Here is a 115,343-nt window from a genome sequence, read left to right on the forward strand (position 1 = left end):
GCGCAGGACCAGCGAGGCCGCTCCCTCGATCAGGGCGGTGCTCACCTCGACGAGGGGGCGCCGGGCGCGCGCCGTGGGGGCGGGGGCGGGCCGGCCCCGGCGGGGGGCCCGCGCGCGCCGGCGCGCCCGCCCGGGCGGTCGCGACGGCCTCCGGGGCGAGCGTCCCCTCCGGGGCGGGCACCCCGGGTGTCCCGGCGTCCGGGGCGGGCATCCCGGGTGCGCCGGCCTCCGGAGCGGGCACCCCGGCGAGCCGGGCGAGCCGGTCGAGGTGGGCGAGCCGGTCGAGGTGGGCGAGGTGGAGGGTGACCAGGCGTTCCTCCACCAGGGCGAGCAGCTCGCCGCTCCCGCCGGCCGCCGCCCCGTCGGCGAGCCCGGCCAGGTGGGCCGGGGAGAGCGCGTCGTGGCCGAGGAGGGCGGCGCCGATCCGGCCGACCGTGTCCTCGCCCAGGCGCGCCGCGTGCTCCCCCAGCCAGGCGCAGACCACGTCGAGGTCCGCGGGCCCGAGCCCCACGCCCCGCTCCAGCAGGGCCGCCGCCACGGCCGGGGCGTACCAGTCCTCCAGCCGCGTCTCGCCACCCCCGCCCAGCGCGGACGCCCGGCGCCACAGCGTCCCGGCGGCCACCGTCCCGGCTGCCGCCAGCAGGTGCGGCAGCGGCCCCACCTCGATCTCGGAGGCGGTCCCCGCCGTGAGGTCGAACAGGTAGAACGCCTGGAACGACCGCTCGTCGGCGACGATCTCGGCGCCGGGGAGCGTGCCGATGACGTGGTGGCGGCTGTAGGACGGCCGGAACCGGTACGTGGCGAACGACATCCGGGCGGCCAGCCCCGGCGGCAGCAGGAAGGACAGCGCGGCGATCCACCGCGCCACCTCGTCGGCGTCCTCGGCGAGGATCACCACGGACCGGTCCTGGTCGAGCACGGCCCGCTCGGTGGCGGCCAGCAGCGCGGGCAGCAGCGACCGTCCCGCGGCCCGGTCCAGGAAGTCGTCGATCGCCTCCCGCCGCAGCGGCCCCAAAGGCAGTGGCCCGCGTACCGGCGGCAGCGCGGTGCCGGCCACCGGCTCCCGCGCCCACAGGGGCGCCCGCCACAGCTCGATGGGCGCGGGACCCTCCCACGGCCCGTCCCGTACGGGCACGAGCGCGTGCGCGAAGTAGTTGCCGAACCTGCCGGAGTAGTCCGTCCCGGTGAAGGCCACGTTGGCCACGATCGGCCGGGGCCCGGGGACGAAGCACAGGTTGACCGGGCAGCGCGCGACCTGCTCGGGCGTCGGCGAGTGGCCGAGCGTGCCGGGCGGCTCGTAGGAGCCGAGCGCCTCCACCTCGCCCATGACCTCCGGCGGCACCCCCGGCGTGACCGCGTTGAACTGGTAGCCGGCGTAGCCCGACAGCCCCGTCCGGCACGACGTGTAGTAGAGCTGATGGAAATCCATGTCACCCCTTCGTCGACGGCAGGACGTCCAGCCGGCTCAGCAGCCACAGGAACGGGTCGGCCGCCCGGTAGGGGTGGATCCCCCGGGGGTCCACCCGGTTGTCGGCCGTGGGGCTGTCGCCCAGCGACGACAGGCCGAAGTAACGGTAGGACGCGTAGTTCTTGCGCATGATCTGGTCGATCTGCTCGCCGTCCCACTCGTGCAGCAGCGCCCGCACGTGGTCGTGCACGGCCAGGCTGTCGGCCTCGTCGAAGACCGGCTCGGTCGCGGGCGGCTCGCGCAGCAGGGGACTGCCCGGCGCGAACCCGTGCCGCAGCGCGTCGATCTTGGACAGGGCGACCGCGACCGGGATGCCGAGCCGCCGCCCGGCGGCCGGGCCGTGCGCCTCGTAGAGCACCTCGGTCACCCGGGTCAGCACGTTGACCGGGCTGTCCGTCCCGTCGTCCATGCCGGGCAGCCGGACACCCGGACGGGCGGCCGCCCGCGCGCCGCGCATCTGCAGCGGGTCGAGCAGGAGGATGATCCCGTCCGCGCCGCGCAGGTAGCGCACGTTCAGGTCCACGCTCCGCTTGCTGGTCAGGTCCTCGCCCGCGGTGTCGAAGAACGAGGTGATCGTGTGCCGGTTCCGCGCGCCGAACAGCCCGGGCCGGTCGAGGGTGACCTTGAAGACCAGCGGGCGCCGCAGCTCCGCCTGGCCCGGCCTGGTGGTCCCCGGCAGCATGTTGCGCCGGTAGAGCAGGTCCTCGTACTTCCTGGAGAACTCGCCGCGCGTGTGGTCGTCGGAGCCGACCACGGCGGCGTCGAAACGCCGACCGACCGAGTGCATCAGCTCGTGCAGCAGGACCGTCATGTAGACCGTCTTGCCGGTGTTCTTGGCCCCGATCAGCGCGATCAGACGGCTGGTGACCTTGCCGAAGTGCACGGGCAGCTGGGTGTGGCAGTGCGGGCAGATCCGCTGGGTCGACTCGCCGCCGCAGTCGGGGCAGCGGGCGCTGCCGCGCCATCCGCCGACCGGCGGGCCCCCGGCGAACACCGGGGGCAGGGCCTCGTTCATCCCGAACCGCTCCGACAGCGCCGCGTCGCGGGCGGGGGCGCACCGCGTGCCCTTCGGCCCGAGCAGCGAGGTGCAGCGGAACATGATCCTGCGCTGCTGGAACCGCTGGTAGCAGTACGGGCAGACGAGGGTGGACAGGGGGGACGTCATCGTCGGGTCACCAGATTCCGGGGAGTCGTACGAGGGTCACGTCGTCCGTGGCGCCGGGTGCGGGGAAGCAGGCCAGCCGGCAGGAGCCGGGCGGTGAGGGGACGTCGACCCGCAGCGTGAGCGGTTCGCCCGGGCCCAGGTCGTGCGCCGGCACCTCGTGGATCACCGTGCCCTGCTCGGGACGCAGCGGGATCACGCCGCCCGCGCGGTGCACGACGAGCAGCGGCGGCACCCGGCAGGGCCGGTCCGCGCTCAGCACCAGGACGGCCGAACGGCGCGACAGCCGGGGCTTGCGGAACTCGTAGCGGACCTCCGGGCCGATCGCGGGGATCGCCGCCGTCACCGGGCGCGAACGCAGCCGGCCGACGACGGTGCGCACGCTCGCCACCGTCGCGCCCGGCCCGACCCTCAGGCGGAACCCGTTGTCCTCGTAGCCGCGCCGCCGGCACTCCACGACGACCGCGCCGGGCCACCGGCCGGGATCGGCCCCGCCGCTTCCGCCGCTTCCGCCGGTGCCGCCCGCGCCGCTCGGGCCGGTGTCGCCGGGGGCCCAGGTGACCTCCGCGAGCTGCGCGCCGGGCGGCCAGACCCAGCTCAGCACCGTCGTGTCGCCCAGCCGGTGGGCGGTCAGCTCCCGTACCGGGTCCACCACGACGAGCCGCGCGGACGCGCCCACCACCGCCCTGCCCGCGCCCACGCTCACGGCGACGAAGTAGCCGCCGCCCGGCGCCGGATCCGCCGCGCCGGCTCCCGGGCCGGCCCCCGCGCCCGCCGCGCCCCCGGCGCCTCCCGCCGGGGACGCCGTCGTGCTCAGCGTCACCCGGCCGTCGGCCCCCGGTACGGCGGCGCCGGGCACCGGACGCCCGTACCGCTCCACGTCCTCCTCCGGGAGCGACGTCCCCGCGGGCCAGGGCGGCGGCACGTCCGAGATCCTGATCACCACCCGCCCGGCGGACGGCGGGGTCCAGGTGATCCTGGCGGCCGGAGGGTCGCCACCGGCGTGCTCGACCGACAGGTCCGGCACGGCCAGCGGCGGGGACTCCGGCGACCCGCCGGCGACGACGCCCCGCGAGAGCCTGCGGGTGCCGTCGGACCGCTCGTAGGCCGCCTGCACCCGGTAGCGGTACGCCCGCCCGGGGACCACGTCCGTGTCGGCGAACCCGCTCCGCCCGGCCCGCAGGGCGGAACCGTCCCGCCCGTCGAGGGGGGTCACCACGACGTCGACGGCGCCCCGGGGCAGCCGCCAGGTCGCGGTCACCTCCCGCTCCGCCGACACGACCCGCACGGCGGCGACCTCCGGCAGGACGGTCACCCGGGGGCCGGTGGCGGGCGCGGACCAGATGCCCTCCGTCCGCCCGGCGAACACGCAGTAGTAGAGGTCCTCGGCGGGCGGCGGGGCGTCGTCCACGAGCTCGTTGGAGTCGGTCTCTCCGATCACGACCCCGTCGGCGGCCCCCCTCGCGGGCGCCCCGGCCGTGCGCACCACGCGGTGGCGGACCGGGCCGACCCGCGCCGGTCCCGGCGTCCACGCGACCGTGACGCGGCCCTCCCCGGCGCCGGTACGCACCTCGCCGGGCGGGGGAGGCGGAAGCGCGCGCAGCCGGTCGCCGATCGCCTCGTCGTCGGCCGCGACCCGCCAGGCCCGGTCCAGCAGCTCGGCCGCCGCCTCCGGCCGGCCCGCCGCGATCTCCCCGGTGGCCTGCTCGCTCCATCCGGCGACCTGCCGTACCCGCTCCTCGATCCGGGCGCGCAGCTCCGGCGGCGCCCCGGCGGGCAGGCCGGGCAGCAGCCGTTCTGCGGCCCGCAGCCTGCCCTCCTGGAGCGCCTCCTGGATCAGGCTCTCCACACCGGGCGCGCGGACGTCGCGGGCGGCCACGGCGAGCGCCAGCTCCCCGGCCTCCTCCTCGGCCAGCCCGAGACCGGTGGCCAGCGCGGCGAGCACCTTCGGCGGCATCCCGGCGGCGGCCTCGGGCCGCAGGATCTCCACGACCTCCCACAGCAGCAGGGTGTCCAGCCGTCCCGGCTCGCGCGCCGCCTCGGCCAGCGTCGCCAGCACGCCGTCGGTCGCGGTCTTGCGCTCGTCCCTGGCCCGTCCCGCCGCGTCGCGGACCGCCGCGGCGATCATCTCCCCGGTCAGCCTCCCGTCCGTCCTTCCGTCCTTCTCCCCGTCCGTCTTCCCTTCCGTCCTCCCGGACGGTGTGCTCGCGGCGGTCAGGCGGAACCCGTCGCGCAGCCGGAACCCGCGGCGTACCGCGTCGGTGCCGACCACGACCTCGGCCGACAGCCGCATCCCGAGCAGCGACAGGGCGGGACGCAGCGTCCGGTAGGCCGGGGGCGCCACGTCGGGCAGCCTCCAGGGCCGCTCGACGACCCCGATGCCGTGACGGGCCAGGACGCGTCGCACGTCGGCCTCGGTGCAGGCGCCGGAGGTCTCGGCCACGAGGTGGTCGAGCGTGGCGCGGCCGACGAGGGTGCTCGTCCCGGCGAGCGCGGCGACCGTGGCGGTCACCCTCGCGGTGGCGTCGGCCACCTGACGCGCGGTCTCCGCGGTCAGGCCGTCCCAGGTGAGGGTGCCCGCCCGCCTCAGGTCCCCGTGCGCGACCAGCAGGGCGTCGACGAGCCTGGCGTAGCTCCTCTTCTGCTGCCTGAGCGTCCGCCAGTACGCGACGACCTCTTCCAGGTGCCTCTCGAACGGCTCGCCCGACAGGCTCCCGGAGGAGCGCAGGGCGTAGCGGGCCAGCAGGTCGGCCGGTGGCGTGTTGCCCCGGGCGCGAGCCGGGTCGAGCACGTCGCGACGGTAGGCGTCCTTGTCCAGCACGGATGTTCCTCGCCGATTCTCACGATCAGCCGGTCCTCAGGTGCAGCGGGTTCTCTGGTGCAGCGGGTTCTCAGGGTCGGCCGGTCCTCAGGGTCGGCCGGTTGCCGGGTGTGGCCGGTCGTCGGGGCCGGCCGGTCGCCGGGGCCGGCCGGTCGCCGGGGTCACTGGGACACCGCGTACCTGGCGACCGCCTGCCTGGCCTGCTCGACCTGCGACTCCGAGAGGCCCTGGATGCGCACCTCGATGCGCAGCTCCTTCTGCGTCTGCAGCTCGACGGCATGGACCGTGAGCGTGCCGAGCTCGTCCATGGCGAAGCTGATGTCGATGGGCGAGCCCTTGCGGATCCGGGGGAGGCCGGTGATGGTCCCCTCGCCGATCCTGGCGTTGTCGGCCAGGTCGTCCGACTCGACCGATCCGGCCTGCTCCCAGATCTCGACACCGATCTCGGTCTGGTTCTCGTACGCGGTCACGAACCGTTCGGCGACCGGGTCGGCGGGCAGGGCGGTGTTGGCCTTGAGGACGTGGCTGACCGAGAAGACCTCCCTGCCGTCGCCGGTGAAGTCGACGACCTTGACGCCGAACGCGCGGGGGACGACGGTCGTCACCCGGCGCCCCGCCAGCATCCGTACCTTCTCCGGCTCCAGCCCGAGCTGGTCGGCGGCCTGCTCGACGGCCCGTTCCACCTCGGCGTCCGACGCGGCGTCGGCCTCGCCGGGCAGGCGTACCTTGACCGCCTCGATCAGCGCGAACCTGGCCGCGCCCTTGGCCACCGCCAGGTCGGGATCGTGCAGCTTGGGGTCGAACCCGAAGCGCTGCCGCAGGCCCTCGGCCACCGCGGGCATCCGGACCGAGCCGCCCACCAGCAGGACGTCGTCGAAGCGGTCGACGCCCTGCGCGGCGGCGACGTCCAGGGTGCGCCTGGTGATCTCGAACGTGCGGGCCAGCAGGTCCTCGGTGAGGGCCTCGAACCGCTCGCGCGTCAGCTCCACCCTGGCCGTGCCGCCGTCGAAGCGCATGTTGTAGCGCCGCGACATGGCCGAGCTGAGCCCCTTCTTCATGTCCTCGGCGGCGATCGCCAGCTCCTGCAGGAAGTCCTCGCTCTCGGCCGCCGACGAGCCCGGGTTCTCGGCCAGGAAGGAGTCCAGCAGGTGCCCGGCGACGCGCTCGTCCCAGTCGGCGCCCCCGAGCCGGTGGTCCCCGTCGGTGCACACGACGCGCACGTCGTCACCCTCCAGCCGGATGACCGTGGTGTCGAAGGTGCCGCCGCCCAGGTCGTACACGAGGATCGTGGAGGGCCCTCGGCCCGGGGCCGCCGACAGCGTCTCGTAGTGCAGCGCCGCCGCCACCGGCTCGGGGATCAGGTTGAGCACGTTGAGCCCGGCGATCTCCCCCGCGTTGCGGGTGGCCTCGCGCTCGGCCACACCGAAGTAGGCGGGCACGGTGATGACGACGTCGCGCACCTCCTCGTGGGTGTGCTCGGCGGCGGAGCGGGCCACCTCCTTCAGGATGAGCGCGGAGATCGACTCGGGGGTGTGCCCGGTGCCGTGGAAGGTCAGGTCGCACTTCTGCCCCATCTGCCGCTTGATCAGCGAGACCACCAGGTCGGGGTAGAGCTTGGCCGAGCTCTTGGCGTCCTGCCCGACCACGACGTGGTCGGCCGTCTCCATGTAGACCACCGAGGGGGTGGTCTCCTGGCCGATGGCGTTCTTCGCGACGACCGGCCGGCCGGTGTCGTCGACGTAGGCGATGCAGGAGTAGGTGGTGCCGAGATCGATCCCGTACGTCCGGTTCTGCGCTGCCATATGTGGTGATCCCCTTGGTCTGTCAGGTCATGTCCGTCGGGTCGCGTTCATCGGGTGCGCCCGCGGGGTCGCGGCCGTCGGCGCGGCGGTGGCGGTGGAACCTGGCCCGTACGGGGCGCCGGACCTGGCCCGTCTCCCGTTCCACGAAGCCGATCGACACCACCTCGGCCACCGTGTTGTCGAGGGCCTCGTCCGTCACCGGCACGACCGACACGGCGGTGTGCCTGCCCGCGTCGAACGGCTCTCCCGGACGCGCCGTGAACTCCTCCAGCCCGCACCGCTCCAGCATCAGCAGCGCGTCGTCGGCGAAGCTCGCCAGCAGCCTGCCGTGGGCCGCGTCCTCGTCGCCTCCCTGGCCGGTCAGGCGGGTGACCTCGCGGAGCAGCGCGTCGTGCATCCGGATCAGGTCGGCGACGACCGGCTCCAGGATGGTGCGGTACAGGCCGCCGCGCAGCGCCTGGTTCTCCTCGTGCAGGCGGTCGATCACCGTCTCGCGGTGCGCCGATCTGCGGTTGAACTCGGAGATCGCGCTCTCGACGGCCGCCAGCCGCCCGGCCGTCACCGCGTCGGCCCCTTCCGGCCCCGCCGTTCCCCGGCCGGCGGCTCCCTCGCCCCCGGCTCCCGGGTCGCCGGTCTCCGCCTCGCCTGTCTCCGGACCGGTCGCTTCCTGGCCGGTCGTTCCCTGGCCGATCGCTTCCTGGCCGATCGCTCCCGGATCGGCCGGCTCCCGGTCGGTCGATCCGGGAACGGCAGGCGGTGCCGGATCGGCCCGCGGCCCACCCTCGTGGTCCTCGTCCGCCCCCGCCCGCGGAGGCCCCTCACCGATCATGGCTCCCCTTCGGTGACGTCATCCGAATACCGCGCGCCAGTACGGTCCTGTTACCGGCAGAAAGCCGATGTGTGATGGGTAACATATTGAACAGGAGAATCCTTCTATCGTCATAAGAACGTCTCCATTGACCCGAATACGACCGGATAGCAGCCATATTCCGCCCACACTGGAGTCATGCAACCCCCGGCCCATGAAAAACTCGTCGCGGATCTCAGGTCGCTGCGCGAACGAGGGCTGACGAGGCTGCGGGACACGCCACTGCCCGCGCTCGACACGGCGGCGGCCCTGTGCGTCCTGTCGGCCTCGGCCGCCCCCGAGGCGTACCGTCCCGCGGCCGTGGAGGAGCTTCTTCGCCGGGCGGTCGCCGCGCTGGGAGGCGGCAACCTCACCGCCTCGGCGGAGCACACGTTCGGGCTGGTGCCCGGCACCCGGGACTGGCCGGTCGGCGAGCGCCGCAAGAGGGCCGCCTCCGTCTACGGGGTCAGCACCGAGCGCTTCCGCAAACACCACGAGCAGGTCATCGCGGACGAGATCGCCGAGGCCGTCCTGCGGCTCTGCCTGGCGGCCGAGGCGGTCCGCCCGGCCCACCTGCCGGACGGTCCCGCCGTCGTGCCGCTCGGCCCGGTCACGCTGAACTTCATGCCGGTGGAGATGATCACCGGGGTCGACGTGATCGTCTCCTCGGAGAACGTCTACCTGGAGGCGTCCAAGACCTTCCGCCGGTCGCTGTCGGCCGCGCTGCGCCGCGCCTGCGCCGAGAGGACGGAGTCGGGCGAGCTCGTGGACGACGTCGTCCAGCGCGAACTCGCCCAGTGGATGCGCGCCCACGGCAGGTCCGGCCTGCCCGTGGCCCCCGGCACCGTCGTCGCGACCGGCCCGGGCAGCCTCCGCAGGTCCGGGGTGCGCCGCGTCTACCACGCGGCGGTGGCCGTCCCCAGCGCCGACGGGACCGAGTACGCGTTCTCCACCGAGGCCATGGCCCGTGCGGTCGGCAACGTCTTCCGCCTGGCGGGGCAGGAACGCCGGGACTTCCGGCCGCCGCTGCGGTCGATCGCCCTGCCCCTCTTCGAAGCCGGTCGTGGCGGCCTGGACCCGGCCGAGAGCCTGAGCCGGCTGTGGGCCGCCGTCGAGGCCGAGCTCGACGACCGGGCCCGCCGCGACTGGGACCTGCATCTCATCACGAACAGCCCCAGGGACGCCGGGGCCGTCATCCGCCACTTCGGCGGGGAGTGAGACCGCGAAACCGTCACCCCGGTCGTGCGGCCCTGCCCGGGGGCACCGGCCCTGCCCGGGGGCGCCGGCGTCGAGCCGGGCGACGCGGGCCGTCCGGGGACGTCCGGCAGGGGCGGGCGTGCGGTCCTGCCCGGGGGGCGGTGACGTCGAGCCGGGCGGTACGGTCCTATCCCGGGCCGGTGGCGTCGAGCCGGGTCAGGACCCGGGCCGACAGCTTTCCCAGGGCGTCCACCTGGCCGGGGCCGAGGGCGTCGAAGAACAGCTCCCTGACGGCCTGGACATGACCGGGGGCGGCGGCGGTGATCGCCTGGCGACCTGTCTCGGTGAGCACGACGAAGGCGCCCCGGCCGTCGTCGGCGCACTCCCGGCGCTCGACCAGGCCCCGGCGCTGCATCCGGCTCAGATGGTGCGACAGGCGGCTCTGCTCCCACTCCAGCGCGCGTTGCAGCTCGTACGGGCGCAGGCGCCCCTCGGGAACGTCGGTGAGGTGGACCAGCACGTCGTAGTCGGCCAGGGACAGGCCGGAGGCCGCCTGCAGGCGCCGGTTCAGCTCGGCGCCGAGCCGTGACTGCATGCGCAGGTAGGCGCGCCAGGCGCGCTGCTGGTCGTCGTCCAGCCATCGGGGGACGGTCATGCGCCCACCCTACGCGATCTACATGACATGTCATCGGGTCCGGGGAATGAATGACACGTCATTCATGTTGGAGGCAGGTGCATGACACGTCATCTTCTGATCGGGAGGAACCGACATGACCACCACCTCGTCCCTCGTGCCCCGCGTCGACGTCCGCCGCGCCGGTGAGCGGCCGGCCACGAAGATCTCCTGGCTGGACTCCAAGCACTCGTTCTCCTTCGGCCGCCACTACGACCCGGCCAACACCCACCACGGGCTGCTCCTGGTCAACAACGACGACGTCGTACGGCCGGGGGCGGGCTTCGAGACCCACCCGCACCGGGACATGGAGATCGTCACCTGGGTGCTGCGGGGCTCCCTGGTCCACCAGGACTCCGAGGGCCACAACGGCGTCATCTACCCCGGCCTGGCCCAGAGGATGAGCGCCGGCACCGGCATCCTGCACTCGGAGAAGAACGACTCCTGGCGGCTCGCCGGCGACGTCCACGACGAGCCGGTGCACTTCGTGCAGATGTGGGTCATGCCCGACGAGGCCGGCATCGCCCCCGGGTACGAGCAGCTGGAGATCGAGGGGGAGCTCCTGTCCGGCGGGCTGGTCCCGGTCGCCTCCGGCATGGCCCGGCACGACGGTGCCGCCGCCATCCGCATCAACAACCGCCACGCCGCGCTGTACGCCGCCCGCCTGGAGGCGGGGCAGAGCGTGCGGCTCCCCGAGGCGCCGTTCCTGCACCTGTTCGTGCCCCGGGGGGCCGTCGTCCTCGAAGGCGCGGGGGCGCTGGACACCGGTGACGCGGTACGCCTCACCGCCACCGGCGGCCAGACGGTCACCGCCACCGAGGCCGCCGAGATCCTGGTGTGGGAGATGCACGCCACCGTCGCCGCCTGAACCGCCGGTACGCGCGGCGTCGTCCGCAGGCGCCGATGACCGTGGCGCGGGAGAGGACACCGGAACAGGACACCGGGCCATGACGCCGGATCAGGACGCGATGGTCACGGCGACCTCGACGGTGACGTCGCTCTCGTCCTGGCCGGCCGTGCTCTGGCGGATCTCCGCGTCGCGCAGGTCGAGGCCACGGTCCGCGAGGGCCTCGAACAGCCCGATCACGGCCGGGTGCACGGAGCCCTCCGGAGGGGGAGCGCCGTCGGCCGATCGCCACGAGGCCACCAGCTCGGTGCGCGCGGGCAGCTCCCCGACGACGATGTCCTCGCCGTTCCCGAGGGTGCTCCCGACGGTGCTCCCGGCGGTCCCGCCGCCGGTGCCACTCCCGTCGTCCCCATCGCCTCCGTCACCCTTGACGTTCCAGCCCGCCGGCACCGGCTTCAGCGTGGGCCAGCAGCACAGGACGCGTACCGTCTCGGGGTCGCCGCCCTCCCGGAGCGTCGTCCAGAACGGCCCGGCCGGGCCCAGCCCGTCGCGCCGCAGGGCCGCGAACAGTTCCCTGAACCGATCGTTCGCGCGTTCGCTCCCGGCGGCGTCATCGTCGTGGACACCGACGGACAGGGCCCACGCGACGTACGGCTGCGCCCCGGCCCGTCTCTCCGTCACCTCCACGGGGACCTCGTAGGCGTTGATGACCAGTCCGGCCGCGGCGTGCGCGGCGTCCTCCTCGGCCCGCCGCGCCAGGACGCTCTCGCGGTGACGGGCGAGCACGCCCTCGGCGTCACCGTCGCGGAGGGCGTCCGCGATCCGGGGGAGGGGGACGCCGGCGTCGCGGAGGGCCCGGACGGTCGCGCCGGCGCGTACCTGCGCCTCGGAGTAGCGCCGGTAGCGTGTCCCGCGGTCCACCTCGGCCGGGACGAGGAGGCCCTTCTCGTCGTAGTGGTGCAGCGCCTTCACCCCGAGGCCGGTCACGTTCGCGAACTCGCCGATGCTCAACATGGATCCAGCATCGGCCCTCCTCCGACCGGAGGGTCAAGTCGCACCTCGGTGACCTCGGTGACCTCGGTGACCTCGGTGGGCCGCTCGGTCTCCGGCCCCGGCCACGCACTCGGCGGGACGCGTGTTCGGCGGAGGATGCGCGTCGCGGACAAGAACGGGGGGACGGTTCTAGCGGATCGCGTACGGACACGGACGCGGCAGGCGGTCTACCGTCCGTACATGCGAGCAGCCTCGTCCCGCGCGGCACGCCTGGCCGCCCCCGCCCTGGTCCCCGTCCTGGCTCTCACCCTGGCGTTCACACCGGTGGGCGGAAACTCCCACGCCCCCGCGACCGCGGACACGGTGACGACCGCGGACACGACCACGAACACGACCGCGACCACGAACACGACCGTGACCAGGGACACGACCCCGGCCACGGACACGGCCGTGACCGCAGCCCCGGCCTCGCTGGTCGTCGCGGCCAAGCGCCAGAGCTGGGTCTTCCGCGACGGCGACGGCCGGGAGGTCACGCTGCGCGGGTTCAACGTCTCCGGCAGCACCAAGCTGTACGAGAACGCGCTGCTGCCGTTCCGCAGCACCGCCGACGCCGCGCGCTCGGCCCAGGCCATGCGCGACCTCACCGGCGCGAACGTGATCCGCTTCCTCATCAGCTGGGAGGGCGTGCAACCGTCCCCCTTCACCGTCGACGGCGCCTACCTCGACCGGGCGGTCGAGCAGATCCGCGCGTTCACCTCCCGGGGCATCCGCGTCCTGCTCGACTACCACCAGGACCTGTACTCCTCGTACCTGTTCAACCAGGGGAGCTGGTACACCGGCGACGGCGCGCCGGAATGGGTGATCAGGGGCGGGAACTACCCCAGGGAGTCGTGCGGCATCTGCCTGCTGTGGGGGCAGAACATGCAGAACAACGAGGCCGTCCGCCGGGCCGCCTACGACTTCTGGCGGGACCGGCGCATCAGCACGCCCGAGGGCGAGGTCGGCGTCCAGGAGGCCTTCCTGCGGCAGGCGGCGGCAGCGATGACCCACATCAGGCAGCGGCTGACGGACGCGGAGTTCGCCTCCGTCATCGGATTCGACCCCTTCAACGAGCCCTTCGACGGCGGGCTGGACGGCAAGAGCGGCCTGGAGTGGGAGAAGACCTACCTGATGCCGTTCTACCAGCGCTTCCGCGCCGCCATGGACGCCTCCGGCTGGGCCGCCAAGCCCGCCTTCGTCGAACCCCTGGCCTTCTGGAACACCGGCTTCTTCGAGGAGGGCGGGCTCAGCACGGTCGGAGCCCTCGGCACCCGGTACGTCTTCAACAGCCACTTCTACGACGGCGCCCGTATGACGATCGACCCGTCACCGGCCTCCGACGGCGTGTACGACGCGGCGATGAACGAGATCCGCGGCCGGGCCCGCACGCTGGCCACCGCGCCCTTCGTCTCGGAGTTCGGCCACAGGCTGTCGGGCAACGGCAGCGACCGCACCCCGTGGATGGTCCGGGCCACGTACCAGGCCATGGACTCCGGCGTCCCGGGAAGGAACTGGTGGACCGGCGCCGCCACCGGGGGAGACGTGCTCTCCTCCACCCAGTGGCAGTGGGACCTCTACAGCGGACGGCACCGCGAGCCGATGAACCGCAACCCCGCCAAGGTGCGGACCGGGGGCGACGCCTGGAACGACGAGGACTTCTCCGTGGTCGCCGCGGACTCCTCGGGCGCGCTGACCACGACCCGGCTGGACCGGGCGGTGCTGGACCGCCTCTACCCCTCCGCGGTCGCCGGTGACGTGCTGGCCTTCACCTACGAGGACCTGGCCCGGTCCGGCTACGGCGGCGCCGGTCAGCAGCGTGCCTGGCTGACCGTGCCGTCCTCCATGCCGGACGTCGCCGCGCTGGTCAAGGACCGGCGGTTCGGCGTCCTGGTCTGGCGCGAGCCCGCCACGGCCCCCGGCGTCCCGACCGAGCTGCACCTGCCGGCGTCCTTCACCGCCGCGACCACCGTCGTGGTCGGTGACGTGGCCACCCGTGCGGGCCTGCCCGCCTCGGGACCTGCGGCGATCGCGGCCGAGCCCGGCTCGTCGGCCGCCCGCCGCCTGCTGCTGAGGCCGTCCGGCGCGGCACCGGGCACCGTGCACGCCGCCCTGGTCGTCGGCGCGGCCACCGGCCCCGCCGTCACCCCCGCCCAGCTCACGTCCGCCGCCGCCGAACTGGCGGCCTGGAAGAGCCGGCTCTTCCCCTCCTGACCACACCCCGTCCGGGGCGTGGTCAGGAAGAACCGGACCGGGACCGTCGGCCGGGGTGAGGACCGTGAAGCCGTGGGCCGGACCGTCAGGAGGGACGTGGCTCGTGAAGCTGCGACTCCGACCAGGCCGGGACGGTCACCACGTCGCCGACGGCGAGCCCCCCGGTGCGCAGGACCGCGAACTTGGTGCCGAACGACACGCCGCCCCGCGCCGCACGGCGATAGGTGGCCAGGGTCCGGAGCGGCTCGGGACCGGCCCCCTCGCCGCTGCCCTGGTCGACCAGCGTGACGGCGCAGCGGATCGCGAGCTTGGCGTACCCGAGCTCCACCTCGCCGGCGACGAGGCGGTGGACGCGGTCCTCCACGTGAGGCTCGTCCCATCCGTCGACCACGATGTTCGGCCGGAACCTGGACATCGGCACCGCAGGACCGCTCACGCGCCGGTTCAGGTCCTCCAGCGTGGCCCGGGAGAGGACGTGCACGGCGTCGCTGTCGGCGTAGCCGGAGGTTCCGGGCGTCCGGCCGTCGGTGACCCGGTCGTGCTCGGGGGGCACCCGCACCAGCCGGCTCCGCGAGCCGAGCACCGACGACAGCCACTCGGCGGCCACGTCGCCCTGGTCGATCCCCGTGTACCTCCTGCCGAACAGCTCCACCTCCCGGCGGGGGGAGTCCACGTCGATCGTGATGCGCGTGTCCTCGAATCCGGGGGCGTGCAGGGCGAGTTTCTCCCCGCCCGCGTCGACGACCGGACGGATCAGCGCCAGCCGGGGGTCCTGGCGCTGGCTGCGGAACACCCCCTCGGTGTCGACCACCATGAAGGAACGGTCGTGGGCCAGCCCCGCGCGGGTCACCCGCGTCTCGCTCAGCGCCGTTCCCGCGCAGCCCTTGATCGGGTACGAGATCAGCTCGCCGATCGTCGCCGTCATCGTCACTCCCGCCGTCGTGTCACCCGCACGCCGCGACCCTACGGGGGACACCGGACGGGACACCAGAGACGACGGCCGTATCTGACACGAATATGTGAGGTTCGGCGGCCGGAGGCCGGTGCCGGGACCCGGCCGCGCGGGGCGGTGTCATGCGCGGTGGTGTTCGCTTCTAAGCTCTGGGGTGTGGCCAAGTACTTCGACGTGCATCCGGACAGTCCCCAACCACGGCTGATCGGCCAGGTGGCCGACCTTCTGCGCGCGGACGGGTTGATCGCGTACCCGACGGACTCGGGCTACGCGCTGGGCTGCCAGCTGGGCAGCAAGGAGGGCATCGACCGGATCAGGGAGATCCGCGACCTCGGCAGCGACCACCACTTCACCCTGGTCTGCCGGGACTTCGCGCAGTTCGGCAAGTTCGTCCACGTGAGCAACGCGCTGTTCCGCTCGGTCAAGGCGGCGACCCCCGGCGGGTACACGTTTATCCTGCCCGCCACCAAGGAGGTGCCGCGCCGGCTGCTGCACCCCCGTAAGAAGACGGTCGGCGTCCGGATCCCCGACCACGTCGTCACGCAGGCGCTGCTGGCCGAGCTGGGCGAGCCGCTGGTGTCGAGCACCCTGCTGCTGCCCGGCGAGGACGAGCCGCCGACCCAGGGCTGGGACATCAAGGAGCGGCTCGACCACGTGGTGGACGCCGTCATCGACTCCGGTGAGTGCGGCGCCACCCCGACGACGGTCGTCGACCTCTCCCAGGACGAGCCCGAGATCCTCCGCCGCGGCAGCGGGGACCCGTCCCTCTTCGAGTAGACGCCCTCACTCCGGCACGGCGACGTGGCGCCGTTCCTCCGACGGGTTCCGAGGCTCGGACAGATCGACCTCGACGCCGGGCAGCCCGGCGCAGGTCTCCCGGCGGGCTCCCGCCATGTGCCGGCGGCAGGCCCCGTGGGCGGGGACAAACGCCTCACCCGTGTCCGCGGCCTGACGCCGCTGGAAGCCCTCGGCGACGGCAGGACCACCGCGCCCGAGGGACGCCGCCGCGCGGGGTCACCTCACCTCGGCGGGAACCCGTTCGTCACCCAGGGACTCCTCGGCCCGTTTGTTCCGGGTCAGGTAGACGTAGGCCAGCGCGCCCAGGAACAGGGCGATCGACGTCCACTGGTTCAGCCGCAGCCCGAGGATCTCGTTGGCCGGGTCGACACGCAGGCCCTCGATCCAGAACCGGCCCGCGGTGTAGCCCGCCACGTACAGGGCGAAGAGCCGGCCGTGCCGCAGCGCGAAGCGGCCGCCGATCCAGATCAGCGCCAGCGCCAGGCCCACGTTCCACAGGGACTCGTACAGGAACGTGGGGTGGTAGGTGGCGATGCCCGGCACGGTCCCCGGGCGGCCCGGATCGATCTCCAGCCCCCAGGGCAGGTCGGTGGGGCCGCCGAACAGTTCCTGGTTGAAGTAGTTGCACCAGCGGCCGATGGCCTGGCCGATGGCGACGGCCGGGGCCACGGTGTCGGCGACCGCGCTCAGGGCGATGCCCCGGCGGCGGCAGGCGATCCACACGCCCACCCCGCCCAGGGCGACGGCGCCCCAGATGCTCAGACCGCGCCAGCCGGGTCCGGAGTCGCTCCAGATCAGGATCGCGTCGATCGGCCGGTGGGGGGCGCCGGGCCCGAAGTACAGCTGCCAGTCGGTGATGACGTGGTACAGCCGCGCACCCACGAGGCCGAACGGGATCCCCCACGTCGCCAGGTCCGTCATGGTCCCCGGCGCCCCGCCGCGACTCCGCCAGCGTCGCTCGGCGACGACGACGGCCACCACGACCCCGAGCATGATGCAGAGCGTGTAACCGCGGATGGGCAACGGCCCCAGATACCAGACCCCTTCGGAGGGGCTGGGAATGCCGGCAAGCGCCATGGCAGGCAATCTAGTGCAGTCCGCCGTGATCACACACCCCGTCGAAACCCCTTAATACACGGACTTTCACGCCCCGGCGGCGTCAGGCACACGACGAGCGATCCCGTTCACCGCCCCGAGGACCACGACCGTACGTCAGGCAGGGGTGGTCCTCGGGTGACCCGGGCTCTCGCGGTCCGCCGGTGAAGGCCGGCCGAGATCGTTCCGTGCACGGTGCGGATCTTCGTGGGGTGCGGGTCTCCTCACCGGCAGGGGCCGAGGTGATCGGTCGGCCCGATCAGAGCCGTACGCCTCACGTCGAGCGGACGCGCGGCGGGGCGCGGTGTGGTGGGGCGGGCGGCTGGTGCGCTAGTCGTTGTCCTGTTCGACGGCGTTCCACAGGAAGGCGCTGCTGCCGGTGATCTGGCTGCTGCGGGAGTCGAACGTCGCCGAGCCGTTCACCGTGTCGTCGTCCTCGGCCGCCGTCACGGTGAGGGACTGGGGGACGTCCCAGTTGTCCGGGGTGAAGGTCAGCGGCGCTCCGGCGGACAGGTTCGTGTCGCCGGCGACCCGCGCGGTGCCCACGATGACGTTGCCCGGGGGCTGCTGGCTGAGCCGTACCTGGACGCTCGCCGTGCCGCCCTCGGGCACCGTGATCCTGGAGGGGGAGAGGAGGATCCGCAGCCGCGGGGGGGAGGGCGAGGGGCTGGGTGAAGGGGTGGGACTCGGCACCAGTTTGACCGTGCACGGCACGCCGTTGAGGGCGAAGTCCGTCGGCGGCGGGTTGTCGCCGGTCCAGGTTCCGTTGAAGCCGATGCCGACGGTCCCTCCGGAGGCGATCGATCCGTTCCACGCGGGATTTCTGGCGGTGATCTGCCGGCCGCTCTGGCTCCACTGCGCGCTGAAGCCACTGCTGATCCGCTGGGTGCTCGGGAACGTGAAGGTGAGCGCCCAGCCCGAGATCGCGTCTCCGTTGTTGGCGATGTCGATGAAGGCGGTGAAGCCGCCCGACGAGGTACCCCAACTGTGCGAGGTGTAGGTCACGGCGCAACCGGCCGCCGCGTCGGCGGCGGTGGCCGTGCCGCCGACGACGGCCCCGGCCGCGAGGAGCGCGGTGGCCGCGGCCGACATCAGCACCCTGTTCCGTGGCAAGCCCTTACCTGGTCCCATGAATGATCATCCTCCCGTTGAGACGCCCCGTCGGCCGCCGTTCGTTCACGACGGAGCTTTCAGGTTCGGACGGTTCCCGGAGGATGTACAGACACCGCCGGCGCCCGTACGGCCGTCGCCTTCCCGGCGTCCGTGCGCGGCCCGGGGAGGGGCTTCGAGACCTCGGGAAACGCCGCCCCCACCCCCGCCACCCGGTCGGGGCGGCAGACGGGCCCGGGTGAAAGATTCACGGAAAGGCAGGCGTCCCGACCGCCGGGCCGCCGGTGATCGTGCGGCGGCCGGCGGACCGTCTCCGAGTGCCGGGGTGCTGGTGGCCGACTCCCACGGCCCCTACCGCAACATCCTGCCCGAGGAACTCGACCGACGAGCCCGGCTGATCCGTGGCAAGCCCCGCGAACCGGGCATGCTGGCGGGACTGCAGACGGGCGTCCAGATGGCGATGTTCGTGGGGTACCACGCCCGTGCCGGCACGGGCGGCGCCGTGCTCGCCCACACCATCGCCGACGCCGTTCTCGGCGTCCGCATCAACGGCCGTTCGCACGGTGAGATCGGAATCAACACCCTGCCGGCGGGCTCGTACGGCGTGCCCGTCGTGCTGGTCAGCGGAGACGCCGCGGCGTGTGAGGAGTTCGGCGCGCTGGTGCCCCGGGCCGTCACCGTGCCGGTCAAACGAGGTCTGGGCCGGTACGCGGCCGACACCCTGCACCCGCAGGAGGCGCGAGAACGTCTTCGGCGGGGCGCCGCCCAGGCGGTACGACGTCATGCCACCGACCCGCCGGTCCTGGTCTCCTCACCCCTGCGGGTCGAGGTCGACCTGCATCGGCCACGCCCGGCGGACCTGGCGGTCCTCGTTCCCGGCGTCACCAGAAGCGGGCGTACCGTCGCGTTCGACGCCGAGACCATGGCGGCCGCCTATGGCGTGCTCCGCCTCATCGTCCTGCTCACACAGGCCGGACCGTGAGCGGGATGTGCTCGCTCACCTTCTTGCCGGAACCGGAGAGCCCGGCCGTGCCTGCCGCCTGCCGCTCATGGCCGGAGCGCGTTTCACGATCTGGCCGGGCCTCGTCCCCGCACCCATGAGCCGTTGATCGACGGAGAACACCGCGGAAGCGAGAGCCTCGACCTCCCGGCGGACGGATGCCGATGCCGGCCCGACACGCCCACGATCTGCCGGGTCCATCTCTTCTGCTTCCCGGCGTACGAAGCAAAGGCCGACGATCACCACCTAAACGCCCATAAGGGTATTTAGGTGAATCTTCAGTATGAGTTCATCTCTATCGCAGAAACCTCTCAAAGATCATTTTTATGCCTAAATCGCACTTTCTTCGTCCATGTAAAACGCGTGGTGCCTGGCGTATTAAGGATTTAACAATTCATATTCAAGTATCGGGGATTTAACAATTAGCTTCAGAAAGCGTCGCATTCCATAGTTAGCGTCCTCCTCGTACGAATCATCTGCAGGAGGAGCTCCTTTGTCGTCGAAGCTGTACCGTTTCGGGGTGGCCATGGTCGCGGCGGGTGTCGTCGCGCTGGCGACGGTCAGTCCCGCACGCGCCGACTTCAACCCCATCAGCACGGAACCGGCCGCGCCCTACGCGCAGCCGGCGGACGCGAACGTCCCCCGGCGGGGGTGCACCACGACGCTGCCGGATCCCGCGAACGCCACCGGCGGCACCCCGGCGGTCCAGGTGATCTACGCCTGGCACGAGGGCAACGGGAACAACTACGAGGCCTACGTCGAGCGGATCGCCAAGATCGTCGACAGGATGGACTGGCTGCTCGACGAGTCGACGGACTACGACCAGCACATCAACCTGAGCTGCCGGACCGGGTACGGCACCGGCACCTACTCCGGGTACGCCCACGCGCTGGTGGTGCCCGAGAAGATCGAGGCCGCCGACGTCTCGGGCGAGACCGGCCCCGACGTCATCGCCGACGACCTGGAGGCTGCGGGGTACGACAACGCCAACCGCACCTACGTGGTGTTCGAGGACTTCGACGGGACGGCGACCGCCCACTGCGGCGGAGTCTGCGTGGCGACCTCCGACGAGTGGGACAGCGGCACCATGATGCACGAGCTGATCCACCTGTACGACGTCGACCACGCGAAGGTCAGCGAGGTGCCGGGCATCCTCGCGGTCAACGACGTCATGACCAGCCAGTACAACGACTGGCAGATCGACCAGGAGTTCAACACCTACTACGACCCGAGCGAACTCTCGGCGCTGTTCCACACCTCCAACCATCCCGACACGCGCCGGCTCAACGTCGCGGCCTGGTCGAGGTTCACCGTGCCGACGTGCTGTGACGTGGGGTACAGCAACGACCTGCTGACCGCCCAGGAGCGCACGATCGAGTCGCAGGCGCCTTACGGCAGCCCCTCGGGGTTCACCGTCTCCGGGGGCGGCTGGACGCAGGTCACCCCGCCGGGCCCCGACGGGGCGACCTCGGCCCGCTACTACGACGGCCGGCGCTCGCTGACGATGAACGTCCAGTCCTACGCCGACGGGTTCGTGTCGGTCACCCGCAGGCCCGCGGTGACGGCCGGGCAGCGCTACAAGTTCTTCGCCCGGCTGACCACCGCGACCTCCGGCAACGTCAAACTGCGCCTGTCCTGGTACAACTCCTCCAACGCCCTGCTCTCCACCAGTGACAGCTCCACCCACGCGCTGTCGTCGAGCTGGCAGGAGTACGCGGTGTCGGCGGTCGCGCCCGCCGGGGCGGCCACCGTGCAGCTGTCGGTGGTCAGCCCGTCCGGCCAGAACTTCGCCTACCTGCTCGACAGCCTCCAGCTCAACCGGTGCGACAACGGCCGGACCGCCGACGGGTGCCGCATCGACGCCTGACCCGTGACGGGAACGTAGTGCGCGGCGCCGCGGGGCATCCCCGCCGGCGCCATCGCTCTTGGGGGCGTGAGCTGGGGAAGGACACCCCAGGCGCCGAGCTTCCCCGGAGAACCGGGGACGTACCCGCCGGAGATGTTGCGGTGGCTCCTCGCGGGGAGGCTCAGGCCGGAGAGGTTCGACTGTCACAGGCGTCGCGGGCGTTGGAATAAGCATGGCCGTAGAGGCCTGCCGACGAGATCGGCAGCAAGAGTAGGCCATGCGTTGGAAGGTCTCCCGAACGGGCTGCCACGCCTTTGAGGGCCGTCTGATCCGGCATGATCGCCTCGGATGTCTCAGCTGAGCGGTACTTCGAAGACGACAGGTCCATGTGGAGCCGGTGGCCCGCTCAGAGAGAGCGCTCGAGCTTCAGAAAACACAGGTGGCCAAAATATCTGCTCTATCTGCAGTTTGTGTTTGTATCGGGAACTGGTGCCGCGCAGGTGTCGCGAGGCAGGAAGATATCCGTTGTCGAAATTATCGACCAGTTTGACGAACCCTTCTCCCCATAGATCGCACATGCCTTTGAACGCCGACCGGTCGGCGGTGCGCATCTCCATGGATGCAGTGACCCGGAGACCCGCCGCCCCGAACGTGAGAGTGTCCAGCGTGACCCTCATGTCGTCGGCAGTACGGGGTGTGCGGAGCTTCATCTGCCGAAGATTGGGCCCAGGATCTTGAGGCAATGCCCTGAGAATTAACACCATCGCCAGACGAAGCGCCTCGGTGCATGCCTCGTCAACCTTGTTCTCAAGAACCCAAGAAAAAGGATCTTGTTGCGTCGCATGGTCCAACACCTCGGCCAGCAGACCGTACCTGCTCCCACGACAAACCTTTGTGACCAGAGGCAGGAGTGCAGTTCGTGACTGGATGTCGCGTATCTGCACCAGGATGTCGCCGGGGATCGGTAGCCAGTCGATGGCTGTTGCCGCCGCGTTCAGTCGGGCGAGGTGCTGTTCCGGGCTGCCGGCTCCAGACGCCTGCGCTCGACGGACTCCCGCCATCAGGCCGTAGAGACCGCGCAGCTGAGTGCGAAGGACAAATGTCACGCAGCGTTCGGTGTGTTCACGACGCGCCCAGGCAACCAGATCGGCCGCCGGTGGTTGTTTACCGGCCTGGGCAAGAAGAACGGCCGCGTCGTGCTCTCGGGGCAAGGGGGCGATGGTACCGGGAGGAAGCCGACGGATCGCGACGAGACTTTCTCGTATCGCCGGTGTAAGCAATGGCGTGCCGATCTCCTCCCGGTGGTGGGGTCGGATTCAGATGTCTACCAGGAAACAGTCGTGCTGCTTGTGGGGTTGACGATGGTGCAACCGCCTCCCCACACGAGGTTGACGTCCCCGGACATCCCGCTGGTCACATAACCTGAACCGGTGAACGGGGCATCGTACGCGGCATAGGTCGACGACCAGGGCCAGCTGGAATCCACCCAATTCCCGGTTGTCGATTCGTCGTGGTTGGCCCACTTAATGTAGAGATGGTGACCAGCCACCGCTCCCAGGGAAGAAGAGTAGCCGTAATGGAAGCCGGCATGTCCTTGCCCCGCGTTGTACAGGTAGGGCCGGGCTGTTCCGCAACGGCCAACGCGCTCATCTTGGATGCTGACTCCCTCTTGTGCCCGGTCGACGGCGCGTCCGTCCTTTGTGCAGATGTCGTGCTCGACGGCATACTTCGCAGCTGAACTCGACAAGCTGGAGCAGTCCAGCACCATTGCCGCCTCCCGGACCGTCACCTCGTTGCGGGAGGGTGGGGTGGGTTCAGGGGCGGCCTGCGCCGGCGTGGTCATAGCGATCGAACCCACCAGCGTGACGAGTGTCACCAGAAGGGCGCCGAATCATTTGACAAACATGGAGTATTCTCCTCCTTGCATCGTTTGATGTGCCACGGGCTTGGATTGCTTGGGAAGGCTTCTTGCTCGTGGCTTTAATTTTTCGTCGTTCAGTGTTCTTTTGCCTACTTTCTCCTCTTTGTGTCTAAGTGGGGATGTGGGGTTCTTTGTGCGAGTAAAACGATAAGTCAGATCGGCTGCGCGGGGCAAGGCGAACCTCGTCTGACGCGCATGTCAGGTCATCGGTAAAGGTGCCGGTGAATGGTAACGAAAACTTCCCGATCGAGATCTTGCGGGTCGGTAATTTTGCCCCCGGATAATCGAATAAGGGTCGATGTGGGCCGAATTTAAATTCTGTTGTTTTGGTCATCCGGAACAAGCAGCACGTGGGCGCCCCATGGGGCGCGTCGCCCTGACGGAGGCTCGCGGCTCTCTTCGCTCGCACGTACTTTGGTGGTCCGCGCTTCGGGAGGGCGGCGGGACTCGCAAGAAGGACTGTCGCCTTTCGGGGTCCTGCTGGGGGGCGCTCGCCCTGGAGAGGGCCAAGCCGCAGAGCAACAAGCGGCTCACAGACTCGGGGGAGACCCACGACGAGCGCGGCCTCAAGCACCGGGGCGAGAAGGAGACGCGGCAGGTGTCGATTCCACCGGAGTTGGTGGCCACCCTGCGTGATCACATCGGCCGTCACGGTGTCACCGCAGATGAACGGCTCTTCCGGACCCGTACGGGCGGACCGATCTCCGGGCCGGCGTACACCAAGGCGCCGGGCACGCGCCGGAAGCCGCAGGGAAGCCGCGGGGAAGGCCGGGCACGCGGTGGACATGATGCTCAGGGTCCGCGCCAAGTGCATCGACGACCGGTGCGAGTGCGGCCGACCAGAGAATCTTGGCCGCACTCGTCACGTGACATGGATCATGCTCCACGAAGGACCCCGGGACACTTTGGGGTCCTTCGTCGTTCCGGCCCCGGAATCGCCGCGCAGGGCTCCGGAATCCCCGCCCTACCTGGGAAAATGGGGCCTCGGCCATTCCGGGTGTGTCCCGCGACCGGTGGTATGCGGCTGCTTTCGGCCACCTGCGGTTGCCTGAGGGATGCGTGCCCCCGGCAAGCGAAAGACCAGGTCAGCGTGTGGATGACCTGGTCCCGGCAGCGCACCCTGCAGGATTCGAACCTGCGACCGTCGGATTAGAAGTGGAGCACCGCTCTTGCGCTGGCTGGTGTACTGACCTGCGACTCAGGAGGATTGCCCGATCGGGGTGAATCGGGCGTTCCGTGTATGTTCCGGATCTTGTTGACGAGAGACCTACGGCCTTCGGCTTGACGAGCGGATGCGGGCCGGTTCGAGGCTTTGAGCATGGAGCCGGAGGGCGAGGCATTCGCGATGGGCGGCGACTGCGGTGCTGCCGGGGCCATCGGCGCTGCGGACGTCCATGGTCACGCCGTCGCCTCCCGGGCTCAAGACGGCTAGGGTGTCGCAGAAGACGCACCTCCATTGGAGGCATTTTAGGTCTTGGCTGCGCAGGCTCAACCGCGCCCAGGCGGGCGAGGTGTAGCGGCGAAGCTGCTGGACGGCGGCCTCAACCTCGGCACCGACCGGAGGATACTCCTCGGGAAGGGCGCGAGGGTTTCTCGATGGGCTGTCGATTACGGAGGCGTCCTCGGATGCGCCGATGTCCTCATGATCGGGAATCATCACGCTGATGCCCCACGGTTGATGGGTGGCTGTGGGAATGCTTGGCTCCGCTACTGCCACCTCACCTGCCACGCTGCTGACATCATCCGAGGCGGCGGCCGATCGACGATCGCATGGCCTTGGCCGACGTCATCTACGTACTGCGCATCAGCGTGGCTTGGCGTGATGTCCCGGCCTCAAGGATCGGCTCGGGTGTGACCTGTTGGCTTCGCCTGCGCGACTGCATCGAGGCCGACGTATGGCCGCGCCTGCACGCGTTGTTGCTGGCCGAACTGCGGGCTGCCGACCTGCTCAGCTTGGATGCCGTCGCCATCGACGGCTCACACATCCGCGCCCTCAAAGGGGGGAACCACGTCGGGTCCTCGCTCGTCGACCGGGGCCGCCCCGTGATGTACCCCGGCTTTCGTGGAGTTGCTTTGATTGGCTACATGCCTACGCCCCTTCGAGAGGTCGGCATGTCGAAGAGATATCCCCCTGAGTTCCGCCGCAAGGTCCTGGACCTGCTGAAGGCCGGCCGAACCGTGCGGCAAGTGGCCTTCGATCTACAGATCAGCGACCAGACGATCTACAACTGGCGCGAGCAGGAGCTGATCGACACCGGCCAGAAACCCGGCATCACCTCCTCGGACCACACCGAGCTGGTCGCGGCCCGGCGCCGGATCGCCGAGCTAGAGACTGAGCTGGCCGTAACCAAACGCGCCACCGAGCTGCTGAGAGAGGCGGTGCCCCCAAAAGGCGGTTCGAGGCCATCGGGGTAATGGCCGCCGAAGGACTCCCCATCCAGGTCTGCTGCCGGATCATGAACGTGTCAGAGTCGGGCTTCTACGCCTGGCGCAACCGTCCGCCCTCAGCCCGGACGCTCCGGCATGCCTGGCTGACCGACGAGATCCGGCAGGTGCACGCCGCATCTAACAGCGTCTCCGGCGGGTGCACGCCGAACTCACCTTGGGGCGCGGCATCGCGGTCGGACACGGTGCGGTGACCATGCTGATGCACCGCGCCGGCATCAAAGGGCTGCCCGGCAACAAGCGCCGCCGGCCTGTTCAGCAGACACCCACCGCCGCGGACCTGGTCGACCGCCGGTTCACCCGGGGTGCCCCCAACGAGCTGTGGGTCACCGACATCACCGAGCACCCCACCCGTGAGGGCAAGGTCTACTGCTGCGTCGTCCTAGACGTCTACTCTCGCCGGGTGGTGGGGTGGTCCATCGATGCCAGTCAGACCGCGACGCTGGTCACCAACGCGCTCGGTATGGCCATCCACAACCGCACACCGCCGACCGGAACGCTGATCCACTCCGATCACGGGGTGCAATTCACCTCCTGGGCCTTCACCCAGCGCGCCAAAGCCTCCGGCCTGGTCCCCTCCATGGGATCGATCGGTGACTGCTTCGACAACGCCGTCATCGAGTCGTTCTGGGGACGGATGCAGACCGAACTGCTCAACCGCAAGCGATGGAAGACCCGGATCGAGCTGGCGAATGCGATCTTCGAGTACCTGGAGATCTTCCACAACCGGCGACGACGACACAGCGCCCTGGGGATGCTCACCCCCATCGAGTACGAGATGCTCTATCCGAACGTCCAGTCGGCATGAGAGTCAACCAAGCCGACTCCACCGAACTCGGGGTACATCACCGGCTCCAAGCATCACCTGATCGTCGACCCACACGACACGCCCCTGGCGGTCAGCCTGACCGGCGGCAACCGCCACGACGTCACGCAATTGCTCCCCCTGCTGGATGCGATCTCGCCCATCCGTGGGATACGTGGCCGGCCGCAGCGCAAGCCCCGCTAACTGTATGCCGACCGCGGCTACGACTGCCTCAGTTACCGCCGTCACCTACGTAAACGCGGGATCACACCATTCATCGCCCAACGCGGCACCCTGCACGGCTCAGGGCTGGGCACCATTCGGTGGGTGGTTGAGCGGGCCTTCGCCTGGCAGCATCAGTTCAAACGGCTGCGCATCCGCTACGAACACCGAGCCGATCTCCACCAAGTCCTGTTCGACCTGGCGTGCAGTCTCATCTGTCTGTGTCGACTCCGGACCTCATTCTGAAACCGTCACTTAGGGCCTTCAGGAAAGCGAAAAGGGGCCACATGACCGTGGCCCCTACGTAGTATAATGACGCAGATAAGATATACCACTACAGTAATTAAAATCCCTTTTAGGGATTTCTTTTACGAAACTTTCGCCATACGCTGAGCGAGTTCTTCCATAGAGTGGATGTCTTGCCACGGCTTGGGCATATCACTGTAGCCGGTGAGGCCACCGATTAGTTGCTTTCCCTGAATTCCCTTCTCAGGGGAAGCGAATATCATTCCTTGAGGGTGGGGGGAGAGAGGCTCCACTCCAGCAGGCAAGCCGCGCTGAATGTCCGAAATCTGGTCTGAGATTTTTGGGGCGTTGTGCAGAAAGAGTGCAACCTTTGTTCCAGCAGGGATGCCATTGGAGAAGTCGTCGAGTGAATGAAGTGGAGTTACTCCATCCTTGGCATTAATAGGACCGCGATCTAGATCTACGTAGAGCCGATTGTCGCCCAGGTACTCACGCCGCTGAGCACCTTTATAGGGGCGATCGACTTTCACAACCATATATACCCTATAGTAGGGAGTGTTGCCCGGCTCCGAATGGAATGTTCTTCCCTCCTTGAATCCTTCAACAGTGCCGGTTGCGGTTACCTTTATAAAGTCAGCCGCCGCGAGTTCTTCTGGTGAATTATAGGGCTTGAATCGGAATTTCGAGGTTCGCAGTACAGATGTATCAATACCCTTGTCGGCGTTGATTAAGGTATTTGAACTGGGTGTCGCAGCGGTACTACCGCAGCCTGCCACCGTACTTGCGAGAACGGCAAAAGCGCACGCTCCTGCAGCGATCCATCTACGTCTAGCTGGCATCTGGATTGCCCTTTCAGTCGTAGTAGGAGTTGAAGTCGCTAATATGATGACTGCTGTATTTCTTGTTCCACCCAGCCCCCTCGTTGAGGTTTCCTTGGATCATGCAGTCGAGGAGGCCCATGCCGCCAGGTGGATGATCCCTATCATAGTCTCCCGCAAAGCCTAGCGCGTGACCGAGTTCATGACAGGCGACTTCGGCATAACCTTCTTCGTTGTTTTGCGCATCCTGTGCGATTGTCTCACCCACGAGGACCGCGTGAACCTGATCGCATTCACCTTGGTTTGACGAGCCGTCGTTTGGCCACTGGTACTTGCAATAAACCTCTCCATAGATGCCGTCTCGCCATGCGTCGAACCAGGCGACATCAGTCCTCGGATTGCCATCGCTAACACTGACATCACAGTTTGAGTGATATGTGACGTTTGGAATAGCGGACAAGGAACTGCCCGCGTAGTTCATTGCAGACGTCATGTTGTCTTTGATGTAAGCCGTAACGCTTGAGGTGAAGCAGTAGGAGACATTTCCTCCGTCTTGCATATCCCGCCAGAAATGAGTTTCACCGGCTAATGATGTTCCTGTCTGAGCGAGCATGGCCGTCATTAGCGCTGTCAAGACCACCCCTGATGCCCGCCTCGCTTTCCTCACGCTGAGTTCTCCTTTCGTTTGTGATCATCTCGGACCCTCGTCAGGGTTGCAGTTTTAAGTCCCGCTTGTCAACTATTGACTCTTTTCTACGCTTGTGCTTCACCTGGCATCGATCCAGACGGCCTGAACCGCGACAAGTCTTCGGTGAACTGGTCCGATTCTTCCTAGCCGATGTACCGCGCAAGAACTTCTGTTCGAGCACCTGCTGTCACGAGCCAAATGAGATGCCGACGCCTTACGTGACGCAATCTGCAGCTACGTGATCGACCATTTAAGGAGCCCGGGTGGGACACTGATTGCCGACGACACCTGCGCCATCGAAAGCGTGTGCAACCTCTGATTCTCGGCGGTTGCACACTGAGCCATTTTGAACCTGACACCCCTGGCCGGCTCGGCGTCACCCGCTCGCGCGGAGCGATCGGCACCGACGTCGACAACGCGTTGGCTGAGTTGTTCAACACGAGCCTCGAACACAAGGTATTTCAGGGCGCGTACCGCTGACCCGACGCCCACGCCGTTTACTGGAGACTCCTTTATTTGTCGATCGATACGGCACCTACAGGAAGCTTACGAGCTGCGCCTTAAGGTTGGAAAGGCTCACGATGAGTGTGGACCGCAACCGCGATGGGCGAACTCACGAACCCAGCGTGACCAAGACGGTTAGGTTGTTGTAACTAGTTAGCCAGGGTGGAGAGTTTCAAGAAGTTCCTATGAGTACCTGAAATTCCTGATTTAAGTCAAGCCTTGCCGTCAGGAAGGATGATTGACATGATCTAGCTTGGGAACGCAAGATTCACTGTCTGTAACCGATGCCCCCGAAAGGAGTGATGAATGCGTAGAGCGATCAGAACCGTCTTAGCTGCAGTCATCGCTATTATCATCGCCGCTGTCACGGCGATCTCCCCCGCAGTCGCAGACCAATGGCCATTCGATGGAATCCTGCCGGACAAGAGTACTCACAGTTACTGCTACACCACATCGGTTCAGGCGGACCTCAAGTCCTACATTCCGGGCGCCATGAACTACCTCGCAAACGCGACGACCATTCCTGGAGTTCCTTTCCACTCACCTTGCGAGACCACGAACTCAAGCAGCGACGGAACCCCCGCAACCGACGTCGCATGGTTCGATGTCTGGGTCGAAGGTTCCTATGGTCAAGCTGTATGCAAGGTCTGGACAGCATCAAACCCTGATGTCTGCGACCAGCGCCACGCTCGGGTCAACGGTAACCTCATACGAGCAAGTAGCGACCCCCACCATCAGTTCATCAAGACTGTTTGCCATGAACTGGGCCATACGGCGGGTATCGACCACTATTCCCCTCTCGCAGGCCCGCCTGAGCCGCCAGGCGCGTTCGGTCAGCCGCAAGATTGCATGGCCAGCGGGGACGTCACCGTTATTGGCAACCCGGGCGGATCGTGGATTCACACTTACAATCCCCATCACATCGGCGACGCGAACCCTCACTGGGCCTAATCATATGAAAAGAGGAAAATGGTGAGAAGACATGTAGTTCTCGCGCTCACCCTCGCTACGGCCACGGCTCTCTCCGCTTGTGGTGGAGCCGGTAACATCGCTACTGGGAAAACGAGCCAAAAGCAAAATCAGGCTCACGACGCAGAGCAAGTAGGAAAACTTGATGTTTCTCTACTCCGAGTCGTACATTCCGACTTTTCTGCTTACAAATCGCCGGAAGCGCTAGCTGCAGATCGGCCCATTGTAGCCGCCGGCGTAATTGACGGCTGGCAGCAGGGCCCCATCCTGGAAAGCTACCCGAACGGCCCACTGGACTACCGTGCTGTACTGAGGGTACGCGTCACGGAACCCCTCAAGGGCGTCAAGGGACGAGAATCGATATCCAACGGGCTCATCTATGTCGAGCTCGACCAGGGCGGAGTCGTCAGTGACCCGTCGATTCCAGTCGACCAGTGGAAACCACGTAAGTCCATCGAGGATTTCGAGAAGGCTCTACCAACTGGCACCAAGATTCTCGTCTTTCCGCGAGAGCGTCCTCGCCACGAGATGCCGGTTCGCAGTCCTGGCGCGCCCATCCCCCCGAAGGCGAAACTCATGGTTGTGCCTCCGCAAGGACTGGTGCTTGAAGACCCCCAACTCCTACAAAGGCAATCCGGTAACACCACCGCTCTGGTAGGCGGTCAAGAGCGCTTAAGTGCGGGCGGTGAAGCCTGGTCTAGGCTAAAGAACATGAGTGAGCTCATTGCGCATTTGAAACAAAAAGGGTTCAGTGAATAATCCTATATCTTGAGGACGCCGTTGGTTGGCCCTTATGGCTCCCCACTGTAGCAATGGCGCTTCATGTGTGGTGTTCTTTCGATTGCATGTCTGTGTCAAGGTCACACCTTACGATTGGTTCACTTCCCAGGCCCACTCTCCGGTGCCCGGTGCGTAATTTTTCCGAGACCGCGCCGGGTATCGCGAAGCGGCTTTGGCTTACCTACATGTCTCCGTCCTCTTAGGAAAAGTCGGCATGGCGAGGAGATATTTCCTGAGTTCCGCCGCAAGGTCCTGTGTCTGGCGAAGAATGAACGGACTGTAAGTCAGGCGGCCCTTGATCCGCAGATCAGTGACCAGATGATCCAAACTGGCGCAAGCAGGCGTCAAGCCAGGCAGTAAAATTCCTGCAAGCGACGCGCTGATCATTTCGGCGTGGCATATCTGCACTGTGCCAGTAGCCACTCTGTGTCGAATCTCGTTATGACCTCCTTTTAATTTCTATTGAATTCGGTGGGTTGCATCCAGCCGACGGAGATGAGGAGCTTTGGGCAATCGTCCGTTACCTCGCAAATGCATTATCGGGATAGGGATCCTAGCTGTCGTGCTGGTGGCCGGCCTTCCTGCTTATCCCGCCTTACCTGCTGCCGCCGCTCTGACGGCGCCACTAGCCCAGCCGTCACCGCTGCTAACAGCCTTATACGCCGCCCAAAAGCAGCAGGTTCCCATGGAAATCGAATCCGAGCGCACCGAGCGGTCTACCAGCTGGGCTCTACCCAATGGGCTGGTACGTACTGAACTGTCTTCCGGGCCTGAGCGAGTGAAGAGAAACGGCGCCTGGGTGCCAATCGACACTACGCTCGAGCAGCATGGCAGTGTCTTCAAGCCACGTGTGGCCAAGGCGGACATCGAGATCTCGGCGGGCGGCGAAGCCGCCGTCGCCAAGCTCAAGCACAGCCCTTACAGGTCTTTCGGCGTCCGCTGGGCCGAAAAATTGCCCGTCCCAATCGTCCAGGGCAACACCGCAACCTACCGCAATGTCGTGCATGGCGGCGACCTTGTGGTCACCGCCCTGCCCACCGGCATCACCCACGACGTTGTTCTCCGTGAGCGCCCCTCTTCCCCGCTGCGGATCCCGATGCCGTTGGATTTGATCGGAATCAAGTTCGCCAAGGACAAGCACGGCCGACTGCGGCTGAACGACAACTTCAACTCGCTGCTGGCCTCCGCACCCGCCCCGCAGATGTGGGACGCGGCGGCCGATACCTCGCCGGACGCCGGACGACGCATGCAGGTTGACACCGAGGTCATCCAGGAGCAAGGCAAGCAGGTGCTCGTGCTCAAGCCCAATGCTGCTTTCCTCAACGATCCGGCCACCCAGTATCCGGTCACGATCGATCCGTGGACGACCTTAGCCATCAAGACCGACACCTTCGTCTCCTCTGACTACACCACGGGGCAAAGCGCCTCCACGTGGCTGCACGCCGGTAAGTTCGGCAGCGGTGCCAAGACCGCGCGCAGCTATCTGAAGTTTGAAACCGCTCCCATCTTGGGCTCGCGTATTGTCAACGCCGACCTGCGGATGTGGAATTACAAGTCCAACACCTGCGGCACGTCGGTCGGCTCGGGCATACAGGTACGCCGCGTCACCTCCTTTTGGAAGTCGGCAGATCTGACCCTGACCAGCCAGCCGCCCACTACGAGCGAGGACGCCGTCACACTCAAGGCAGCGGCCGGTGATCCCGACTGCGCCAGCGGCGAGCTGTTTTACTCGATCGAGGGCATCACCCAGGACTGGGCCGACGGCAAGCCCGGCTACGGCGTGCAGCTGCGTGCGGCCAGTGAAACCGACGCAAGCAACTGGCGAATGTACTACTCAAGCGAGAACAGTGACACCGCACACCGGCCCAAGCTGGTGGTCGACCATGAGCCTCGCGCCACTGACGTAAGCCTGTCAGGCGGAACTGTCAACCTGCGCTGGGGCGGGCAAAGCGGCGCCACCGCCTACCTGCTCTACGACGACAACGAGAGCGTCGAAGTGTGGCGCGGCGAGGCCACCAGCGTGAACCTGCCCATCCAAGCACCGGCCTACCGCAGCCTGATTGCCAAGGCAGTCACCGCCACCGGTATCAAGGACATCGCCAAGTTCCTCATCACCGTGCCGGCGGCTGATTCGGACCAAGCACCAGTACTGGTGGCGACCAACACCACCAACAGCATCATCGACTGGCAGCAGCCTGACGGCGGCGACCCGGCGGCCGAGGAGGAGTACCGCTTCACCGACCCGACACAGACCGAGACCATCCTGCCGGAGCCGATCGCGTACGCCGCGACCAAGCTCGGCGAGAGCGGCAGCTACCAAATGGAGTCCGGACCAATCATCCCCGATGGCCAAGACCCCGGCAGCTTCCCCGTCGACGTCGAACCCACGGTGGACCCCCCCGCCGACGAAAGCGGAGATGGTAACGGTGAATCCGATCCGTACACGCCGCCGGTGCCGGAGGAGGTGTCCACCGAACCGGCCAACCTGGCCTACGGTGTAGAGATCACTCCCGAGGCGGCACCCGAGCCCGAGACCCAGCCCGCGATGGAGCAGAGGTCCGGGACCACCACTTCTGGAGCGACGGCCACGTCCTCGGCGGCGCGCGCCGCCAAGCGGATCGTCCGTTCCTGGACCACCTACGAGAACTACATTCCGTGGGGTTGGATCGACGGACCGGAAATCATCGGCCAGTGGGTCACCTGCCAGACCGGTGCTGACTGGTGGTACACCGGAGACGGCCGTGGCGCCGGCTTCAACACCGGCAAGTACCGTACCCGCGCCGCGGTCAAGTACGACTGGAGCAACCGTCGTAACACCACCTACAAGCACATTCGCAGTACAAACCGGTACAAGCGGCTGAGCAACGGCTCGATGCAGTTCAACGCCAGGAAGACCGCCAGCGGCAGCAAGTTCCACGTACGGTCGCTCTCCAACACCGGCCGCTACGGCCGCGTGGTCATCGAGCACAGTGTGAACGACCCGTTCTGCTCCTCACTGGCCGACGTCACCTACGCCAACCAGCAGGACATGTACCAGAACGGCAAACACTGGCTGTACGGCAGCCACGACAAAATGCCTACTCACGAGATGTACCGTCAAGATATCTACTCCGATGGCACCAGCAGCGTGCGGAAGATCTTCACACATAAGCTCAAGAAACCTACCTGCCTGGTGTCGGCCGTTCCTGGTTGCGGAACCTGGCGCTACCAGTACGTCAGGTAAGCCTGATGCATAGGCCGCTCACGGTCCGGCGGTAGACGGTTTAATCTTGCGGGGCGGGCACACACGCGCCCGCCCCGCGCCGTCCAAGGAGTACTTCTGTGCGCAACCGTTGGTTGGCTGCTGTCCTCGCTGTGGCGAGCCTGGCCTTCTTCGGCTACTGGTCCGTGTTTCTCGCGGCCTGGGTTGGGTACACTCCCACCCCGCCAGGCTGGGGCCGGACCATCGAAAGCATCCCAGCCCTCCTCGCCTCTCTGCTCTGCGGGCTGATAGCGATTGCGTCCTTCCGCTGGATCTTGCGATGGCCTGTACGATCTTGGTGGCTTTTGCTGGCCGTACCTTGGCCCGTATGGCAATTTGTCGCCGTGCTTTTATCTACTAATCTGATCAACAGACCCTGAGCCTGGATCGACGGAGCCGGTTTTGAGTCGAATGCTCAACAACTGAAAAGAGTGCCCTTTGGTCTGGGGTAATGGGAGTTCGAAGTTCGGGGCTCCCCTCGGCCAGGGCGTCGAAAGCTGCAAGGATCTGCGCCTTGTAAGCCTTGGTGAAGGTGCGCCGCCTGGGCCGCTCCGGCTGCTGGGAGGTCACGCGATCATCCTGCCCGGTCATGGCGGTCTGGTCAGCGAGGGTCATCGTCACTATCTGGCCGTCCTGTCTCACCCTGCTTCACATTAGAAGAACTCATATGTCCGGTGTCTCACAGCAGTCTGATAGAGAGGGGTGAGATCCACGTTGAGTCCCGCGGTAGCTATAGCGCGCCGCGTGTGCATGCGGAGCTGACGCTCGGCCTGGGGCTGGCGGTGAACCGCAAGCGCGTTGAGCGGCTCATGCGCCAGGCCGGGCTACGGGGCGCCTACCGGCGGCGGGGTCGCCGCACCCCGGTCAACATCGCGACCGAGGAGGACCTGGTCGGCCGGGCGTTCACCGTCTCGGCCCTCAACCGGCTCTGGCTGACCGATATTACCGAGCATCCCACGAGTGAGGGAAAACTGTATTGCGCGGTGGTCCTGGACGCCTGTTCACGGCGGATCATCGGCTGGTCGATGGAGGGGCGCCAGACGACGGAGCTGGTCGTCAACGCGCTTTCCATGGCCGTGACTCGTCGTACTCCGGACGGTGGATCGACGATTCTGCATTCCGACCACGGCTGTCAATTCACGTCCTGGGCATTCGGGCAGTGACTCGGGAAGGCCGGGTTATTGGGATCCATGGGGACGGTCGGTGATTGTTTTGACAACGCGATAATGGAATCGTTCTGGGGAACGATGCAACTCGAGCTGCTCGCACCAAGAAATGGGCAACAAGGGCAGGCTTGGCCAAGGCGGTGTTTGAATGGATCGAGTGCTGGTCGCGGAAAAGCGCATCGATCCCTGACAATTGCCAGCGCGAACGAGCGTGGTCGTTTAGGAACTGACGCAAGTGACGTTTCATCGACTCAGGCGGATTCTTCGGCGTGCCGCTCATCGGGCCGTCCAAGAAATCAACCACGCTGCTCGGTGAGCCAGGGTGAGGAACGAACCCTGGATCGTCGATCGCCCCCAAGCACGTACGGCGTCCAACCGTGCAATGGCGATCGTAGGGCTGCATCTGTGCGGCGGCGTGGCAACCCCGGTCGGGGCATTCGATTGGTACGGCGGAGCCGGTGTGCGGTGCCCGGCCCGGTGTCCCGCCGCCGTTCGGGACCGGCCCTCAGGCCGCACGCCCGGACGGCGGGCGGGCAGAGGGCCGGGGGTACGGCGGCGCGCCGCGCCGCCACTTGATACCTATGAGAACAATTCGGCAATGACTTGGGGCGTGCTCGACCAACGGACTGTTGCTCAGGGCTTCGGGAAGAGGTTGAGCACCTCGTTGAAGCTGGTGGTGAGGCTGTCGAGCAGGGCCTTGCCTTTTTCGGCAGTGGCCAGAGACGGCCGGCCGATGACTCCGCTGTCGGTGTAACCCTGCATGCCCTTGGTCAGGAGATGGCGGCGGTCGTCGGCGATCCAGTCGGCGGACTCGTAGCCAGCGCGGATCACCTCGGGGTAGGCATGCAGCAGCAGGGAGGTTTCCAGCTCGCCGGCGTGCATGTCCTCGTGCATGGAGCTGGTGAGCCCGGCAGCGTCTCGGGCCTCGTTCCAGTCCTCTCGTGAGGGGAACAGTGCCATGCGGCGTCCTTCGGCGTTGCCCTCCTGGACGACGTTGCTCAAGACGTAGTTGCCGCCGTGGCCGTTGACGACGACCAGGGCCGTTGGACCGGAGCGGGTGATGGAGTCGTAGACGTCGGTGACGATCGCGTGCAGGGTCCGTGCGGAGATGCTGGCGGTTCCGGGCCATGCGCTGTGCTCGTGAGAGCAGGAGATCGTCACCGGCGGCAGCAGCAAGACAGGGTAGGCGTCGGCGATCTGGCGGGCTATCAGGGTCGCCACGATGGTGTCGGTGCTGAGCGGCAGGTAGTCGCCGTGCTGTTCGAAGCTTCCGACGGGAAGGATCGCAACGTCGGCGTTGCGGTGTCGTTCCTCGGTCGTGGTCGCGGTGGGCAGCAGGGGAATCACCGGTCTCCTCGTGGCTGGGGTACGGGCAGGGAGAAGGACTTCAAGAGGATTCCGAGTCTGGTGAGCAAGTCTGCCAGGTAGGCATCTGCCGACCATCGCGCCAGGTGGTCGTGCAGCACGGTGAGCTGAGCGGCGACCCGGCTGGAGCGGAGAGCCTGCGTGCGAGAGAGGGCTTCTTCGGTCACCGCACAGGCTTGCTCACGCTCGCCCGCTATGGCGTAGGCGGTGGCCATGCGAGCCAGGAACAAGACGTGATCACGCGTCTGGCTGGAGTCGGCCCACTGGGGCCGGCTGGCTTCGAAGACGGGGATGGCCGCGGTGGCCTCGCCCAGCAGGACGCGGGTCGCACCGGTCTCCATGGCGATGTAGGCGGGAGTGCAGTACGGGGCGCGGTCGCTTTCGCTCTGCGTCGTCCCTGCGGTGGCTTCGGCAAAGGCCATCTCCGAATCGCGGGCGGAGTCTGCTGCCTCTCCCAGGTGGGCGTTGGCCGCCGCGCGGGTTCTCAGGACGACCGCTCTGAGCCGGGGGGTGAGGGCTTCGGGATGGGCCAGGGCCGTGTTCGCCAGTCCAAGGCCGTGGCCGTAGTCGCCGGCCTCGGTGGCGATGATGCTTTTGCGCATGAGGATGTAGGAGATGACGCGCTGGTCTCCCAGTTCCATAGCGTAGTCCAGGGCCTTGTTGGTCCACATCGTGGCGCCGGTGAAGTCACCCAGGTCTTGGTGAAGCCATCCGCAGAACTCCAGGAGTTCACTGGCGAAGTTCAGAGCTTCGGCGCGGTCGGCTCCTCGGGTCACCCGGCAGACCTGCCCGACCACTGGGACGTGGTCCCGTACGGCGTTGATCACGAGTAGTGGCCCCATGATGGCCTCGGCCTGGATATGGCCGGTGAGAATGTGCCGGAGTCCGGATATGACGGGGCGGCTGGATGCTCCGGTCAGGTTGGCCAGGTACGGCGTCAGCGGGCCGGTACGTGATGACGGTTCCACGTCATCGGACGGTGGTGCGGGTGATGTGTGCTGGTGGGCGCTGACAGTGTGAGGCCGTCGCGGTGCAAGGCCGAGAGCCAGCCTGGCGGAATCGGGCATGTCCAGGCCATCGGCGACGCGCTCGAACACCTCGAACGAGGTGACCCTGATCGTGCCCCTCATGATCTCGCTGATCTTGCCCTGGCTGAGGTTCACGGCGGTGCCGATGCGGGTTTGGCTGACCCCGGCGTATTGACGGACCAGTTGAAAAACCTGGCCGATATTGCGATTTTGGAGAGCCGTTAGCATTTCGGGACGCTGCCACAGTTCCGGCAAGATAACGACTGGTTTAGTCGCATCTGCTGGCATACGTGCTATCTCCCTTTGTGGCCTCGACTTCCGAATACCCAACGCTTGCCGCTGGAAGTTATCCCGTCAAGGGATATCGACTATCCGGGGCAGGGATTCCGGCTCGGGATGGGTTCGACAGTCCCTGAGGGCGAACCTTGATCCATGGTTGCCGAGGATGAGTCGACGGGTCAGGGATGTGGAGCCTGCTGTGGCCGTGGCTGGCGGTGGATCCGCCGGAGTCGCGCCGATGTGGAGTGCCGCATCGACGGCCAGGTGGTCAAGCCGGTCCGGATCGCGTGCTTCGACTGCCTGGGCGCCGGCGAGGTGGCGGCCTGATGAGCGGGCATGAGATTCCGGCCATCAGTCGGCAGAAGGCGATCACGCCGGTACGGGTGGCCCGACGTCTGCGCGATGAACTGTCGGCGTTGAACATCGCCTCGGACGTTCACGACGGGTACGGGCTGGCATTGGTGTCGGTCTGGTTCGGGCTGGTGGTGTGGACCGATGGCCGGGTGTTTCGCTGGTGGGCCGGAGAGCAGACGGGCCAGGCTCGTTATCAGCGCTATGCCTTCTGTCCCGCGAGCGATCCGGTGACCGCCGCGCGCCGGGTGGCCGATCGTTGCCTTGAGCTTCGCAAGCGGGGACCGGTTCCGGTTCCCGGGCCGAGTGGGTGTGCTCCGCAATGATCGAGCTGACGGGCTGCCTGAGCCCTCACGTGTCCACACCCCAGGGCGGTCATACGCGGCTGGTCTGGCTGAGCCCTGACAGAGGGACCGAACGACTGCGAGTGATCACCTGGACCTGTCGCTGCCGGGCCACGCTGTACGAACTGTGCCAGGCCGGAGGGCGAGGCTTCATCCGGCGCACGCTTCAACTGGACGGTAGTCCCGAAGTTCACGAGACCTATCGGTGGCCGATCCGGCAGGCCAGCGATATATGGAGGGCGTTGCTCTCCGGGGAGGCCCGGTAGGCGGACGTGGTGGCACGGCCGGCCATGATCGGTCGTGCCACCGCGTTGCGGGTGAGAACTTCCTGTCGACCGAAGGGCTTCGCACCGTCAACATGCGCTGATAGCCTGCTTGGCTAGACAAGCATGTTGAATGTGAGGCTCTAATGTCGTTTGAGTACACGCCTCCCAAGTACGCGCAGTTGATCGCCGAGCTTGAACGGCGTATCGACTCCGGTGAGTATCCGGCGGGCTCGCTGCTGCCCAGCGAACACACGCTCATGGCGGAGTTCGGCATGGCGCGGCCCACCGTGGTCAAGGCTCTCGGCGTCCTGCGCGATCAGGGATGGATCGTCACCCAACAAGGCAAGGGCCGTTTCGTACGCGGTCGCCCGGCGATCCCCAAGGACCAGAAGGCGCGCACGGGCCGCGAGCTCCTCGACCGGACAGAAACCCAGGCCACGAGCAAGCTGCTGGTGGCCGGACCGGTGGAGGCTCCCAACCGCATCGCCGCCTACCTCGCCCTGGAGCAGAAATCCACGGTCGTGCTGCGCAAGATCCTGGTGGAGCGCGACGGTGAGCCCACCGAGATCTCCAGCACCTGGGTTCCGGCCGATGTCGCCGAAGGCACGGCGCTGGCGGAGTCGGCCGATCTACGGCAGGGCATCCGGCGCTACGTGGAGAGTGCGGCCGGCGTCTCGCTGGATCACATCATCGAGCACATCACCGCGCGCAACCCCACCCCTGAGGAGCGCAAGCTCCTGGGTGTGAAGACCTCGGCCGCGTTGCTGGCCGTGTACGCCGTCGCCTGTGACGCGACGGGCAAGCCGTGGGTGGTGGTGGAGACCGTACTTCCCGGTGATCTCCACGAGCTGGAAGACGCCTACCCGATCCGGTAATCCAACTTTCCTCATGAAGCCCGCTTGGTGCACTTGACTAACCAAGCGGGCTTCGTGCTTAATAAAGACTCAACTTGGTCAGTCAAGCAGACTGAGTAGTCAAGAAGGAGAGTGTTGCACCATGGCCATCCAAGGCCCGATCCCCGTCAGCTTCGACCAGGTCTTCCCGCACGGCTGCTACGTGGTCGGCGAGGTCGAGCAGGTCAAGGACTTCACCGCCTCGACCGGCGGACGCACCGTCTACGCCAAGGACAAGACCACCGGCGAACTCGTCTGGCAGGTCGCCGTCATGGACGCCGACCCCACCCTCAAGGCCGGACAGAAAACCGTGGCGGTCAAGATCCTCTCCCCGGTCCAGCCGGTCCCCCCGCCCCCGCTGCCCGGCCTGCCGTTCGTGCCGGTGGAGTTCGACGGCATGACCGCCACCGCCTACGTCGCCGAAAAGACCGGCCGCCTGGCCTGGTCCCTACGCGCACGAGCCATGCGCGCCCCCCGCTCCGCCACGGCTCCGGTCAAGGCATCGGCCGGTAAGGAGATGGCGGCGTGAAAGAGCACCGGCCCTACACCCGCGCCGTGGTGAGCGTCGACGAGAACGGCACCCGGCTCGACACCTCGTTTCGCACCCCGCACCTGTCGGTCATGGCGCTGGGCGCCGACGGTGAACGCCCCTTCCTGCACCTGTCCTCCCGCGAGGCCCAGGTGATCATCTCCACCACCGGCGGCGGACCGGTCACCGCACAAGACCTCACCCTCGCCCGGCAGATCGCCGACGCCGCCGCGCGCTACCTGACCTACTGCGAGCTCCTGCACACCGGCCAGAGCGCCACTCCGATGCTGCCGGGCCTGGAGGTCACGGCCTGACACGCAAGCGGGGCCGCCAGAACTGGCATTCCGGCGGCCCCTCGATCTCCCCAGACAGTGAATCAAGAGAGGACCCAAGCCTAATGTTCAAAAAACTGCCCGGCGACGAAGCACGCACCCTCGTCACCACCACCCCCGACACCGCCGTAGTGTTCCGGCCGGCCGTGGTGCGCACCCCGGCCATCCTCACCATCACCATCTTCCTGTGGCGCCTGCTGACCGCAATCACCCGGCTCATCTGGCGCCACCCCATGGCCTTGGCCCTGGCCGCTGTCCCGGTCACGCTCACCATCGTGTACGGCTGGCGCCTCGCCCTGGTCGTCGTCATCGCCGCCGTGTCCCTGCTGGCACCGTGGCCGTTCTTCGACCGGTCCTCCTTCAACCGCTGGATCGGCTGGCGACTGCTGGCCTTCTGGCGCCTGGTGTGGGTCTACCGCCGTCACTGGCAACCGGTGATGATCATCTCCGGACTCGGCCGGAACCTGCGCGGCCGGGACTACCTGCCTCACATCGTCCACGTCACCTGCACCTCGTGGGCCGACCTGGTCACGGTGAAAATGATCAGCGGACAGTCGGTCAAGGACTGGACCGACCGCATCGACCACCTCGCGCACGGCTTCGGCGCCACCTCCTGCCGGGTCACGGTCGCTCGGTCGGGGCGCCTGCTGCTGGCCTTCCCCCGGCGTGACCCGCTGGCCACGCCCTTGCCAGCGCTACCGATCCCTGAGACGGCATCGGTCGGGCCGGTGGAGATCGGCCGGTGCGAGGACGGCACTCCGTGGCGGCTCAAGGTTCACGGCACTCACGTCCTGGTGGCTGGCGCCACCGGAGCGGGCAAGGGCTCGGTCATCTGGTCCACCATTCGCGGACTCCTGCCCGCGGTACGGGCGGGCCTGGTCCAGGTCTGGGCGCTGGACCCCAAGCGGATGGAACTGTCCTTCGGACGTGACCTGTTCGGCGACCGCTACGCCGCGAACCCGGCCGACTGCTCCGATCTGCTGGAAGCGGCGGTGAAGGTCATGCAGGAGCGGGCCGACCGGTTCGCCGGACTCCAGCGCTCCCACATCCCAACCGTTGATGACCCGTTCGTCCTGGTAGTGGTCGACGAGGTGGCGTTCCTGACCGCCTACCAGTCCGACAAGGGCCTCAAGCTCCGCATCTCCGCCGCACTGGCCACGCTGACCACCCAGGGCCGCGCGGTCGGGTTCGGCGTGATGGCCGCGCTCCAGGACCCCCGCAAGGAGGTCATGAACGTCCGCAACCTGTTCCCCGACAAGATCGCGCTCCGACTGGATGAATCCGAACAGGTGGACATAGTCCTCGGCGACGGCGCTCGGGATCGCGGGGCGCTGGCCGATCACATCTCTCCGGTTCCCGAGCAGGGCGCGGGCATCGGCTACGTCCGCCTGGAGACCTCACCCGAGTCGATCCGTGCCCGTGCCGGCTACGTCTCCGACGCCGACATCCGCGCCATGGTCGCCGACTTCGCCGAGGAGGCAACCCAGTGAAGATCATCATTCAGGGCACCCTCGCCGAGATCGACACGATCCCCTTCCGCCTCCTGGGCACCCTGTCTGACTCCCCGCCACGGTTTGAGCTGGTGCTCTCCGACCTGGTCAACATCCGGCTACGTCGTGACCCCTACAGCGCTGCTTACCGCTTCACCGCCGACGTGCTCGCCCGAGAGGAGGACATGTGACCGACACCCCCACTTCCCCATCCGCCCCTTCCCCGGACGGCTCCGACCGCACCCTTCCCCGTCTCGTCCGTGACACCCTGCCCGTCGCCCTGGACGTCGCGGTGGAGGTCGCCAAGCTCCACGGCGTGTGCATACGCCCGATCGAACTGCGGCGCCTGGACACCCACACCGGCACGGTCGAGTCGTTCAACATCCCCTGCGGTGCCACCCAGGAAGCCAAGTGCCCGCCGTGCGCCATGCGCAACAAGCAACTACGTAAGGCTCAGTGCCGTGAGGGCTGGCATCTGGAGGCCGAGCCCGTCGCCGACCCCCACCCCTCCACCGACGACCAGAAATGGCTGATCGAGTTCCGGGCCGACGTACAGGCCAAGCGGGACGAGGCCGAGCGCAACGGGGAAGACACCCTCGACTGGGACGAGGCCATCGCGGGCATCGACGCCGAGATCAATGCCGCCGGGATGCGCGGCAACATCCTGGGCGGCCGATCAATCCCCAAGCGCTCCCGCTCGACCAGACGCCGACAGGACGCCCCCGACCTGCCCAAGCGGGCCAAGCAGGACACCACCCTCGGGCGGACGTTCATCGCCTCCGATGGCAAGGTCTATCGGCCCTCGCTGTTCGTCACCTTGACACTTCCCTCCTACGGGCGCGTGCGCAACGGCGTCCCGGTCGACCCGGCCACCTACGACTACGCTCGCGCGGCCCGCGACGCCCTGCACTTCTCCAAGCTCGTCGATCGCTTCGTGCAGAACCTTCGCCGGGTGGCCGGCTACGACGTGCAGTACTTCGCCTCCGTCGAACCCCAAAAACGCCTCGCCCCGCACCTGCACATGGCCATCCGCGGCACCATGCCCCGCGCGGAGGTCAAAGCCATCGCCGCCGCTACCTACCACCAGGTCTGGTGGCCATCGGTCGACGAAGTCCGCTTCGACGGCGACCACCTGCCCATCTGGGCGCCCCGGGCCGAACGCGCCGAGCCCTACCCGGACGGGCAGAGCGGTGACTACCTCGACCCGGCCACCGGCGAACTCCTGCCCACCTGGGACCAGGCACTCGACCAGCTCGACGTCGACGAGACGGCCGAACCGCTGCACGTGGTCCGCTTCGGTCCTCAAGCCGATGTTCAGGGTGTCCTGGCCGGATCGCCCGATGCCGACCAGTGCCTCATCTACCTGTCGAAGTACCTGACCAAGAACCTCGGTGATCCCCTCGATGCCAAGGACGTCGGCGACCACGCCCGCCGTGACCACGTCACTCGCATGGTCGAAGCGCTGCGCTACGAGCCCTGCTCACCCACCTGTGCGAACTGGCTGCGCTACGGCATCCAGCCCAAGGGCGCCAAAGCCGGCATGCTGCCGGGCCGCTGCAAGGGCAAGGCGCACAAGGCCGAACACCTCGGCTACGCCGGACGGCGCGTCCTGGTCTCACGCAAGTGGTCCAACAAAACCCTGCGCGAACACAAGCAGGATCGTCGGGCCTGGGTGCTCGACATGCTCGGCCTGCCCGACGACACCGTGACCGACCCCCACCGCTACGTCTGGCGGCCGATCTCCTCCAAAGACCCCAATCGAACGCCACTGGCCAAACGGCTGCTGCGCGAGGTCGCCAACCGTCGACGCACCCGCGCACGCCTGATCGAACTTCAAGCCAGAGCAGACGGACGACCCATCGGAGATCTTTCGGCAATCGAGACTCGGGAGGCAGCGTGAGCAAGAACCGCGACCAGCTCATGACCGTTCCGGAAGTCCTCGACGAACTCGGCGGGGTGTCCCGGCGCACCTTCTACCGCTGGCGAGAGACCGGCCACGCTCCGCAGGGCCTCAAGCTCCCGAACGGCGAGATCCGCATCTACCGCAGCGACTTCACCGCCTGGCTTGAGACCCTGCGGGAGGCGGCGTGAGCACCTCGTACAAGGTCAAGTTCTGGGGCGTCCGCACCAACACGAAACCCCAGGGGCAGGGCAAGAAGCCGCGCATCGTTTCGCACACCGTTCGCTGGACCGTGGGCAACCGAGAGAAGTCCGCGACCTTCAAGACCAAGGGACTGGCCGAGAGCTTCCTGTCGCAGCTGCGGCAGGCGGCGAAGAACGGTGAGGCTTTCGATCTGTCGAGCGGTCTGCCGGCGTCGATGGTTGAGGCGAAGGACGCGCGCACCTGGTACGGCTTCGCCGTGGCCTACGTGCACGCCTGGTGGCCTCACGCGGCGGCCAAGTCCCGGGAGGGCATGACCGATGCGCTGGCCAACGTCACCGCTGTGCTGATGAACGACCTTCCGGGCCGACCCGATGCTGAGACCATCCGGCGGGCGTTGCGAGAGTTCTCCTTCCTTCCGGAGGACCGTCGCCCGGTCCCCTCGCCGGAGATCGCTCGCGCGGTGCGATGGCTGGAGGCGGCCTCGCTGCCCCTGAGCGCTCTGGAGGAGGCTAAGCACACGCGGGCGGCCCTGGAGTCCCTGGCGCTGATGCTGAACGGCAAGGCGGCGGCCACCTCGACCTACCGTCGCAAGCGGGCGGTCTTCCATCACGTGCTGGAGTACGCCGTGGAGTTGGGGGAGCTTCCGGCGAACCCGCTGCACAGGGTCAAGCTCCGCAAGGCGAAGTCTGGTGGTGAGATCGATCGGCGTTCGGTGGTCAACCCGGCTCAGGCTCGTGAGCTGCTGACCGCGGTGACCTACGTGGGCCGGTCGCGGGGGCAGATGCTCGCGGCGCTCTTCGCCTGCATGTACTTCGGTGGTCTGCGCCCGGGGGAGGCGGCAGGACTCCGCAAGAAGGACTGTCACCTTCCGGCGTCCGGCTGGGGGCTGCTCACCCTGGAGAGGACCAAGCCGCAGAGCAACAAGCGGTTCACCGACTCGGGGGAGACCCATGATGAGCGCGGTCTCAAGCACCGGGGCGAGAAAGAGACGCGGCCGGTGCCGATCCCGCCGGAGCTGGTGGCCATCCTGCGTGATCACATCGACCGTCACGGCGTCGCCGCCGATGGCCGGCTCTTCCGGACCCGTACGGGTGGGCTGATCTCCGGATCGGCGTACGCCAAGGTCTGGAAGGAGGCTCGGACGTACGCCTTCACTCCCGATCAGGTGGCCTCACCCCTGGCGGGCAGGCCGTACGACCTGCGGCACGCGGCGGTCTCCCTGTGGCTCAACGCCGGGGTACACGCGCCGGAAGCCGCGGAGAGGGCCGGGCACGGGGTGGACGTGATGCTCAGGGTCTACGCCAAGTGCATCGACGGCCAGCGCGAGGTGGCGAACCAGCGCATCCTGGCCGCGCTCGTCACGTGACACGGATCATGCTCCATGGAAGGACCCCGGGACCCCTCGGGGTCCTTCGTCGTTTCAGCCCCGGAATCGCTCCGCAGAGCTCCGGAAACCCCGGGCTCACCTGGGAAGACGCGGCCTCCCGTATTCCGCGTATGTTCCGCGACCGGTGGCATACGGCTGCTTTCGCCTACCTGCGGCTGCATGACGGGTTCGGGCCGCGTACAAGCAAAAGACCAGGTCAGCGTGTGGATGACCTGGTCCCGGCAGCGCACCCTGCAGGATTCGAACCTGCGACCGTCGGATTAGAAGTCCGATGCTCTATCCAGCTGAGCTAAGGGTGCTCCCGCTCAATTGTGCATGATCCGGGGAGTGCCCACGTATCGGTTTCTCGCCTGTGTCGCGAAGGTCACCCCATGATTGCGTCATCTCCCGGCGGGTGGCCTTCCCTCCACCTGGTGGGGACGGGGTGCCGGCCGTGACGCGGAGGCCTTCCGGGACGCGGGACGGGGCGCCACCGGCTTCCGGATGTCCCGTCGGGCCGAGGCGGTCTGCCCGAATCATTCCCGTGCGGGGACGGACCGGTCTACGCTCGTATGCCATGTTCGCCGTCACGGTCCACGAGGAGATCCCCCTCCTGGGGGGTGATGTCACCGAGGGCGTGGTGCGCGTCGGGGACACCGTACGCCGGCCGCGCAGGGCCTCCACGGAGTCGGTGCACGCGCTGCTGCGTCACCTGGAGCGGTCCGGGTTCGAGGGTGCTCCCCGGGCGCTGAGGGTGGACGAGCTGGGCCGGGAGGTGCTGAGCTACGTCGAGGGCGTGTCCGCGGCCAGGCCGCTGCCCGCGTACGCGCTCACCGGTGAGGCGCTGGCAGCGCTGGCGCGGTTGCTGCGGCGCTTCCACGACGCGGCCGAGGGGTTCGTCCCGCCGGAGGGGGCGCGCTGGGAGGCGGGGTCCAACGACGACGCGGTCCCGGCCCTGGTCGGGCACTGCGACGTCAACCTCGACAACGTGATCTTCCGTGACGGGCTCCCGGTGGCATTGATCGACTTCGACATGGCCAGGCCGACGACCAGGCTGTTCGACGTGGTGACCACGCTGCGGCACTGGGCGCCGATCGCCGATCCGGTGGACCTGGAGCCGCTCCAGCGCGAGCTGGAGATCGGCCCGAGGCTCCGGCTGTTCTGCGACGCGTACGGCCTGTCGGCCCGTGACCGGCGCCGCCTGCTGGATCTCGCCCGGCTGCGCTTCGACCGCTCCTACCACGCGATGCGGGCCAAGGCCGAGGGCGACTCCGCGCGTGGCGGGTGGGCGCGGATGTGGGCGGGCGGGGCTGGTGAGCGCATCCGGCGGGCCTGCGCGTGGCTGGAGAGCCACCAGGATGAGCTTCATGAGCATCTGGTCTAGGGGATCGAGGGACGGGCGCCGGCGCGGGCCCGGCAGGGCCGAAGGGCTGGGGATGCTCGCCGGTGTCGCGATCGACGCGGTGCTCGCCGATCCCCGGCGCGGGCACCCGGTCGCGCTGTTCGGCACCGCCGCCGCCGGGGTGGAGCGTCGGCTGTACGGCGACGACCGCCTGCGGGGCGTGGCGCACGTGGCCGCGTGCGTCGTCCCGGTGGCGCTGCTCGGCCTCGCCGCGACCAGGCCGCGCGACCCGGTGGTGCGGGCCGCGCTGAGCGCGGCCGCGACCTGGGCCGTCATCGGCGGCACCACGCTGGGCCGGGAGGGCACGGCGATGGCCTCCTTCCTGGAGGACGGCGATCTGGCCGGGGCGCGGGGGAGGCTGCCGCACCTGTGCGGTCGCGACCCGTCCGGGCTGGAGGCGGCGGGACTGGCCAGGGCCACCGTCGAGTCGATCGCGGAGAACACCTCCGACGCGGTCGTGGCGCCGCTGTTCTGGGGGGCGGTGGCCGGGGTGCCCGGCCTGCTGGCGTACCGGGCGGTCAACACGCTGGACGCGATGGTCGGCCACCGGAACGCGCGCTACGAGCGTTTCGGCTGGGCCGCGGCCCGTCTCGACGACGTGGCCAACCTCGTGCCCGCCCGGATCACCGGACTGCTCGCCGCGCTCGCCGCCCCCCTGGCGGGAGGGTCGGTGCGGCGGGCGGCGGCGGTGCTGCGCAGGGACGGCCACCGCCACCCCAGCCCCAACGCGGGCCGCTGCGAGGCGGCCTTCGCGGGCGCGCTGGACCGCACGCTGGGCGGGGTGAACGTGTACGGCACCCGCGTGGAGCACCGGCCGGAGATGGGCGACGGGCCCGCACCCGAGGTCGCCGACATCCGCCGGTCCGTGCGGCTGGCGCGCGCGGTGGGGCTGGGGGCCGCGGCCCTGGCGGTCGCGACCCTGCTGCGGCGCCGGTAGACGCGGGGGCAGGTGGGTGGTGAGGTGACCCGGACCGGCATGCTGGTCGCCATGATGGTCGACTTCACCGGAGGACCCCCCGCGGCCCCGATCCGTCCCGTTCCGATCCGCCGTACCGGGGCCGGAGCCGTGGCGTGAAGGGGGCGCTGCTGGTCGCCGGGACCACCTCCGACGCGGGCAAGAGTGTCGTCACCGCCGGGATCTGCCGCTGGCTGGCCCGCCAGGGCGTGCGGGTCGCGCCCTACAAGGCGCAGAACATGTCGCTGAACTCGTTCGTCACCGCCGACGGAGCGGAGATCGGCAGGGCGCAGGCGATGCAGGCCGCCGCGTGCGGGCTGGAGCCCGCCGCGGACATGAACCCGATCCTGCTCAAGCCGGGCAGCGACCGGCGCAGTCAGGTCGTGGTCATGGGCAGGCCGATGGCCGAGGTCGACGCCATGGAGTACTGGGACGTCAAGGAGCGGCTCCGCCAGGTCGCGGTGGAGGCGCTGGAGCGATTGCGCGGCGCGTACGACGTGGTGGTCTGCGAGGGCGCGGGCAGCCCGGCGGAGATCAACCTGCGCAGGGGGGACATCGCGAACATGGGCCTGGCCCGCGCCGCGAACCTGCCGGTGATCGTGGTCGGCGACATCGACCGCGGAGGGGTCTTCGCCTCGCTGTACGGGACGGTGGCGCTGCTGGAGCCCGCCGACCAGGCGCTGATCGCCGGGTTCGTGGTCAACAAGTTCCGCGGGGCGCCCGAGCTTCTCGCGCCCGGCCTGGACATGATCCGGGACCTGACCGGCCGCCCGGTGTACGGGGTGCTGCCCTGGCTGGACGGCCTCTGGCTGGACGTCGAGGACTCGCTGGCGCTGGAGAACCGGCCCGCGATCGGGACGCGGGCCCCGCAGGGCCGGCAGACCCTGCGGGTGGCGGTGGTACGGCTGCCGAGGATCTCCAACTTCACCGACGTGGACGCGCTGGCGGCCGAGCCGGGGGTGACGGTCCGCTTCGTGACCTCGCCCGGCGAGCTGGAGGACGCCGACCTGGTGGTGCTGCCCGGCTCCCGGGCCACGGTCTCGGACCTGGCCTGGCTGCGCGCCACCGGCCTGGCGGACGCCCTGCCGGGGCGGGCGGTGCTGGGGATCTGCGGCGGCTACCAGATGCTCGCCAGGACCGTCCGCGACGACGTCGAGTCCGGCGCCGGTGCGGTCGAGGGGCTGGGGCTGCTGCCCGCGACGGTGGAGTTCGCCCGGGACAAGACGCTGGGCCGCCCGGTCGGCTCCGCGTACGGCCACCGGGTCGAGGCGTACGAGATCCACCACGGCACGGTGACGGCCGACGGCGGCGAGCCGTTCCTGGACGGCTGCCGGAGCGGCTCGGTGTGGGGGACGACCTGGCACGGCGCCCTGGAGAACGACGGCTTCCGCCGGGCGTTCCTCGCCGACGTGGCCGCGGTCTCCGGGCGGGACTTCGTCCCGGCGCCGGACGTGTCGTTCGCCGCGCTGCGCGAGGAGAGACTGGACGCGCTCGGGGACCTGATCGAGCGGAACGTCGACACCGGTGCCCTGCTCCGGCTGCTGGAGGGCGGAGCGCCGGCGGGGCTTCCGACGCTGCCGCCGGGCGGGGCCGGGCGCCGGGCCCCGGACTTCTCGGGCGGCGGCTGAACGGACCTCCAGGGGGGTGGGTGAGCGACTTCTCCGGTGGTGGGTGAGCGGGTTCCCTGGTCGAGGGTGAGCGGACTTCCCGGGTGAGCGGGTTCTCTCCGGCGTCGAAGGAGAGCCGGTGCTTTCTGCGGGTAAAGTCGTCAGTGCCCTCGCCGGTCTCGGCGGGGGTGACAGGGGAGGTCGCCGATGGGCCGCTTCATTATGGTGCTCTTCGTCATCGCCGTGATCGCCGCGGTGGTCTTCGGGGTGGTCCTGCTGATGCGCGCCTCCGCGGCCCGCGCGTCCGCGGCGCGTGAACCCGCCGCCGACGACCCGAGGGCGATCCTCAAGCGCCGCTACGCGGCCGGGGAGATCGACGAGGACGAGTACCTCCGCCGCATGTCGGGCCTGTCCCAGGACTGGTAGGCCTTCGAGACCCGGGCACGGCGGCCGGGGTCAGAGCGTGGGGGCCGGGGCCGGGCGGTTCTCGGCGATCCAGGCGTCGATCTCGTCCCAGTGGTCGAAGAGCCAGCGGATCTGCTCCTCCCGGTCGCGGGGCACGTCGGCCGCCTGGACGCGCCACCACTTGGCCTTGATCGCGGTGCTGACCGGGAGACGGTGCCAGATGTCGCCGAGGGTGATCAGGTCGTCGAGGCCGGTGTGCGCGACGAAGACCACGTCCGCCTGCGGGCACGCCTCGATCGCGGCGATGGCCCCGTTGGGGCGGGGGGCCATCAGGTGCTCCAGCCGCCGGGCCCGGGCCGCCTCGGCGGCCAGGCCCTTCTGTTCCAGCCGCAGGATGGCCCGCCAGCGGCGTTTCGGGGTGAAGTTGCCCCCCTCGGGGAAGATCACCAGGGCGTCGTCGGCGTCCATGTCGGAGGACAGGCGGCGGATCTCGTCGAGGATGCCGCTCTCGGCGACCCTGTCGGGGACGAAGGCGTTCGGCAGGCGGTTGATCACCACGTCCAGCGAGGGGTCGAACTGCAGGGCCGCCTTCATCACGATCCTCGGGCGCCTGTCGTAGCCGGTGAGGAGGTGATGGATGAGCAGGAACGAGTCACCCGGGCCGGCATGGCGCGACAGCACGATGACGGGGCGGGTCAGGCGCCGGGAGAGCTCGTCGGCGGTCGGTACCGGCTCGTCGACCTCGACGCTCAGGCGGAAGATCCGTACGGCGGCCTCGTAGATCTTGGCCAGGAACCACCGGATCAGCTCGTAGTGGCGTTCCTGGTACTCGTCCCGGTTGAGGCGGGCGCCGAACCCGTTGGCCACCCACAGGCCCAGGCAGGCGCACAGCAGCATCGACTCCAGCGTCAGCCAGGCCACCGCGAACCAGACGAGCCGGGTGCCGCGCCGCTGCGGGGGTGGCAGCCTGAGCGAGGCCGCGGTCACCACCAGCAGCCAGATCGGGAGCGTGATCACCGCGCCGACCGCGAGCACGACGATCAGCGGGGCGAGGACCAGGCGGCGGATGATGCGAGGAGGCAGCACGAGCGGCTCCTGCCGGTGCGGGGGTGCGGTGTGGTCTTGGGTTCCTCACGAGCGGTGTTCGGGCGGTAAGGCGGTGGCCGGTCGGTAGGGCGATGAAGCAATGGCTGGTCGGTGAGGCGGCGGCCGGTCCGTGGAGCGAGGAAGCGATGAAGCGGTGGCCGGTCGGTAGGGCGATGAAGCGGTGAAGCGGTGGCCGGGCGATGAAGCGGTGAAGCGGTGGCCGGGCGATGAAGCGGTGAAGCGGTGGCCGGGTGGTGGAGCGGTGATCGGGCGGCCGGACGTGGGTGGGTGGTTCAGGGGGTGCCGACGGGCCCGGGCGGGTCCGATCGGCTCCCGGTGGACGCCTGCTGGGCCAGGTAGTCGGCCGAGGCCCGGTACGCCCGTTCGATGTATTCAGATATATGCGATAAATCCCGATAACGCAGTTGGGAGAGGTCCAGTCCCGGGCGTGACTCGCCCCCCGAGGGCAGCACGTGAACCTCGATGTCGCCCGGCAGGGTGGCCATCTCCTCGGTGAAGCGGTGCCGCCGGGCGATCTCGAAGGCGGTCATGCCGACCTCCCACGGCCGCTTCGGCACCGTCAGGGGACGCTCGATCCGGCCCACGTGCAGGACGTAGACCCGGCGCGCGCCGAGGGCGACGGCACGGCCGATCGGGATGCTGTGCACCAGCCCGCCGTCGAGGAAGTGGTCGTCGCCGATGCGGATCGGCGGCAGCAGGCCGGGAACGGCGCAGGAGGCCAGGACCGCCTCGACCACGGGCCCCTCGGTGAACCAGTGCGCCGCGGCGCGCTCGACGCAGGCGGCCACGCACTGGAACGGCACGGCCAGGTCCTCGATGCGCGAGACCGGGAGCGTCCGGGCCAGCAGGCCGCGCAGGGGTTCGGCGGAGTGCAGGTGGGTCCCGCTCCTGGCGAGGGTGGAAAGCCGCGTCACCCACGAGCCCGCGAACGCGGTACGGACGATCTCCGAGCTCCACAGGGTGGTCAGGCGCGCGACCGCGTCGCCGGGGGCGGCGGCCACCACGACGCCGTTCAGCGCGCCCACGGAGGTGCCGACGATCACGTCCGGCTTGATGCCCGCCTCGTCGAGCGCCCGCAGCATGCCCACCTCGTGGGCGCCCATGACGCCTCCGCCACCCAGGACGAAGGCGGTGTCCACGCTCATCGGTTCTCCTTGGGGGTGGAGGAAACGCGGCACGGCGCCGCGCGATCCGGTGTGGGCATCACCCTAGACGGCGCCGGGGACCACCGCGCCCGCGGTCCGGGTCCGGGGCCGGAGGGCAGGGCACGCCCGACCCCGCCCCGCACCCGCCCCGCACCGGCGATGTCCCTCCGGGGCCGGGCCGCGCACTCCGTACGCGACGAGGGTTCCGGATCCGCGCAGTGAAGGGGCGGCCAACTGTCGGGATCCGGCCATGGCCCCGCCCGCGCCGGACCGGCACGATCGAAGGCATGACAGCGGTGGTGGAGACCGAGGGGCTCACCAAGTTCTACGGCGGACGCCGGGGACTTGAGGATCTCGACCTGGAGATCCGGCCCGGGGAGGTGTTCGGGTATCTCGGCCCGAACGGCGCGGGAAAGACGACCACGATCCGGCTGCTCCTGGACGTCATCCGTCCCACCAGGGGGCGGATGACGGTCCTGGGAGCGGATCCGCGGGACGCGGCCGTGCGGAGCAGGATCGGCTACCTGCCCGGCGAACTGGCCCTGGAGGGCAGGGAGAGCGCCGAGAGGTATCTCGCCTTCCTCGGCGCGGTGCGCGGCGGCGTCCCCGAGGGGCGGATCAGGGGGCTGGCCGAACGGCTGGAGGCCGACCTGTCGGCGCCGATGGGCAAGCTCTCCAAGGGCAACCGGCAGAAGATCGGCCTCATCCAGGCGTTCATGCACGAACCGGAGTTCCTGATCCTGGACGAGCCGACCAGCGGCCTGGACCCGCTGGTGCAGCAGGAGTTCCTGTCGATGGTCCGCGAGGTGCGCGCCTCCGGCCGTACCGTGCTGATGTCCTCCCACGTGCTGGCCGAGGTCGAGCACGTCTCCGACCGGGTCGGCATCGTGCGCTCGGGCAGGCTGGTCGCGGTGGAGGAGGTCGCCGCGCTCCGTGAGAAGGCGGTGCGGCGGGTGGAGTTCCACTTCGACGCGCCGGTGCCGCGCGAGGCGTTCGAGGACCTGCCCGGCGTACGGGACCTGCGGGTGGAGGGCGCCGGGGTGCGCTGCACGATCGACGGGCGCCCGGACGCGCTGGTGAAGGCGGCGGCCAGGTTCACGGTCGTGCACATGGTCAGCGCCGAGCCCGACCTTGAGGAGATCTTCCTGACGTACTACAGCGGAGAGGAGGCGCGCCATGCCCGCGCTGACGTCGAAGAGCCTGCGTGACCACCGCAGGGCGCTGATCGGCTGGACCGTGGGGATCGGCGCGTTCTTCGGGCTGTACCTGTCGTTCTACCCGAACATCGCGAGCAACCCCGACCTGTACGGCGCCGCCGCGCTCAAGAAGTTCCCCCCGGCGATGCGCGACCTGATGGGGGGCCTGGCGGGTGGCTTCACCAGCGGTTCCGGCTTCCTGCAGGCGCTGGTCTACCAGCTGTTCGGGCCGCTGCTGTTCATCATGTGCGCCGCGGTGCTCGGCAACCGGGCGATCGCCCGGCCCGAGGAGGCGGGCACCCTGGAGCTCACCCTCACCCTGCCGATCACCCGGCGGCGGCTGCTCCTGGAGCGCTTCGCGGCGCTGGCGCTGTCCCTGCTCGGCGTGGCCGCGGTCACCCTCGTGATCGTGCTGGCCCTGTCGGCGGCCGTCGGCCTGGGGGTCCCCGCGGGCAGGATCCTGGCCGGTCACACCGGGGTCTTCCTGCTCGCCCTCTTCTTCGGCACGCTCTGCCTGACGGTGGGCGCGGCGACGAGGCGCCCGGGGGTCGCCCTGGCGGTGGTCGGCGTGGTCGCCGTGGCCGGGTACGTGGTCGAGACCATGGGCAAGGACGTGGACGCGGTCTCCTGGCTGCGCTGGATCTCGCCGTTCCACTACTACCTCGACGGACGGCCGATCCAGCTCGGGTTCCCCGTCTGGGAGTATCTCGTGCTGGCGGCGGCGACCGCGGTGCTGGTGCTGGTCGCGATACCGGCCTTCGACAGGCGTGACGTGGGAGTCTGATGGACGAGCTGCTCGGCGGCCACCTCCGGGTGTTACGGGAGGCGGCCGCCACCGGCAGGCCCCCCGGCCGGGCCGAGCTCGACGACTGCCGCGCCACCGGGACGCTGGCCGCCGAACGGGGCCTGAGCGTGCGCGCCCTGGTCGAGGCCGCGCTGGCCGGGGCCGAGTCGGTGACCCCCGTCCCCCTCCCTGCCCTGCGGCGGACGATCTCCGCCCTGATGGAGGGGTACGAGAACGCCCAGCGGTCGGCGCTGCGCCGCGAGGACGACGCGCGCCGGGAGTTCGTCGACGACCTGCTCCAGGGGCGCGCCGACCGGCTCGCCGAGCGGGCCGAGCACTTCGGCCTGCGCCTGGCCGAGACCTACGTGGTGGCCGTGGCCCGCCCGGCCGCCGGGGACGGCCTCGCGAGCGGTCCCGGAGGGGGTCTCGGGAGCGGTCCGGAGGAGGCGGGCGGTCCGGCAGCGGCGCGCGTTTCCGGGGGCGTCGATTCCCCCGGGTCTCCCGGGTCTCCTGGCTCTCCCGGACCTCCTGGGCTTCCCGGTGTTCCCGAGGGGACGGCCAGGCGGATCGAGGAGGCGCTGATCGCCAGGTTCGGCTCGCACAACGTCCTGGTCGCGGTCCGGGAGGGGATGCTCGTGTGCGTAGCGCCGGGGAGCCTCACCGTCGCGACCGGCGAGTTCACCCACCACGTGCGCCAGGCGTTCGCGCCCGGCTGGCGGGTCGGGCTCGGACGGCCGCACCGGGGGCCTGGCGGGGTGGTCACCTCCTACCGGGAGGGGGCCGGCGCCATCGGGCTCGGTGACCGGCTGGGGCTGCGCGCCCCCGTGCTCAAGGCCGCCGACCTGCTGGTCTTCCCGGTGCTGCTCCGCGACAGGGCGGCCATCGAGGACCTGGTGACGACGGTGCTCAGCCCGCTGCTGGAGGCGCGCGGCGGCCCCGGGCCGCTGCTGGACACCCTGGAGGCCGTCTTCGCCTCCCAGGGCAACCAGACCGCCGCCGCCCGCAGGCTCGGCGTCAGCACCCGGGCCGTCACCTACCGGCTGGAGCGGATCCGCCGTCTCACGGGCTTCTCGCCGGACGACTCCACCCAGCGGTTCACCCTGGAGACGGCGGTCCTGGGCGCCCGCCTCCTGGACTGGCCCGCCCACCCGCTGACCTCCTGAACCGGCCCGTCCACCCACTGAGCCGCTGGACCGGCCCGCCCGCCTGAGGATCAGGGGATCAGGAGCACCTTTCCGGTCGTACGGCGGGCCTCCAGGTCCTCGTGGGCGCGGGCGGCCTCCTCCAGCGGGTAGCGCTCGGAGACGTGTACCCGCAACTGCCCTGAGGCCACCCACCCGTAGAGGTCCGAGGCCCGCCAGGTGAGCTCGTCCCGGGTGGCGACGTGGTGGGTCAGCGTGGGACGCGTCAGGAAGAGAGAGCCGTTCCTGGCCAGGACCTGCGGGTCGACGGGCGGGACCGGGCCGCTGGCCTGGCCGTACAGCGCCATCATGCCGCGCGGGCGCAGCGAGGCGATGCTCTGGTCGAAGGTGGCCGCGCCCACGCCGTCGTAGACGACGTGCACGCCGGAACCGGTCAGCTCGCGGACCGCCTCGGAGAAGCTCCCGTAGCGCAGCACCTCGTCGGCGCCCGCCTGGCGGGCCAGCGTCTCCTTCTCCTCGGTGGAGACCGTGCCGATCACCCGGGCGCCGCGCAGCTTGGCGATCTGGGTGAGCAGCAGTCCCATGCCACCGGCGGCGGCGTGCACCAGCACGTCGTCACCGGCCTTCACCTCGTACGTGGAGTGCGTCAGGTAGTGCGCGGTCAGCCCCTGGAGGGTGACGGCCGCCGCGATCTCGGGCGCCACCCCGTCGGGCACGGCGAGCAGCTTGGAGGCGGGCACCGCGATCCTGGAGGCGTAACTGCGCGGCACGCTCGCCCAGGCCACGGCGTCGCCGACGGCGAAGTCGCGGACGTCCTCGCCGACCGCGGCGACGATGCCCGCCCCCTCCTCGCCGGGGACGAAGGGAAGCGCGAGCGGGTAGCGTCCCATCCGGTGGTAGACGTCGATGAAGTTCACCCCCGCCGCGGCGACGTCCACCAGCACGTCGCCCGGGTCCGGCTCGGGGTCGGGATGGTCGGTGCAGGTGAGGACCTCGGGTCCGCCGGTGGCCGAGACGACTATGGCGCGCATGGTGCTGAACTCCTTCTGTGGGTCGGGTCCGTCCATCCTCCCCGGCACCGTGCGGATCACTCGCCACCCGGTGCCCCGGAGCGAAACCACCCGGTGCTCGGAGCGGGACCACCCGGTGCCCCGGAGCGGGATCGCACGGTGCCGGGACCCGCAGCGGGACCCGCCGGGATGTCCGCCGCGGGGCGTCGGTCTCCCGGCAGGTGCCCTCCGCGATGTCCCTGAGAAGGGCTCCCGGGTCAGGGTTGCCCGGTGGTGGCGGGGCCGCGCAGGGTGAAGTTGTCGACGGCGACCTTGAGCACGGCGTTGCTGTTCTCGCCCACCCGGGCGATCACGCCGATCAGCCCGCTGGGCAGCGGGCTGTTGCTGTCCAGGTAGCTCTGGACCCGCTCGTCGCCGACCCACATGGTGAGCTGCACGCCCCCGTCGACCCCGGTGCACTCGGCCGAGAGCCGGGAGGCCTTGTCCTTGACCAGTTCGACCTTGACCGGTTTGGTGAGCTCGCCCCCGGCGGTCTTGACGACCTTGCGGATCCGGGCGTTCCCCGCGGTGTCCAGCAGGAACTCGTACCGGGTCGCCCTGTTGTCGTCCGCGCCACGGCAGAACAGCCCGTACTCGCCCAGGCCCGTGCTGCCGGTGCGGACCGCGACGTCGGCGCCGACCAGGATCCGGCTCGGCGTCACCGGCGTGGGGGTGGCCGTGGGGTCGGGGGTGGCGGGCGGCGCGGGCACGAAGGGGATCGGGGCCTCCTCGCGCTTGAAGGCGGACTGGCCGTTCACGTCGATGGCGTAGTACCCGTAGGAGGAGTACCCGTAGGCGTTGATCGTCGGATCGTAGGCGCCGCCGCTCCAGCCGGTGCCGCTCTGGGTGAAGTCGTCCTGGTAGAGCAGGGCCAGGTTGTCGGGCGGGCCCGCGGGGGAGAGCGCGACACGCAGGCCGATCGCGCCACCGGCCACCACCAGGGCCGCCACGACCGCCCCGACGACCAGCTTGCGCCGTCCGGCGGACGATCCGCGCGGGACGGCTCCGGGACCGTCCGGCCCGCCGCCCAGCAGCGTGTGGCCGGGCCCCCGGTGGGAGGCGTCCGGTCCCCGGTACGAGGCGTCGGGCGCGGTCGGCGGCGCGCCGGAGACGGTCTGGCCGGACCAGGCGAACGCCGGGGCCGGACCCGGCCCGTGGAAGGCGCCGGTCGGAGCCGTACCGGCCGGGCCGGGCCCGCCAGGCTGCGGGCCCGCGGGGCCGCCCCAGGGGCCGCCCTCCCGTGCCGGACCCTGCCAGGAGGTCCGCACCGAACGGGCGGCCTGCTCGGGTTCGGCGTCACGGCCGACCAGGTGGTCGAGGAGCTGCTGGGACGTGGGCCGGCGTCGCGGGTCCTTGGCCAGGGCGTGGCCGACGATCCCGCGCAGCGTGGGTTCCATGCCCTCCAGGGAGGGCTCGGTGTTGAGCACCTGGTAGAGCACCGCGGGCAGCGCCTCGCCGCCGAAAGGCGCCCGCCCGCTCGCGGCGAAGACCATCAGGCATCCCCACGAGAACACGTCGCAGGCGGCCGATACCGGCTCGCCGCGCAGCACCTCGGGCGCCATGTAGCGGGGGGTGCCCAGGATCTCGCCGGTCCCGGTCATCCCGCTGAGCGTGTCCAGCGCGCGGGCGATACCGAAGTCGATCACGCGCGGGCCGACGGGGGAGAGCAGCACGTTGGACGGCTTGAGGTCGCGGTGCACCACCCCGGCGCCGTGGATGGCGGTCAGCGCGGTCGCCACCCCGACGGCCAGCGCGTCCAGGCTGGAGCCGCGCAGCGGACCGCCGGAGTCGACGGCCTCCTCCAGGTTGGGGCCGGTGACGTACTCGGTGACCACGTAGAGCTGGTCGCCGTCGAGCGCCGCCTCGATGACCGCGGCCGTGCAGAACCGGCGGACGCGCTGCGCGGCGTCGGCCTCGCGCCGGAAGCGCATCCTGAACCGCTCGTGCTGGCTGTACTCCGGATTGATGACCTTGATGGCGACCTGTTGCCCGTCGGGGGACGTGCCGAGGTAGACCGTGCCCATCCCGCCTCGGCCCAGCCTGCCGAGCACGCGGTACCGGCCGATCTGCAGGGGTTCGTCGGGACTGAGGTTGTTCACCCTTGTACCTAACCGCATACGCCGTCACATGAGGGGATCAGCCTACCGACCCCTTGTCACCCATCAGGAGTCGCAACAGCGGCTAGGTCCACTTTTTCCAGGTCGTCCTCACGGCCGCGCACGCGGCGGGAGCTCACCGCCCGCCCGCCCGTACGCCGGGCCGGGGCGGTGCCGTCGCGGGAGTGGCGTGCCCCTCGGTGTCCGTGGCGCGGCGGACGTCGCCGCGTTCGCCGGTGATCGGGGGCTTGCACCTGGCGGCGTGAGAACGTATGTTCGATACTCCAGGCCCGCCTTCCCCCGGGTGCTCGCTCGAAAGCCGCGGGGAGAAGAATCGTTGTGAGCAGACTCTACGGTGACCCTGTCGAGGTGTGGACCCGTGAGGGGCGGCCCGTCCAGTTCGTCTGGCGTGACCGCCTCTACACCGTCCATCGGGTCCTCGACCACTGGGTGGTCGCGCGCGAGTGGTGGAAGATCTCCGAGAGCGACCCGGGAGAGCGCCGCTTCTGGCGGGCCGAGGCCGCGACAGGCGGGCGGGCCGGCACCTACGAGCTCAGATTCGACACCGCCGGGGCGGACTGGCTGCTGGTACGGGCCTGGGACGACTCCCCGCCCTGATCGTCCACCACCCGGCCGGGCGTTCACCGGGCGGCGCCGACCCGGACGGGCGTCGATCGGCCGGTGTCGACCGGCCGGGTGTTCACCGGCCGCCGGTCCGGTCACCGCCGGTGGGCCGCCGGGCGGTTCACTGGCCGGCGGGGTGGACCTCCTGGGGACGTTCCCGCTGGGCCGACCGCTCCTCGGCCCGCGACGCCGCCTGCTCCTCGGCCCGCTCAGGGACGTGCTCCGGGACGTGCTCCGGAGCCCACTCCGCGGTCCGGTCCGAGGCCCGGTCCGAGGCCCGATCGGAGGCTCGGTCGGAGGTCCACTCCTGAAGCCGGTCAGGAGCCCATTCCGGGGGGCGTTCCGTGGCCTGATCCGAGTCGGTCGTCTCCCGGACCGCCTGCGGCGCCACCACGTCCCGGTTCGTCACCTCCGAGGTCGTCACCCTCGGGGGCGTCACCTCCGAAGTCGTCTCCCGGGCCGTCGGCGCGGAGACGGCCGGCGCGGAGACGGCGGGGGAGTCCTGGGGAAGCGGGTCCGAGGCGAGGTACGTGGCCGCCTTCACCGGGGGCGGGGAGAGACGATGTCCCGTCGTCTCCTGGCGGCGGTGCCGGGCGCCCGTGGCCTGGACGGCGCTGATCTGCCGGACGGTCTCCCCGCAGAGCAGCGCGGCGACCGCGACCGCGGCCAGTTCGAGCACCCCGAAGCCGGTGAGGCTCGTCCCGTCACGGGAGGCACCCGGCCAGAGCCGTACCAGCACCAGCGTGAGGGCGACCAGCCAGCTCAGCCACCACGCGGCGACCAGCGCGACCCAGCGCTCCCGGCGGTCCGGCGGCGGGTGCGAGGCCCACCACAGCCGGTCGACCAGCAGCGCGGGGGCGAAGAGGTTGACCACCGGCACGAACCAGCTCACCACCACCGGGACCACCGCGGGCCGGTCGGCGTACCGGCGGGCGCGGATCAGCCAGTTCAGGTACGCCACCGCGCACGCGATCGCGGTCGCGGCGAAGAGGATGATGAGAATGGCGAAGACCGTGACCGCGCCGAAGACCGCTTCCGCGCCCGGGGCCTGGGGGTCGCCGCCGAGCCGGGAGATCTCCATGACCAGGCGCCGGCCGCGGGCCTGCTCGAACACTGCAAGGGCGGCGGACGCGAGCACCAGCGCGGTGAGCGCGAGGTAGACGGCCGAGGTCGCCCTTTTCTGTAGAGATGGGATAGAGCGCATGTATATCTCCCCCCGCCATGCGCCGAGGACCTGCCTCTTTCCTATCCCGTAGGTACTTCCGCTAATCGGACCCGTCCGGCCCATCCGTCCCGCGTGGCCCTTTCGGCCCCGTTCCCCACGTCGTGATCCGGTCCGCGCCCTCTCCGGTCAGGTCATCCGTTCACCGGATCCCCGGATCCCCGGATTCCCGGGGGAGCCCCCCGATCCGTCAGAGCCGCCCCGGTCCGTTGAGGCCGCCCAACCTTGTCAGGGCGGTCCGGAGGCATCGGGTCCGTTCAGTTCACGGTGCCGGACTCCCAGGCCCACGCGGCGATCTCGACCCGGTTCCTCGCGCCCAGTTTCACCTGGATACTCCCGAGATGCGTCTTGACCGTGGAGAGGGAGACGAAGAGCTCGGCGGCGACCTCCTGGTTGGTCCGCCCCCTGGCCACCAGCCGGACCACGTCCATCTCGCGCTCGGTGAGCGGCTCGTTGGGAGGCATGCCCGTCCCGCTCCGCGGGTGGGCCAGGTGCGCGAGCAGGCGTACGGTGACCGACGGCGAGACCAGCGCGTCCCCGGCCGCCGCGGCACGGATCGCCTCGATGAGCAGCGTCGGCCCGCTGTCCTTGAGCAGGAAACCGGTCGCGCCGGCCCGCAGCGCCCCGTAGACGTACTCGTCCAGGTCGAAGGTGGTGACGATGACCACCTTCATCGGGTTCGGCACCCCCGGCCCCGCCAGGATGCGGGTGGCCTCCAGGCCGTCCAGCTTGGGCATGCGGATGTCCAGCAGGCACACGTCGGGCCGCAGTCTGCGCGCCAGCTCGACGGCCTCGGCCCCGTTGGCCGCCGTCGCCAGGACCTCCATGTCCTCCTGGGCGTCCAGGATCATCTGGAACCCGGTTCGTACGAGTTCCTGGTCGTCAGCGATGAGCACCCGAATCGTCACCTGATGGATTCTGCCAGTCCCGTACGAGGCCGGGATCGGACATCCGGCCGATCCGCCCGCGCGCGACGCGTCCGGCCGGCTCTCGTCCCCGTCGGCCGGTGATCCGGGCCTCGCGAACGTGCTGCACGGGCCGGGCGGCGGGCACGCCTCGGCGGTGGCCCTCCGGGACCCGGTTCAGGCTCCGGTCGGGGACCGGGTTCAGGACGCGGTCCGGGACTCGGCGCGGGACCCGGTCCGGGTCAGCCCAGGACCAGGTCCCGGATCGCCCGCAGGGAGGGCTCGTCCCGGGGGCCCATGATCATGAGGCTGCTCACCGGGCTCTTGCGCCACGGCTCCAGGCGTTCGCGGATCCGGCCAGGCGGGCCGACCAGCGAGATGCCGTCGGCGAGCTCGTCCGGGATCGCGCGGAACGCCTCGTCCCTGCGGCCGGCCAGGTAGAGGGCCTGGATCTCCTCGGCGGCCTCGGCGTAGCCCATCCTGCCGATGATGTCGGCGTGGAAGTTGCGGCTCTTGGCGCCCATGCCGCCGATGTAGAGGGTCAGCATCATCTTGACGCCGTCCAGGGCCGCCCGGACGTCGTCGGTGATCGAGACCAGGACCATGGCGGCGACGTCGAAACCGGGCGCGGCCCCGGCGAGCGAGGGGCCGTACATCTGCTCGATCTTCTCGGGGAACACGAACAGCGGCAGCCAGCCGTCGGCGATCTCGGCGGCGAGCGCGACGTTCTTCGGGCCCTCCGCGCCGAGGTAGAGGGGGATCTCGCTCCGCAGCGGATGGGTGATCAGCTTCAGCGGCTTGCCCAGTCCGGCGCCGCCGGGGTAGGGGAGCGGGTAGTGCTCGCCATCGCTCGTCACCGGCTCCTCGCGGCGCCAGACCTTGCGCATGATCTCGACGTACTCGCGGGTGCGGGCGAGCGGTCTCGGGAACGGCATGCCGTACCAGCCCTCGACCACCTGGGGGCCCGACGCGCCGATGCCCAGCAGCAGCCGCCCGCCGGTGAGATGGTCGAGGGTCATCGCGGTCATCGCCGTCGCCACCGGGGTCCTGGCGGAGATCTGCACTACGGACGTGCCCAGTTTGATGCGGGACGTCCGTGCGCCGTACCAGGCCAAGGGGGTGAAGGCGTCGCTACCGTAGGCTTCTGCCGTCCAGACGGACTCGTATCCCAGCCGCTCGGCGGCCTGGACGAGTTCGGTGGCGTCGTCGGCGTTCCGCTGCCAGTAGCCGAGGCTCAGGCCGAGCTTCAGGTCGGTGCTCACGGGGGCCTCCTCGTGACGTGCGCCGGGCGCGCCCCGTAATTAGAACACGTTCTATATTGGTCGGTCGAGTGTGAGGTGTCGATATCGGTTCTCCTGGGAAGCGTGCCTTTGTGCTCAACGCAGCTCGCAAACTCCTCTCCCTGATCTCCCTCCTCGCGCTCGCCGCCGTGGGAACGGTCCCGGCCGTTGCGCACGCGGCGGGGCGGCCCAACATCGTGCTGATCCTGGTCGACGACCTGGAAGCGGGAGATCTACAGAAATTTCCCAATATCGCCGGTCTGCTCGGGCGGAGCGGTACCGCGTTCGAGCGGTTCTTCGTGTCCAACTCCTGGTGCTGCCCGTCGCGGTCGTCGATCATGCGTTCCCAGTACGTGCACAGCCACGGCGTGCTGACCAACACCGCCCCCGAGGGAGGCTTCACCAAATATCATCTTTCGGGGTTGGAACGCTCCAATATCGGGACATGGATGAAGTCCGCCGGGTACCGGACCGGCCTGATGGGCAAGTACCTCAACCACTACCCCGGCGGCACGACCGGCGCCGCCTACGTGCCTCCCGGCTGGGACGAGTGGGACGTGCCGGTACGCAGGCTGTACGAGGAGTACGGCTACACGCTCAACGAGAACGGCACGCCGCGCGCCTACGGGTTCACCCCGCAGGACTACCTGACCGACGTGCTCAGCGCCAAGGCGGCCTCGTTCGTCTCCCTGCCGGACGACGACCCGTTCTTCCTCTACCTCGCCCCGGTCGCCCCGCACAACCCGGCCAACCACGCCCCCCGGCACGCCGCCGCCTTCGCGACCGCGTTCGCCCCCCGAACACCCTCCTTCAACCAGTTCGACGTCACCGCCGAACCCCTCTGGCTCAGGTCGCTCCCGCAGTTCGGGGCCGGGACGGTCCGGCGGATCGACCGGCAGTACCGCAACCGGCTGCGGGCCATGCTCGGCGTGGACGACATGGTTGGGACCCTGGTGGAGTCGCTGAGGGTCTCCGGGAAGCTCGACGACACGTATATCTTCTTCGCCTCCGATAACGGGTTCCACCTGGGCCAGCACCGGATCGCGCTGGGCAAGACCACCCCGTTCGACGAGTCCATCCGCGTCCCGCTGCTGGTCCGCGGCCCCGGCGTGCGGGCCGGTGGCGTGGTCGGCGACCTGGCCGCCAACGTGGACCTGGCCCCGACCTTCGCCGACCTGGCCGGGATCACGCTCCCGGCCTTCGTCGAGGGCCGGTCGCTGCTCCCGCTGCTGCGGGGCGAGCGGCCGCCGTCGTGGCGCCGGAACGTGCTGCTGGAGTTCAACCGGCCGGTCAACCCGTCCTCGGCCCGCCAGACGCCGGTCCCGGCCTACCAGGGGATGCGGACCGGCCGGTACACCTTCGTCCGCTACTCGACCGGCGAATACCAGCTCTACGACCTCGCCGTCGACCCCTACCAGCTCCGCAACATCGTCGCCCGGACCCCGCTGCCGGTGATCGCCGAGTTCAACCGGCAGCTTGACGCGCTGGTCTCCTGCTCGGGCGCCACCTGCCGGAAGGCCGACGCGGCCGAGCCGCCCGCGCTACCCGTCACCCCCCACCTGATCACCCCGTGGAGGCAGTGAGATGCCCGGATAGGCCCGCTGCAGGTGCGCCTCCACGGCGGCCGACGCCTCCGCCGCGTCCCCGTCGGCGATCGCCCGGTGGATCCGGCGGTGGTCGGCCGTCAGCCCGGCCGTGTCGCCGAGACGCTCGACCGCCTCGATCGCGTACCGGCGCAGCGAGTCGCGCAGGGAGAGCATCATGGCGGTGGTCAGCCTGTTCCCCGAGGCCTCGGCGATGGCCACGTGGAAGGCCGTGTCGTGCTCGACGAACTCCTCGGCCGTCGTCGTGGCGTCCATCCGCTCCAGCGCCGAGGTCAGGGCCGACAGGTCGGCGCCGCGTACGGCGGCGTGCGAGGCCGACCACCGCTCGATCATCAGCCGGGCGTCGACGACCTCCTCCAGCGAGAGGCTGGCCAGCCCGAGGTGCAGCCTGAGCAGGTCGCTCAGGGCCCCGGCCGGCCGGGAGATGAGGAAGGCGCCCGCGTCCGGACCCCGGCCCACCTGCGACGACACCACCCCCAGCGTCTCCAGGACGCGCATGGCCTCGCGTACCGAGGAACGGCTCACCCGCAGCTGCTCGGCGAGCTGCCGTTCGCCGGGCAGGCGGTCGCCGACCGTGAGACCGTCGTCGGCGATGCGCCGCTCGATCTGGGCGATCACGTCCTCGAAGGCCCGGGTACGCCGGACCGGTTGCCAGCCGTTCAACAGGCCTCCGTCTTGTGGGGAATGTGGTCAGACCATACTGTGGTCAGACCATGGAACGGAAGGAGTGCCGTGCGCGTCGCCCTCTTCATCACCTGCGTGAACGACACGCTGTTCCCGGGCACCGGACAGGCGGTCGTCACGCTGCTGCGCCGCCTCGGCTGTGACGTCGAGTTCCCCCGGGCACAGACCTGCTGCGGCCAGATGCACGTCAACACCGGCTACCCCGACGAGGGCAGGCGGCTGGCCGGGCACTTCGTGGAGGTCTTCGCCGGGTACGACGCGATCGTGGCACCCTCGGGGTCGTGCGCGGCGATGGTCCGCGAGCAGTACCCCCGGCTGGCCCGTACCCCTGAGGCGGCCGGGATCACGGCCGGGGGCGGGACCGCGACCGGCGGGCCCGTCTCGTTCGCGGCCGCGGTCGCCGAGACGGCGCCGAAGGTGTACGACCTGTCGGAGTTCCTCGTCGACGTCCTCGGCGTCACCGACGTGGGCGCCTACTTCCCGCACCGGGTCACCTACCACCCGACCTGCCACTCGCTGCGCGGCCTGCGCGTGGGCGACCGGCCGACGCGGCTGCTCGAACAGGTCAGGGGGCTGGAGCTGGTCCCGCTGCCCGGCGCCGAGGAGTGCTGCGGGTTCGGCGGCACCTTCGCGGTGAAGAACCCCGCGATCTCCGCGGCCATGTGCGCGGACAAGGTGCACAACGTCACGACCACCGGGGCCGAGGTGCTCTGCGCCGCCGACAACTCCTGCCTGATGCACATCGGCGGCACCCTGCGGCGCCAGCGCACCGGAGTGAGGACCATGCACCTCGCCGAGATCCTCGCCGCGACGGAGGTGAACCGATGAACGCCCCCGGCGCCCGGACCGGCCCGGCCCGCAGGGCGGCTCCCCCGACGGAGCCCCGGACAGAGCCCCGGACAGAGCCCCGGACGGGCGGCACGTTCCTCGGCATGCCCGCCTTCCCGGTGAACGCCGCCGCGGCCGTGCAGGACTCCCAGCTCAGGTACAACCTCCGCAAGGCCACCCGGACGATCCGCGGCAAGCGGGCCGCCGTGGTCGGCGAGCTGCCCGACTGGGCCGAGCTCCGCAGGGCGGGCAAGGAGATCAAGGACCACACCCTGCGCAACCTGGAGCGCTACCTGCTGCGGATGGAGGAGGCCGTCACCGCGGCGGGCGGGCACGTCCACTGGGCCGCCGACGCCGCCGAGGCCAACAGGATCGTGGCGGACCTGGTCAGGGCCACCGGCGAGACCAGCGTGGTCAAGGTCAAGTCCATGGCCACCCAGGAGATCGGCCTCAACGAGGCGCTGGAGAGCGAGGGCATCACCGCGTACGAGACCGACCTCGCCGAGCTGATCGTCCAGCTCGGCGACGACTGGCCCTCGCACATCCTGGTCCCGGCGATCCACCGCAACCGCTCGGAGATCCGCGCGATCTTCCAGGAGAAGATGGCCGACTGGGGCCGGGCCGCGCCCGAGGACCTGACCGACGAGCCGCGCGCCCTCGCCGAGGCGGCCCGCCTGCACCTGCGCGAGCGCTTCCTGTCGACGAAGGTCGCGATCTCCGGCGCCAACTTCATGATCGCCGAGACCGGCACGCTGGTGGTGCTGGAGTCCGAGGGCAACGGGCGGATGTGCCTCACCCTGCCCGAGACGCTGATCAGCGTGGTCGGCATCGAGAAGCTGCTGCCGAGCTGGCGGGACCTGGAGGTCTTCCTGCAGCTGCTGCCCAGGAGCTCCACCGGCGAGCGGATGAACCCCTACACCTCCACCTGGACCGGCTCGACCGAGGGCCAGGAGTTCCACCTGGTGCTCCTCGACAACGGCCGCACCGGCGTACTGGCCGACGAGGTCGGCCGCCAGGCGCTGCGCTGCATCCGCTGCTCGGCCTGCCTGAACGTCTGCCCGGTCTACGAACGCGCCGGGGGCCACGCGTACGGCTCGGTCTACCCGGGGCCGATCGGCGCGATCCTCACCCCGCAGCTGCGCGGCACCGCCTCGGAGCTGGACGCGTCGCTGCCGTACGCCTCGACGCTCTGCGGGGCCTGCTTCGACGCCTGCCCGGTCGCCATCGACATCCCCGAGGTCCTGGTCCACCTGCGCGGCAAGGTCCGCCACGCGCGGGCCGAACGGCTGGGCATGCGCGCCGCGGGCTGGGTGTTCGACCGCCCGGCGCGGCTGGCGCGCGCCCAGCGCCTCGGCGGGCGATTGCGCAGGTTCGTCCCCGGCCGCCTGCCGGGACCGCTGTCGGCCTGGACCGACACCCGCGACATCCCCGACATCCCCGCCGAGTCCTTCCGCGACTGGTGGGGCCGTACCGACGGAGGCACGCGATGACCGCCGCAACCCCCGCCGGGGCTCCGGCCGACGGAACTCCGACCGCCGGGTCCTCCACCGCCGGGTCCTCCACCGCCGGGTCCTCCACCGCCGGGTCCTCCACCGACGGGGTCCCGGCTGATGGAACTTCCGACGCCGGGACCCGTGCTTCCGGGACCCGTGCTTCCGGGACGGGGAGCAGGGAGCGGATCCTGGCGAGGATCCGCTCCGCCGTCGCCGGAGCCCCGGACGTCGAGATCACCCGCGCCTACCGCACATCGCCGGTCACGCTCCCGGATTCGGCCTCGGCCCTGGCTCCGGATTCGGATTCGGATTCGGATTCGGGGACAGCGGTCGCCGGTGCGAAGATCGTGGAACTGCTCGCCGAGCGGGTGGCGGACTACCGGGCCGTCGTGCACGTGGTGGACGAGGGCGAGGTGGCCGCGACGATCGCGGCGGCGCTGGCCCGCAGGGGCGCCGTCCGGACGGTGGTCCCCGACGGCCTGCCGCCCGCGTGGGTGCCGGCCGACCCGCTCACCGACGACCCGCCGCTGAGCGCGGCCGAACTGGACGGTGCGGACGGGGTCCTCACCGGGTGTGCCGTGGCGATCGCCGAGACCGGAACGATCGTGCTGGACGCCGGACCGGGCCAGGGGCGCCGGGCGCTGACGCTCGTCCCGGACTACCACCTGTGCGTGGTACGCGCCGCGCAGGTCGTGGCCGGGGTTCCCGAGGCGCTCGGCAGGCTCGACCCGTCCAGGCCGCTGACCTGGATCAGCGGCCCCTCGGCGACCAGCGACATCGAGCTGAACCGGGTGGAGGGCGTGCACGGACCCCGCACGCTGGAGGTCGTCGTCGTCCGCTGAGCCACGAACCCGCACCGGCCTCCCGAACCCGTACCGGTCTTCCGGATGCACCGGTCTCTAGAACCCGCATCGGTCTCCCGGGCGCACCGGTTTTTCGGGCTCGCGCCGGTCTCCCGGACGCGCCGGCCTTCCGGGCCCGCACCGGCCTCCCGGGCCCGTACGGACGCCTCGGTCCGCCTGGAACCTCTCGGCCGTAAGGAGACCGCGGCCTGTCCGGAAGCGATCCGGCATGATCCGCGCGGTGCGGCTGGACCTCCCCCGCATGTCCGGTTACCGTGCCAGGGCGCGTCGTCCGGAGCGTCCTTCGCCGGGGGAGGGCTCACCGGCCGCCATGGCGAGTAGGAAAAATGTGATTTACCGATCCGTTATCTGTCCATGGGGTGCCACGATCGGATATTGTCGCCAGTCGCACTCGCGTAACCCCAGGTCAAGGTCATTGGAGTCCTGTTTCCATGAAACCGCCGCTGCTGCTCATCGGGCAGGGCTCGCACGATGACAGTGGATCTGCTGAATTCGGCAGGTTCGTCCACCGGCTCCGCTGCCGCCTGGACCAGACGGCGGCCGACGTCTCCGGCGGTTACATCGCCAGGGCCAGGCCGCGCCTCAGTGACTCGGTCGCCTCGCTGGTCGCGCGGGGACACCACCGGATGGTGGTCCAGCCGATGAGCCTGACCGGCGACGTGCGGCTCGGCGCCGACATCCCCGCCGCGATGGCCAGGGAGCAGGAGAGGCACCCCATGCTGACCTGCGACCACGGCCGCCCCCTGGGCTCCGACCCCCGCGTTTTGGCGCTGCTCGCCGAGCGCCTGGCCGACGCCGCCGCCGAGGTCGCCAGCCTCCGGCTGGTCCCGGCGGCCGCCGGGCCGTTCGACGACGAGCCCGAACGCATCGAGATCGGCGAGACCGCGGTGGTCCTGGTCGGGGACGGCTCCACCAGCCCCGAGACCAACGCCGACGTGCACCGCGTCTCGCGCCTGTTCTGGGAGACGCACGCCCACGAGTACATGACCGTGGAGACGGCCTTCGTCTCGCTCACCCCGCCCGGGGTGCCCGGGGGCATCGAGCGCTGCCGTCGCCTCGGCGCCAAGCGGGTGATCGTCGTGCCGTACCTGCTGTTCGCCGGGAACCTGCTCGACCGCATCTGGGCGCAGTCCATGGCCTACGCCGCGGGTCATCCGGGGCTGGACGTCCGCTGCGCCGACGTCATCGGCGACTGCGAGGGCCTGGCCGACGTGGTCATCGACCGCTACGAGGAAGCGCTCAGCGGCATCGCCTGGTGACCCTGGGGTGGCCCTGGGCGATGCGGGCTCCCGGCCCGATGCCGGTTGGGATGCCCGGCTCGCGACCCGGTGACGGTCGGGATCCCTGACCGGTGAGCCCGGTGGCGGCCCGTGGTCCGGTGGTGGTCCGGGTGTTCGGCCGCCGGCCCGGAGGCGTTTCTGGTCCCCGGCTCGTGACCCGGTGACGGTTCCCCCTTGGCTTTTACCCGCTTTTCCTGAAACGCCGTTTCCGCGAGAGACTGGATCACATGACCACTCTTGAGGAGACCGTCGCGGCGATCCTTCCCGCCGACCGGGCGGCCGTCGCCGAGGCCAGAGCCCACCAGGACCGGCTGACCAAGCCGCAGGGCGCGCTCGGCGCCCTGGAGGACGTGGCCGTACGGCTGGCCGGAGCGGCCGGGGTCAGCCCGCCACCCCTCCCGGCCCCACCGGCCCTGGCGATCTTCGCGGCCGATCACGGTGTCCACGCCCAGGGCGTGACCCCGTGGCCGCAGGAGGTCACCCTGCAGATGGTCGGCAACTTCCTCGCCGGAGGCGCCGTGGCCAACGCCTTCGCCGCCCAGGTGGGCGCCTCGGTCACGGTGGTCGACGTCGGCGTGGCCGCCGATCTCGAACCCGCCCCCGGGCTGACGATCAGCAAGGTCGCCTACGGCACGGCCGACCTGTCCCAGGGGCCGGCGATGACCCGCGAGCAGACGGTCGCCGCGCTGGAGACCGGGATCGCGGTGGCCCGCGACCTCGTCGCGCAGGGGGCCCGCTGCCTGGTCACCGGGGACATGGGCATCGCCAACACCACGGCGTCGGCGGCGCTGATCTGCGCGTTCACCGGTCAGGACCCGGCCGTCGTGACCGGCAGGGGGACCGGTGTCGACGACGAGACCCTGACGCGCAAGGTCGAGGTGGTCCGCGAGGCCCTGCGGGTGAACGGCCTGGAGCGCGGGCCGGGCGGCGTACGCGAGGTGCCCGCGCTGGAGACGCTGGCCGCGGTCGGCGGCCTGGAGCACGCGGCGATCGCCGGTTTCGTCCTCGGCGGGGCGGCGCTGCGGGTGCCGGTCATCCTGGACGGCGTCATCGCGGGAGCCGCGGCGCTGGCCGCGGTGGCACTGGCCCCCGACGCCGCGGACCACTGCGTGGCCGGGCACCGCTCGGCCGAGCCGGGCCACGCCGTGGCCCTGGAGCACCTGGGCCTGCGTCCGCTGATCGAGCTGGGGATGCGGCTCGGCGAGGGCACCGGCGGCCTGCTCGCCCACCCCCTGGTGTGCGCGGCGATCAGGGTCATGCACGAGGGGGCGACCTTCGATTCCGCCGGAGTGACGGACAAGACCGCCTGACCTGCGAAAGTCTTGAACCCGATCAACGGGGGCCGGCCGACCGGCCCCCGGCTTTCTGTTAACACCGCGGCAGCAAAGGGAGGGCCGCCAGCCGGTAGGTTTACCTCCTAGCACGCCCTGCTCCACCATTCCTCGCGAACGGGAGATCTGTCGCCATGTCGCCCTACCTGCTCGGCCTGCGTCTCTCCGGGCGGCGGGTGCTCGTCGTGGGTGGCGGGCATGTCGCCCAGCGCCGGGTTCCGACACTGCTCGACGCGGGCGCCCTGGTCACCATCGTCTCGACGAGCGTGACGCACGCCCTCGACGACCTCATCGCGACCGGCCGCGTGACCTGGGAGGCCAGGCGCTACCAGGTGGGCGACGTCGACGGGGCGTGGCTGGTCCAGGCGTGCACGAGCGACCGCGCGGTGAACGCCGCGGTGGCCGCCGAGGCCGAGGCCAAGCGGATCTGGTGCGTGCGTGCCGACGACAAGGACGCCTCGGCCGCCTGGACCCCCGCCAGCGGCAAGGTGGACGAGATCAGCGTGGCGATCACCGCCGGGGGCGATCCCCGGCGGGCCGCCGGGATCAGGGACGCCGTCGTCGGAGCCCTCAGGGACGGCACGGTCGGGGCCCGGCGCAACCGCACCAAGCCGGTGGGGGTCGCCCTGGTCGGCGGAGGGCCGGGCGACCCGGGCCTGATCACCGTCCGGGGGCGGCAGCTCCTGGCCCAGGCCGACGTGGTCGTCGCCGACCGCCTCGCACCGCAGGCCCTGCTCGACGAGCTCTCCCCGGACGTCGAGCTGATCGACGCCGCGAAGATCCCCTACGGCCGCTACATGGCCCAGGAGAGGATCAACGAGCTCCTCATCGAGCACGCCAAGCAGGGCAAGTTCGTGGTCCGGCTCAAGGGCGGGGACCCGTTCGTCTTCGGCCGCGGCGGCGAGGAGATGCTGGCCTGCGCCCGTGAGGGCATCCCCGTGACCGTGGTTCCGGGCATCACCAGCCCGGTGGCGGCGCCCGCCGCCGCCAACGTGCCCGTCACGCACCGCGGCGTGAGCCAGGAATTCCACGTGATCTCCGTACACGTCCCCCCGGGCGACGAGAGATCCACCGTCGACTGGCCCAATCTGGCCAGATCCGGTGGCACGCTGGTGCTTATGATGGCGGTCGAACGCGTCGGAGTGATCGCCGAGACGCTGATCGGTGACGGACGTTCGCCGGAAACTCCCGTAATGGTGGTACAGGACGGTACTCTTCCCACCCAGCGAGCTCTTTATGCCACGTTGTCCACCGTGGCGGAGCGCGTGAGCGCGGCTGGGATTCGGCCACCTGCGATCGTGATCATCGGCGATGTCGTGAAGGTCGGCCAGGAGGTCGAGATGGTTCGAGCGGAGCGAGTACCGTGAATTCGGCGTCCAACTGGCCCCCCCATCAGGGTGGTGGCCGTGACCCTCGCCTCGCCGGCACCCCCCAGGAGCCACCCGACGACACCTCGCCGGATGACACCGAGTCCCCCGGCGAGCAGACGGTGTCCTTCGGAGCCATCCGTCCCGACGACGACGCCGCCTCCATCCGCGCCCGCACCGCGCCTCCCGGAGGGGCGACCGCTCCGGCCGCCTCCCCGGGCCGGCCGCAGGGGGGTCCCGCCACACCTCCGAGCCGGCCGGCGGGTCCCACACCCTCGGGTCCCGGCACGCCCTCGGGTCCCGCCGGGCCTCCAGGAGGGCCGCCGGGTTCCGCCTGGCCCCCGGGTGAGCGACAAGGTCCCGCCGCGCCTCCGGGCCGGTCGGCGGGTTCCGCCTGGCCCCCGGGAGGGCCGCAGGGTCCCGCCACGCCTCCTGGCCGGTCGGTGAGTCCCGCTCCCGTCCCGGGCCGATTCGCAGGCCCCGCCCCGGCACCCGGCAGGCCGCCGGGTGCCGCCGCGCCCACGGCCTCCGGCAGAGCGGACGACCCCTCCGCGCCACCGGCCTCCGCCGATGCCATGGCAGCCTTCCGCGCCGCTGCCGCCGCCGCCCAGGCCACGGTCGACGCCCTCGCCGCCTCGCGGCAGACGACCTCCAGGCCCGTTCCGCCCGGAGGACGTCCGGACGTCTCACGCGGCGCTCCGCCGCCCGCCTCCGGTCCGCCTCTCCCGCCCGGCCCGGGCGCTTCCGCCCCCCCGGCCGGTTCCCGCGTCGGCGGCCCCGTCCCGCCCGGCACTGCCTCACCGGGCTCCGTCCCGCCCCGCGCGACCCCGCCCGGTCCTGTCCCGCCCGGCCGTGTTCCGCCAGGCCCGGCCCAGGGCGGCACGGCCCCACCCGGCACGATCCCGCCCCGCATGGTCCCGGGTGGTCCCGGCCACCCGGGAGCCTCGCAGAGGGACGCGCCCGGCGTGGGTTCCTCCGGTGTTCCTCAGCGTGGGGACGCCCCGTTCCCGCCGGCGGGACCCGCGGGAGCCTCACGGGGCGGGCCCGCCGCCCCGGGCGCGGCCTTCCGCCCGGGTGCTCCCGTACCGCCGGCCGGTCCCGTGCCTCCCGGTTCGCGGCCCCCCGCGCCCGCCGCCCGCCCCGGCGGCTCCGGCGCGCCCTCGCACGACGATCCCACCGCCCACGGCGGCCCCGGTGCGATCTTCCGCCCGGGTGCTCCCGTACCGCCGGCCACCCCGTCCTCCCCGTGGGCGGGTCGTCCCGCGGGTGACGGTCCCAGTGACGTCACCGCCGTCTCTCCCGGCGCTCCCGGGGCGCTGTTCCGCCCGGGGGCACCCGTTCCCCCGAGCGCCCCCCGTGGCGGAGTGCCCGCCACACCGCCCTCCGGCGCTCCCGGAGCAGGCTCGCCGGACACCACGTCCCTTCTCGCTCCCGGAGAGGGCTCCACGGGTGTCCGTACCGGGGGAGAGGATCTCTCCTCCCGCCCCGCGGACCACTCCGTCGGCCCCGACGGTGTCCCGGCCCGCCCGGATCGCGACGGGTCCGCCGCCGGTACATCCGGCTCTCAGCAGGAGCACTCCCACGCAGGGGCCGCTCCGCCTCTCCGTACCGTCAGGCCGTACGAAGAGCCTCGGGAGCAGCAGCGGGACGCGGAGCCTGTGGAGCAGCGGGACGCGGAGCCGGACGAGAGCGCCGCCGTCCCCGGCGGTGGGATCGAGGACGCGTCCCGTCAGAAGGGCGGTCCCGAAGGCTTCCGTGGCGAGGAGAGCTCCGAAGACCTCGCGAGCCGGCCCTCCGAGACCGCGGAGATTCCCGGAACTCCGGAGGTTCCCGGAGGCCCTGGGGGCATCGAGACCCCCGAGGACCCCGGGCACGTGGAGAAGCCCGGGGACGCCAGGGAACCGGAGAACACCGAGCCCTTGGAGGACCCTGAGGACTCCGAGGAGTCCAGGGACGCCCGTTCCGGTGACGTCGAGGGCGATCGCCCCGGTGACGTCGACGACGATCGTTCCGACGACTCGGAGAACGTTCGCCACGGCGACTCCGGGAGCGTGCGCTCCGACGATCCCGATCCCGATCCCGATCCCGATCCTGAGGACGAGGGCCGGGGTGAGGCGCCGGATGCCCGGGCCACCGGTGACGGCGTCGGGAGCGAGGACCATGCGGACACCGCGTCCACGCGTGACGAGGTCACGTCGCTGATCACGCCCTCGGGCGAGTACGAGGCCGCCAGGACCGAGAGCGGCGTACGGGATGACGCCGGGGCGCGAGACGCCACCGAAGGCGCCGGTGCCGACGGCGCCGGTAACGGTGAGGAGCCCCCGAAGGCCGGGCGATCCGCCGGGAACGAGGACCGGACCTCCGCCGAGACCGACGCCAAGGCCGGGGACGAGGACGGAGCCGGGGACGGAGCCGGGGACGGAGCCGGGGACGAGGACGGAGCCGAGCGCACCGTCATCGACGGCGACGAGATCGTCGTCATCGCCGACGAGTCCGACACCGACACCCGTGAGTCCGGCGATGAGGACGGCGAAAGCGACAGGGACGACAAGGACGCCAGGGGCGGGGACACGGGCCCGGCCGAGGGAGCGGAGGACGAGGGAGCGGAGGACGAGGAGGGAGCGGAGCCGGGGGAGCGCGTACGGGAGACACCCCTTCCGGCCGCCGTCTCCAAGGCGCTGAGCAGCGCGCTCACCGCCGTCCGCATCGGCGTCACCGACCTCACCTTCGGCCTGGACCTTCCCGGCGCCGAGGAGGCCAGGAAGGTCCAGGCCGAGATCCTGGCCCAGCTCGACGACTACGTGATCCCCCGCGTCCACACGAGCACCGCGCCGGCGCTCATCGTGGTCGCGGGCTCCACGGGCGCGGGCAAGTCCACGCTCCTGAACACCCTGGCCAACGCCAAGGTCAGCGCGACCGGTGTGCGCCGTCCCACCACCGGCACGCCCGTCCTGGCCTGTCACCCCGACGACCACGAGTGGTTCGCCAAGGGCGATCTGCTGGGTGGCCTGCGACGGCTCAGCGAGCCCGACCCGGAGATGGCCTCGGGTGGCCTGGTGCTGGTCTCCACCGAGCACCTCCCCGCGGGGGTGGCCCTGCTCGACACCCCCGACATCGACTCGGTCGTCGAGGAGCACCACGAGATCGCCCACCGCATGCTCGACGTGGCCGACCTGTGGATCTTCGTGACCACCGCGGCCCGGTACGCCGACGCTCCGGCGTGGCGGCTTCTGCGCCTGGCCAAGGAGCGCGGCGCCCGGCTGGCCATCGTGCTCTCCCGGGTGCCTCCCAAGTCCCGGGAAGTGATCGACAAGCACTTCGTCAGGATGCTCACCGAGTACGGCCTCGGTGAGGTCGACCGGTTCGTCGTCAACGAGAGCAAGGTCGTCGACGGGATGCTTCCCGACGACGAGGTGACCGAGCTCCGCCGCTGGCTGACCGAGCTCTCGGTCGACGAGCGCCGCCGCGAGCAGGCCGTGAGCGCGACCCTGGACGGGGTGCTGAACAGTTTCCGCACCCGTGTGCCCGCGCTGGCCAGGCAGCTGGAGATCCAGGTCGCCCTCCGCAGGGAGCTGCGCGGGGACGTGGACACGGCCTACGCCAGGGCACTGGCCGAGATCGACGAGAACACCGGCAACGGCTCGCTGATCCAGGGCGAGGTGCTCGCCCGCTGGCAGGACTTCGCCGGTTCCGGCGATCTCATGCGTACCCTGCACCTGCGCAAACCCGGTCGTTTCGCGGGCAAGGCGAGCCAGCAGGCGCCCGAGCGGCTCAGTGCCCTGAAGTCCGCGCTGCGGGCGGGGCTGGAGTCTGTGGTCGTCTCGGCGGCGCACCGGGCGGCCGAGGAGGCGGCCTCGCGCTGGCTGAACCGGCCGGGCGCGCAGGACGTCCTGGCGGCGGTCCCCGGTTCGGGCCGCGCGTCCGACGAGCTGCTGCGCAGGGCCGGTCGCACCGTCGGGGCCTGGCAGGATCACATCATCGAGCTGATCGGCACCGAGGGTGTGACCAAACGGTCGGTGGCCAGGGTGATCTCGTTCGACGTCGAGTCCCTGTCGCTGATCCTGACGATCGGGCTGCTCGGGTACGGCTCCTCGGACGCGCGGGGCGGCCCCGGAGCGCTGCCGCAGCGGCTGGTGCACGCGCTGCTCGGCGCGGAGTCGCTGCGCAACATCGGGGTGAAGGCGCGAAGCGATCTTCGCGCCAGGATCGGCCTGCTCCTCGACGACGAGACGGCCCGTTACGTGCAGGCGCTCGACGGATCGGGGATTCCCGACGAAGCCGCGGCCACACGTCTTTACCAGGCAACGTACAACCTTGAGGTCGCCCGATGAGTGTTGACACCACCCGGTCACTCCAGGGGATCGGCGGACGGCTCGCGGCGCTGACCCGGGTCGTGGAGCTGGGTCCGGGCAGGGTCGAGCCGAAGCTGCTCGCCGAGTCGGGCCGCCTGCTGCTCCGTGCCGGTGAACGGCTCAAGCTCTCCTCCGACCACACCGTGGTCGCGCTCGCCGGAGGCACCGGAAGCGGCAAGTCGACGCTGTTCAACTCGATCTCCGGTCTGGAGCTGTCACCCACGGGGGTGCGGCGCCCGACCACGGCCCGTACCCACGCCTGCGTGTGGGGCCTGGACGGCGCGGGCCCGCTGCTCGACTGGCTGCAGATCCAGTGGCGGCACCGCTTCGCCCGGGCCAGTGCGCTGGACCGGGGGGAGGGCCGGTTGAACGGGCTGATCCTGCTCGACCTGCCCGACCACGACTCGATCCGGGCACTGACCGACACCGAGGCGGACCGGCTGATCCAGGTCGCCGACCTCGTCGTGTGGGTGCTCGATCCGCAGAAGTACGCCGACGCCTCCACGCACCGCCGCTACGTGACCGATCTGGCCGGGCACGAGGCTGTGACGATCTTCGTCCTCAACCAGTCCGACCGGCTCGACGAGGAGGAGCTGGCCGAGTGCGTCGCGGACCTGGACGGCCTGCTGCGCCGCGAGGGGGTCGAGGAACCCGTGATCGTCACCACCTCGGCGATCACCGGCAGCGGCGTCGACGAGCTCAAGGCGGTCCTCGCCGAGACCGTCTCCGAACGCAGGGCCGCGGTCCAGCGACTGGAGGCCGATCTCGAACGCCTGACGCTCCGCCTGGCGAAGGCCCTCCCCGCCGACGGGACCTCCGCCCCGCCGTCCTCTCTCGACGACGCCCGCCGGATCGGTCTCACCGACGCCCTCTGCGACGCGGTCGGCGTTCCGGCCGTCGGCGAGGCGATGGAGAACGTGTACGCCGCGCGTTCCGCCGAATGGGTCGGCTGGCCCTACGGGCGCTGGGCCGCCGGGCTTCGTTCGGACCCGCTGAACAGCCTGCGGCTCGGAGACCTCAGGGACGAGATCCGCGGCGTGACCGCCGGGTCGGTCAGCGCGCAGCCGGCGGAGGTGGAGACCGCCGTCCAGGCCCTCGCCGACGGCCTCACCTCCGGTATGCACGAGGCCTGGCAGAACGGGATCAGGGACGCCGCCCGTTCGCGGGTGGCGCAGTTGCCCCAGGTGCTCTCGGAGGAGCTCTCGGAGGTTGCGCCCCGCCTGGACAGGGTTCCCGGCTGGTGGCGGCTCCTGCTCGCCTGGCAGTACCTGCTGGTCGTGCTCTTCGTCGCCGGTCTCGCCTGGGTCGGTACGGCACTGGCCTACGGCGTGTTCGAGCTCGGGACACCGCCGGAGTGGCTGGAGGTCTTCGCCGACGCGGCCTCCCTGCCCTGGGTGGGGTTGATGATCGTCTCCGTTCTCGGACTCGGGGCGCTGACCGCGGTGGCCAGCCGTAACTTCGTGGTGCTCGGCGCGGGCAACGAGCGTGACGCGCTGGAGCGCGAGATGCGCCGCCGGGTCGCCGGTGTCGCCGAGAGCATGGTGATCGAACCGGTGGAGCGGGAACTGACCCGCTACAACGACTTCTACTCCGCCCTGCGGAGCCTGCGGACCTGATCCCGTACGGGGGCTGGGGCCTATCGGGCCTACCGGGCTTCTGGCTCCGCGTTCTCCGCGTTCTCCGCGTTCTCCCGGCCGGTCGCGGTGGTCGCCGCGTCCGGCCGGGAGTTTTCCCTCCGCGGGTCCGCGTCCACGGCCCCCTGGGATCCGGGTTTTCCACAGAACGAGATTCGGCAACCTGCGGGGATGGCGGTACGGGCCATCGTGTCTCTCAGCCGCCGGCAGTCAGCCGGCTCCCATGGGAGGCACGATGAACGACATCCATGTCACGCTGACCGGTAACGTCGCGGCCCCGCCGCGCCAGCACACCTTCCCCGACGGATCACGGGTCACCTCGCTCAAGCTCGCTTCGACGAGCCGTTACTTCGACCGGGAGAACCAGCAGTGGCGCAACGGGGAGACCACCTATTTCGGGGTCCGCTGCTTCCGCGGGCTGGCCGACAACGTCGCCCAGTCGGTCCACGTGGGCCAGCCCGTCATCGTCCAGGGCAGGCTGCGCATCCGCGAGTTCACCCACGAGGGGGAGCGCCGGTTCATGCCCGAGGTGGAGGCCGGTTCGCTGGGTCACGACCTGCGCTGGGGGCTCGGAAGTTTCAGTAAGCCGCAGCGGGGCGGGCCCCTCCCGGTCCTGGGCAGCGCGGAGCGCAGCGAGCTCGACCGTGAGACGTCCGACTGGGCCATGAGCGGCGGCGCTCCTGTCGTGGCCGACGCTCTCACCGCCGCGGGGCCCGGGTTCGACAGGGGGACGGCCGGGTTCGACGGCGGGACGGCCGGGGAGCCCGGGACCGGTGGCGGGACGGCCGGAGGCTCCGGGACGGATGGCGGGATGACCGGAGGCTCCGGGGCCGGTGGCGGGACGGCCGTGGAGCCGGGGTCCGACGACGGGATCGCCCAAGGGCTCGGAGCTGGTCAGGGGACGGTCGGGGAGTCCGGCGTGCGGGCCGTGCCGGATGCCGAGCCGATCACGGTGGGCGAGATCGCCGCAGAGGTCGCCGGGGTCACCTCGCCCGTGGCGGATCACGAGTTCCCTGAGGGGGATGTCGCACGCGGGGAGAGCCTGAACCGCAGGCGGAGAGCGGCTGCGAAGGGGGCGTCGAGGCGGGCGGACGTCGCGGCGGCGAGCGGTCACGTCCAGGGGGAGGAGACGTCCGCGACCGGGACGGGCGAGCAGCGAGCCCATTCCGGTGTCGATGACGAGGTCCCCTGGCCGATGCGGGAACACGTGGCGGCCTGAGTCGTGTGACCAAGGGCCTGAGCCGGGCCTGAGCCGGGCCTGGGTGGCCGAAGCCGGGTGCCGGTGTGGGCTCGCGCCGAGCCATGGTCTGGTCTGAGCCGCGTCACGACGGGAAGGCCCGGTGACGGCAAAGGCCCTGCGGCGGCACAGCGGCGGCACGGCGGCGGCACGGCGGCGGCACGGCGATGGCACGGCGGCGGCACGGCGATGGCACGGCGGCGGCACGGCGATGGCACGGCGGCGGCACGGCGGCGGCACGGCGATGGCGTGGCCTGGCGCCGGGAAGGCCGGGCGATGGAAGGGCGGCTTGTACGACGGGGGAGGTCCGGGCCTCCCTCGTCGGGCCGACGGGCATCGGCGCCTGGCCGCCGATCAGAGGTGGTGTTCGACCGGAGGATCTTCCGGTCGGCGGATGTTCGTCCGGGAGAGGGATTCGGGCGGAGAGAAGGCCGGGCCGGAAGGGAGCCGACCGGAGAAGAAGCCGGGGCGGAGGAGCGCTCCGGACAGAGAGGGGATCAGGCCGGAAAACGGTTCGGCCACGAAGGAGATCGGGCCGGAAGAGGACTTCGATCAGAGAAGAGGGCTCCAGCCAGAGAAGAGGACTTCGGCCAGAGAGGAAGAGCGGGCCGGAAGGGGATTTGATCAGGGAGGGCTTCGGCTGAAAAGGCCCTCCGGTCGCAGAGGAGCTCCCCGAGGAGAAGGAATCTCGGACGAGAACGACTCCCGAATGAGGAGAGATCTCGGACGAGAAAGATTCCCGTGCAAGAAGGACTCTCGCGCAAGAAGAGCTCTTCACGTTGGGGACACCGTAGGCGAGGGTATTCCCCGAAAAAGAGCTGGGGAAGGAGGGGAATCCGCGGAGGGAAAGGTCCGGAGGTGGAGAAGAGGGCCTGAACGGCTGAGCGAGGGGGCATCGGCCGGGCGCGGTCGGTGCGCACCACCGGTGGGCGGCGACGCCGAGATGAACCGGCCGATGGTCTTGCCCGTGTCAGATGCCGAGACACCTGTTAGGTCCAGGTCACGCCCCGCAGCATGGCTTGCTCCTTTCCCACACGGCCCGCTCGCAGGCGAGCGGTTTCCACGTCGTGGATCAACCGGCGGGTTGACCCACTTCGTCAACGTAGCGGTTGCCGTCGCGCGACGCACACTCCGCAACTATTGTGTTACACATCGTTAGTCGGAGAGGGGGACGACATGGCGGCTCCCGGTCACACCTCGGCGAAGGCGCGCGACGGCGTAACGGCCCTGGTCGATCGATGGCCCTTGCTCGGGCAGCGTCGCCCGCTGGTGGCCTATCTGTGCGGGCTGGTGATGCTGGATGCCGTCGCGATCGTGTTCTTCGCGATGTCCGGTGTCTTCCGCTGGTCCGATCTGCTGACCTTCACCGCGCTGATGGCGTGCGGGGCCGTGTGCATCGAGGCGACCCGGAGGCTCGGCATGCCCGCGGGGGTCTACCGGGATCTCCTCTCCGCCTGGTGGCTGCCCGCCGCGCTGCTCCTGCCGCCGCTGTACGCGCTCCTGGCGCCCATACCGCTCCAGTTCCTGCTCCAGAAGCGGGTCCGCGCGACCGTGGTCTACCGGCGGGTCGTCAGTTCGGCGGCGATCGGTCTCGCCGGATGCGCGGCCTCCCTGCTCTTCCACGCCTCCGCAGGCGACCTGAACGCGCTGACCAGGGGTGACGGGTGGCCGATCCTGGTGGCCGTCGGCTGCGCGGTCCTGTTCACGGTGATCAACACCGCCCTGATCGCCGTCGCCGCCCACACCGCCGATCCCGAGAGCCGCTGGCGAGAGGTCCTGTGGAACCGCGAGAGCCTGCTCCTGGACGTCGTCGAGCTCTGTCTCGGCGTCCTGGTCTCCATCACCTGCGGGCTCAACCCGGCGCTGCTGATCCTGGCGCTGCCGCCGGTGGTGCTGCTCCAGCGCAGCCTGCTGCACGCCCAGCTCCAGGCGGCGGCCCGCACCGACCTCAAGACCGGCCTGCTGAACGCCGCGGCCTGGCACCGCGAGGCCGACACCGAGATCGTCAGAGCCCGGCGCACCGGGGAGACGCTCGCCCTGCTGATCGTCGACATCGACCACTTCAAGCGGGTCAACGACACCTACGGCCACCTGATCGGGGACCAGGTGCTGGTCGGCGTGGCCGACACCATCCGCAGCCAGCTGCGCGACTACGACGTGGTGGGCCGGTTCGGCGGAGAGGAGTTCGTCGTCCTGCTGCCCAGGGCCGACGTGACCGAGGCCCGCAGGGTCGCCGAGCGGCTCCGCTCCCGGGTGGGGAGGATGGCCGTCCCGGCCGACGACAACATGATCACCGTGACCATCTCGGTCGGGGTGGCGATCATGAGCGTGCACGGCGACGATCTGATCGAACTGCTCGCCGCGGCCGACCTCGCCCTGTACCGCGCCAAGGAGCTCGGCCGGGACCAGATCTGCCTGCCCGCCACCGTCGTGCCCCCGGCCCGCCGCCCGGGAACCGAGACCGCCCCTAGCTGAACTTTCCAGGCCCTAAACTAAAGGCATGCCGGAGTACATCTACACACTGCAGCGCGTGCGCAAGGCGCACGGCGACAAGGTCGTCCTCGACGATGTGACGCTGTCGTTCCTGCCGGGCGCCAAGATCGGTGTCCTGGGCCCCAACGGCACCGGAAAGTCGACGCTGCTGAAGATGATGGCGGGCCTGGAGCAGCCGTCCAACGGCGACGCCCGGCTCATGCCCGGCTTCACCGTCGGCATGCTTCAGCAGGAGCCCCCCCTCAACGAATCCAAGACCGTCCTCGGCAACGTCGAAGAGGGCGTCGCCGAGACCAAGGCGATGCTCGACCGCTTCAACGAGATCGCCGAGCTGATGGCCACCGACTACAGCGACGACCTTCTCAACGAGATGGGCAAGCTGCAGGACGCCCTCGACCACCGCAACGGCTGGGATCTCGACAGCCAGCTCGAGCAGGCGATGGACGCCCTGCGCTGCCCCCCGCCGGAGTCGGAGGTCACCCAGCTCTCCGGTGGTGAGCGCCGCCGGGTCGCCCTGTGCAAGCTCCTCCTGGAGCAGCCCGACCTGCTGCTGCTCGACGAGCCCACCAACCACCTCGACGCCGAGAGTGTCCAGTGGCTCGAGTCGCACCTGGAGAAGTATCCGGGCACCGTCCTAGCGGTCACCCACGACCGTTACTTCCTGGACAACGTGGCCAACTGGATCCTGGAGCTCGACCGGGGCCGCTGCCACCCCTACGAGGGCAACTACTCCACCTACCTGGAGGCCAAGGCGGCGCGGCTCAAGCTCGAAGGCCAAAAAGACGCCAAGCGCAAGAAGCGCCTGGAGGAGGAGCTGGAGTGGGTCCGCTCCAACGCCAGGGCCCGCCAGACCAAGAGCCGGGCACGTCTCCAGCGCTACGAGGAGATGGCCGCCGAGGCCGACAAGCACCGCAAGCTGGACTTCGAGGAGATCCAGATCCCGCCGGGCCCGCGTCTGGGCACCACGGTCATCCGGGCCGAGAAGCTCACCAAGGGCTTCGAGGATCGCGTGCTGATGGAGGGAATCTCCCTCGACCTGCCGCGTAACGGCATCGTCGGCATCATCGGCCCCAACGGCGTCGGCAAGACGACCCTGTTCAGGATGATCACCGGTAGCGAGACGCCCGACAGCGGTGAGATCGTCATCGGTGACACCGTCAAGATCTCCTATGCCGACCAGAGCCGGGGCGGGATCGACCCGTCCAAGAACGTCTGGGAGGTCGTCTCCGACGGGCTGGACTACATCAAGGTGGGCCAGGTCGAGATGCCGTCCCGCGCCTACATCGCGGCCTTCGGCTTCAAGGGGCCGGACCAGCAGAAGAAGGCGGGCATCCTCTCCGGCGGAGAGCGCAACCGGCTCAACCTCGCCCTGACCCTCAAGCAGGGCGGCAATGTGCTGCTGCTCGACGAGCCCACCAACGACCTCGACACCGAGACGCTCTCCAGCCTGGAGAACGCGCTGCTGGAGTTCCCCGGCTGTGCGGTGATCACCTCGCACGACCGGTGGTTCCTGGACCGCATCGCCACCCACATCCTGGCGTGGGAGGAGGGCTCGAACTGGTTCTGGTTCGAGGGCAACTACGCCGACTACGAGAAGAACAAGGTCGAGCGCCTCGGGGCCGACGCGGCCCGGCCGCACCGCGTCACCTACCGCAAGCTCACCCGGGACTGAAACCCGTCGTCCCGGTGCCCGGACGCGCGCCGTGAGAGCCCGTCCGGGCAGATGCGGGAACGGGGCACCGGGACACGGCCGGGGACCGGTCGCCGTCGAGGCGGCCGGTCCCCGGCCGTCGCCGGGTGTGCCCCGGCGTGCGGCGGCCGCCGAGGGGTCGCTACGGTTTCGGGTGTGTTCGAACAGAGCGTCGCGGGCGAGGTAGGCCGGGATCACCGGCACGTGTTCCCCAGGGCCGTCAGGTTCGCCGACATCGACTCGCTGGGCCACGTCAACAACGTGCGGTTCCTCGACTACCTGGAGGACGCCAGGCTGGCGATGTTCCACGCCGACCCCCACCGCGAGGGCCTCGCCCGGTTCCAGGGGCTCGTGATCGCCCGCCACGAGATCGACTACCGGCGTCCCCTCACCTTCCGCCTCGACCCCGTGCGGGTGGAGTCCTGGGTGACGGAGATCAGGACGGCGCGGTTCACCCTCGCCTACGAGATCCGTGACGACGACGAGATCTTCGTCAGGGCGGGCTCCGTGCTCGTGGCCTACGACGTGGAGCGGGCCTCCCCCCGGCGGCTGAACCCGGACGAGCTCGCCTACCTGCGCAGGTTCACCACCGGCGGCTGACCGACGCCCACCGCCCGTCCAGGATGCCCTCCGTCCGCCACAGGGCGGGCCCGGCCGTCTGCCAGGACGTCTCGCGCCTCCCAGGATGTCCCGTGCCCGCCGGTGGGCGCGCCGCCCGGGAGCGGCGCGCCGGGGCGTCAGGCGTCGGGGGCGGACAGCCAGACCGCCGTGTCCGGCAGCAGCAGGTGGCCGTCGACCGGGGCGCTGCCGATCAGGACGCGGTCGTGCGGCGGCAGCGCCACCGGCTCGGTACCGCAGTTGATGACGCAGGTCAGCGGCCCCCGCCGGAAGGCGAGGGTCTCCTCGGAGGTCTCCAGCCAGGTGATCTCGTCGGGCAGGGTGCCGCGCAGGTCGCGGCGGGCGCCCAGGGCCTCACGGTAGAAGCTCAGCGTCGAGCCCGGGTCGCTCGACTGGCGCTCGGCCGACAGCACCACCCACTCGACCGGCTGCGGCAGCCAGGGCCGCGTCCCCTCGGGGGAGAAGCCGTACGGCTCGGACACCCCGGACCAGGGGAGGGGAACCCGGCACCCGTCCCGGCCGGGCAGCTTCCCCTCCGACCGGGTGAAGATCGGGTCCTGCCGGGCCTCGGCGGGAAGATCCTTCACCTCGGGAAGGCCCAGCTCCTCGCCCTGGTAGAGGTACGCCGACCCCGGCAGGGCGAGCATGGCCAGCAGCGCCGCGCGCGCGCGGGCCAGGCCCGTCGTGGAGTTGGCCAGGCCTTCGCCGTAGCGGGTCACATGGCGGATCACGTCGTGGTTGGAGAGCACCCAGGTCGGGGCGGTGACGGCGGCCAGCGTGTCGTCGATGACCTTCTTGAACGCGGTCCCCGACCAGGGGGCCTCCAGCCAGGCGAAGTTGAAGCTCTGGTGCAGCTCGTCGGGCCGCACGTAGCGCGCGAGATCCTCGGCGGAGTCGGTCCAGACCTCGCCGATGGCCATCCGCTCACCGTCGTAGGAGTCGAGCACCTTGCGCCAGTCGCGGTAGACCTCGTGCACCTCGGGCCGCCCCCAGATCGGCGACTCGGCCTTGAACGCCTGGTCCTCGGCAGGCGTGTCCGGCAGCCCCTCGGCCTTGTACAGGCCCATCGCCACGTCGATCCTGAACCCGTCCACGCCCCGGTCCAGCCAGAACCGCAGCACGTCGAGGAACTCGGCGTGCACCTCGGGGTTGCGCCAGTTGAAGTCGGGCTGCTCGGGGGCGAACAGGTGCAGGTACCACTGCCCGTCGGGCGTCTTGGACCAGGCGGGGCCGCTGAAGGTCGACTGCCAGTTGTTGGGGGGCAGGTCCCCGCCGTCGCGGAAGACGTAGCGGTCGCGTCCCTCGCCGCGCAGCGCGGCCTGGAACCACTCGTGTTCGGAGGAGGAGTGGTTCGGGACGATGTCCACGATGACCCGCAGGCCCAGCCGGTGCGCGTCGGCCACCAGGTCGTCGAAGTCGGAGAGCGTGCCGAAGAGCGGGTCGACGTCGCGGTAGTCGGCCACGTCGTAGCCGCCGTCGGCCATCGGGGAACGGTAGAAGGGGGTCAGCCAGATCGCGTCCACGCCGAGTTCGGCCAGGTACGGCAGGCGCCTCCTGATGCCGGGCAGGTCGCCGACGCCGTCTCCGGAGGCGTCGGCGAAGCTGCGGACATAGATCTCGTAGACGACGGCGTCGCGCCACCAGGGGGTTTCCATGTGCATGGGTTGCCCCAGGTCGGCGGGGTTTATGCGTCGGGGGCGTTGACCATGCTGTGCGCGGCGTACACGAGGTAGTCCCAGAGGCGTTTCTCCAGGTCCTCGGGGAGCTCCAGGGAGGCCACCGCGTCGTGCATGTGCCTGAGCCAGGCGTCGCGCTCGGCCGAGCGGATGACGAACGGGTTGTGCCGCATCCGCAGACGCGGGTGGCCCCGCTGGCTGCTGTAGGTGTTGGGGCCGCCCCAGTACTGGATGAGGAACAGGCGGAGCCGGTCCTCGGCGCCCTCGAGGTCGTCCTCGGGGTAGAGCGGCCGCAGCAGCGGGTCGGCCGCCACTCCCTGGTAGAAGTGGTGCACCAGACGCCTGAACGCCTCCTCGCCGCCGACGGCGTCGTAGAAGGACTCTTTTTCCTCGGGGGTGGCGGACACGGGCTCCAGCCTAATCGACGTCAGCCGGCGATCGGGATGGAGGCCCGGTCGAGGGCCGCCTTGACCCGGATGCGGAGCTCGCGGGCGATCTCGGCCTGCTTGGAGGGCAGGGTCTTGGCGCTGATCCGGAAGATCACCGCGGTGTCGGAGATCTGTTCGATGCCCCAGACCTGCGGCTCCTCCACGATGACGGAGCGGAAGTCCGGCTCGTCCCACATCTCCTCGACGGTCGCCCTGAGCAGTTCGCGGACGGCAGGGACATCGGAGGCGTAGGCCACCGGGACGTCGACGGTGGCGCGCGACCAGCCCTGGGACTCGTTGCCGACCCGGGTGATGGTGCCGTTGCGCACGTACCAGACCCGGCCGTCGGCGTCGCGCAGGCGGGTGATGCGCAGGGTGACGGCCTCCACGGTGCCCACCGCGGCGCCGGCGTCGATCACGTCGCCCACGCCGTACTGGTCCTCCAGGAGCATGAACATCCCGGCGATGAAGTCCTTGACGAGCTCCTGGGCGCCGAAGCCGATCGCCACGCCCACGATGCCGACGCTGGTCAGCAGGGGGGCGATGGGGACCGTGAGCCGTTCCAGGACGGTCAGCACGGCGGTGCCGAGGATGATGACGGAGGCGACGTGCTTGAGCACCGAGCCCATCGTCTCGGAGCGCTGCCTGCGCCGCTCGGCCATGATCGCGTCCAGGCCCTCGGGGGCCGGGGTGTCCCTGCCGCGCAGCCGTCCCGCCAGGGAGGTACGCCCCGAGGACGCCCGCCGCACCACGCGGTTGATCAGCCGGTGCGCCACGTTGCGCAGGATCAGCGCGATCAGGATCACCAGCACGATCGCGAGGGCGGCCGCGACCAGGGGGGCCCAGCTCTGCGGGATGAAAGTCAGCACGAGATCGCAGAGTATCCCCCCGCCGTCCCCGCATCCCTTCGTCAGGCCCGCGCTCATGTCCAAAAGCTCCTTGACGCTCTCCGCTGGATCCAGCGTTGGGGTGACGCTCGGAGTGGGGACGGGGGTCGGGCTGAGGGTCGGCGTGGGAACGGGCGTGGGGGAAAGCAGGAGCACGGAGTGGATCCCTCTCGGATCGGGTCGACGGCCCGCCGGGCGCGTCGGATGACCCACCCATCTTGCCGATCGAACCGGCCTCCGTCACATCACGCCGGGGAAGACGGGGGCATCCGGATCTGGGGCCGCGGGGGCGGACCCGGATGTCCCGGTGACGGTCGGCCCGGACGGGGCACGCACCCGGAAGCGTGTCCCGTGTCGTTCCCGAGAGGGATCCCTCCTGCTCACCGTCCGGACGAGAGGCCGGACGGCGGTCTGTGCTCCCCTGCGGCCCGCCGGCCCCGGCGGGAGGGGGCCCCGGCGTGCCGCGGGAAGATTTTCGGGTGGCCGGCCCCGGGGACCGGTCGCCGCGACCGGCCCTCGTGGCGAGGGCGGCCGCCGCACCGGACCGGGCCCGAGGGGACGGGCCCGTCCGGTCGATTCGGAGCCGGCGGGATGCCCAGCGTCCGAGGACGCTCCGCACCGGTCACCCCGCCGGCTCCGTCGAGCCGCGGCAGGCGCGGCGCACCGGCCGGAACACCGTCCGTTGCGCCGCTCACCTCACTCTCCTACCGCGGCGAGTACGCGTGCGACCTTGGTCGCGGCACCGGCGGGGTCCTCCACCGTGTGCATCTTCTCGCCCCACGACCACCAGTAGTACCAATCCCGGTGGCTGGGGGCGGCCTGGGCTCGGCAGGTGACGTTCTCCGCCAGGCTGGTCGCCTTGGGGTTGATCACACGCACGAACGTGCGGCCCGAGTGGGTCCGTACCACGCGGGCGTGCAACCCGCGGCAGTCAAGCTCCGTCACCAGCCGTTCCAGGTGCCGGAAATCGTCTTCACCCACCTCGTCCCTCCTCGTGATGTCGGTTCGCTGACACCGAATCGTGTTCGCTCGATTACTCATTCGGTGCTGCTCGCCAAAGATGACTCACAGTGCCCCCGTGGGTCAATTAGGAGAAAACCCTGCTCAGGGTGGACGTTGTGCCAAGTGGGTTGAAAGAAGCAGTCCCCCGGGGGACGATTTCTAGCCCGCAGCTTTATTAGTACGTTCCGGATGAGTCAAACGTGGTCCATCATTCTCCGTAGGCGCAGCGCGACAGAAGGGTCACGCTGCGTCAAGGGGGGAGAGGACCGGTCGGGACAACGTGCGCCGGCCAGCCCGGCTGGCCACGAGAGAGGGGCCGGTATGTCCGGCAGGCAGCACAGGGAGACAGAGTTGGCGCGGCAGATCCGGGCCCGAGGCCTGGCGGCCGGGAAGTCCTCGGCGCAGATAGCCGGGGAAATCCACGACAAATGCAATGCGCAGTTCGGGACCACACGGATCAAGGGTCACCGGCTCGCGCACGGCGTGGCCCTCGCGGACGTCATCGAACAGATACGGGCGTTGTTCGAACGTGACGGCAAGTCGGCCCCGGGCATCGGCGAGACGCTCCTGTCCGCGTACGAGAGCGGGCTGAAACGGCCCGGTCCCGAGTATCTGCACTACCTGTGCTCCGCCTACCGGGTCGAGCCGGCCTCCCTCGGGTACGACGGCCCGTGCATCTGCGGCCACGGCCACAGGATGCCCGGTGTCGTCCGAGGCGATCTCCAGGATGGAAGACCCGACACTTCCCCTGGTCCGCGAGAGCTGCTGATCCAGCCGATCGGCCTCGGCCTTTCCGCGGACGGGGGCGAGGAGGACGAGAACGTGCTACGGAGGACACTCTTACAGCTTCTGGCGGGCGGCGGCACCATCGCGCTGGACGGGCAGATGCTCGGATCAGTGGAGAGCATCCGCAGGAGGATGGACGACACGCTGGTATCGGCCACCGTCTCGCCCGCGATGCTCGACCAGTGGGAGGAATCCACCATCGGCTTCGGCCGCCAGTACATGAACACCGCGCCGCTGCGGCTGCTCTGCGACGTCATGCTGGAGTTCAGCGCGGTCCGCAAGGCGATGGAGCGGCGTCAGCCGGTCGACCTGCAGGAACGGCTCTGCCGGATGGCGGCCCAGCTCGCGGGCCTGAGCGGCATGATCATGATCAATCTCGGCGACCACCGGCTCGCCCGGTCCTTCTTCCGCACCGGCAGGACCGCCGCGGACGAGACCGGCGACCGCGCGCTGCGGGCGTGGGTCACGGCCAGGGAGGCCCTGGTCCCGCTCTACTACGGCGATCCGCGCGAGGCCCTCAACCTGGCCAAGAAGAGCCGGGACCTGGCCGGGCAGACCCCCTGCGCGGCCCAGGCGATGGCTCCGGTGGTCGAGGCCCGCGCGCTGGCGATGATGTCGGGCGCGGGTAAGAAGGAGGTGGTCGACCAGGCCAAACGGGCCCTGTCCCGGGCCAGGGCGGCCTTCTCCCAGATGACGGCCGCCGACCAGGACGACTCCACCTTCGGCTACACCGAGCGCCAGCTCTACTTCCACCAGGGGGACGCGCTGGTCAAGCTCGGGCAGGCGATGGAGGCCGACCTGATCCTGGAACAGGCGCTCACCAAGTACGGCCCGACCGACTGGCTGGATCCGACCATCATCAAACTCGACCGGGCCCAGTGCAAGATCCTCGAAGGCGACGTGGACGAGGCGCTGAACATCGCCCAGCGGACGATCGCGGGCCTCGACGACGAGTGCAGGCCCGACATCCTCATGCAGCGTGCCCACGAGGTGGCCCGGCAGGCCGGGGTCAAGGATCCCGGCAACCCCAGGCTCAAGATCTACCTGGAGTCGCTGCGCACCCGCGGCGTGGCGGTGGCGGACCCGGTGGCCGGTGGAGGTGACAGTTGAGGCCGACGCTCCGGCGCTATCGCTGGTCCGACCTCGAGTCCGTCTGGGCGCTGCACCAGATCTGCCTGGCCCAGGTGGGCCTCGCACCCGGGGACGGTGTCTACTACGAGGACGACTTCCCCAGGATCGGCGAGATCTATCTCGCCGACCGGGGCGAGTTCCTGGTGGGCGAGCTGCCCGGCGGGCGCATCGTCAGCATGGGCGGGCTCCGCCGCGTCGACGACCGGAGCGCCGAGCTGTGCCGGCTGCGGGTCCATCCGGAGTTCCAGCGGCGCGGGTTCGGTGCCCAGATGACCGTCGCGCTGGAGGCGCGCGCGGTCGAGCTGGGGTACGCCCGCCTCTGCGGGGACACCACCCTGAACCAGCCCGCGGCGATGGAGCTCTACCGCGCGTTCGGATGGCGGGAGATCCGCCGGGAGGAACGAGGAGGATGCACCGTGATTTACGGAGAAAAAGACCTCGTATCCGCTATGTCCTCTTTAATGCAATAACTACTGCGATTCATGCCGCTCAAGGTGTTGTCGATCGTGGAAACATCGGAATACTTGGTCTTCTCATCCATCGATATTCTCTGGTGAGTACGATGAAAAAGATCATTGTTCACAAACCCGGTGTTTCCCGACTCGGTGGTGTCGCCGGAGTGATCCACAAGGGCTGAGGCCCCTCCGGCGAGAAGAGCGGCCCCGGTCCGTGAGTCCGGGGTCACCTCCCCCGCATATCCGGCCCGGTTCGGCCCAGCAGGACGAGGCGGCGGACGACCTCCGGCAGGTCGGGAGGCTCCAGAGGGTCGGGAAGACCCGCCATCTCCGTCGCCGAGAACCATCCGGACCCCAGATACGTGACGTCCTCCTCGGAGGTCAGCGACGCCGGGCCCGTCGCCGGGGTGTCCTCGAACCTGGCCAGGTAGAAGCGCTCGGTCTTGGCGTAGTGGACGCCGAGCCAGTGGAACTCCCTGCGTACCGGCACCCAGAGGTCCAGGACGGCCGCTCCCGGCAGGCCCGTCTCCTCGGTGAGCTCCCGCCGGGCGGCCCGCAGAGGGGTCTCGCCCGGGTCGATGCCGCCGCCCGGCGGCTCCCACAGGGCCTGGCCGCTCACGGCGTCACGCCAGTGCATCAGGAGCACCCGTCCGGAGGCGTCCACACAGATCACCCGGGCCGCGGGCCGGTCGTTCGGCTGAGAGTCACCCATGGGCCACGGACGCTATCACCGCCACCCGCCGGTCCCCGGACCGGCCCGATTCGCCGGGCCCGCCGATCATGGCTGGATTTATTGGTATATGCCGGATCTGCTCGGTGTCGTGCGGGCTCTTCGCGTTAGCCCGCCCACATCCCGGACCGGCGGATGCGGCGCCGGGATTCGCTGTACCCTGCCCAGATCAGGTGTGAGCACCGTACGATCCGACCTCCTCAAGCTCAAGGGTGAAGGCATGCGTTCCAGGGCCGAGTTTGTGTTGACGCTCTCCTGCCCGGACCGTCCCGGCGTGGTGGCCGCGGTCTCCGGCCTCCTGGCCGGGCGGGGATGCAACATCACCGAGAGCCAGCAGTTCGGGGACGCCGCCGCCGGGCGGTTCTTCATGCGGGTGCAGTTCGTCTCCCCGCTGCCCGACGAGGAGCTGCGCCAGGCGCTGACCGCGCTGGCCCCGGAACTCGGCATGGACTTCAAGCTGCGGGACGCCTCCGTCAAACCGCGCGTGCTGGTCATGGTCAGCAGGTTCGGCCACTGCCTGAACGACCTGCTCTACCGGACCCGTTCCGGCCTGCTCGACATAGAGATCGTCGCGGTCGTCTCCAACCATCCCGACCTGCGGCCGCTGACCCAGTCGTACGGCATCGACTACCACCACCTGCCGGTCACCTCCGAGACCAAGCCGCGACAGGAGGCGGAGGTGCTGACCCTCGTCGATCACTACCGGGCCGACCTGGTGGTGCTCGCCCGCTACATGCAGGTGCTCTCGGAGGATCTCTGCGTCAAGCTCGCCGGCAACGTGATCAACATCCACCACTCGTTCCTGCCGTCGTTCAAGGGCGCCAAGCCCTACCACCAGGCGCACTCGCGGGGCGTGAAGCTGATCGGCGCGACGGCGCACTACGTGACCGCCGACCTCGACGAGGGACCGATCATCGAGCAGGAGGTGGCCCGGGTCAACCACACCCACTCCGTGGACGATCTCGCCGCCATCGGCCGCGACGTCGAGTGCCAGGCGCTGGCCCGCGCCGTCCGCTGGCACACCGAGCAGCGGGTCCTGCTCGACGGCCACAAGACGATCGTCTTCCCTCGCTGACCACGGGCGCGGGCCTCGGACCGCCGCCCTGCGAATGCCTGCCGCCCGTCGAGCCGTGTCCGGGAGTCCGGGAGGTCACGGCCGCCGTTCGTGTCCCGCGGGTCCGTCGGTGATCGTCCCGTGCCCGTCCGCCGCGTCCGTCACCGCTCCCTCGGCCGCTTCCGGCGGCGCGTCGCCGGCCGCCTCGGCGAACCCGGCCGCCCGGGTGTCGGCGGCCCGGCTCTGCTCATGGGTGAGCGTGAGCGTGCGCAGGTGGAACAGCTCGTCGAGCCCGACGGCGTCGAGAAGGCCCTCGGGCCTGTCCGGCGAGACGTCCGGATGGTCGTGAAGGATGATCGGCGAGGAGAGCATCACGTCCCGGTGGCCCGGCTCTCCCACCAGGACGGGCCAGGTGTGCTCGTTGCGGCAGGTCTCCACGGCGGGCCGCGCCCACTCCGGCGGGTCGAGCAGGGAGACGAAGGCGCCGGCGGTCACCGCGATGATCAGGTGTGCCGAGATCAGCGAGTGCCGGAGCGCCTGCTCGCGCGGGGCTCCCCGCGGTTTCCACCCGTCGGTGTTCTCCACCCGGGCGCGCAACCTGACCAGGCCGTACGGTCCCGGAACCCGCTCGGCGGAGACCGTCAGCGCCGCGTGCAGCGGCAGATGCTCGGAGACCAGACGACCCACCACCTCCCCGGACGGCGAGGCGATCGGCTCGATCACGCGATCACCGGGAATCCGCACCTCGACCACCCGGGCGGGCGCGTCGAGCAGGCCGGCGATCGGGAAGACCACCTCCACCTCGCGTTCGGTGGCCTCGTCGAAGGTGAGGTAGGTCCGGTGGCCGTTGCGCAACTGCTGGACCGGCCAGTAGCCGTCGTCCTCGGCACGCTCGACGCAGCGCGTCCTGACGTGCAGGAATCTCAGGTTCAGGTGGACCACGGCGTAGGCGGCCCCTTCGAGGAGACATTCGGTCACGCTGGCCGAATGGTCGGCGGTGGCGGTGAACCCCGGCGGCACCAGCACCCCGAACCGCCGGCGTACCTGGTCCTTGGCGGCCGAGGTGAGATGGGGGTACAGCAGGCGGCCCTCGTACAGGACCGCCTCCGCCAGCCGTCGCGCGATGTCCATCGGAACGCTCATTCGCCGCGCCCACCGAGATCGCGCCCGCCGGGATCGCGCCCGCCGGGATCGCGCCCGCCGGAATCACGTCCACTGAGATCGTGTCCGCTGGGATCGGACCCACTGAGACGGTGCGCGCCGAGATCGTGTCCGCCGGTGTCGTGGACGACCACGGCGACGGCCTCCCTGCCGTGGACGAGCACGGTGTCGCCGACCGCCGGGTCGACCAGCGCCACGCTCACCTCTTCGAGGACTCCGGCCGCGTCCACGATCGCGAGTTCACCCTCCAGCAGCCGGACCACCCTCGCCGGCAGTGCCTCACCGGAGGTGGCGCGGGCGCCGGCGGCGGGGCGGACGTGCCCGGTCACCGGGCCGTTCCCCGGCGAGAGGCGGACGCGCTCGGACGGCCGGAGAACCCGGGACCGGCCGTGGAGACATGTCCGGCGCGGTCCCGCCGCGCGGGGTCCGTGCCGGATGCTCCACCTGTGATCCGGGCGACCGGGACCACCGGCGGGACGGACACCGCTCGCGTACTCGCTGTTGCAGCCATGTCGACGCTCCGTATTCCTCACGGTAGCCGCCACAGTACGATCGGCCGCCCCGGGTCCGACACCCCCGATCCGGCAACCGGAGGCAAAGCTCTGATCATTGACGCGGCTCTCCCGCGCGCCTGTCGCACTCGGCGCGCGGGCAGGTCACCGGCCGGGACGAACCGGCATCAGGGCCCGGACGAAGAAAGACCAGAGCCGGGACGAACGGAAATCAAGGCCGGTACGTCCCGAAATGCCAGACGTTGCCTTCGATATCCCGGCAGGCGTAGTCGCGTGATCCGTAGGACTGGTCGCTCAGCTCCCTGGTGACCTCCGCACCGGCCGCGACGGCCCTGTCGTGGTGGGCGTCGGGATCGTCCACGACGACGTAGATCCCCGGCCCTCCGGGCTCGCCCGTGCCGGTCATGATCATTCCGGTGCCGACGAGCAGCTCGCCGTGCTCGACCGTGCCCTCGGGGGTCGTGTGCAGCTCGTGGACCTCGAATCCGAACGCCTGGACCAGCCAGTCGACGGCCTTGGCCGCGTCGCGGTACATGACCAGCGGATACACCGTGCGCATGTTCTCTCCTCCTTGGTGGTTCCGATCACGATGCCACCGGAGGGGACGAAAGGATTGGAGGAATGTGACCTGATCATCCAGGGGCGGGCCGAGAGGAGGACGCCAGCTCGCCGGGGGTGGCTCCGGCCATGGCCCGGAAGTCGCGGTTCATGTGGGCCTGGTCGTAGTAACCGCAGGCGGCGGCGGTGCCGGCCAGGGAAGCGCCGGACCTCAGCCGGCCGGTGGCGTGCTGGAACCGCAGCACCCTGGCCGCGGCCTTGGGCGGCAGCCCGATCTGGTCGTGGAAGCGGGAGACCAGGTGACGGTGGCTCCAGCCCAGCTCCGCGGCGATCGACGCCACGGGCAGCGTGCCCCGGGCGGCGACCAGCCGGTCCCACGCCCAGACGACACGGCGGTCGGGTGCCGGGGCCTCGTCGATCCGCCGGCTGAGCGCCGCGTCCAGCAGCGCCAGGCGGGCCGGCCGGCCGGGCGTCTCGGCCAGCCGCTCGATCACGGTCGTCGCCCAGCTCCCGAGGACCTCCTCCAGGGACACCACCCGGTTGGCCAGCTCACGCATGGGCACCCCGAACAACCTCCTGGCCCCGAGCGGCGTGAGGTCGACCTGCAGGCCGTCGGCGGCCCCGGTCAGGGTGGTGTCGACATAGGTGTCGTGCAGGCCCGCGGCGAACGACGCCAGCCGCAGGTCCCCCTGGGGACCGCTCATCGCGAGCGGCGCGCCGAGCCCGAAGATCATCGCGATCCCGGGGAAGGGGGGCTGCCGCCGGTGGGCGGGGTGGGCGTACCGCTCGCTGTAGGCCGACAGGTGGAGGACGTGAGGACGCAGGAGGGCCCCGGGCTCGCCCTCGGTGAAGGTCAGGCCCCCGGCCGCCCCCGCCTCGCCTGTGCCGTCGGCGTCGTCGGCGTCGTTCATGCCCCGACCATAACCGGCCCCACCGACGATCCGGTTCTCGCAGGAGGAGCCCGGCCCGCCGGGCGAGGAGGGGACGCGTCCGGCGGCCGGACGCGTCCCCTCAAGACCGGCCGTCCTTTCCCGGGCCCGGCTCATCCCTCAAGACCGGCCGCCCTTCCCCCGGGACCGGTCTCCCCCCTCGGAACCGGCCTTTCCCTCGGAACCGGCCCCTTCCTCCGGGTCGGCCGCCATCCCTCACATCGGGCTCTTCCTCCGGAAGGAAACGCCCTTCCTCAGGAGGTCAGGCCGGTGTGGTGGGCGAGGAAGGTGAGCTGGTCGGCGGCGAGCTCGACGGTCTTGCTCACCGCGCGGGCCCCGTGACCGGCCTCCATCTCGTTGCGGAGCACGATCGGCTTGTCGCCTGCCTGGGCGTGCTGCAGAGCCGCGCACATCTTCCACGCGTGCAGCGGGTGGACCCGCGTGTCGGACTGGAAGACGGTGAACAGCGTCGCCGGGTAGGAGACGCCCTCCCGCACGTTGTGGTAGGGCGAGTAGGCGTGCAGCCAGGCGAACTCGTCGGGCTTCTCGGCGGTGCCGTACTCGACGTTCCACGTCGCGCCCAGGCCGAACAGCTCGTAGCGGATCATGTCGAGCAGCGGCGCGGAGCAGACCACGGCGGCGTACAGCTCGGGGCGCTGGGTCAGGGCCGCGCCGACCAGGAGGCCGCCGTTCGAGCCGCCGGAGATGCCCAGTTGCGCGGAGGTGGTCACGCCGGTCTCGATCAGGTACTCGGCCGCCGCGTGCAGGTCGTCGAAGACGTTCTGCTTGTGGCCGAGCATCCCGGCCCGGTGCCACTCCTCGCCCTGCTCGCCACCGCCGCGCAACTGGGCGATCGCGTACGTGCCGCCCGACTCGACCCAGCTCAGGACGGACGCCGAGTAGCCCGGGGTCATCGAGATGCCGAAGCCGCCGTAGCCGTACAGGACGGTGGGGCGCGGGCCCTGGGCGCCGGGAGGGGAGATCACCAGCATGTGGACCTCGCTGCCGTCGGCGGAGCGGTAGGTCACCTGCCTGGTGTCGACGGGGGGCACCTCGACGGCGCCGGGGGAGGCGGCCCACAGGGTCGTCTCGCCGGTGCGGGCGTCGTAGCGCTGGATGGTCGGCGGCCTGGTGTTGTCGGTGTAGCCGAACCAGGCCTCGTGACCGCCCTCGGGACGCTCGCTGATGCCGCCGATGGTGCCCAGCCCGGGGGTCGGCACCTCCCCGACGCGCTCGCCGGTCGCCAGGTCGTGGACGGTGATCTCACTGATCGCGTGACGCGTCCAGGCGACCAGCATGACCGGCCGGTCCAGGTCGTCGAGGATCGCGAAGTCGCTCAGCACCGCCTCGGGATCCTGCGGGATCAGGTCGCGCCAGCTCTCGAAGCGCGGGTCCGCGGGATCGGTCACGCAGACGCGGGCGCGGGGCGCGTCACGGTCGGTGAAGACGTACAGGAGGCCGTCGCGGCCGAAGTACAGGGCGGTCTGGGCGTCGACGTCCCGCTGGACGACGACCAGGTCCGGTGCGGAGGGGGAGGAGGCGTGCAGGTCGGCCACCCACAGGTCGTTGCGCGGCGCCGTGCCCCGGGAGGCGGAGATCTGCAGCCAGCGGCCGTCACGCGAGACCGACACGCCGTAGTAGTTGGTCTTCTCCAGGCCGTCGCCGAAGATCAGGACGTCCTCCTCGGTGGAGGTGCCGACCCGGTGCAGGTAGACCCGGCGGTGGTACTGCTCCTCGTTCTCGGGCACCTCGGTGGCGGGCAGCCTGCGCACGTAGTAGAACGCCTCGCCGCCCGGCAGCCAGGCCACCGGGGAGTAGCGGCAGCGGTCGATCGGCCCCTCGACGCGGTCGGCGAACGCGACGTCCATCAGGTAGAGGCTCGACTCCTCGTCGCCGCCCACCGACACCTGGTACGCCAGCAGGCGGCCCTCCTTGTCGGGCTGCCAGGAGTCGAGGGTGGTCAGCCCGGTCGGGTCCAGCGCCATCGGGTCGAGCAGCGCCCGCTCGGTGCCGTCCGGGTCGACGGTGTAGAGCACGGCGTGCTCCTGCTCGGGCGCGCGCCGCATGAAGAACCGCCGCCCCCCGCGCCACGTCGGCGCGCCGATCGACCCCGAGGCGAGCAGCTCGGCGATCCGCGCCCTGAAGGCGTCACGCCCGGGAAGGGCGTCCAGCCCCGTCTCCAGCAGCCTCTCCTGCCCCACCAGCCAGTCCTTCGTGGCCGGATCGTCGGGATCCTCCAGCCATCGGTAGGGGTCGGGAACGGGCACCCCGTGCAGCTCCTCGACAAGGTCAACACGGCTGGCAGGAGGGTACGGCTGTCGCGTCATGGCTGGAACCCTACGACCTCCGGGCGGCCGTGCGCGGGCGATGGAGGGTCATTGCGCGCCGGGCGTAGCGGGATCGCGACGGGAGGAGTTAAAAACTGGTAATGCGGGCATAAAACGTATCAGGTGTCTCTCCAGTCATTTATGGGTGGCGAGAACCACGATGCAGCAGCCAAACTTGGTGAAGGACGGTGCCGTGGTGAGCATCCGCTGGGCCGTCCGGCGGAGGTCCTCGTGACGGAAGCACCCGGGCCCCAGGAGGGGCCGCCAGCCGGGGCGCGCAGTGGCGTGCCCCCTCAACAGACGTGCCGCACGGCGGGAGAGGCCCGCTGATGCGCCAGGTCCTTCTCTTGAACGCCACCTACGAACCCCTGACCACCCTCTCGCTGCACCGGGCCGTCGTGCTCGTGCTGCGGGAGAAGGCCGACGTCGTGCACCGCGACGGGCGGGGCGCCGTGTTCCGCTCGGCGAGCCGCACGCTCGACGTCCCCTCGGTGATCAGGCTTCGCAGATATGTCCGTATCCCCTACCGGTCGCGGATCCCGCTGACCCGCACCGCGCTGATGCGCCGGGACGACTACCGGTGCGCCTACTGCGGCCAGCGGGCCGAGACCATCGACCACGTCATTCCCCGCTCCCGGGGCGGCCCCCACACCTGGGAGAACTGCGTGGCGTCGTGTACGACGTGCAACCACCGCAAGGCCGACCGGATGCTGGAGGAACTGGGGTGGACGCTCAGCGTCGCCCCGGTGGTGCCACGCGGCGTCCACTGGCGGCTGATCGGCGCGCACATCGTCGGTGACCCGCAGTGGGCGCCCTACCTGGAGGAGAGCGCCGCCTGAGGCCCCGGCCGGCGGTGCCGATGCCGCCGATACCGCCGCGGTCGCGCCCCGAGCGCGTCGCGGCGGTGTCGCCGTGCTCCTCGGGCCCGTACCTCTCAGGTTCGTGCCCGCCGGCCTCCGTGCCTGTCCGGGGCCGTGCCCGTCCGGAGTCGTGCCCGTTCGGTCGGCACGGTACCGGTGGAGCGACGTATACCCGCCGGCATCGACGATCATGGATCGAGACGATCGACGGATGACATGGACATTCACCTCCGACGTGGAGGCGTTCTCCGAGGCCGCGGAGCCGTGGCTGCTGCGTGATCCGGTGCGCAACACGGTCGTCCTCACCGTCCTGCGCGCGGTGCGCATGGGACTGTGGAGCGAGGGCGCGCTGCTGGGCCGCCTGGAGCGGGACGGCCGCGTCGTGGCGGTCGCCCTGCAGACGCCCCCGCGTCTCCTCCTGCTCCCGGACATCCCCATCGAGACCGTTCCGGACCTCGTCACCTGCCTGATCGAGGACGAACGGGCGATCCCCGGCGTGAGCGGGTCGCTCGCGCTGGCCGAGGCGTTCAGCGCCCGCTGGTGGCGGCCCGAGGCCGGGCGCCGGTCCGAGCGCCTCTACCGGCTCTCCTCGCCCGTCCTCCCCGATCCCGCCGCCGAGGGGGTCTTCAGGGTCGCGGGCCCCGGCGACCTCGACCTGCTGGTCCGCTGGGGGGAGGAGTTCCAGATCGAGGCCGAGGGCGTCGCCCCCGCCGATCTGACCCCGCTGACGTCCAGCCGGATCGCCAGGCTGGAGCTGGGCCTGTGGGAGGTGGACGGCCGCCCGGTCGCGTTCGCCGGGGCGTCCTGCCCGCTGGGCGGGATGTCGCGGATCGGCCCGGTCTACACGCCCCCGCGGTTCCGGAGGAAGGGGTACGGGACCGCGCTCTCGCACGCGATGAGCGTCCGGGCCAGGGCCGGGGGAGCCGACGAGGTGCTGCTCTTCACCGACCTGGCCAACCCGACGTCCAACTCGATCTACCAGGAGATCGGCTACCGGCCGGTGGCCGACCACGCCACCGTCACCTTCGCGTGAACGCGCCGGGCGAGCCTGGGTAGGCTTGTCGTCATGCCCCGATACGACTTCCGATGCCGCGCCTGCGGATCCAGCTTCGAGGTCTCCCGGCCCATGGCCCGCTCCGGCGAGCCCGCCCCGTGCCCCGAAGGTCACGACGACACCGTGAAACTGCTCTCCACGGTCGCGATGACCGGCGGTTCGGCGGCCTCGTCCGCCGCCGCGCCCCGGCCCGCCGGGGGCGGCGGCGGATGTTGCGGTGGAGGGTGCTGCGGCTGACCGCCTCGCCGCAGGCGTCCGGGACCGGGCGGGGACGAACCCCGCCCGGGACCGGATCTAGGCGGCGTGCCTGGCGCGCTCGGCGCGCTTGCCCTGGAAGGGCAGGAAACCGTCGGCCCGGTGCGGGCGCGCCGGCACGAAGGTCTGCTCGGTGGCGACGATCCGGTCGAACCGGAACGCCCGGATCGCACCGCGCATGCGGCACATCCCGACGAGATACCAGTGGTCACGGTGGACCATGCACGTCACCGGGTCGACGTCGCGGACGGTGATCCGCCCGGAGACGTCGCGGTAGTGCAGGCGGATGACCATGCGTGAGGTGATGGCGTTGGCGATCGTCCGGGCACGGTCGGCCACGGACGCGGGCAGCGGCTCGATCAGGGTCGTCAGGGTGGCCGCGACGACGTCGTCGTCGACCTCCAGGTGCTGGAAGGCGTGGCGCAGGCCGCTGCGGGCGGCATCGGCCTGCGGGCCCGAGCCCAGGTGCGCCATGGACAGGGCGAGGGCGGCGATCTCGGCGGTCGTCAGCGGGCAGACGGTGGGCTTCACGACATTTGCCATACCCTGATGATACGTCCAGATACCGACATTTTTTCGAACTTCCTGTCGGGTAAGGAATCTGTCGCCGACAGGAAGCCCAGGTCAGAGGGACGGCGCCGGAGGGGTGACCCCCGGCGCCGTATCAGCGGGACCGGGTCAGCGGGACAGCTGCGACAGGTCGCGCGAGGCGCCGGTGGAGGCCGAGGTGGTCAGTGCCGCGTACGCCTGCAGCGCGGCGCTCACCTGACGGCGGCGGTCGACCGGCCGGTAGCCCCCGAGGTCGGCCAGCAGCCTCTCCCGGCGGGCGGCCAGCTCCTCGGCGGAGACCTTCAGCTCGATCGAGCGGCCCGGGATGTCGATCGCGACGAGGTCGCCGTCCTGGACGAGGGCGATGGTGCCCCCCTCGGCCGCCTCCGGGGAGGCGTGGCCGATGGACAGCCCGCTCGTGCCGCCGGAGAAGCGGCCGTCGGTGACCAGCGCGCAGTCCTTGCCCAGCCCCCTGCCCTTGAGGAACGAGGTGGGGTAGAGCATCTCCTGCATGCCGGGACCGCCCTTGGGGCCCTCGTAGCGGATCACCACCACGTCGCCGGCCTTGACCTTGTTGCCGAGGATGCCCTCGACCGCGTCGTCCTGGGACTCGAACACCACGGCCGGCCCCTCGAACCGCCAGATCGACTCGTCGACGCCGGCGGTCTTGACGATGCAGCCCTCGGTGGCGATGTTGCCGTACAGGACGGCCAGGCCGCCGTCGCGGGTGTAGGCGTGCTCGGAGTCGCGCACGCAGCCCTCGGCCCGGTCGAGGTCGAGGTCCTCCCAGCGGGCCCCCTGGGAGAACGGCTTGACGGTGCGGGCGTTGCCCGGGGCCGCGTGCCAGAGCTCAAGCGCTTCGGGCAGGACCCGCTCCGAGCGCACGTCCCAGTCGTCGAGGTAGTCGCCCAGGGTGCCGCCGTTGACGGTGTAGGCGTCGCGGTGCAGCAGCCCGGCCCGGTCCAGCTCGCCCAGGATCGCCGGGATGCCGCCCGCGCGGTGGACGTCCTCGACGTGGTACTTCGCGGTGGCGGGCGCGACCTTGCACAGGCAGGGCACCCGCAGCGAGATCTCGTTGATCTCCTTGAGGCCGAAGTCGACCTCGGCCTCGCGGGCCGCGGCGAGGATGTGCAGGATCGTGTTGGTCGAGCCGCCCATCGCCACATCCAGCGCCATGGCGTTCTCGAACGCGTCCCTGGTGGCGATGGCGCGCGGCAGGACGGTCTCGTCGTCCTGCTCGTAGTGGCGGCGGGTGATCTCCACGAGCGTGCGCCCGGCGTCCTCGAACAGCTTGCGGCGCGCCTTGTGCGTGGCCAGGATCGTGCCGTTGCCCGGGAGCGCGAGACCGATGGCCTCGGCCAGGCAGTTCATCGAGTTGGCGGTGAACATGCCGCTGCACGAGCCGCAGGTCGGGCAGGCGTTCTCCTCCATCTCCAGCAGTTCGGCGTCGGAGACGGAGTCGTCGGCGGCGGCGATCATCGGGTCGATCAGGTCGAGCTTGCCGTTGGGGGTCTTGCCCGCCTCCATCGGCCCGCCCGAGACGAACACCGTGGGGATGTTGAGCCTGAAGGCGGCCAGCAGCATGCCCGGGGTGATCTTGTCGCAGTTGGAGATGCAGATCAGCGCGTCCGCGCAGTGCGCGTTGACCATGTACTCGACGGCGTCGGCGATCAGCTCGCGGCTGGGCAGCGAGTAGAGCATGCCGCCGTGGCCCATGGCGATGCCGTCGTCGACCGCGATCGTGTTGAACTCGCGGGGGATCGCCCCGGCCTCGCGGATCGCCCCGGCGACGACGTCGCCGACCTCCCTGAGGTGGACGTGCCCGGGCACGAACTGCGTGAAGCTGTTGGCCACGGCGATGATCGGTTTGCCGAAGTCCTCCCCGGCCACACCGGTCGCCCGGAGCAGAGCCCGGGCCCCGGCCATGTTCCTGCCGTGAGTGACCGTACGAGACCTGAGGGCGGGCATGGGGCTGCTCCCATCGTCGAGACCGTGTCTACGCATGGTACGGCCACCGCCCGGTGCGTGAGACGCCCGTCCATGCCGCGAGACGCCCGGCACGGGCTCGCAGGCCCGTGCGGGCGGTGTCTCCTCGGCGGCCCGGTGCCGGGAACAGCCGCGCGGACACCCGTGCCGGACGGTGTCCCTCCGGCGGCCCGATGCCGGGAGAACCCGCGCCGACGCCCGTGCGGACGGTCGCCGGGTCAGCTCTCCGGGTATCGGGCGGGCAGAACCCGCGCCGCGGCCTCGTAGATATTCTCGATCTCGGCGTCGGTGAGTGAGCGTTCCCGCTTGGTGATCCATTTACGGACACGGCTGCCGTCGAATACGTCCACCTCGCGGACGTTGAGGACCTTCCACGGGATGGCCGGGCCGTAGATCGCCAGGGAGGGGACGATGGTGACCTCGCGGCCCAGCTCGGCGCCGATCAGCTCACCCGCCTGGGACGCCTCCCAGCGGGCCTCGTCCAGGCGGGGCTTCTGGTTGAACGGCCCGTGGAACAGCTTGCGGTGCGACTGGACGCGGACCGGAAGCCGCTTGTCCCACTTCTCGGAGTCGACCGCGTACACGCCGGTGGGGCCCACGACCAGGTGGTCGATCTGGGCCTCGCTGCCGGGGATCGCGCGGGCGTGCAGGGTGCGGTAACCCCCGCGCTCCAGCCGCTTGAGCTGCACCTCGGTGCGCCGCTCCGCGACCGAGGCGCGCCGCCAGGCGGGCACGGAGGAGTTGGAGCGGGCCCGCAGCACGGTGTCCACGATCGCGGCCACCACGGCGGCGGTGACGCCCAGCCGCCAGCTGGCCAGCAGGATGCCCGCGAGCACGCCCACACCGAGCGCGATGGCGGCCCGCCTGCGCAGATGGCGGTACTTCGGGTGATCGAGAAGACCGCGCAGCGAGGCGCGCTCGACCGGCGCGTACGTCGTCGCCGGTGGGGCGGGTCGTGCCGCCGGCCGCTCCTCGGCCTGTCGGTCACTGACCCAAATCGGTGACGTAGTGTTACCGTCCTCTGGTACCTGACCGGAATCCACGTAACTCACGGTAGCTGACGTCCTCGGGGGTGCCTAGTATTGCGTATCTCATACTTTTGTGACCGTCGCCTTCGGCTTGACTCCCCCGTGAACCGGGTACGTGAGCGCTTCGGCTCTGGCTGACCACGGGCTCGGCGTCCTACTGTGCAGGGCGTGGCACATATTCATGATCTTAACGCCCTGGAGCAGGCCGCGGCCGTGCAACGCAGGGAGATCTCCCCCGTCGAGCTCACCGAGCACTACCTCGACCGCATCTCCCGCCTGGACGCGGGGATCGGCGCCTACGTGACCGTGACGCCGGAGCTCGCCCTGGAGCAGGCGCACAAGGCCGAGGCCCGGGTGCTCGCCGGGGAGGTCGCCTCGCCGCTGGCCGGGGTCCCCATCCCGATCAAGGACCTCAACCTCGTCAAGGGCGTGCCGATCCACTTCGGCTCCGCCACCTACGAGGGTTTCGTGGCGCCGGTGGACGACAGCCTGGTCGAGCGGCTCAGGGACGCCGGCACGATCATGCTCGGGAAGACCGCGACCCCCGAGTTCGGCCTGCCCTGCTACACCGAGACCCCGCTCTCCCCGCCCAGCCGCACCCCGTGGGACCCGGCCCGCTCGGCGGGCGGGTCCAGCGGCGGCGCGGCGGCCGCGGTCGCCGCCGGTCTGGCCCCGGCCGCGCAGGGCAGCGACGGGGCGGGCTCGATCCGCATCCCCGCCTCCGTCTGCGGCCTGTTCGGGCTCAAGCCCACCCGGGGCAGGATCAGCTCCGCGCCGGTCGTCCCCGACCTGGCCGGCCTGTCCACCAACGGCCCGATCACCCGGACCGTCGCCGACGCCGCCGCCCTGCTGGACGTGATGGCCCACCACAACCCCGGCGACCTCTACCACGCGCCCCCGCCGCGGCTGGGCTCCTTCAGCGCGTACGTGGGCCGCGACCCCGGCCGGCTGCGGATCGCCCGCTACGCCGAACCGCCGGTGCCCGGCACCGTCGTGCACCCCGAGGTGCTCGCGGCCTACGAGCACGCCTCGGCGGAACTGGCCGCGCTCGGGCACGAGGTGGTCGACATCGCCCCGCCGTTCGGGCCGGAGATCGTGCCGCAGTTCGTGACGCTCTGGTACGCGTTCTCCTGCATGCACCCGGTGGCCATGGACAGGCAGGACAGGCTCCGGCCGCTCACCGCCTGGTTGCGCGAGCGCGGCTTCGCCACCCCCGCCCCGGACTTCCTGCAGGCCCAGTCGGCCCTGCAGCTCGCCACCCGGTTCGGCCTGCTGGCCACCGACCCCTACGACGCGGTGCTCACCCCGACCGTGACCCTGCCGCCCCGGCCGGTGGGCTGGTTCGAGGACGTCGACGGCCCCGAGGAGACCTTCGAGCGGATGAAGCGGTTCGCCGCCTTCCCCGCCATGTACAACGTCAGCGGCCAGCCCGCGGTCAGTCTGCCGCTGCACTGGAGCCCCGACGGGCTGCCGATCGGCGTGATGCTGGCCGGGCGGTTCGGCGACGAGGGCACCCTGATCTCGGTGTCGTCGCAGATCGAGGCCGCGCGCGGCGGTTTCTGGGGGGAGCGCAGGCCCGCCGCGTGGTGACCCTCGACTGATCGTCGGCGCGGGGTTACTTTTGAGATGTGGACAGCGCGATCGAGGTCTGCGGTTTCCTGGCCGGAGTCTCCGGCGGCCTGTTCCTGCTCATCACCCTGCTCGTGACGATGCCCGGCAGAATGCGCGACAGGGCCGCCAGGGGCACCTCGGCGAGCGCCGTCTGGCTGGGCGGCCCGCACGGCAGCGAGCGCGGTGTCACCGACTCGGTGCTGGTGCTGACCAGCAGACGCCCCGCCGGCCGCGTCGCGCCCGAGACCGACTGGGTCGCGCTCGCGGAGACCTCGGAGCCCGGACGGCACACCGGTGGGGCGTCGGCGACCTGGTGAGGCGCCGTGAGGGGTCGTGAGGGGTCGTGAGGTCCCCGGGGAGCGCGCGAGGGTGCCACGGGATGCCGTGAGGCGTCGTGAGGCGTCGTGAGGCGTCGTGAGGCGTCGTGAGGTGCCGGTGGGCTCCCGTGGGAGCCGGGCGGGTCGGGTGAGGCGAGACGGGGTGGGACGGGGATGCAGGCACTGACCTCGACGCAGGGCGACGACGTGCGCGGGGCCCTGCGTGCCGCCGAGCGGCGTACGGGGCTGCGCTTCGCCGCCTACCTCGGGCCCGCGATCGGCCCGCGCAGGCACTTCTGCGAGCGGCTGCACGCCGCGCTGGGGGAGGAGGCCGACCGGGCCGTCCTCGTCTTCGTGGACCAGCGGGCCCGGGCACTGGAGATCGTCACCGGACCTCTCGCCGGGCGGTGGCTGCCCGACGCCGAGTGCCGGTCGGCCGCGGCGGCCATGGCCGCGGTCCTCGGCCTGGGGGACCTGGTGGGCGGGCTGGTCACCGGGGTCCTGCTGCTCGCCGACCGGGCCGCGCGGCACGGCTGATCGCACGGGACGCGCGACGCGGGCCGTTCCCGCGGGGGCCGTTCGCGCGTGAGGCGCTCCGGCGCCGCGCGGCGCGGCTGATCGCTCGGTGGGGAAGGTCACGCGTCACGGCTGATCGCTCGGCAGGGAGGGCCGCGCGGCACGAATGATCAGCTCCGTGGGGAGGAGCGCGCGGTGCGGAAGATCGTCGGTGGTGAGGACGGCTCCGCCCTCCGCTAGCCATTTCGTACCGGAGAAGAATGATTTTCCCGGATAATCGCCTCGTGCTGAGGATCATGTGGGACACGCCGACGGCAGGTTTCACCGACCCGGCCGGAGCGGCCGACCTCATGGGCTCACCTGCCCGTACGGGGTCTGCGGGCTCGCCCGCCCGTGCGGGGTCCACGGGCTCCACGGCCTCCACAGGCGTGCCTGTCCGCGCGGGGTCCGCGGGCTCACCGGCTCGTACGAGATCCACGGGCCCGTCCGCCGGAACGGGTCCCGTGAGCGTGCCCTCGCACGCGGGGGCCACGGGCACGCTTCCGCGCGCGGGGCACACGGGGTCGTCCGCGGGTGCGGAATCCCCGGCACCGAAAGGCCTCGCGAGCCCCGGCGGGCCGACCGGTCCCCGAGGGACGACCGGTCCCGCCGGTCCCGGTGAACGGGCCGGTTCCGGTGGTCGTGTCGTGTTCGACGGTCTCACCGGATCGATCCGTCTCGTCGCCCCCGGGAGAGAGGACGAGGACGCGGCGGGGCGGCCCGACATGCTCCTCGACCACATCCGGGAGGCGCTCGCGGACGCCCGCCGCAGGGTGCGCCGGGAGAACGAGACGGCGGCCGTCCTGCTGGCCACCACCGGCGCGGCCATCGGTGCCGTCGTCGCCGGGTTGGCGACGGGGTACTGGAGACCCGGTGAGCTGCCGAGCCAGATCGAGTGGCTCTGGTGGATGGGCATGTTCCTGTGGCTGACCGGTCTCCTCGTGCTCGGTGGCGCCCTCTGCCCGCCGATCGCCGCGCAGGCCGGCAGGGTGCTGGAGAGGCGCCGTTGCCACCTGCGCGGCTACGCCGGGGGGCTCCGGGCCGGCGTACCCCCGCAGGGGGCGGACGGCCGCCGTGCCGGGCCGCGGGTCGACCTGCTCGTGCTGGAGATCCGGAGGCTCAACGCCCTGGCGGACGCCAAGCAGCGCTACATCCGCCGGGGCGCCCTGCTGATGGGGTTCTCCCTCGCCTGCTGTGTCCTGTCGGTGTTCGTCGGCCGCCCCCTGTGAACGGCGTCGCCGACCCCTTCCCGGCCCCGATGCTCTGAAGCCCCGACACCCCAGGCGAATTCAAGGCCCCGACGTGCCGGAGCGGGGCCGCGGGAGCCCGGCCGGGGCGTCAGGGCCGCAGGAGTCCCACCAGGTGGTCGCTGATGTCCGTCAGCAGCGTCGACGGCACGACCGGGGCGTTCGCGACGGCGGAGAACAGCGAGGGAAGCCCCGGCAGCGGGAACCCGTCCTCGCGGGACGCCTCCTGGCCCACCTCGTTCTTGGCGAGCCCGACCCGGCTGCGCTCCCACGCCTCGACGACCTCCTCGGGGGAGGGGACGCCGAAGCCGTGCCCCACCGGCGCGGCGTGACGCAGCCGTACCAGGGGCGTCTCGGCGAAGGCCAGCGCCACCCGGGAGCGCAGGGCGAGGTCCTCCCGGAGACCGGGGTCCACCCAGTCCATCGCGGTGCAGGGCTTGCGGCACGCGGCCACGCAGGTCCCCAGCGCCCCGGCCACCTGGCTGTGCTGGCGGTCGAAGTAGGCGCGCCAGCCCTCGGCGGGCTCTCCCGCCACGCGCAGGGTGCGGTTGACGGCCGACTGCTCGGGCTTGGTGTGGTCGCAGTCGCGGTCGCCGATCACCCCGAACCTGCTGCCCGGCGCGGTGAGACCCTCCGGCCAGCGCGCCGGGTCGCCGGCGCTGCCGAGCACCGGTTCGAACGCCAGCAGCGGGAGGTACTCGCTGGCGATGTGCAGGGCGGCGACCATGGGGCTCAGCTCGCGGCGGTGCCAGCGGATCGCGATGACCTCCAGCAGCAGCTCGTACGCGGGCCGCAGCGACTCCAGCGCGCCCCGGGGCTGCTCGCGGGGCGTCTGCGGCATCGTGCAGGCCCGTGCCCGCCGCCGCAGGTCGCCCGGGACGGCCCGCGCCTCGACGGCGAAGTCCTCGGCGTCGAGGGAGAGCAGCCGCTGGGCGAACTCGCAGGTCACCTCGATGTCGTCCGCCTCCCCCACCACACCCGAGGCGAGGGCCCCCACGTCGCCGAAGGCGTACCGGCGGGCCAGGGAGATGAGCAGATCACGGGCGGTTTCCACCGGATTACCCTCTCACGACCCGTGGACGGCGGGAGCATTGTCCGGACCTGGAGGGACACGCGAGATCGTGGCGGTCCCTCGTTCGCGGCCCCGTCCGACGGCCGCGGGCGGGGACCCGCCGGGGCCGCGTCACCCGCCCGCGGCCGACCGGCCGATCCCCGCCCGTACGGGGTCAGGCCTGGGAGGCGTCCTTGGCCTGGGCGCGCAGGGCGCGTCCGATGCCGTCGGCGCCTTCGAGCAGCAGCCGCCGCAGGGCGTGCGGCGGCTCCTCGGCCGAGATGAAGTCCTGCGTCCTGGCGACCGTCTCCGGGGAGAGGGACAGCGCCGGGTAGCAGCCGTTGGCGAAGCTCTGGGCGCTGTCGGAGGTCCAGGACTTCCAGATCCTGCCGATCTCGGCGAAGTACCGCTCCTTGTACGGCTCCAGCAGCTCCGGGTGGTTCGGGTCGACGAATCCTATGATCGTCGAGCGGAGCACCGCGCCGCTGAGCCGGCCCTCCACGATCGCGGACCAGGCGGCCTCCTTGCCCTCGGGTGTCGGGATCGAGGCCCGGCAGAGCGCGGCCATGCGCTCACCGGTGGCGGTGGGGTCGCGCTGCAGCTCCCGCTCGATGTCCTCCTCGCCGAGCAGGCCACCGGAGACCAGGGCGCCGACCAGCGTCCAGCGCAGGTCGGCGTCGACGGTCAGGCCCTCCAGCGTGGTCCCGCCGTCCAGCAGCCCCCTGAGGAACGCCAGGTCGTCGGCCGAGGTGGCCGAGGCCGACAGCGCGTTCAGGTAGGCGAGCTGCGCGTCGGAGCCGGGCTCGGCCGAGACGACCAGGTCGCGCAGCGTGGAGGCCAGCAGCGCCATGCCCTCGGCGCGCCGGGCCGGGTCCGCGTACTGCTGGACGGCCAGGCGGACCTGGCGGAGCACGGTCTGCGCGACCGTGATGTCCGTGATCGACCTGACCCCCGAGACGACCAGGGCGAGGTAGTCGCGGGTGGACATCTCGGCGTCCCTGGTCATGTCCCAGGCGGCCGACCAGCACAGCGCGCGGGGCAGGGACTCGGTGAACGCGGTCATGCCGCCGTTCACCAGGGTCTGCAGCGAACGCTCGTCCAGCCGGACCTTGGCGTAGGTCAGGTCGTCGTCGTTGATCAGGATCAGGTCCGGCTGGACCTCGCCGACCAGCTCGGTCACGGCCGTGCGCGCCCCGGACACGTCCAGCTCCACCCGCCGCACCCGGACCAGCTCGCCGCCGCTGAGCGCGTACAGGCCGACGGCGACGCGGTGCGAGCGCAGCGTCGGGTGCTCGGCGGGTGCCTCCTGGAGCACGTCGAACTCCAGGAAGCGGCCCTCGGGGTCGGTGGTGAACGACGGGCGCAGCGTGTTGACCCAGGAGGTCTCCAGCCACTCCTTCGACCAGGAGGACAGGTCGCGCCCGGAGGTGTGCTCCAGCGCGCCCAGCAGGTCGGCGAGCGTGGTGTTGCCCCAGGCGTGCTCGTTGAAGTAGGCGCGGACCCCGGCCAGGAAGTTCTCCAGGCCCACGTAGGCGACGAGCTGCTTGAGGACCGAGGCGCCCTTGGCGTAGGTGATCCCGTCGAAGTTGACCTCGACCGCGTGCATGTCGACGATGTCGGCCGCGATCGGGTGCGTGGAGGGGAGCTGGTCCTGGCGGTAGGCCCAGGACTTCTCCACGTTGGCGAAGGTCGTCCACGCCCCCTGGCCCCACCGGGTGGCCTCGGCCTGGCAGAGCACCGAGGCGTAGGTGGCGAACGACTCGTTCAGCCACAGGTCGTCCCACCAGCGCATGGTGACCAGGTCACCGAACCACATGTGCGCCATCTCGTGCAGGATCGTCTCGGCGCGGCGCTCGATCACCGCGTCCGTGACGCGCGAGCGGAAGATGTAGTTCTCCAGGAAGGTCACGCAGCCCGCGTTCTCCATCGCCCCGGCGTTGAACTCGGGGACGAAGAGCTGGTCGTACTTGCCGAACGGGTAGCGGACGCCGAAGATCCGGTGGAAGAAGTCGAAGCCCTGCCGGGTCACCTCGAAGATGTTCTCCGCGTCGAGGTGCTCGGCCAGCGAGGCCCGGCAGTACAGGCCCAGCGGGATGCCGTCGTGCTCGGAGGTCACCCGGTGGTACGGCCCGGCGCACAGCGCGGTGATGTACGTCGACATCACCGGGGTGGGCGGGAAGTGCCAGCGCCTGGACGCCTGGAGCGCGCCGTGCCTGCCCCGGTGCTCGGGCAGGTCCTCGGCCGGGCCGGGCGCCGCGTTGGAGATGACCTCCCAGTCCGACGGCGCGAGCACGCTCAGCTCGAAGGTGGCCTTGAGGTCGGGCTGGTCGAAGCACGCGTACATCCGGTGCGCGTCGGCCGTCTCGAACTGGCTGTGCAGGTAGACGCTCTTGTCGACCGGGTCGACGAAGCGGTGCAGGCCCTCACCGGTTCGCGTGTACGAGCAGTCGGCGTCCACGAGCAGTTCGTTGGTCTCGGCCAGCCCGGTCAGGGGCAGCCGCCCCGTCTCCGGGTCGTAGCCGCTCACGTCCAGTTCGGTACCGTTCAGCACGGCCCTGCGCACCTTCGCGCCCGCCAGGTCGATGAACGTCCCCGCACCCGGCCGGGTGCTGGTGAAGCGGACCGTGGTGACGCTCTCGAAGCGCTCCTCACCCTCGGTCAGGTCGAGCTCCACCGCATAGGACTGGACGCTGAGCAGCCGTGCGCGCTCGCGCGCCTCGTCACGGGTCAGATTGCCTGCCACTACCGCTCCCTCTTCACAACTTCCCCCGCTCCATTGCTAAGGGGTGACCTGAATCCTGCCATGTAAGGCCGTGGAACGCCGCTTCGGATCAACGTGTGGACTGGTACCCAAATTTGAGAACAAAGGTCTCGGTCAAGGTATTAATCCGTGCACGGAATAGGGAACTCCGTCGTTCCGGTTGTGGCCAACGACAGACCTCACTATCAGGAAGTCGGAGAACATGACAGAGCGAACCCCGGTGGATCTTTGGTTCGACCCCTTCTGCCCCTGGGCGTGGATGACCTCCCGCTGGCTGGTGGAGGTGGAGAAGGTGCGGTCCATCGAGCCGCGCTGGCACATCATGAGCCTCACCGTGCTGAACGAGGACAAGGACGTCCCGGAGAGCTATCGCACGCAGATCGCCGACGCGATGGGACCGGTCCGGGTGGTGGCCGCCGTTCAGGCGAAGTACGACACCGAGACGGTCGGCCGCCTCTACACCGAGCTGGGCGTCCGTTTTCACAACCAGAACAGGAAGGGGACCGACACCCTCCGCGAGACCGTCGAGGAGGCGCTGGAGGCCGCCGGTCTGGACCGCGGGTTCGCCGACGCGATGGACTCCACCGAGTTCGACGAGGTCGTCCGCGCCTCGCACGCCGACGGCATCGACCGGGTCGGCCAGGAGGTCGGCACCCCGGTGATCTCGGTCGAGGGCGTCTCCTTCTTCGGCCCGGTCATCTCGCCGGCGCCCAAGGGCGAGGAGGCCGGCAGGCTCTGGGACGGGGTGCTGCTGGTGGCGGGCACCGACGGGTTCTTCGAGCTCAAGCGCTCCCGGACACGGTCCCCGATCTTCGACTGATCCCCGCACCCGGTCCGCACCCGGTCCGCACCCGGTCCGCGCCCGGGACGTCTCAGCGGTCCGCCGTCCCCGTGACGGCGGGCCGCTCCCGCGAGAACGCCCGGGATCGCGTCCCGCGCGGCGGGTCGTGCTCCCGTACGGCGATGCCCCTTCGGGGCCGACGCGTTCCCGGCCGGGCCGTCACACCCTCGCATAATGGCGGCACGCACGTCAGGATGAGGGAATGCGTCACCTTTACCTGAACGGGGCCTGGCGGCCGTCCGCGTCGAACGAGGGCATCGACGTCGTCAACCCCGCCACCGAGGAACTGCTCGACACGGTGCCCGCCGGAGCGCCCGCCGACGTCGAGGCGGCCGTGGCCGCCGCCCGCGCGGCCCTGCCCTCCTGGTCGCGGACGCCCGCCGCCGAGCGCGGCAAGATCCTCGCCGCGGCGGCCGAGCTGATCCGGGAACGCTCCGACCAGATCGCCAGGATCATCGCCACGGACATGGGCGCGCCGTACGGCGTGGCGATGAGGGTGCAGACGCTGATGCCGGCCGGGGTGCTGGCCTCCTACGCCCAGCTGGCCGAGACCTACGACTTCGAGGGCGGGCAGGTCGGCAACTCCCGCATCTTCAGGGAACCGGTCGGGGTGGTCGCCGCCATCACCCCGTGGAACTACCCCCTGCACCAGATCGTCTGCAAGGTGGGCGCCGCGCTCGCCGCCGGCTGCACGGTCGTGCTGAAGCCCAGCGAGGTGGCGCCGCTGGCCGCCTACGCCCTCGCCGGCGTCCTCGACGAGGTCGGCCTGCCCGCCGGCGTCTTCAACATGATCAGCGGGTACGGGCCCCGGGTGGGCGAGGCGCTTGTCGCCCACCCCGGCGTGGACATGGTGTCGTTCACCGGCTCCACCGCGGCCGGGAGGCGGGTCGCCGCGCTCGCCGCCGAGACGATCAAACGGGTGGCGCTGGAGCTCGGCGGCAAGTCCGCCAGCGTGATCCTGCCGGACGCCGACCTGGGCGCGGCCACCAAGGTGACGGTGGCCAACGCCTTCCTCAACTCCGGCCAGACCTGCTCGGCCTGGACCCGCATGATCGTTCATCGCGACCGGTACGACGAGGCCGTCCGGCTCGCGGTCGAGGCCGCGCGGAAGTACACCGTCGGGGACCCCTTCGACGAGGCGACCAGGCTCGGCCCGCTGGTGTCGGCCGCGCAGCGCGACAGGGTCGTCCGCTACATCAACCGGGGCCAGGAGGAGGGCGCCCGGCTGGTCACCGGAGGCGCCGACCGGCCCCTGGAGCGCGGCTTCTACGTCGAGCCCACGGTGTTCGCCGGGGTGGAGCCCGGGATGGCCATCGAGCAGGAGGAGATCTTCGGCCCGGTCCTGGCGATCATCCCCTACAGCCGGGGCGAGGACGAGGCGGTCGCCATCGCCAACGGCACGCCGTACGGCCTGGCCGGGGCGGTGTGGGCGGGCGACGAGCAGCGCGCGGTCGAGGTCGCGCGACGGCTGCGCACCGGCCAGGTGGCGGTCAACGGAGGCCAGTTCAACCCCCGTGCCCCCTTCGGCGGGTACAAGCAGTCCGGCCTCGGCCGCGAGCTCGGCGAGTTCGGGCTGGAGGAGTACCTGGAGATCAAGGCCGTCCAGCTCTGAGGCCGGCGGCCGGGTCCGGCGCCCGCCCGGGCACCCGGTCCGCGCCGTCCCGGACGCTCGTGCCCGCCGGTCGCGGGATCGTCGGGACCCGGCGGGCGGAGACGAAGGGGCCCGGGGGCCCAGGGGGCCGGGAGGGCAGGGGGCCGGGCGGGCAGGGGGTCAGGGGGCCTGGAGCAGGACCTGCCTGGCGGCGTCCCTGGCCAGGCGGTCCACGTACAGCCTGCCGTCGAGGTGGTCGGTCTCGTGCTGGAAGCAGCGCGCCAGCATCCCCCTGGCCCTGATCCGGATCGGCCGTCCCAGCCGGTCCATGCCCCGCACGGTCACCCCGGCGGCCCGCGGCGTCCGGGCGTAGATCGGAACGCGGGTCTCGCGGTCGGGCACCGACAGGCAGCCCTCCTCGTCGAGGACCTCGGTGTCGTCGTCCACGGTCAGCTCGGGGTTGATCACGTGCCCCTTGCGGCTGCTGCAGTCGTAGACGAAGATCCGCCTCGACACACCGATCTGCGGCCCGGCCAGACCGACGCCCCGCGCGGCGTACATCACCTCGAACATCTCGTCGATCATGCGGCGCAGGTCGCGGTCGAAGTCGGCGACCGGCTCGGCGGGAGTGCGCAGGACGGGGTCTCCGACGACTCGGATGTCACGCATGTGGGGGCTCTCTCTTGTGAGGGGTGCGCAGGCGTAAGGGGTGGGCAAGCTTTGTGACCGTTACTTTAGCCGGGGCCGGGTGGAGCCGCCCCCGTGTACCTGCAAAACTGTCCCGGTGCGCGTCTACATCGGTGCCGACCATGCCGGCTATGAGCTCAAGAACCACATCGTCTCCTGGCTGAAGGAGCACGGCCACGAGGTCACGGACTGCGGTCCCTCGGTCTACGACGCCGAGGACGACTACCCTACGTTCGTGCTGCGCGCGGCCGAGGGGGTCGTGGGTGACCCGGGCAGCCTGGGCGTCGTGATCGGCGGCTCGGGCAACGGCGAGCAGATCGCCGCCAACAAGGTACGCGGCGTCCGCGCCGCGCTGGCCTGGAGCGAGGAGACCGCCAGGCTCGCCCGCGAGCACAACGACGCCAACGTGATCAGCCTGGGCGCGCGGATGCACACGCCGCAGGAGGCGGCCGCCTTCGTCGGGGTCTTCCTGGACACCGCCTACTCCGGGGCCGAGCGGCACAGCCGCCGGATCGCGCAGCTCGCCTCCTACGAGACCGACGGGCTGCTGCCGCCGCTGCCCTAGGCGTCCTGTCCCGCGTCCCGGCGCCTCGCGCCACGGCGTCCCGTGTCACGGCAGCCCACGTCACGGCGCCCCGTGCCACGACCTCCGAGGCCGTGTCGTCCCGTGTCGCGCGGGGGCCGGCGGGAGGGGCGCGGGTCAGTGGTGGTCGCGGTGTGAGGAATCGCGGCGCGGAGATTCCTTGCGCGGGGGCTCCCTGCGCGGAGGTTCCTTGCGTACGGGGTCCTTGCGGGGGGCCTCGTCGCGCAGGGGGCGGCGGTCCGCGCCCTCCTGCTGCTCCCGCGTCGGGCGCGACACGTCCCGCGCCCGCATGGCGGTGATCGTGTTGATCTGCAAGCTCTGCAGTGCCATGCCGCCACCATAACCCGCCCCGTCCCGTTCGTCCCGTCCCGGCGAGGACGAGCGGGACGAACAGGGCGGGCGAGGCGGCCAGGGCGGTGCGGGCGGGGCGGGACGGGCGGGGCGGGGCGGGCTCAGAAGACCAGGCCGCCCCAGGGTGCCGGTTCCCACGACATGGCGGCGGACAGCTCGCGCAGCGCCCCCGGACGCGACTCGCGCGCCAGCCCCGCCGCCCGCAGCGCCTCCAGCGGGCGCCCGCCCAGGTAGGCGGCGCCCAGCGCGGAGACGGGCAGGACCAGGTCGGCCGGGTCGTCGCAGGGCACGCAGCGGGCACCCGAGGTGTCCGCCGTCAGCCGCCAGCGGCCCGCGTTCCACGGGCACGTCGCGTCCTCGACCTCGATCGTCACGTCCACCGGCGCGCCGTAGCGGCGGGCGGGCAGGGCACGCCCGACGTCCACGACGCGGATCCACAGCTCGTCGTTCCAGCGCGCGCGCAGCGCGCGGGGATCGGCCAGCAGGTGGATCAGCGGATCGTCGGCGGGCAGGTTCGCGCTGACGTGCGCGACCAGGTCGCGATCCAGGACGTGCCGCCACAGCAGCGCGTGGGCGGCCGGATCGAGACCGAACAGATCCCGCAGGTGGAGCTCCCCGCTGGGGAGGTCGTGCTCGTCCCAACCGGCCTTGATCCGGAACAGCGCGTACCCGCGCGGACCCTCGCCGTCCTCGACGACCACGGCGCGCAGCGCCCCGCTGGTCCGGTCGGACTCCTCGTCGCTCAGCAGGGTGTCCCAGCGCGCGGGGGTGCGGGCGTACAGGCCAGGCCTGGTGGCGAGCGCGGCCGCGTGGATCGTCTCGAACACGTCCCTGGCGTCCGCGGGCCGCACCAGGCGCGGGCGCAGCGCGGGATCGGACGGGGCGTGCGGGGCGAAGGCCGCGCCCGCGGTGGGGATCCGGACGTTCAGGCTGTCGGCGGCCCTGCCGTAGCCGTACCGCCCGTAGATCACGGC

97 protein-coding genes, 1 tRNA gene and 3 pseudogenes (1 of these 101 running past the window's edge) are annotated in these 115,343 nt (G+C 70.5%); 58 read left to right on the plus strand and 43 right to left on the minus strand.

What is annotated here, in order from left to right; translation table 11 throughout:
• The 5 genes from ACLQ2R_RS30890 to grpE all read right to left on the minus strand — a co-directional run.
• Nucleotides 1-1,429: GTPase-associated protein 1-related protein (locus ACLQ2R_RS30890; protein ID WP_425964573.1), on the minus strand; the 1,429-nt coding region annotated here is incomplete at its 3' end.
• Nucleotide 1,430: 1 nt separating this feature from the next.
• Nucleotides 1,431-2,633 (minus strand): TRAFAC clade GTPase domain-containing protein, encoded by a 1,203-nt coding sequence (locus ACLQ2R_RS30895; RefSeq protein WP_425964575.1) that lies wholly within the window; start codon nt 2,631-2,633, stop codon nt 1,431-1,433.
• A gap of 7 nt (nt 2,634-2,640) precedes the next feature.
• Complete coding sequence (locus tag ACLQ2R_RS30900) at nt 2,641-5,451, minus strand: hypothetical protein (RefSeq protein WP_425964577.1); 2,811 nt, start codon at nt 5,449-5,451, stop codon at nt 2,641-2,643.
• A 161-nt stretch (nt 5,452-5,612) separates the two neighbouring features.
• Entirely contained in the window at nt 5,613-7,253 is a 1,641-nt protein-coding gene (locus ACLQ2R_RS30905) for an Hsp70 family protein (RefSeq protein ID WP_425964579.1), read from the minus strand.
• A gap of 22 nt (nt 7,254-7,275) precedes the next feature.
• Nucleotides 7,276-8,082 (minus strand): nucleotide exchange factor GrpE, encoded by an 807-nt coding sequence (grpE, locus tag ACLQ2R_RS30910; protein ID WP_425964581.1) that lies wholly within the window; start codon nt 8,080-8,082, stop codon nt 7,276-7,278.
• A 177-nt stretch (nt 8,083-8,259) separates the two neighbouring features.
• Between grpE and ACLQ2R_RS30915 the strand changes: the two genes are divergently transcribed.
• Nucleotides 8,260-9,318, plus strand: a complete 1,059-nt coding sequence (locus tag ACLQ2R_RS30915) for a hypothetical protein (RefSeq protein WP_425964583.1) — start codon at nt 8,260-8,262, stop codon at nt 9,316-9,318.
• Nucleotides 9,319-9,484: 166 nt separating this feature from the next.
• On the opposite strand, the gene ACLQ2R_RS30920 is transcribed toward ACLQ2R_RS30915, so the two are convergent.
• Nucleotides 9,485-9,952, minus strand: a complete 468-nt coding sequence (locus tag ACLQ2R_RS30920) for a MarR family winged helix-turn-helix transcriptional regulator (RefSeq protein ID WP_425964585.1) — start codon at nt 9,950-9,952, stop codon at nt 9,485-9,487.
• Nucleotides 9,953-10,067: 115 nt separating this feature from the next.
• On the opposite strand from ACLQ2R_RS30920, the gene ACLQ2R_RS30925 reads away from it, so the two are divergent.
• Nucleotides 10,068-10,838 carry a pirin family protein gene (locus ACLQ2R_RS30925; RefSeq protein WP_425964587.1) on the plus strand — a complete coding sequence of 257 codons (771 nt, stop codon included), beginning with the start codon at nt 10,068-10,070 and terminating at the stop codon, nt 10,836-10,838.
• A 90-nt stretch (nt 10,839-10,928) separates the two neighbouring features.
• Here ACLQ2R_RS30925 and ACLQ2R_RS30930 read toward each other — a convergent pair whose 3' ends face one another.
• Complete coding sequence (locus ACLQ2R_RS30930; protein WP_425964589.1) at nt 10,929-11,831, minus strand: MerR family transcriptional regulator; 903 nt, start codon at nt 11,829-11,831, stop codon at nt 10,929-10,931.
• Between the two features lie 219 nt (nt 11,832-12,050).
• Here ACLQ2R_RS30930 and ACLQ2R_RS30935 point away from each other — a divergent pair, with 219 nt between their 5' ends.
• Nucleotides 12,051-14,060, plus strand: a complete 2,010-nt coding sequence (locus ACLQ2R_RS30935; protein WP_425964591.1) for a cellulase family glycosylhydrolase — start codon at nt 12,051-12,053, stop codon at nt 14,058-14,060.
• Nucleotides 14,061-14,145: 85 nt separating this feature from the next.
• Here ACLQ2R_RS30935 and ACLQ2R_RS30940 read toward each other — a convergent pair whose 3' ends face one another.
• On the minus strand, nt 14,146-14,985 hold the full coding sequence (locus ACLQ2R_RS30940; RefSeq protein WP_425964593.1) for an MOSC domain-containing protein: 840 nt from the start codon (nt 14,983-14,985) through the stop codon (nt 14,146-14,148).
• 183 nt (nt 14,986-15,168) lie between these two features.
• Between ACLQ2R_RS30940 and ACLQ2R_RS30945 the strand changes: the two genes are divergently transcribed.
• A complete protein-coding gene (locus tag ACLQ2R_RS30945; RefSeq protein WP_425964595.1) occupies nt 15,169-15,789 on the plus strand; it encodes an L-threonylcarbamoyladenylate synthase in 621 nt (206 codons plus the stop codon).
• A gap of 237 nt (nt 15,790-16,026) precedes the next feature.
• Here the strand turns inward: ACLQ2R_RS30945 and lgt are convergent, their stop codons facing one another.
• Together lgt and ACLQ2R_RS30955 are read right to left on the minus strand one after the other, a co-directional pair.
• The gene (lgt, locus tag ACLQ2R_RS30950; protein WP_425964597.1) at nt 16,027-16,887 is read right to left on the minus strand and encodes a prolipoprotein diacylglyceryl transferase; all 861 of its coding nucleotides are present in this window, start codon (nt 16,885-16,887) and stop codon (nt 16,027-16,029) included.
• Between the two features lie 348 nt (nt 16,888-17,235).
• Nucleotides 17,236-18,018 (minus strand): cellulose binding domain-containing protein, encoded by a 783-nt coding sequence (locus ACLQ2R_RS30955; RefSeq protein ID WP_425964599.1) that lies wholly within the window; start codon nt 18,016-18,018, stop codon nt 17,236-17,238.
• A 16-nt stretch (nt 18,019-18,034) separates the two neighbouring features.
• On the opposite strand from ACLQ2R_RS30955, the gene ACLQ2R_RS30960 reads away from it, so the two are divergent.
• Nucleotides 18,035-18,997 (plus strand): M55 family metallopeptidase, encoded by a 963-nt coding sequence (locus tag ACLQ2R_RS30960; RefSeq protein WP_425964601.1) that lies wholly within the window; start codon nt 18,035-18,037, stop codon nt 18,995-18,997.
• Nucleotides 18,998-19,508: 511 nt separating this feature from the next.
• On the plus strand, nt 19,509-20,882 hold the full coding sequence (locus tag ACLQ2R_RS30965; RefSeq protein ID WP_425964603.1) for a hypothetical protein: 1,374 nt from the start codon (nt 19,509-19,511) through the stop codon (nt 20,880-20,882).
• A gap of 332 nt (nt 20,883-21,214) precedes the next feature.
• Here ACLQ2R_RS30965 and ACLQ2R_RS30970 read toward each other — a convergent pair whose 3' ends face one another.
• Entirely contained in the window at nt 21,215-22,072 is an 858-nt protein-coding gene (locus tag ACLQ2R_RS30970; RefSeq protein WP_425964605.1) for a hypothetical protein, read from the minus strand.
• A gap of 113 nt (nt 22,073-22,185) precedes the next feature.
• Nucleotides 22,186-22,737 (minus strand): hypothetical protein, encoded by a 552-nt coding sequence (locus ACLQ2R_RS30975; RefSeq protein ID WP_425964607.1) that lies wholly within the window; start codon nt 22,735-22,737, stop codon nt 22,186-22,188.
• A gap of 1,731 nt (nt 22,738-24,468) precedes the next feature.
• Between ACLQ2R_RS30975 and ACLQ2R_RS30980 the strand changes: the two are divergent.
• The 3 pseudogenes from ACLQ2R_RS30980 to ACLQ2R_RS30990 form a co-directional block, all read left to right on the plus strand.
• Nucleotides 24,469-24,825 (plus strand): annotated as a pseudogene (locus ACLQ2R_RS30980) (transposase); the annotation flags it as partial.
• 69 nt (nt 24,826-24,894) lie between these two features.
• Nucleotides 24,895-26,035, plus strand: a pseudogene (locus ACLQ2R_RS30985) (IS3 family transposase).
• A 36-nt stretch (nt 26,036-26,071) separates the two neighbouring features.
• Nucleotides 26,072-26,500 (plus strand): annotated as a pseudogene (locus ACLQ2R_RS30990) (IS5 family transposase).
• 122 nt (nt 26,501-26,622) lie between these two features.
• Here ACLQ2R_RS30990 and ACLQ2R_RS30995 read toward each other — a convergent pair.
• Both ACLQ2R_RS30995 and ACLQ2R_RS31000 read right to left on the minus strand, forming a co-directional pair.
• On the minus strand, nt 26,623-27,339 hold the full coding sequence (locus ACLQ2R_RS30995; RefSeq protein ID WP_425964609.1) for a hypothetical protein: 717 nt from the start codon (nt 27,337-27,339) through the stop codon (nt 26,623-26,625).
• Between the two features lie 13 nt (nt 27,340-27,352).
• Nucleotides 27,353-27,940 (minus strand): hypothetical protein, encoded by a 588-nt coding sequence (locus ACLQ2R_RS31000; RefSeq protein WP_425964611.1) that lies wholly within the window; start codon nt 27,938-27,940, stop codon nt 27,353-27,355.
• Nucleotides 27,941-28,312: 372 nt separating this feature from the next.
• Between ACLQ2R_RS31000 and ACLQ2R_RS31005 the strand changes: the two genes are divergently transcribed.
• The 5 genes from ACLQ2R_RS31005 (at nt 28,313) to ACLQ2R_RS31025 (ending at nt 34,663) form a co-directional block, all read left to right on the plus strand.
• Nucleotides 28,313-28,486, plus strand: coding sequence for a hypothetical protein (locus ACLQ2R_RS31005; protein WP_425964613.1), 174 nt, complete (start codon nt 28,313-28,315; stop codon nt 28,484-28,486).
• A 330-nt stretch (nt 28,487-28,816) separates the two neighbouring features.
• Nucleotides 28,817-29,461 (plus strand): hypothetical protein, encoded by a 645-nt coding sequence (locus ACLQ2R_RS31010; protein WP_425964615.1) that lies wholly within the window; start codon nt 28,817-28,819, stop codon nt 29,459-29,461.
• An 18-nt stretch (nt 29,462-29,479) separates the two neighbouring features.
• Nucleotides 29,480-30,238: a hypothetical protein gene (locus ACLQ2R_RS31015; RefSeq protein WP_425964616.1), complete on the plus strand. Its 759-nt coding sequence runs from the start codon at nt 29,480-29,482 to the stop codon at nt 30,236-30,238.
• A 583-nt stretch (nt 30,239-30,821) separates the two neighbouring features.
• The gene (locus ACLQ2R_RS31020; protein ID WP_425964617.1) at nt 30,822-33,482 is read left to right on the plus strand and encodes a DNRLRE domain-containing protein; all 2,661 of its coding nucleotides are present in this window, start codon (nt 30,822-30,824) and stop codon (nt 33,480-33,482) included.
• 692 nt (nt 33,483-34,174) lie between these two features.
• Nucleotides 34,175-34,663, plus strand: coding sequence for a DDE-type integrase/transposase/recombinase (locus ACLQ2R_RS31025; RefSeq protein WP_425964619.1), 489 nt, complete (start codon nt 34,175-34,177; stop codon nt 34,661-34,663).
• A 636-nt stretch (nt 34,664-35,299) separates the two neighbouring features.
• On the opposite strand, the gene ACLQ2R_RS31030 is transcribed toward ACLQ2R_RS31025, so the two are convergent.
• Nucleotides 35,300-36,013: a creatininase family protein gene (locus ACLQ2R_RS31030; protein ID WP_425964621.1), complete on the minus strand. Its 714-nt coding sequence runs from the start codon at nt 36,011-36,013 to the stop codon at nt 35,300-35,302.
• A complete protein-coding gene (locus ACLQ2R_RS31035) occupies nt 36,010-37,314 on the minus strand; it encodes a helix-turn-helix domain-containing protein (RefSeq protein ID WP_425964623.1) in 1,305 nt (434 codons plus the stop codon). Before ACLQ2R_RS31035 ends, ACLQ2R_RS31030 begins: the two co-directional genes overlap by 4 nt.
• 177 nt (nt 37,315-37,491) lie before the next feature.
• Here ACLQ2R_RS31035 and ACLQ2R_RS31040 point away from each other — a divergent pair, with 177 nt between their 5' ends.
• From ACLQ2R_RS31040 to ACLQ2R_RS31085, 10 genes are all read left to right on the plus strand, one after another.
• Nucleotides 37,492-37,665, plus strand: coding sequence for a hypothetical protein (locus tag ACLQ2R_RS31040; RefSeq protein WP_344891883.1), 174 nt, complete (start codon nt 37,492-37,494; stop codon nt 37,663-37,665).
• Entirely contained in the window at nt 37,665-38,015 is a 351-nt protein-coding gene (locus ACLQ2R_RS31045; protein WP_425964625.1) for a hypothetical protein, read from the plus strand. The genes ACLQ2R_RS31040 and ACLQ2R_RS31045 overlap by 1 nt, the downstream gene beginning before the upstream one ends.
• Nucleotides 38,016-38,442: 427 nt before the next feature.
• Nucleotides 38,443-39,174 (plus strand): GntR family transcriptional regulator, encoded by a 732-nt coding sequence (locus ACLQ2R_RS31050; protein ID WP_425964627.1) that lies wholly within the window; start codon nt 38,443-38,445, stop codon nt 39,172-39,174.
• Between the two features lie 121 nt (nt 39,175-39,295).
• Nucleotides 39,296-39,721, plus strand: a complete 426-nt coding sequence (locus ACLQ2R_RS31055) for a plasmid replication, integration and excision activator (RefSeq protein WP_344891892.1) — start codon at nt 39,296-39,298, stop codon at nt 39,719-39,721.
• Complete coding sequence (locus ACLQ2R_RS31060; protein ID WP_425964629.1) at nt 39,718-40,035, plus strand: hypothetical protein; 318 nt, start codon at nt 39,718-39,720, stop codon at nt 40,033-40,035. Before ACLQ2R_RS31055 ends, ACLQ2R_RS31060 begins: the two co-directional genes overlap by 4 nt.
• An 83-nt stretch (nt 40,036-40,118) precedes the next feature.
• Nucleotides 40,119-41,543, plus strand: a complete 1,425-nt coding sequence (locus tag ACLQ2R_RS31065) for an FtsK/SpoIIIE domain-containing protein (protein ID WP_425964631.1) — start codon at nt 40,119-40,121, stop codon at nt 41,541-41,543.
• Nucleotides 41,540-41,734 (plus strand): hypothetical protein, encoded by a 195-nt coding sequence (locus tag ACLQ2R_RS31070; protein WP_425964632.1) that lies wholly within the window; start codon nt 41,540-41,542, stop codon nt 41,732-41,734. Before ACLQ2R_RS31065 ends, ACLQ2R_RS31070 begins: the two co-directional genes overlap by 4 nt.
• Nucleotides 41,731-43,443 carry a replication initiator gene (locus ACLQ2R_RS31075; RefSeq protein ID WP_425964633.1) on the plus strand — a complete coding sequence of 571 codons (1,713 nt, stop codon included), beginning with the start codon at nt 41,731-41,733 and terminating at the stop codon, nt 43,441-43,443. The genes ACLQ2R_RS31070 and ACLQ2R_RS31075 overlap by 4 nt, the downstream gene beginning before the upstream one ends.
• On the plus strand, nt 43,440-43,634 hold the full coding sequence (locus ACLQ2R_RS31080) for a helix-turn-helix transcriptional regulator (protein WP_425964635.1): 195 nt from the start codon (nt 43,440-43,442) through the stop codon (nt 43,632-43,634). Before ACLQ2R_RS31075 ends, ACLQ2R_RS31080 begins: the two co-directional genes overlap by 4 nt.
• Entirely contained in the window at nt 43,631-45,013 is a 1,383-nt protein-coding gene (locus ACLQ2R_RS31085; protein WP_425964636.1) for a tyrosine-type recombinase/integrase, read from the plus strand. The genes ACLQ2R_RS31080 and ACLQ2R_RS31085 overlap by 4 nt, the downstream gene beginning before the upstream one ends.
• A gap of 246 nt (nt 45,014-45,259) precedes the next feature.
• Here ACLQ2R_RS31085 and ACLQ2R_RS31090 read toward each other — a convergent pair.
• Nucleotides 45,260-45,333 (minus strand) — tRNA-Arg (locus tag ACLQ2R_RS31090).
• A gap of 257 nt (nt 45,334-45,590) precedes the next feature.
• Here ACLQ2R_RS31090 and ACLQ2R_RS31095 point away from each other — a divergent pair.
• The 4 genes from ACLQ2R_RS31095 to ACLQ2R_RS31110 all read left to right on the plus strand — a co-directional run bounded on the left by ACLQ2R_RS31095 (nt 45,591) and on the right by ACLQ2R_RS31110 (nt 49,403).
• On the plus strand, nt 45,591-46,397 hold the full coding sequence (locus tag ACLQ2R_RS31095; RefSeq protein ID WP_425964637.1) for a phosphotransferase: 807 nt from the start codon (nt 45,591-45,593) through the stop codon (nt 46,395-46,397).
• A gap of 52 nt (nt 46,398-46,449) precedes the next feature.
• Nucleotides 46,450-47,352, plus strand: a complete 903-nt coding sequence (locus ACLQ2R_RS31100) for a cobalamin biosynthesis protein (RefSeq protein WP_425964792.1) — start codon at nt 46,450-46,452, stop codon at nt 47,350-47,352.
• A gap of 134 nt (nt 47,353-47,486) precedes the next feature.
• Nucleotides 47,487-48,998, plus strand: a complete 1,512-nt coding sequence (locus ACLQ2R_RS31105; protein ID WP_425964639.1) for a cobyric acid synthase — start codon at nt 47,487-47,489, stop codon at nt 48,996-48,998.
• A 186-nt stretch (nt 48,999-49,184) separates the two neighbouring features.
• Complete coding sequence (locus ACLQ2R_RS31110) at nt 49,185-49,403, plus strand: SHOCT domain-containing protein (RefSeq protein WP_425964641.1); 219 nt, start codon at nt 49,185-49,187, stop codon at nt 49,401-49,403.
• Nucleotides 49,404-49,433: 30 nt separating this feature from the next.
• On the opposite strand, the gene ACLQ2R_RS31115 is transcribed toward ACLQ2R_RS31110, so the two are convergent.
• Nucleotides 49,434-50,468 carry a 1-acyl-sn-glycerol-3-phosphate acyltransferase gene (locus ACLQ2R_RS31115; RefSeq protein WP_425964642.1) on the minus strand — a complete coding sequence of 345 codons (1,035 nt, stop codon included), beginning with the start codon at nt 50,466-50,468 and terminating at the stop codon, nt 49,434-49,436.
• A gap of 293 nt (nt 50,469-50,761) precedes the next feature.
• Nucleotides 50,762-51,634 (minus strand): patatin-like phospholipase family protein, encoded by an 873-nt coding sequence (locus ACLQ2R_RS31120; protein ID WP_425964643.1) that lies wholly within the window; start codon nt 51,632-51,634, stop codon nt 50,762-50,764.
• Nucleotides 51,635-51,921: 287 nt separating this feature from the next.
• Here ACLQ2R_RS31120 and ACLQ2R_RS31125 point away from each other — a divergent pair, with 287 nt between their 5' ends.
• Genes ACLQ2R_RS31125 through ACLQ2R_RS31135 form a run of 3 tightly spaced genes read left to right on the plus strand, consistent with a single transcriptional unit; the run spans nt 51,922 to nt 54,777 of the window.
• Nucleotides 51,922-52,842, plus strand: coding sequence for an ABC transporter ATP-binding protein (locus tag ACLQ2R_RS31125; protein WP_386241247.1), 921 nt, complete (start codon nt 51,922-51,924; stop codon nt 52,840-52,842).
• Nucleotides 52,811-53,614, plus strand: coding sequence for an ABC transporter permease subunit (locus ACLQ2R_RS31130; RefSeq protein ID WP_425964645.1), 804 nt, complete (start codon nt 52,811-52,813; stop codon nt 53,612-53,614). The genes ACLQ2R_RS31125 and ACLQ2R_RS31130 overlap by 32 nt, the downstream gene beginning before the upstream one ends.
• Nucleotides 53,614-54,777, plus strand: coding sequence for a PucR family transcriptional regulator (locus ACLQ2R_RS31135; protein WP_425964647.1), 1,164 nt, complete (start codon nt 53,614-53,616; stop codon nt 54,775-54,777). The genes ACLQ2R_RS31130 and ACLQ2R_RS31135 overlap by 1 nt, the downstream gene beginning before the upstream one ends.
• 50 nt (nt 54,778-54,827) lie before the next feature.
• On the opposite strand, the gene ACLQ2R_RS31140 is transcribed toward ACLQ2R_RS31135, so the two are convergent.
• Both ACLQ2R_RS31140 and ACLQ2R_RS31145 read right to left on the minus strand, forming a co-directional pair.
• The gene (locus ACLQ2R_RS31140) at nt 54,828-55,787 is read right to left on the minus strand and encodes a quinone oxidoreductase family protein (protein WP_425964648.1); all 960 of its coding nucleotides are present in this window, start codon (nt 55,785-55,787) and stop codon (nt 54,828-54,830) included.
• A 236-nt stretch (nt 55,788-56,023) separates the two neighbouring features.
• Entirely contained in the window at nt 56,024-57,904 is a 1,881-nt protein-coding gene (locus tag ACLQ2R_RS31145) for a serine/threonine-protein kinase (RefSeq protein WP_425964650.1), read from the minus strand.
• 336 nt (nt 57,905-58,240) lie between these two features.
• Between ACLQ2R_RS31145 and ACLQ2R_RS31150 the strand changes: the two genes are divergently transcribed.
• On the plus strand, nt 58,241-58,519 hold the full coding sequence (locus tag ACLQ2R_RS31150; RefSeq protein ID WP_425964652.1) for a DUF6504 family protein: 279 nt from the start codon (nt 58,241-58,243) through the stop codon (nt 58,517-58,519).
• Between the two features lie 127 nt (nt 58,520-58,646).
• Here ACLQ2R_RS31150 and ACLQ2R_RS31155 read toward each other — a convergent pair whose 3' ends face one another.
• The 3 genes from ACLQ2R_RS31155 to ACLQ2R_RS31165 form a co-directional block, all read right to left on the minus strand.
• Nucleotides 58,647-59,729, minus strand: a complete 1,083-nt coding sequence (locus ACLQ2R_RS31155; RefSeq protein ID WP_425964654.1) for a DUF4328 domain-containing protein — start codon at nt 59,727-59,729, stop codon at nt 58,647-58,649.
• Between the two features lie 275 nt (nt 59,730-60,004).
• Nucleotides 60,005-60,655 carry a response regulator gene (locus ACLQ2R_RS31160; RefSeq protein WP_386241222.1) on the minus strand — a complete coding sequence of 217 codons (651 nt, stop codon included), beginning with the start codon at nt 60,653-60,655 and terminating at the stop codon, nt 60,005-60,007.
• Between the two features lie 239 nt (nt 60,656-60,894).
• On the minus strand, nt 60,895-61,914 hold the full coding sequence (locus tag ACLQ2R_RS31165; RefSeq protein WP_425964656.1) for an LLM class F420-dependent oxidoreductase: 1,020 nt from the start codon (nt 61,912-61,914) through the stop codon (nt 60,895-60,897).
• A gap of 110 nt (nt 61,915-62,024) precedes the next feature.
• Between ACLQ2R_RS31165 and ACLQ2R_RS31170 the strand changes: the two genes are divergently transcribed.
• Nucleotides 62,025-63,515 (plus strand): sulfatase family protein, encoded by a 1,491-nt coding sequence (locus tag ACLQ2R_RS31170; protein WP_425964658.1) that lies wholly within the window; start codon nt 62,025-62,027, stop codon nt 63,513-63,515.
• Here the strand turns inward: ACLQ2R_RS31170 and ACLQ2R_RS31175 are convergent.
• The gene (locus tag ACLQ2R_RS31175; protein ID WP_425964660.1) at nt 63,474-64,199 is read right to left on the minus strand and encodes a FadR/GntR family transcriptional regulator; all 726 of its coding nucleotides are present in this window, start codon (nt 64,197-64,199) and stop codon (nt 63,474-63,476) included. The two genes, ACLQ2R_RS31170 and ACLQ2R_RS31175, sit on opposite strands and share 42 nt — an antisense overlap.
• Before the next feature lie 69 nt (nt 64,200-64,268).
• Here ACLQ2R_RS31175 and ACLQ2R_RS31180 point away from each other — a divergent pair, with 69 nt between their 5' ends.
• The 12 genes from ACLQ2R_RS31180 to ACLQ2R_RS31235 all read left to right on the plus strand — a co-directional run bounded on the left by ACLQ2R_RS31180 (nt 64,269) and on the right by ACLQ2R_RS31235 (nt 83,388).
• Entirely contained in the window at nt 64,269-65,048 is a 780-nt protein-coding gene (locus ACLQ2R_RS31180) for a (Fe-S)-binding protein (protein WP_425964662.1), read from the plus strand.
• 104 nt (nt 65,049-65,152) lie between these two features.
• A complete protein-coding gene (locus ACLQ2R_RS31185) occupies nt 65,153-66,538 on the plus strand; it encodes a lactate utilization protein B (RefSeq protein ID WP_425964664.1) in 1,386 nt (461 codons plus the stop codon).
• Nucleotides 66,535-67,383, plus strand: coding sequence for a LutC/YkgG family protein (locus ACLQ2R_RS31190; RefSeq protein WP_425964666.1), 849 nt, complete (start codon nt 66,535-66,537; stop codon nt 67,381-67,383). The genes ACLQ2R_RS31185 and ACLQ2R_RS31190 overlap by 4 nt, the downstream gene beginning before the upstream one ends.
• A gap of 452 nt (nt 67,384-67,835) precedes the next feature.
• Nucleotides 67,836-68,663 carry a sirohydrochlorin chelatase gene (locus ACLQ2R_RS31195; RefSeq protein ID WP_425964668.1) on the plus strand — a complete coding sequence of 276 codons (828 nt, stop codon included), beginning with the start codon at nt 67,836-67,838 and terminating at the stop codon, nt 68,661-68,663.
• Between the two features lie 248 nt (nt 68,664-68,911).
• Nucleotides 68,912-69,994 (plus strand): nicotinate-nucleotide--dimethylbenzimidazole phosphoribosyltransferase, encoded by a 1,083-nt coding sequence (gene cobT, locus ACLQ2R_RS31200; RefSeq protein WP_425964670.1) that lies wholly within the window; start codon nt 68,912-68,914, stop codon nt 69,992-69,994.
• 155 nt (nt 69,995-70,149) lie between these two features.
• Nucleotides 70,150-71,382: a uroporphyrinogen-III C-methyltransferase gene (cobA, locus tag ACLQ2R_RS31205; RefSeq protein ID WP_425964672.1), complete on the plus strand. Its 1,233-nt coding sequence runs from the start codon at nt 70,150-70,152 to the stop codon at nt 71,380-71,382.
• 1,658 nt (nt 71,383-73,040) lie between these two features.
• Nucleotides 73,041-75,713 carry a GTPase gene (locus tag ACLQ2R_RS31210; protein WP_425964674.1) on the plus strand — a complete coding sequence of 891 codons (2,673 nt, stop codon included), beginning with the start codon at nt 73,041-73,043 and terminating at the stop codon, nt 75,711-75,713.
• Entirely contained in the window at nt 75,710-77,350 is a 1,641-nt protein-coding gene (locus ACLQ2R_RS31215; RefSeq protein WP_425964676.1) for a GTP-binding protein, read from the plus strand. Before ACLQ2R_RS31210 ends, ACLQ2R_RS31215 begins: the two co-directional genes overlap by 4 nt.
• Before the next feature lie 253 nt (nt 77,351-77,603).
• Nucleotides 77,604-78,587 carry a single-stranded DNA-binding protein gene (locus ACLQ2R_RS31220; protein WP_425964677.1) on the plus strand — a complete coding sequence of 328 codons (984 nt, stop codon included), beginning with the start codon at nt 77,604-77,606 and terminating at the stop codon, nt 78,585-78,587.
• Nucleotides 78,588-79,781: 1,194 nt separating this feature from the next.
• Nucleotides 79,782-81,080 (plus strand): GGDEF domain-containing protein, encoded by a 1,299-nt coding sequence (locus tag ACLQ2R_RS31225; RefSeq protein ID WP_425964679.1) that lies wholly within the window; start codon nt 79,782-79,784, stop codon nt 81,078-81,080.
• A gap of 25 nt (nt 81,081-81,105) precedes the next feature.
• Complete coding sequence (gene ettA / locus ACLQ2R_RS31230) at nt 81,106-82,770, plus strand: energy-dependent translational throttle protein EttA (protein WP_425964681.1); 1,665 nt, start codon at nt 81,106-81,108, stop codon at nt 82,768-82,770.
• Nucleotides 82,771-82,944: 174 nt separating this feature from the next.
• A complete protein-coding gene (locus ACLQ2R_RS31235) occupies nt 82,945-83,388 on the plus strand; it encodes an acyl-CoA thioesterase (RefSeq protein ID WP_425964683.1) in 444 nt (147 codons plus the stop codon).
• 137 nt (nt 83,389-83,525) lie between these two features.
• Here ACLQ2R_RS31235 and ACLQ2R_RS31240 read toward each other — a convergent pair whose 3' ends face one another.
• The 4 genes from ACLQ2R_RS31240 to ACLQ2R_RS31255 all read right to left on the minus strand — a co-directional run bounded on the left by ACLQ2R_RS31240 (nt 83,526) and on the right by ACLQ2R_RS31255 (nt 87,378).
• Nucleotides 83,526-85,067 (minus strand): glycoside hydrolase family 13 protein, encoded by a 1,542-nt coding sequence (locus tag ACLQ2R_RS31240; RefSeq protein WP_425964685.1) that lies wholly within the window; start codon nt 85,065-85,067, stop codon nt 83,526-83,528.
• A 23-nt stretch (nt 85,068-85,090) separates the two neighbouring features.
• Entirely contained in the window at nt 85,091-85,489 is a 399-nt protein-coding gene (locus ACLQ2R_RS31245) for a globin (protein ID WP_425964686.1), read from the minus strand.
• A 20-nt stretch (nt 85,490-85,509) separates the two neighbouring features.
• Nucleotides 85,510-86,379: a mechanosensitive ion channel family protein gene (locus ACLQ2R_RS31250; protein ID WP_425964688.1), complete on the minus strand. Its 870-nt coding sequence runs from the start codon at nt 86,377-86,379 to the stop codon at nt 85,510-85,512.
• Nucleotides 86,380-87,093: 714 nt separating this feature from the next.
• Complete coding sequence (locus ACLQ2R_RS31255; protein WP_344895571.1) at nt 87,094-87,378, minus strand: hypothetical protein; 285 nt, start codon at nt 87,376-87,378, stop codon at nt 87,094-87,096.
• A 342-nt stretch (nt 87,379-87,720) separates the two neighbouring features.
• Between ACLQ2R_RS31255 and ACLQ2R_RS31260 the strand changes: the two genes are divergently transcribed.
• On the plus strand, nt 87,721-89,295 hold the full coding sequence (locus ACLQ2R_RS31260) for an XRE family transcriptional regulator (RefSeq protein ID WP_425964691.1): 1,575 nt from the start codon (nt 87,721-87,723) through the stop codon (nt 89,293-89,295).
• Complete coding sequence (locus ACLQ2R_RS31265; RefSeq protein WP_425964693.1) at nt 89,292-89,786, plus strand: GNAT family N-acetyltransferase; 495 nt, start codon at nt 89,292-89,294, stop codon at nt 89,784-89,786. Before ACLQ2R_RS31260 ends, ACLQ2R_RS31265 begins: the two co-directional genes overlap by 4 nt.
• Nucleotides 89,787-89,997: 211 nt before the next feature.
• Here ACLQ2R_RS31265 and ACLQ2R_RS31270 read toward each other — a convergent pair whose 3' ends face one another.
• The gene (locus ACLQ2R_RS31270; protein WP_425964695.1) at nt 89,998-90,483 is read right to left on the minus strand and encodes an NUDIX hydrolase; all 486 of its coding nucleotides are present in this window, start codon (nt 90,481-90,483) and stop codon (nt 89,998-90,000) included.
• Between the two features lie 238 nt (nt 90,484-90,721).
• On the opposite strand from ACLQ2R_RS31270, the gene purU reads away from it, so the two are divergent.
• Nucleotides 90,722-91,576: a formyltetrahydrofolate deformylase gene (gene purU / locus ACLQ2R_RS31275; RefSeq protein WP_425964793.1), complete on the plus strand. Its 855-nt coding sequence runs from the start codon at nt 90,722-90,724 to the stop codon at nt 91,574-91,576.
• Nucleotides 91,577-91,651: 75 nt separating this feature from the next.
• On the opposite strand, the gene ACLQ2R_RS31280 is transcribed toward purU, so the two are convergent.
• The 5 genes from ACLQ2R_RS31280 to ACLQ2R_RS31300 form a co-directional block, all read right to left on the minus strand.
• Nucleotides 91,652-92,686 carry a hypothetical protein gene (locus ACLQ2R_RS31280; protein WP_425964696.1) on the minus strand — a complete coding sequence of 345 codons (1,035 nt, stop codon included), beginning with the start codon at nt 92,684-92,686 and terminating at the stop codon, nt 91,652-91,654.
• Nucleotides 92,687-92,694: 8 nt separating this feature from the next.
• Nucleotides 92,695-93,045 carry a HypC/HybG/HupF family hydrogenase formation chaperone gene (locus ACLQ2R_RS31285; protein WP_425964698.1) on the minus strand — a complete coding sequence of 117 codons (351 nt, stop codon included), beginning with the start codon at nt 93,043-93,045 and terminating at the stop codon, nt 92,695-92,697.
• 394 nt (nt 93,046-93,439) lie between these two features.
• Entirely contained in the window at nt 93,440-93,787 is a 348-nt protein-coding gene (locus ACLQ2R_RS31290) for a VOC family protein (RefSeq protein WP_425964700.1), read from the minus strand.
• A gap of 73 nt (nt 93,788-93,860) precedes the next feature.
• The gene (locus ACLQ2R_RS31295; RefSeq protein ID WP_425964702.1) at nt 93,861-94,697 is read right to left on the minus strand and encodes a helix-turn-helix domain-containing protein; all 837 of its coding nucleotides are present in this window, start codon (nt 94,695-94,697) and stop codon (nt 93,861-93,863) included.
• Between the two features lie 272 nt (nt 94,698-94,969).
• Nucleotides 94,970-97,042, minus strand: coding sequence for a prolyl oligopeptidase family serine peptidase (locus ACLQ2R_RS31300; RefSeq protein ID WP_425964704.1), 2,073 nt, complete (start codon nt 97,040-97,042; stop codon nt 94,970-94,972).
• Nucleotides 97,043-97,371: 329 nt separating this feature from the next.
• Between ACLQ2R_RS31300 and ACLQ2R_RS31305 the strand changes: the two genes are divergently transcribed.
• From ACLQ2R_RS31305 to ACLQ2R_RS31315, 3 genes are all read left to right on the plus strand, one after another.
• Nucleotides 97,372-97,881, plus strand: coding sequence for an HNH endonuclease (locus ACLQ2R_RS31305; protein ID WP_386241140.1), 510 nt, complete (start codon nt 97,372-97,374; stop codon nt 97,879-97,881).
• A gap of 232 nt (nt 97,882-98,113) precedes the next feature.
• Nucleotides 98,114-98,935, plus strand: a complete 822-nt coding sequence (locus tag ACLQ2R_RS31310; RefSeq protein WP_425964706.1) for a GNAT family N-acetyltransferase — start codon at nt 98,114-98,116, stop codon at nt 98,933-98,935.
• Nucleotides 98,936-98,968: 33 nt separating this feature from the next.
• Entirely contained in the window at nt 98,969-99,193 is a 225-nt protein-coding gene (locus tag ACLQ2R_RS31315; protein WP_425964708.1) for an FmdB family zinc ribbon protein, read from the plus strand.
• Between the two features lie 57 nt (nt 99,194-99,250).
• On the opposite strand, the gene ACLQ2R_RS31320 is transcribed toward ACLQ2R_RS31315, so the two are convergent.
• From ACLQ2R_RS31320 to ACLQ2R_RS31330, 3 genes are all read right to left on the minus strand, one after another.
• On the minus strand, nt 99,251-99,754 hold the full coding sequence (locus ACLQ2R_RS31320; protein WP_425964710.1) for a helix-turn-helix transcriptional regulator: 504 nt from the start codon (nt 99,752-99,754) through the stop codon (nt 99,251-99,253).
• 135 nt (nt 99,755-99,889) lie between these two features.
• Entirely contained in the window at nt 99,890-101,728 is a 1,839-nt protein-coding gene (ilvD, locus tag ACLQ2R_RS31325) for a dihydroxy-acid dehydratase (RefSeq protein ID WP_425964712.1), read from the minus strand.
• Nucleotides 101,729-101,964: 236 nt separating this feature from the next.
• A complete protein-coding gene (locus ACLQ2R_RS31330) occupies nt 101,965-102,789 on the minus strand; it encodes a nuclease-related domain-containing protein (RefSeq protein WP_425964714.1) in 825 nt (274 codons plus the stop codon).
• Between the two features lie 153 nt (nt 102,790-102,942).
• Here ACLQ2R_RS31330 and ACLQ2R_RS31335 point away from each other — a divergent pair, with 153 nt between their 5' ends.
• The 4 genes from ACLQ2R_RS31335 to ACLQ2R_RS31350 all read left to right on the plus strand — a co-directional run bounded on the left by ACLQ2R_RS31335 (nt 102,943) and on the right by ACLQ2R_RS31350 (nt 106,486).
• Nucleotides 102,943-104,364 (plus strand): amidase, encoded by a 1,422-nt coding sequence (locus ACLQ2R_RS31335; RefSeq protein WP_425964716.1) that lies wholly within the window; start codon nt 102,943-102,945, stop codon nt 104,362-104,364.
• A 38-nt stretch (nt 104,365-104,402) separates the two neighbouring features.
• A complete protein-coding gene (locus ACLQ2R_RS31340; protein WP_425964718.1) occupies nt 104,403-104,702 on the plus strand; it encodes a hypothetical protein in 300 nt (99 codons plus the stop codon).
• Nucleotides 104,703-104,876: 174 nt separating this feature from the next.
• Entirely contained in the window at nt 104,877-105,239 is a 363-nt protein-coding gene (locus ACLQ2R_RS31345) for a DUF5130 family protein (protein ID WP_425964720.1), read from the plus strand.
• A gap of 665 nt (nt 105,240-105,904) precedes the next feature.
• Entirely contained in the window at nt 105,905-106,486 is a 582-nt protein-coding gene (locus ACLQ2R_RS31350) for a hypothetical protein (protein WP_425964722.1), read from the plus strand.
• A 109-nt stretch (nt 106,487-106,595) separates the two neighbouring features.
• On the opposite strand, the gene ACLQ2R_RS31355 is transcribed toward ACLQ2R_RS31350, so the two are convergent.
• Both ACLQ2R_RS31355 and pepN read right to left on the minus strand, forming a co-directional pair.
• Nucleotides 106,596-107,558, minus strand: a complete 963-nt coding sequence (locus ACLQ2R_RS31355) for a hypothetical protein (protein ID WP_425964723.1) — start codon at nt 107,556-107,558, stop codon at nt 106,596-106,598.
• A 172-nt stretch (nt 107,559-107,730) separates the two neighbouring features.
• Nucleotides 107,731-110,298 (minus strand): aminopeptidase N, encoded by a 2,568-nt coding sequence (gene pepN, locus ACLQ2R_RS31360; RefSeq protein WP_425964725.1) that lies wholly within the window; start codon nt 110,296-110,298, stop codon nt 107,731-107,733.
• Nucleotides 110,299-110,518: 220 nt separating this feature from the next.
• Between pepN and ACLQ2R_RS31365 the strand changes: the two genes are divergently transcribed.
• The gene (locus ACLQ2R_RS31365) at nt 110,519-111,136 is read left to right on the plus strand and encodes a disulfide bond formation protein DsbA (protein ID WP_425964727.1); all 618 of its coding nucleotides are present in this window, start codon (nt 110,519-110,521) and stop codon (nt 111,134-111,136) included.
• Nucleotides 111,137-111,359: 223 nt separating this feature from the next.
• Entirely contained in the window at nt 111,360-112,769 is a 1,410-nt protein-coding gene (locus ACLQ2R_RS31370; RefSeq protein WP_425964729.1) for an aldehyde dehydrogenase family protein, read from the plus strand.
• Nucleotides 112,770-112,928: 159 nt separating this feature from the next.
• Here ACLQ2R_RS31370 and def read toward each other — a convergent pair whose 3' ends face one another.
• On the minus strand, nt 112,929-113,417 hold the full coding sequence (def, locus tag ACLQ2R_RS31375; protein ID WP_425964731.1) for a peptide deformylase: 489 nt from the start codon (nt 113,415-113,417) through the stop codon (nt 112,929-112,931).
• Nucleotides 113,418-113,532: 115 nt separating this feature from the next.
• Between def and ACLQ2R_RS31380 the strand changes: the two genes are divergently transcribed.
• Nucleotides 113,533-114,000, plus strand: coding sequence for a ribose-5-phosphate isomerase (locus ACLQ2R_RS31380; protein WP_425964733.1), 468 nt, complete (start codon nt 113,533-113,535; stop codon nt 113,998-114,000).
• 135 nt (nt 114,001-114,135) lie between these two features.
• On the opposite strand, the gene ACLQ2R_RS31385 is transcribed toward ACLQ2R_RS31380, so the two are convergent.
• Together ACLQ2R_RS31385 and ACLQ2R_RS31390 are read right to left on the minus strand one after the other, a co-directional pair.
• On the minus strand, nt 114,136-114,348 hold the full coding sequence (locus ACLQ2R_RS31385) for a hypothetical protein (protein WP_425964735.1): 213 nt from the start codon (nt 114,346-114,348) through the stop codon (nt 114,136-114,138).
• 122 nt (nt 114,349-114,470) lie between these two features.
• Nucleotides 114,471-115,343 carry the 3' portion of a GNAT family N-acetyltransferase gene (locus ACLQ2R_RS31390; RefSeq protein ID WP_425964737.1) on the minus strand. The gene runs 351 nt beyond the window's last position, so 873 of the gene's 1,224 nt are visible here — the last part of the coding sequence; its start codon lies off the right edge, out of view — the gene reads right to left on this strand; it ends in the stop codon at nt 114,471-114,473.

It is taken from the genome of Streptosporangium sp. DT93, from assembly GCF_049844535.1.
Classification (GTDB): domain Bacteria; phylum Actinomycetota; class Actinomycetes; order Streptosporangiales; family Streptosporangiaceae; genus Streptosporangium.

Bases quoted from the DNA above. Each gene is read 5' to 3' on its own strand.
- cobA (WP_425964672.1), top strand. From the start codon at position 70,150: ATGTCGCCCTACCTGCTCGGCCTGCGTCTCTCCGGGCGGCGGGTGCTC.
- ACLQ2R_RS31305 (WP_386241140.1), top strand. From the start codon at position 97,372: ATGCGCCAGGTCCTTCTCTTGAACGCCACCTACGAACCCCTGACCACC.
- ACLQ2R_RS31050 (WP_425964627.1), top strand. From the start codon at position 38,443: ATGTCGTTTGAGTACACGCCTCCCAAGTACGCGCAGTTGATCGCCGAG.
- ACLQ2R_RS31290 (WP_425964700.1), bottom strand. From the start codon at position 93,787: ATGCGCACGGTGTATCCGCTGGTCATGTACCGCGACGCGGCCAAGGCC.
- ACLQ2R_RS30935 (WP_425964591.1), top strand. From the start codon at position 12,051: ATGCGAGCAGCCTCGTCCCGCGCGGCACGCCTGGCCGCCCCCGCCCTG.
- ACLQ2R_RS31195 (WP_425964668.1), top strand. From the start codon at position 67,836: ATGAAACCGCCGCTGCTGCTCATCGGGCAGGGCTCGCACGATGACAGT.
- ACLQ2R_RS31320 (WP_425964710.1), bottom strand. From the start codon at position 99,754: ATGGCAAATGTCGTGAAGCCCACCGTCTGCCCGCTGACGACCGCCGAG.
- ACLQ2R_RS31225 (WP_425964679.1), top strand. From the start codon at position 79,782: ATGGCGGCTCCCGGTCACACCTCGGCGAAGGCGCGCGACGGCGTAACG.
- ACLQ2R_RS31155 (WP_425964654.1), bottom strand. From the start codon at position 59,729: ATGCGCTCTATCCCATCTCTACAGAAAAGGGCGACCTCGGCCGTCTAC.
- lgt (WP_425964597.1), bottom strand. From the start codon at position 16,887: ATGGCGCTTGCCGGCATTCCCAGCCCCTCCGAAGGGGTCTGGTATCTG.
- ACLQ2R_RS31370 (WP_425964729.1), top strand. From the start codon at position 111,360: ATGCGTCACCTTTACCTGAACGGGGCCTGGCGGCCGTCCGCGTCGAAC.
- ilvD (WP_425964712.1), bottom strand. From the start codon at position 101,728: ATGCCCGCCCTCAGGTCTCGTACGGTCACTCACGGCAGGAACATGGCC.
- ACLQ2R_RS30940 (WP_425964593.1), bottom strand. From the start codon at position 14,985: ATGACGGCGACGATCGGCGAGCTGATCTCGTACCCGATCAAGGGCTGC.
- ACLQ2R_RS31315 (WP_425964708.1), top strand. From the start codon at position 98,969: ATGCCCCGATACGACTTCCGATGCCGCGCCTGCGGATCCAGCTTCGAG.
- ACLQ2R_RS30895 (WP_425964575.1), bottom strand. From the start codon at position 2,633: ATGACGTCCCCCCTGTCCACCCTCGTCTGCCCGTACTGCTACCAGCGG.
- ACLQ2R_RS31015 (WP_425964616.1), top strand. From the start codon at position 29,480: ATGGTGAGAAGACATGTAGTTCTCGCGCTCACCCTCGCTACGGCCACG.
- ACLQ2R_RS30905 (WP_425964579.1), bottom strand. From the start codon at position 7,253: ATGGCAGCGCAGAACCGGACGTACGGGATCGATCTCGGCACCACCTAC.
- ettA (WP_425964681.1), top strand. From the start codon at position 81,106: ATGCCGGAGTACATCTACACACTGCAGCGCGTGCGCAAGGCGCACGGC.
- ACLQ2R_RS31270 (WP_425964695.1), bottom strand. From the start codon at position 90,483: ATGGGTGACTCTCAGCCGAACGACCGGCCCGCGGCCCGGGTGATCTGT.
- ACLQ2R_RS31135 (WP_425964647.1), top strand. From the start codon at position 53,614: ATGGACGAGCTGCTCGGCGGCCACCTCCGGGTGTTACGGGAGGCGGCC.
- ACLQ2R_RS31140 (WP_425964648.1), bottom strand. From the start codon at position 55,787: ATGCGCGCCATAGTCGTCTCGGCCACCGGCGGACCCGAGGTCCTCACC.
- ACLQ2R_RS30930 (WP_425964589.1), bottom strand. From the start codon at position 11,831: ATGTTGAGCATCGGCGAGTTCGCGAACGTGACCGGCCTCGGGGTGAAG.
- grpE (WP_425964581.1), bottom strand. From the start codon at position 8,082: ATGATCGGTGAGGGGCCTCCGCGGGCGGGGGCGGACGAGGACCACGAG.
- ACLQ2R_RS31240 (WP_425964685.1), bottom strand. From the start codon at position 85,067: ATGCACATGGAAACCCCCTGGTGGCGCGACGCCGTCGTCTACGAGATC.
- ACLQ2R_RS31110 (WP_425964641.1), top strand. From the start codon at position 49,185: ATGGGCCGCTTCATTATGGTGCTCTTCGTCATCGCCGTGATCGCCGCG.
- ACLQ2R_RS31040 (WP_344891883.1), top strand. From the start codon at position 37,492: ATGGTTGCCGAGGATGAGTCGACGGGTCAGGGATGTGGAGCCTGCTGT.
- ACLQ2R_RS31055 (WP_344891892.1), top strand. From the start codon at position 39,296: ATGGCCATCCAAGGCCCGATCCCCGTCAGCTTCGACCAGGTCTTCCCG.
- ACLQ2R_RS30920 (WP_425964585.1), bottom strand. From the start codon at position 9,952: ATGACCGTCCCCCGATGGCTGGACGACGACCAGCAGCGCGCCTGGCGC.
- ACLQ2R_RS31295 (WP_425964702.1), bottom strand. From the start codon at position 94,697: ATGAACGACGCCGACGACGCCGACGGCACAGGCGAGGCGGGGGCGGCC.
- ACLQ2R_RS31215 (WP_425964676.1), top strand. From the start codon at position 75,710: ATGAGTGTTGACACCACCCGGTCACTCCAGGGGATCGGCGGACGGCTC.
- purU (WP_425964793.1), top strand. From the start codon at position 90,722: ATGCGTTCCAGGGCCGAGTTTGTGTTGACGCTCTCCTGCCCGGACCGT.
- ACLQ2R_RS31345 (WP_425964720.1), top strand. From the start codon at position 104,877: ATGCAGGCACTGACCTCGACGCAGGGCGACGACGTGCGCGGGGCCCTG.
- ACLQ2R_RS31300 (WP_425964704.1), bottom strand. From the start codon at position 97,042: ATGACGCGACAGCCGTACCCTCCTGCCAGCCGTGTTGACCTTGTCGAG.
- ACLQ2R_RS31045 (WP_425964625.1), top strand. From the start codon at position 37,665: ATGAGCGGGCATGAGATTCCGGCCATCAGTCGGCAGAAGGCGATCACG.
- ACLQ2R_RS31220 (WP_425964677.1), top strand. From the start codon at position 77,604: ATGAACGACATCCATGTCACGCTGACCGGTAACGTCGCGGCCCCGCCG.
- ACLQ2R_RS31120 (WP_425964643.1), bottom strand. From the start codon at position 51,634: ATGAGCGTGGACACCGCCTTCGTCCTGGGTGGCGGAGGCGTCATGGGC.
- ACLQ2R_RS31130 (WP_425964645.1), top strand. From the start codon at position 52,811: ATGCCCGCGCTGACGTCGAAGAGCCTGCGTGACCACCGCAGGGCGCTG.
- cobT (WP_425964670.1), top strand. From the start codon at position 68,912: ATGACCACTCTTGAGGAGACCGTCGCGGCGATCCTTCCCGCCGACCGG.
- ACLQ2R_RS31000 (WP_425964611.1), bottom strand. From the start codon at position 27,940: ATGACGGCCATGCTCGCTCAGACAGGAACATCATTAGCCGGTGAAACT.
- ACLQ2R_RS31100 (WP_425964792.1), top strand. From the start codon at position 46,450: ATGCTCGCCGGTGTCGCGATCGACGCGGTGCTCGCCGATCCCCGGCGC.
- ACLQ2R_RS31065 (WP_425964631.1), top strand. From the start codon at position 40,119: ATGTTCAAAAAACTGCCCGGCGACGAAGCACGCACCCTCGTCACCACC.
- ACLQ2R_RS31280 (WP_425964696.1), bottom strand. From the start codon at position 92,686: ATGGACATCGCGCGACGGCTGGCGGAGGCGGTCCTGTACGAGGGCCGC.
- ACLQ2R_RS31385 (WP_425964735.1), bottom strand. From the start codon at position 114,348: ATGGCACTGCAGAGCTTGCAGATCAACACGATCACCGCCATGCGGGCG.
- ACLQ2R_RS31365 (WP_425964727.1), top strand. From the start codon at position 110,519: ATGACAGAGCGAACCCCGGTGGATCTTTGGTTCGACCCCTTCTGCCCC.
- ACLQ2R_RS31185 (WP_425964664.1), top strand. From the start codon at position 65,153: ATGCCCGCCTTCCCGGTGAACGCCGCCGCGGCCGTGCAGGACTCCCAG.
- ACLQ2R_RS31190 (WP_425964666.1), top strand. From the start codon at position 66,535: ATGACCGCCGCAACCCCCGCCGGGGCTCCGGCCGACGGAACTCCGACC.
- ACLQ2R_RS30915 (WP_425964583.1), top strand. From the start codon at position 8,260: ATGCAACCCCCGGCCCATGAAAAACTCGTCGCGGATCTCAGGTCGCTG.
- ACLQ2R_RS31125 (WP_386241247.1), top strand. From the start codon at position 51,922: ATGACAGCGGTGGTGGAGACCGAGGGGCTCACCAAGTTCTACGGCGGA.
- ACLQ2R_RS31095 (WP_425964637.1), top strand. From the start codon at position 45,591: ATGTTCGCCGTCACGGTCCACGAGGAGATCCCCCTCCTGGGGGGTGAT.
- def (WP_425964731.1), bottom strand. From the start codon at position 113,417: ATGCGTGACATCCGAGTCGTCGGAGACCCCGTCCTGCGCACTCCCGCC.
- ACLQ2R_RS30925 (WP_425964587.1), top strand. From the start codon at position 10,068: ATGACCACCACCTCGTCCCTCGTGCCCCGCGTCGACGTCCGCCGCGCC.
- ACLQ2R_RS30995 (WP_425964609.1), bottom strand. From the start codon at position 27,339: ATGCCAGCTAGACGTAGATGGATCGCTGCAGGAGCGTGCGCTTTTGCC.
- ACLQ2R_RS31310 (WP_425964706.1), top strand. From the start codon at position 98,114: ATGACATGGACATTCACCTCCGACGTGGAGGCGTTCTCCGAGGCCGCG.
- ACLQ2R_RS30960 (WP_425964601.1), top strand. From the start codon at position 18,035: ATGAATGATCATCCTCCCGTTGAGACGCCCCGTCGGCCGCCGTTCGTT.
- ACLQ2R_RS31260 (WP_425964691.1), top strand. From the start codon at position 87,721: ATGTCCGGCAGGCAGCACAGGGAGACAGAGTTGGCGCGGCAGATCCGG.
- ACLQ2R_RS31010 (WP_425964615.1), top strand. From the start codon at position 28,817: ATGCGTAGAGCGATCAGAACCGTCTTAGCTGCAGTCATCGCTATTATC.